This window comes from Salinicola aestuarinus, from assembly GCF_003206645.1.
In the GTDB taxonomy this organism is placed as follows: domain Bacteria; phylum Pseudomonadota; class Gammaproteobacteria; order Pseudomonadales; family Halomonadaceae; genus Salinicola; species Salinicola aestuarinus.
Window position 1 is genome coordinate 1 of the sequence record NZ_PZJP01000006.1, and the last position, 115,343, is coordinate 115,343.

Genomic DNA, 115,343 nt, shown 5'->3' on the forward strand with positions numbered 1-115,343 from the left:
CATTGGCTCAGCCGATCGCTTCGCCGACCCCACCTGCGTGCTGCACGATGAGGCAATGGAAAAACGGAGGGAACAGGACCGCATCGAACGTCTGGAGCAGTTTCAAAACCGCCAGCAAGGATCGGCATCATGAGTGACGCCAACGAAGCGCAAACGCCGCCGAGCTACGAAGCGCTGCTGAACAATCTTCGCCGTGACCGCGAATACGCCGAACTGCCTGGCGCCGAGATCGCCATGTGGCCCGAGGACGTGGCCTTTTATGATGATCTTTCCAACCATGAACGGTTCAACGAACGGTTCTTGGAACCTAAAAAGAATCAGCCGCACGAGGCTGCTTATATCCTTTACTTTTTCATTGGGGTTTTCGGAAACTTTGGCCTTTTGTTTTTTTTTAATGACATAACCCGCTCACCAATAGAATGGGGAGATTTGATTTTTGATCTCTTCATGTTTTTCAGCATGCCTGTGATTTTTTTTCCATCGTCTATTGGACGGCGAGCGGAGGCAGGGTCATATTTGATCGACAAGCCCAATTGGTCCATGTGGGTTTCAGTTATGGGATGGCAGAAACTTATGCTTGGCGTGACGTCAAACCCTTCCTGAGGGGCGGAATCGAGACCACCGGCAAATTGAAACTTTGCTTCCCGTTACAGCCACTCAAGACCTATGGGTTCGAGTGGGGATCGGAAGAAAATCTCGAGGCCAAAAAGCCCAACAGCATTGATGCTGCCATGGACTCCCGCGACCATGGCCCTCAGGGCTGCATGCACCGCTTAGAATTCTACCGCCGCTATATGGAAGAGGGGCTCGAAGCCGTACAGCCCGACCCCGAACGCCTGCCCAATTATCAGCCCATTCGGGAGCCCTACCTGCCACAGCCCCGCGGGCCGATCCTCAAGACCCTGCACTTTCTGGCCTGGGGACGGCTCATTGATCGCGCATTGGCGCATCGGGCCAAAAAGTTCTACTGGCCGGAAGAGGTCGAGCGACTTTGTGCCCCGGATGCCGACCTTTCGGGAATCGACACCTCCCCGGTCAAGCCGCGCACCGATCTCTATTACCGCGCGATGGGTGGCTCGAATATCGACTTCGTCGATGCCAACGGCCAGCCGGTAGACTGGAACTGAGCAGGGTGATGAATCCGTACTTCTGACTCATGCCTTCAACAACGCATTGCCCGAAAAATAGCTCCGGGTGTATGCGCTTGACTGACTGCTTGGCGTTGCCGTCGGCGTTTTATCATAACCGCCTCACAGCGACAGCTGCCCGCGGGTGGCGACCTCCCCCTTTCGCGACGCCAGCCGGTCCGCCAGCCGGGTCGGCTCCGGCAGTTTGGTTCTGCCGAGGCAGGCGGTCACCCAGGAGACGGCCGTTTCCAGTGACAGCCGATGGCCGCCGGAGACGAACAGCGGTTTGACGTTCTCCCGCGAGCGCAGCACCGCGCCGATGATCACGCGGCCGTCGGCGTCGACGGCAGCACCCACCGGGTCTTCGTCGCGTCGACGATCGGTCAGCGGCGTCCATTCGCCTCGGGTCTCCGGCACCTCGCCGTAACGCCCGCAGAGCCGGCTCTTGCCGACGCCGATGGTCGGTCGATCGAGCCACAACCCCAGATGTGCGGCAATCCCCAGCCTTCGCGGATGGGCGATGCCCTGCCCGTCGACCATGATCAAATCGGGACGGCTCTCGATCCTGGCGAAGGCGCCGAGCGCCGCCGGTATCTCGCGAAACGACAGCAGCCCCGGCACGTAGGGCATCCGCGTCGGCTCGCGGTGAACCACCTGCTCGACCAGCACAAGCGACGGCCACGCGAGCACCACCAGTGCCGCTCGCGTGGTCTCACCCGTGTCTTCGAAGCCGATGTCCATGCCGGCGATCAGCTTGACCTCGCCGATCGCGTCATCGCGGCGGACCCGCGGGGCGAGCCGCTTCTGCAGGGCGATCGCCGCTTCCGGCGAGAGATCCCAGTCGTGCAGGGGCTCGGTGCGCGCGTCATCCATCAGTTACCTCGCTCTCGGTCGTCAGGCGGCGGAAAAGCGAAAGCGTAGTCCGCCATGTGCCAGGCGACCACCGCGGCGTCGTCACTCCGCGGGTGCCACGTTACACTGCCGCCACGATTGTTGGCGGCTCCTGGGCCGCCGCCTCGGGTCGTCTTAGGGGCCGTCATACGTCATGCATCCGCCATCCACCGTCGAGAGCGCGTCTTGAAGCTATTTCACACCGCCGACTGGCATCTGGGCCAGACCTTCCACGGCCAGGAGCGCCACGCCGAGCACCGCGCTTTTCTCGCCTGGCTGCTCGAGACGCTCCAAGCACGTCGCCCGGATGCGCTGCTGATCGCCGGGGATATCTTCGACGTGGTCAACCCGTCGCTACGCTCGCAGGCGTTGCTTTACGATTTCATCGTCGACGCCCACGCCGCGCTGCCCCAGCTCGAGATCGTGATGATCGCCGGCAACCACGATAGCGCCGCGCGCATCGAGCTACCCGGGCCGCTGCTCGAGCGCCTTAACACTGCCGCGCTGGGGCGTGTTCTCTGGCTCGATGACGGAACGCTTGACGCCGAGCGCCTGCTGGTACCGCTTCACGACGTGAAGGGTCAGCGCCGGGCGTGGTGTCTGGCGCTGCCGTTCCTGCGGCCGGCGGAGGTCACCGGCGGCGACATCACGGCCTACCCGGAAGGGATCGAGCGAGTCCATCGCGAACTGCTCGCCGCGGCCGAGGCGCACCGTGAGCCGGGCGAGGCGCTGGTCGCCATGAGTCACGCGCACCTCACCGGCGCCGCCGTCTCCGTGGCGAGCGAGCGACCCATCGTCATCGGCGGCGAGGAGTCGGTACCCGCCTCGCTCTTTCCCGCCGCCATCGCCTACGTGGCGCTCGGCCATCTGCACCGTCCGCAGCAGGTGGGCGAGGACCGCATCCGCTACAGCGGCTCCCCACTGCCGCTGGATTTCAGCGAGAGCCACTACCCACACCAGGTGTTGGAGGTGACGCTTGCGGGTGATGCCGTCGCCGCCATCGAGCCGCTGTCGATACCGCGCCACGTGGCGCTCTCCCGCGTCGGCCCTGCCGACCTCGAGACGGTGGAGGCCGTGCTTGCCGCCCACGAGACACTGCCCGATTTGCCCCGCGAACGCTGGCCCTGGCTCGAGGTACGCGTCGATCTCGACACCCCGAGGCCGGATCTGCGTGCGCGGATCGAAGCGGCCATCGGCGACAAGCCGCTGCGCCTGCTGCGCATTCACACCCGCTATCCCAACGCCGATGGTCATGAGGCGCCGGCCAGCGTCGATCTCGAAAGTCTCACCCCGCAGGAGGTCTTCGCCCGCACCTGGCAGAGTCGCTACGGCGAGGCCCCGCCTGAGACCGTCACGCGGGATTTCAATGCGCTGCTGCAACAGGTCCAGGAGAACGACGCCGACGAGGAGACCACGCGATGAAAATTCTCGCCATTCGCCTGGAGAACCTCGCCTCGCTCGCCGGGCAGTTCGAGCTCGACTTCACGACGGCCCCGCTCGCCGATCAGGGGCTCTTCGCCATTACCGGCCCCACCGGCGCCGGGAAGAGCACCCTGCTCGACGCGCTCTGTCTGGCGCTCTACGGCAGCACGCCGCGGCTGCGCCAGGCGCCGACACGAGACTCGCAGATCGGTGACGTCGGCGACGATACGCTGACCACCGCCGACGCCCGCACGCTGCTGCGCCGTGGCTGCACCAGCGGCTTCGCCGAAGTGGATTTCGTCGGTCGCGACGGCGAGCGCTACCGCGCCCGCTGGGCAGTCAGGCGGGCACGCGGCAAGGCGGGCGGCAGCCTGCAGAAAGCCGAGCAGTCGCTGGCCGAGCTCGACAGCGGCCGCGTGCTCACCGCCCAGAAACGCGAATTCGACAGGCTGCTGCCCGAGCGGCTGGGTCTCACTTTCGAGCAGTTCACCCGCGCCGTGCTGCTCGCCCAGAGCGAGTTCGCGGCGTTTCTCAAGGCCGACGACAACGCCCGCAGTGAGCTGCTCGAGCGGCTCACCGACACCCAGCACTACTCCGCCATCTCCAAGGCCGCCTACGCCCGGGTGCGTGACGCCAGGGTCGCGCTCGACGCCATCGATACGCGCCTCGCCGATGCGCTGCCCGTCGATGACAAGACCCGCGCCGAGCAAGAGCGCGACGCCCAGGCCCGCGCTCAGGCACTGGCGGCCACCGAGGCCGAGATCGTGCGGCATCAGGCCGAGACCACTGAACTCGAACGCGAGACGGCGCTGCGTCAGGCGTGGCAGCAGGCCGAATGCGCGCGGCAGCAGGCGCAAGCGACCTGGCGCGAACAGGCTGACGAGCGCGACACGCTGGCCCGGCTCGACGCCATCGCACCCTGGCGCGACAAGGCGCTGCGCCGGCAAACCCTCGTCCGCCAGCTCGCTGAGCGTGAACGGACGCTGACCACCGCCCGCGAGACGCTAGCGCAACACGACAGCGAGTGCGCCACGCTCGCGCCACAACTGACGGCCGCGCGTGAGAGTCGGGACGAGGCCGAGCGGGGCTACCAGGCCGACCAGCCGCGCCTGGAGACAGCAAGGGAGTGGCTCGCCGCCCGCGACCGTCAGCAAGCACAACTCGAGCGCCAGCTTGACGAGCAGCGCCAGCTCTCGGTGGCGGCCGACGAGGACGCGAAGCGGCAGCGGGAACTGGCCACCGCGCTCGGCGAGCTCGACGACAGGATCGGCACGCAGCAACGTGCCCGAGAGCAGCTGGATGCCGAGGCACGCAACGACGTGTCACATGACGTCCCCGCGGCTGGCGACCCCGCGGCTGGCGATCCAGCGGCGGCGGACACCCAACCCCTCCGCGCGCGCCTCGACCAGAGTCGCGAACGCGCCCGAGAAGCGCAGGAGACGCTGGGCGCGCTGGCGCGGGCGTGGCAGGCGCTGGCGACGCTCGAGGCGGAAGACAAGGCACTCGAGACGCAGATTGCCGACGATCAGGCGCGATTGGCGCGACTCGAGCGCGAAGGGTTGGACGCCAAGGCCGCACTGGAAGCGGCCCAAGCCCAGGCCGCACAGGTCGAGGCACAGGTGGCACGAGCCCGGACGGCACGCAGTGACGAAGTCGAGCGGCTGCGCGCGGCTCTCGATGACGAAACGCCCTGCCCCGTCTGCGGCAGCCGCGACCATCCCTACCGACAGACACCGCCGACGCGCCCCGACGAGGCGATGATCGCGGCCATGGAGCGCCAGGAACGCACGGAGCTCGATACTCAGACCGCGCACGTCGACGCCGCGCGGGAGCATCACCAGCAGCTCACCGTCGACTGGCGCAGCGGCCGTCAGGGGCTGATCGAGCGCCAACGCCAACGGGAGGCGCTCGCCCCGCGCCGCGAAGCAGCCGAGCGTGAACTCGACGGCTATCCGCAGGCGCACGCGCTGCGCGCCGCCGACGATCCCCGGGCGTGGCTCGAGGCGGCCGTTGACGACGCCGAACAGAGACTCGACCAACGCAACGACCGGCTTGCCCGCCTCGACGCCATCGATCAGGCGCTGATGCCGCTGGCGCAAGAGAAACAGACGCAGGCGCTGACGCTCGGCAGCATCGAGGCGCGTCAGGCCCTCAATCAGGAACGCCTGGCGACGCTGGACGAGGCGATTCCGACTTTGACCCGCGAGCGCGACGCAAGCGCCGCAGCGCTGAAAGCGCAGCTCGGCGATCACGCCTCCGTCGATGCCTGGCAGCAGGCGCTGGCATCCCGCCGCCAGCAGGCCCAGCAGCAGTTCGAGGCGCTGCAGGAACGGTCCCAGCAGGCCATGCAGGCGCAGATGCGAGTGAGTCAGGAGGTCGAGCATCTCGCCCAGCGCCAGCAGGAAGACCAGCACGAATTCGCCGAGCTGGACGGCGCCTGGCAGCGCTGGCGCCAAGCCCACCCCGACTTCGACGACGCCGAGCTGACCCGCCTGCTCGACTGGCCGGAAGCGGACCACCGCCGGCTACGCGAGCGTCTCGAGGCTGCCGAGCGCGAACGCACGGCGGCCGACATCACGAGTGACGAACGCCGCCAGGCATTGATCATCCAGCGCCGGGGGCTACTCGATGAAAGCGACGAAACCGAGCTGATGAGTGAAGCGACCGACCAGACGCTGGATGCGCGCCTTGGCGCGCGCCAGGCAGCGGCGGGCGAACTGGATGCCCGGCGCCACGCGCAGCAGGAGGCCCGGGAGGCAGCGCAGCAGGTGCTGCGCGAGGATGATCGCCGCCGCGAGGCGCAGCGGGAAGGCGCCCGCGAGCGGGAAGCCGCCGAGGCCGAGGTCAACCGCTGGGAGCGGCTCAACGGCCTGATCGGCAGCGCCGATGGCAAGCGGTTCCGGCGTATCGCCCAGAGCTACAATCTCGACCGGCTGCTGACCCACGCCAACGAACATCTGCGCGCGCTGACACCCCGCTACCGCCTGCATCGCGGCGGCAGCGAGCTGGGCATTCTGGTGGTGGATGGCGACATGGCGGACGAGCAGCGCTCGGTGCACTCGCTCTCCGGCGGCGAGACCTTTCTCGTCTCGCTGGCGCTCGCCCTGGGGCTGGCGTCGATGGCCTCGCATCAGCTCAAGATCGAATCGCTGTTCATCGACGAGGGCTTTGGCAGCCTCGACCCCACCTCGCTGGCGCTGGCGATGGACGCCCTCGACGGCCTGCAGGCGCAGGGGCGGCGTGTCGGCGTGATCTCCCACGTTCAGGAGATGCACGAGCGCATCCCGCTGCAGATCCGGGTTGAACCGCGCGGCAACGGCGCCAGCCGAATGGTGGTCGACAAGCAGTGACTGCGGCGGGAGTCTCGATCCTGCACCGCTATCGATCACGCTCAGATATCGATTGCCGAGCGTGCCATGACCTCTGCCGCCACGCCTCGCGCGGCGGTGAAGGTGCCGTCGGCAATGATCTTGACGGGAACCGACTGTGACTGACGCAGCAGATCGTTCTGGTGCGACGTGAAGTAATCGAGCGCCGGACCGGTCAGTGGCTCTCCCAGCTGCATCAGGGAGCCGCCGAGAATCAGCATCGACGGGTTGAGCGTGTGGTGCAGATTCAGCAGCAGCAGTCCGAGTGCTTGCCCGGCGCGCTGAATCAGCGCCCGCACCGCCGGCTCTTCCGCCCTGGCGGCCACCGCATCGCCCAGGCTCGCCTCGCTGTCGAGATCCAGCGCCTCACGGAGTGCCCAGCCGCTGACCAGCGTCTCCGCACAGCCACGATTGCCGCAGTGGCAGCGCGAACCGTCCGGCTGGATCACGGTGTGTCCGATCTCGCCGACCAGTCCCTGATGCCCGCGCGGCACGACGGGGAAGTGATCGCCGCTCACCACGCCGCAGCCGATCCCGCTACCGGCGCTGATATAGGCGATCGACTCCGGCGGCACCCCCTCGAAGAAGTAGAACTCGCCGAACGCGGCGGCATTGGCCTCGTTGTCGAGTAGCCAGGTCCCCGCCGGCAGGCCGGGCTCACGGCGCAGTAACGCCAGGAAATCGACGTCCACCCACCCCAGGTTGGGCGCCAGACTCAGAATGGGCGCGCGGGTCGATACCGGACCGGGCACAGCCACGCCCAGCCCGAGACAATGACGTGCCGACACCGCCGGTTCCTCGCGAAGCGCCACCAGAAGCTCGGCAAGCCGGACCGCCGTGCTCTCGGGATCAGTGGGCGGCGCCGGGCAATGACAGCTCGCCAGAACCTCACCCAGTAGATTGCAGGCGACCAGCCGCAAGCCTTTGACACCGACCTCCGCCCCCAGCATGCAGTGGCGCTCGCCGTCCAGATGGAGCGACCGCCCCGGTCGCCCGCCACCTCGCGCGTGCAGCTCCCCCTCGCGGAGCCAGCCGCCCTTGACCAGCGCCTGCACCACGCCACCCACCGTGGCTTTGGTCAGGCCGGTACGCAACGCAATATCGGCCCGCGACACGCCGGGGTGGCGTCTCACGGTACTCAGCACCGTGCTGCGATTGAGGCTTTTCAGATAGTTGAGGTCGCCAGCGCTCGGCGGCGTGAAGGAGTGCGGCATGGGGCGGCGGCAGCCTCGGGTAACGGCATATCCGGCGACTATACCGCAGCCGCACGCTCGCCTCCGAATGCTGCCTGGCCAGGCGTCGAGTCGTTATGACTAACGTCTCGATACCAATGGTCAATGGCGCCGCGACAACGGAGAGCCCATGCTCCCGCCCTATTAGTTCACAGAATTTACTAACCGAAATATTCCGAACTCACTGACTTAGGAGCCCCCATGCCTTCAGCGATCTACCCCGACCTCGAGCACAAGCGGGTCGTCATTACCGGCGGAGGCTCCGGCATCGGCGCGGGCCTGGTGGAGGCCTTCGCCGAACAGGGCGCGGAAGTCCACTATCTCGACATCCTCGAGCCGGTCGAGCGGCGCTCCGACGCCGGCCGCGGCAGCGTGCACTTCCACGCTTGTGACCTGACGGACGCCAAGGCACTGGCCGGGACGCTATCCGAGATCGGTGACATTGACGTGCTGATCAACAACGCCGCCAATGACGATCGCCACCGGCTCGAGGACATCACGCCTGAGTACTGGGACGAGCGGATGGCGGTCAACCTGCGTCACCTGGTGCTCGCCGCCCGCGAAGTCGCGCCTGCCATGCGTCGGCGAGGCAGCGGCGCCATCATCAATCTGGGCTCGATCAGTTGGCATCTCGGCCAGCCCGACCTGCTGCTGTATGAAACCGCCAAGGCCGGCATCGAGGGACTGACCCGGGCGCTCGCCAGCGATCTCGGCGGCGACGGCATTCGGGTCAATTGCGTGATCCCGGGCAACGTCAAAACGCCGCGGCAGTCACGTTGGTACGGCCCCGAGGATGAAGCGCAGATCGTAACCGAGCAGAAGCTCAAGATCCGCATCCACCCGCATCACGTGGCGGCCATGGTGCTCTTCCTCGCCTCCGACGCCGCGGCCGCCTGCACCGCTCACAACTACTGGGTCGATGCCGGCTGGCTCTGAGCCCGCTGTTCGTCTCGCCCGCCACTGGAGCTAAACAATGCCAACGCCATCTGCTTCAACCAGCCACGCCATCTCGCCAACCCAAACGGCGTCACCACGCCCTGTGATCGTTCTTCTCACCTGCTGCGTCGCCGCCATCGGCGGTTTCCTTTTCGGCTTCGACAGTGGTGTCATCAATGGCACCGTCGACGGCCTGCAGCAGGCCTTTCAGTCCGAAAGCGTCGGCACCGGCTTCAATGTCGCTTCGATGCTACTCGGCTGCGCCGTCGGCGCCTTCTTTGCCGGTCGCCTGGCGGACAAGTTCGGGCGCCGAACCCTGCTTCTGGTCGCGGCGGTGTTCTTCATCATCAGCGCCTGGGGCTCCGGCGTGGCGGGGGGATCACTGGAGTTCGTGATCTACCGCATCCTCGGTGGACTGGCCGTCGGCGCAGCGAGCGTCATGTCACCGGCCTATATCAGTGAGATCGCCCCCTCCCATCTGCGCGGTCGACTAGCGACCATTCAGCAGGTAGCGATCATCAGCGGGCTCTTTTTCTCGTTTCTCAACAACTATTGGCTGGCCAACATCGCCGGCGGCTCGACGGCACCGCTGTGGTTCGGTTTCGACGCGTGGCGCTGCATGTTCTGGATGGAGCTGATTCCCGCCGGGATCTTTCTGGTCGCGCTCATGTTCATCCCCGAAAGCCCGCGTTTTCTGGTCAGCGCCGGCGCCTACGACAAGGCCGAGCGCGTACTGCGTCTGGTCTACGACGAGGACGCGAGCCACAAGCGGCTCGAAGAGATCCGTGCGACGCTCTCGGAGCGGCGTCAGCCCCGGCTTTCGGACCTGATCAATCCGGCAACCAACAAACTGCTGAAGCTGGTCTGGGTCGGCATCGGGCTGGCCGTCTTCCAGCAACTGGTGGGGATCAATGTGGTGTTCTACTACGGCGCCGTGCTGTGGCAGGCCGTGGGCTTCTCCGAGAGCGATGCGCTGATGATCAATGTGATCAGCGGCGCGGTCAGCATCGCCGCCTGTCTGATCACTATCGGTCTGGTCGATCGCCTCGGGCGCAAGCCGCTGCTGTGGGCCGGCTCGGTCGGCATGGCGGTGACGCTGGCAACGCTGGTCTACGCCTTCTCCACCGCCGAGATCGTCGACGGCCGCCTGGCACTCTCCTCGGCCAATGGCGTGCTCGCCCTGCTGGCCGCCAATGCCTACGTCTTCTTCTTCAACGTCTCTTGGGGGCCGGTGATGTGGGTGATGCTAGGCGAGATGTTCCCCAACCAGGTGCGCGGCTCCGGTCTCGCCGTCGCCGGGCTGTTCCAGTGGGGTGCGAACTTCGCCATCACCATGACCTTCCCGATCATGCTGGCGACGATTGGTCTGACCGGCGCCTACGGCTTCTATGCCCTCTGCGCGCTCGCGTCGATCTTCTTCGTCGTGAAATTCGTCCACGAGACCAAGGGACGAGAACTCGAGGAGATGGTTTACGAGTAAGGCAACCCACGTTGTTAGGCTGAAACGAGGAGGCCCGCNNGCGGGCCTCCTCGTTACCAACGCATGACGCGTCACCAGCAACCCCGCGATCTAGCCCGCAAGCTTCGCGGCCAGTTCGGCGACGTGCTTGCCCTGGAAGCGGGCGATGGCGAGTTCGTTCTCGCTCGGGGTGCGGCTGCCGTCGGCGGCGGCAAGCGTCGTCGCGCCATACGGCGTGCCACCGGTAATCTCGTCCATGTTGGCGAGTTCGGGGCAGGTATAGGGCACGCCAACAATCATCATGCCGTGGTGCAGCAGCGTCGTGTGCATCGAGGTGAGCGTCGTCTCCTGGCCGCCATGCTGAGTCGCTGTCGAGGCGAAGGCGCTGCCGATCTTGCCGATCAACTTGCCACTGGCCCAGACCCCGCCAGTCGTGTCCCAGAAGTTGCGCATCTGCGAAGCCATGTTGCCGAAGCGGGTCGGCGTCCCGACGATGATCGCATCGTACTGAGCCAGCGCGTCCGGATCGTCCATCACCGGCGCCTTCTGATCGGTCTTGTAGCCGGACTGGTCAGCGACGGCGTCGGGCACCAGTTCCGCCACCCGACGGATGTCGACCTGGGTGCCGGCGACACCCTGAGCGCCTTCGGCGATCGCCTCGGCCAGCGTTTCGACGTGACCGTAGCTCGAGTAGTAGAGAACCAGGACCTTGCTCATGAGACATGCTCCCGCATCAGAATCAAAAAATTTGGCATGCGCCCGCACTCGCCGCGCGGGCGCGGTGAAACCTCTCACAGGTTAGACGCGCATCGATCTCGATGCGATACCACCGAGCCGACGAAGCGCTCGGCACCGCCCACCGGAGAATGGCAGCCGTCGGCTTGGTCGGCGCCAGCCGCGCCGCTACGCTAGTAGCACACCCGAGCTGTCAGGAACCCTCATGTCCGCATTCGACACGTCCACCCGCGACCTGCTCGCGCAGCTGATCGGTTTCGATACCGTCTCCCGCCACTCCAATCTCGAACTGATCGATTTCGTCGAGCGCTATCTGGCGGAGCACGGCGTCACCGCTTGGCGAATCGCCAACGCCGACGGCAGCAAGGCCAACCTGCTGGCGCGAATCGGCCCTGCGGTCGCGGGCGGCGTGGTGCTCTCCGGGCACACCGACGTGGTCCCAGTGGACGGTCAACCTTGGCGTACCGATCCGTTTGAGCTGATCGACGGCGGGGATGGTCGCCTCTACGGCCGCGGCAGCTGCGACATGAAAGGCTTTCTCGCCTGTGCGCTGGGCGAGGTGCCGAACTGGCAGGCGATGGCGCTGTCACGCCCGATCTACCTGGCGTTTTCCTATGACGAGGAGATTGGCTGTCTCGGCGCCCCGGCCATGATCGAGCGGCTGATGGCGGACGAGCCAACGCCGGCAACCGTGATCATCGGCGAGCCGACACGCATGCAGCCGGTGGTCGCTCAGAAGGGCATCACCACGCTGCGCACCCGGGTGACCGGCCGCGCCGCCCACTCGAGCCAGGTCTATCAGGGTGTCTCCGCCATCCATGTGGCCGCCAAGCTGGTCACCCGGATCGAGAACATCATGCAGGAGCTGATCGACGAGGGGGCGCTGGAGAACGTCTTCAACGTCGCCCACTCGAGCCTGCATGTCGGCACCATCGAAGGCGGCACGGCGATCAACATCATGGCGCGGGCGTGTCACTTCGACTGGGAGATTCGACATCTGCCGAGCGACGGCTTCGACGCGCTTTTCGCGCGCTTTTCCGAGTTCGCCACCTCGCTCGAGGCCGAGCTGCGCGAACGCGCCCCGGAAGTCTCGATCGTCACCGAGCGGCTCATCGAGACCGTGCCGGCATTGGCCGATCGCGACAATGAACCGGCGCTCACACTCTGCCGCCAACTGCTCGACGATCCCGACGTCGAGACCGGCGGCGTCGCCTACGCCACCGAGGGCGGGCAGTTTCAACGTGCCGGGCTCGCCACGTTGGTCTGCGGCCCCGGCAGCATCGAGCAGGCACACCAGCCTGACGAATACATCGAGGTCGAACAGCTGGCCGCCGGCGAGCGCTTCATGCAGCGTCTCGGGGAGCGGCTCTCGTCGTGACGCGACTCGCTCCCCATTGACTCGCTCCCCACCGATTCGCCAACGCCGGCGTCATCCGCTGTGCCCTGGCCACTCGTGCGGTCGCCCAGCGCGGCAGCTCAGCTGCCGTGACTTCGCCAGCGCCGGGGGCTGACGCCGTGCCAGCGACGAAAGGCACGGGAGAAGGCGCTGACCTCGGAGTATCCCAACAGCAGCGCCATTTCCGATACCGAGAGATGCGGCTGCGCCAGATAGTGCCGGGAGAGTGCCTGGCGCACGTCGTCCACCAGTTCGGAGAAGCTCACCCCCTCGCCGGCCAACCGCCGGCGTAGCATCCAAGGCGACAGCATCATCTCCTCGGCGAGGGCTTCGAGACGCGGCTCGCCCTGCGGCAAGGCGCGGCGAATGGCATCGCGCAGGCGGTTGCTCCAGCCGACATCGGCATGGCGGCCATCGAGTCGGCGAATGGCATCCATCATCACGCCCAGCAGCAGCGGATCGTGGCTCGGCATCGGAAGGTCGAGATCGCGGCGGGGAATCAGCATCGAATTGTACGGCCGGTCGAAATGGACCGGCGCGTCGAAGGCACGCTCGTGGTCACGCCACTGCTCCGGCCGGGGATGCTCGAAGTAGACGGCGCGGGGTGCCCAGCGTCGACCGGCGGCATGTCGCACCAGGTTGAGCACCATGCCCATGGTCAATTCGGCATCCTGACGCCGGTGTAGAATGGCACCGTCGCGCACCTGATAGTCGAGTCGCCAGTGATCGTCGGCCTCTACGATGCGGATCAGGGTGTCGTGCTGATGGAAGGGAAAATACGCCACCCAGTTCGCCAGCCCTTCGCCAAGGGTGCGCGAGCAGATGCCGATATAGCCGATCAGTCCCAGCGCCTGCGGGGTGAACTGCTGACCGTAGTAAAGCCCGAAGTTGTCGCAGCGCGAGTCCCGGGCGGCCTGCTCCATGACTTCGCAGTAGCTGGGCAGTGCCAGACTCAGCGTCGGTGCCACCAGCAGTTCCGGATCGACGCCGCTGTTGCCCAGCACGCGGTCGGTGTCACCGCCGTTGGCGGCAATGAACGCCTGCAGCCCCGAGGCGGCGGCGGAGAGCACGCCGCGGTTGCCCTCCTGGTTCTCCATGCCGATCGCGTTCTGACACGATGATGCGTTCTGCCCCGGTGAAACGTGCACGATCGCTGCCCTCCCCGCCTGGTCGCTGGGTGTATCCTCGGTCGCGCCACGACGGCGCCCAGCTTTCGCCACGCAAAGGACGTACCAGCGCGATCAACACCAAGCCAGGACACGGGGTTAGCGCCGCCAACACTTCCAGGGTGGACGCCGGGCGCCCCTCACTGGTGCCAAGGACGCCTCTTGCTGGTGCTAACGAAGCCTCTTGCGGGTGCCAATGAAGCCTCTTGCGGGTGCCAACGGCGTCCCTCGGGACCCACCGGCGCCCGTTGGGTTGTCAGGCGCCCAGCGGAAGCGCTCCGTCGAGATACCGTCGCACCAGTCTGACCGACTCATCCGCCCAGTGGGGGCCGAGTTCGCGGGTCTGCTCGGTATCGGCGTGGGAACCGGTCCATGCCAGCAGCTGGATTCGCCGCTGCGCGATCAGTGCCGGGATGACATCGCGGTCGGCGGCGGAGAGCGGCGCCACCTCGGCGTAGCCCGCCAGCCAGCACTCCAGCCACACCGGGGCCTGCGGATGGTGCTCTTCGAAGCTGAGCGCCGCGGCGAGATCATGCATGTACCAGCCGAAGCCACAGTCGTCGAAGTCGATGACCCGAGTGGACCCACCGTCGAGCAGCAGATTGGTCAGCCGCAGGTCGGCATGGATCAGCCCGAAACGCGCCGGATCCTGCCCGTAGCCGTCCAGGGTCGCGGCAATCCGCTCGATCGCCGCCTCGATGACGGGCCAATCCTCCCGTCGAAGATTGGGCGCGTCGCGCCAGTCGCCCCAATGGCCGTCCGCGCCCACCATGGTCTGGTGATTCCAGACGATGCGCCGGAACCCGGCCGGTGGCTCCCAGCGGCGGCTGTGGTGATGCAACGCAGCGGTGATGCGGCCCAGCTCGCGAAAGGCCTCAGGGTCGACGGCGTTGGTCGGCATCTCGCCGGGAATCCAGTGAAACATCACCGCGTGACGCTGCTCGCCACCGGGCTCGGTCAGTGTCTGCACCCGTTCACCGTCGAGGGTTTCCACCGGCACGGGCACGGCGATGCCTGACTCGCGCAGTGACGCCAGCCAGGCGAGTTCGCCCTCGATCGTTTCGCGGTCGTGGTAATTACCGCGATGCAGCCGCAGGGCGTATTGCTCGCTGCCACTCTCCACGACATACGTCGCGTTTTCCGACTGACACAGCAGCCGCACGTCGCCGCGAAGCGGTGCATCGAATCGTTCTAACGCCTGGCGGGCCAGGTTCAGCAAAGTGTCTTGCGCAAGCGTCTCGGCCTGAGGGGAAGCCATGTCGGTACTCTCTTCGTCGCGTTATCGTTGTCTTTCGCTGCCCTTTCGCCGGTCAGCGTCTTTCTTGGGAGATCGCGGGCGCCCACCCCTTGCTGGTGGAAGGTAGAGGCGCGCCGCGAGGGTTTCTCAGCCGAGTTCCTTCTCGGCCCGGGCGATGGCGTCGAACTCCTCCTCCGGCGCCTGGGCGACCAGTCGACGTCGGCTGTAAAGCCCGAAATACGCCAGGGCGACGGCGAAGAAGACGGCGGACCAGAGCGCGGCCTGCAGGCTGACCACGAAGGTGGAGAGAAAGGCGATGGCGGCAAGCCCGAAAGCGACCCCGGAGGTCAGCGCCCCGCCCGGGGTGCGGTACGGACGCGCGAGCGATGGCTCTCGGCGGCGCAGCAGCAGGTGCGAGAGCGTCATCATCATGTAGGAGAGCGTGGCGCCGAACACCGCCATGGTAATCATCAGATCGCCGGCACCGCTGAGCGAGAGCAGAAAGCCGATGACCCCGGGGACGATAAGCGCCAGAAACGGCACCCGTCGTCCGTTGGTGATCGACAGCGCGCGTGGCAGATAACCGGCCCGCGACAGCGCGAAGACCTGGCGCGAATAGGCGAAGACGATAGAGAAGAACGACGCGATGAGTCCGGCAAGTCCGACCACGTTGACGAACCCGGCTGCCAGCGAACTCTCCCCGTAAACGCTCTGCAACGCACCGACCAGTGGCGCCGGATGCTCGCCCATGGCCGCCGCTCCGGCCCCCCCCGGCGCCAGCAGCAGCACGCTGGCGGCAAACACCAGCAGCACCGCCATCGCGCAGATGATGCCGCGGGGCATGTCACGGCCCGGGTCGCGGGCCTCTTCCGCCGCCAGTGGCACGCCCTCGACGGCCAGGAATAGCCAGATCGCAAAAGGCAGCGCCGCCCAGATTCCCATCACCCCCTGGGGCAAAAAGCTCGAGGCGCCGAGCCGCGTCTCGTTGACGGCCACGTCGAACAGATTGGCGGTGGAGAAGTGCGGCAGCATTCCCAGGGTGAAAACCACGATGGCCAGCACCGCGAGCGCGGTAATCACCAGCAGGATCTTCAAGGCTTCGCCCGCCCCCCAGAGATGCAGTCCGACGAACAGCAGGTAGCAGCCGGCATAGACCAGCGGGCCATCGATCCCCATCAGTTCGCTGAGATAGCCACCAATGAAGATCGCGATGGCGGCAGGCGCGATTGCATACTCGAGCAGAATCGCGGTTCCGGTGATGTAGCCACCCCAGGGGCCCATGGCTCGGCGGGCAAAACTGTATCCGCCCCCCGCGGTGGGCAGTGACGAGGAGAGTTCGGCGATGGAGAGCACCATCGCCGTGTACATGGTCCCCATGAGCAGCGTGGCGATGAGCATGCCACCGAACCCGCCCACGGCCAGCCCGAGATTCCAGCCGGCGAAGTCGCCGGAGATGACAAAGGAGACGCCTAGCGAGGCCAGTAGGAACCAGCCGGCCGCCCCCTGTTTGAGTTGACGGCGTTCGAGATAGTCGGCGTCGACCGACTGATAGCCGACCGTGCCATTGGCACTGGAGGTATCGACGTTGGACATGTTGGCCTCGGAGTTTGTTGTTGTCGGAGTTTGTTGTTGTCGGAGTTTGTTGTTGCCGGAGGTGGCTATTGCCGGCGATCGCTGCTGTTATCGATCGCTGTTGCCGCTGTCTGCGTTCATCGGCCTCTGTTGCTCGCCGTCATGCAACGGCGTCTTCCAGATTAGGCACCGCGGCCACGCACTGTCTTGACGCTAGCGAGCGCCCCGCTGCCCCGTAGGGTCAAGTCGCCGCGGCCGCCAGCAGGCACCATGAGATGAGTCGTGCAACGTGTTCCGCGCGACGTCGCAAGACGCGTCGCGGAATGCGCTTTTTGATGTCGACTGTCGAGACGACGTCATCGAACCGGCGTCAAGATCGAGGATGCCAACCGTGGAGGGAGTACCCGCATGCTGAAGACCAATGCCTTCGATGCCAGCGCCGGTGACGCGCTGAGCGCGGAAAAGCGCGACATGATCGAGCGCCGCCGGCGCCTGCTGGGTCCGGCGTATCAGCTCTTCTACAAGGACCCGCTGCATCTGGTACGTGGTGAGGGCGTGTGGGTCTTCGACGCCGAGGGAAACCGCTATCTGGATGTCTATAACAACGTGCCATCGGTGGGACACTGTCACCCGCACGTGCTGGACGCGCTGACGCGCCAGGCCGGCGAGCTCAACACCCACACCCGCTATCTGCACGACAACGTGCTCGACTTCGCCGAGAAGCTGATCGATACCATGCCGGACGCCCTGAGCCAGGTGATGTTCACCTGCACCGGCAGCGAGGCCAACGATCTGGCACTGCGGATCACCGAGGATTACACCGGCGGCACCGGCGTCATCGTTACCGACTACAGCTACCACGGCATGACCAAATCCATCGCCGCCCTGTCGGCGTCGATGGGCCCCTACGTCAAGCTTGCCGGCGACGCCCGCGCCGTACCCGCGCCGGTTCATGACCCCGCCAATCCGGCCGCGGTGGGCCAGCGTTTCGCCGCCGACGTCCGCGCCGCGATCGCCGACATGCAGCGCCACGGCATCAAGCCGGCAGCGCTGCTCATCGACACCTTCTTCACCAGCGACGGTGGCTTTTTCGATCCGCCCGGCTTTCTCCAGGAAGCGGTCGAAGCGATCCGTGAAGCCGGCGGGCTCTACATTGCCGATGAGGTCCAGCCCGGCTATGGCCGCAGCGGCGAGCACATGTGGGGTTTCCAGCGTCACGGGCTGGTGCCGGATCTGGTGACACTGGGCAAACCGATGGGCAACGGCCATCCGATGGCGGCGACCGTGGTCAAACCCCACATCCTCGAACGCTTCGGCAACGAGTCGAGCTATTTCAATACGTTTGGGGGAAATACCGTCTCGGCGGCGGTGGGGCTCGCGGTGCTGGAGGTGATCGAGCAGGAGAATCTGCTGCCCTCGATTCAGCAGGCCGGCCGGGTCATCGTCGACGGCATCGGCGCGCTCGCGCCGCGATTCCCCGCCATCGGCAGCGTCAGAGGGGTCGGGCTCTATGCCAGCGTCGAGTTCGTCACACCCAACGGCGAGCCGGACCCCGAGATGGCGCTCGCGGTGGTCAACGGCCTCCGCGACGAGGGCATCCTGATCGGCGCCTCCGGCCCGCACTCGAACATTCTCAAGATTCGCCCGCCGCTGGTCTTCAAGGCGGAACACAGCCAGATGCTGGTCGAGGGCATCGAACGGGTCCTGTCACGGTTGTAAACCGGGCCGAGGCGCCATGTCGGCGGGAGCCGGCAGACGGTGGGCCGACGTCTGCCCCGCCGCCGCGGAACGACGATCGGCGGATCAGGCGCGACGCGCGCTATCCTCGCTACCGTCGACTTCGAAAAACACCCGCAGCACGTGATCCAGATGGACCTCCATGGCGCGTCTCGCTGCCTCCGGGTCGCGGCGCTCGATCGCCTCGAGAATCAAGGCGTGATCGCGCTGCGACTCGCAAGGCATGTCAGTCGCCATGAACAGCTCCTGCAGGCGTCGAAACATCATGCCGTACTGATGGCCGAGCAGATGCTTGAGGGTCATGGCGTAGGCGGCATTCCCGGAAGCCTCGGCGATACGAATATGCAGTAGCCGGTCACCGGCCTGATTGCGCCCGCCGTAGCGGTTGTCCTCGACGTTGCGGGCGTAAGCGTCGCGCATGGCGGCGAGCTCCTCGTCGCTGGCATTGAGTGCGGCCAGCGCCGCCGTTTCCGGCTCGAGATAGCGGCGCGCCTGAAGTAGCGAGAAAGGCGGAATCTCCTGATCCAGATCGAGCTCGATCTCGCTATCGAACTCCGGATCGAGCGCCCACGGCTCCTTGCGCCGCGCCTCGCTCATCACCGAGCTCGCCACCGTTTCGTCGCGTTCCAGCACCAGCACGCCGTGCCCCACCCGAACCTCGACCTGCCCCACCACTTCGAGCGCGATCAGCGCCTCGCGAACCGACGCACGGCTCACCCCGAGCTGCTGGGCGAGATCCCGCTCGGCGGGCAGCAGCGTCCCCGGGGGGAACTCGCCCTCGCGAATCAGTACCAGCAGTTGATCGGCGATCTGACGATAGAGCCGCTGGGCGCGAATGGTCTGAATCGGCATCTATCGATCTCCTGGAACGGGCGCTGGATTAGACATAGGTCGAAAAAAACGGCGAATTATCGGGCTTTCACCAGGCTATTAGACGTTTGGCGGTTTGCGGGCGTCACCACCGCGGGATAAAACTCGGCTCAAAGGTCAGGCCTTTAGACATTAGAACCAACTCCGGGCCTCACCGCAAAATTTCGTTTCGTCATCGCCCTCGGGAGCCACCGCCATGCGCCTCGCCCACAAGACCGCTCTGATCACTGCCGCCGGCCAGGGGATCGGTCGTGCCACCGCCGAGCGGTTTCTGAGCGAGGGAGCGCGCGTCATCGCCACCGACATCGACGCCGCCAAGCTGGAGGGGCTCCCCGGGGCCGAGTGCCACGTGCTGGATGTGACCGACCCCGCGGCGGTCACGGCGCTGATCGGGTCGCTGCCCGCCCTGAACGTGCTGTTCAACTGCGCCGGCACCGTTCCCGCCGGTTCGATCCTGGAGTGCGATGACGATCAGTGGGCGTTTGCCCAGCGGCTCAACGTCGACTCCATGTTCTATACCCTGCGTGCTGCCCTCCCCGCGATGCTCGACAACGGCGGCGGCAGCATCATCAACATGGCCTCGCTCGCCTCCAGCGTGAAGGGCGTCCCCAACCGCTTTGCCTACGGCACCACCAAGGCCGCGGTCATCGGCTTGACGAAGTCTGTCGCCGCCGACTTCATGACCCGCGGCATTCGCTGCAATGCGATCTGCCCCGGCACCGTCGAATCGCCGTCGCTCCATGAACGCATCGCCGACCAGGCCCGCCGCGAGAACCGCAGCGTCGAGGCCGTGTTCGACGCCTTCATCGCCCGCCAGCCAATGGGGCGACTCGGCAAGGCCGAGGAGATCGCGGCGCTGGTGACTCACCTGGCAAGTGACGACGCCGCCTTCATTACGGGCACAATCCAGATGATCGACGGTGGCTGGTCCAACTAGGGAGGCATCGCCCTCTGGCAAAGCCCATCGCCGAGTCACTCACCCCTATTTCCCCCTAAAGGAGTCTTCATGAAACTGCTGCGCCACGGCCCCAAGGGCCAGGAAAAACCCGGCATCGTCGACGCCGACGGCGTCATCCGCGACCTCTCGGGCGAGATCGACGATATCGCCGGCGACACGCTGTCGGATTCGGGTCTCTCGATGCTTGCCAGGCTCGATCTGGCCAGCCTGCCGGAAGTCGCTGCCGACACACGTCTCGGCCCCTGTGTCGGCCGCGTCGGCAAGTTCATCTGCATCGGCCTGAACTACTCCGATCACGCCGCCGAAACCGGCTCGGAAGTGCCTTCGGAGCCGGTCATCTTCAACAAGTGGACCAGCGCCATCTGTGGGCCCAATGACGACGTGGAGATCCCCCGGGGCTCGGAGAAGACCGACTGGGAAGTAGAGCTCGGCGTGGTCATCGGCACCGGCGGGCGCTACATCGACGAAGCCGACGCGCTCGACCACGTCGCCGGTTACTGCGTGATCAACGATGTCTCCGAGCGCGAATTCCAGCTCGAGCGCTGTGGCAGCTGGGACAAGGGCAAGGGGTGCGACACCTTCGGCCCGCTCGGGCCCTGGCTGGTCACTCGCGACGAGGTCAGCGACCCGCAGAATCTCGACATGTGGCTCGAGGTCGACGGCAAGCGCTACCAGAACGGCTCGACGCAGACGATGGTCTACGGCGTCGCGCATCTGGTCGCCTATCTCAGCCGCTTCATGAGCCTGCAGCCGGGCGACGTCATCTCCACCGGCACGCCGCCGGGCGTAGGCATGGGTCAGACCCCCAAGGTGTTCCTCAAGGCCGGGCAGGTCATGCGTCTGGGCATCGAAGGGCTCGGCGAACAGCAGCAGCGCTGCATCGACAGCTGAGACCGCCGGCGCCCGTCGCGCCGGTCCATCGTTCACGGAGGTCAACGCCATGCGTATCGATGCCCACCAGCATTTCTGGCGCTATCAGGCGAGCGACTTTGCGTGGATCGATGATGCGATGGGCGAGCTGCAACGGGATTTCCTGCCCGAGGATCTGGCCGTCAACCGGCGCGCCTGCGGTATCGCTGCCTCGGTCGCGGTGCAGGCGCGGCCGGTCCCGGCGGAGACCGACTTCCTGCTCGACCTGGCCGAGCACGATCCGTCGATCGTCGGCGTCGTCGGCTGGGTGGATCTGGAGGCGGACGATCTCGACGCCCAGTCGAGCCGCTGGCACGCCTCGCGACTCTGCGGCTTTCGTCATCTGATTCAAGACGAAGCCGATCCCGGCGACTATCTGCGCCGTGCGGGCGTCCAGCGCGGCGTTCGCCAGCTCCAGCGCGCCGGTTGGTGCTACGACGTGCTGGTCACCGCGGCCCATCTGACGGCGACCTACGACTTCTGCCGCGCCTGCGATGATCACACCCTGATCCTCGATCACCTGGGCAAGCCCGAGGTGCGCGGCCATCTCGATGCTGACCGCAGCGCGGCCTTCACCGCCTGGCGGGGAGAGTTCACTCGGCTGGGCGAACTGCCCCACCTCGTCTGCAAGCTCTCCGGGCTGATCACAGAGGCCGACTGGCAGCGGTGGCGCCCCGAGGATCTCTGGCCCTATCTCGACGTGGCGCTGGCGACCTTCGGCGAGCAGCGCCTGCTCTTCGGCTCCGACTGGCCCGTGTGCCTCGTCGCCGGCGACTACCGCGACGTCTTCGCCCTGATCGATGACTGGGCCAGCGCCCGCGGCCTCGACCGGGACGCCCTGTTCGGCGGTAACGCTCAGCGCTGGTACGGCCTGACACCGCCCGCTTTGCCTCTCGACACTTACGCCGATTCTCGCCACCAGGAGCGCCGTTCATGAATCTGGAGCTGGCCGACAAGGTCGTCATCGTCACCGGCGGCGCCTCGGGCATCGGCGCGGCGATCACCGAAGGTCTCGTCGCCGAGGGGGCCATCGTCGTCATCGTGGCCCGCGACACGCCACCGGCAGCCTGGCTAAACGGGGTGGGCTGCGATGCCCGCGTCGATTTCATCGCCACCGAGCTGACCGACGACGACGCCTGCCGCCAAGCCGTCGCGCAAACCGTCGCCCGCCACGGGCGAATCGACGGGCTGGTCAACAACGCCGGGGTCAATGACCGCGTGGGGCTGGAGGCCGGGGCCGCGGCGTTTCAGACCTCGCTCGATCGCAACCTGCTCCATTACTACGCCATGGCGCACCACAGCCTGCCGCATCTGCGCGAAAGCCGTGGCGCCATCGTCAACGTCGCCTCGAAGACCGCGCTCACCGGCCAGGGCGGCACCAGCGGCTACAGCGCTGCCAAGGGCGCTCAGCTGGCGCTGACTCGGGAGTGGGCGGTGAGCCTCGCGGCCGACGGCATTCGGGTCAACGCCATCGTCCCGGCCGAGGTGATGACGCCGCTCTATCGCCGCTGGATCGACAGCTTCGAGGATAGCGATGCCCGGCTGGCGTCGATCGAGGCCGCCATCCCGCTCGGCCAGCGCATGACCGAACCGCGGGAGATCGCTGACAGCGCGCTGTTTCTGCTCTCGCCCAGAGCATCACACACCACCGGGCAGTGGCTGTGCGTCGACGGTGGCTACGTCCATCTCGACCGCGCCATGACGGCGCCCTGATCGCGGAGAGCGACGCCATGCGCTACTGCCTGACGCTGGATCTGGTCGACGACGACGCGCTGATCACCGAGTACGAACAGCGCCACCGGGAGGTGTGGCCGGAGGTCGAGTCGCATCTACGCCACTGCGGCGTCGAGCGGCTGGAGATTTTTCGATTGGGCTCGAGGCTGGTCATGGTCATGGAGACCGACGATGACCGATTCAGCTTCGACGCCATGGCCGCCGCCGAGCGTGACAACCCGGTGGTGCAACGGTGGGAAGCGGCAATGTGGCGCTATCAGCGCCCGACGCCCTGGACGGAGGAGAACAACAAATGGCAAGCCATGACGCCAATCTATCGCCTGGACGCGTCTTGAAGGCGCCGGCCGCCACCCGCACGCGCCCCATGCGCAAGTGGGGGTTGCCCGTCGAGACGCTGGTACTGGGTCTTACCCTGCTGCTGTGGATCGTCATGGCACTGACGACCTCGACCTTTCTGACCACCAACAATCTGGTCAACATCCTGCGTCAGGTGTCGATCGACAGCATCATCGCCTTCGGCGTCCTGTTTCCGATCCTGATCCGCGGTATCGATCTCTCCGTGGGCTCGGTGGTCGCCCTCTCCGGCGTGGTCTGCGCCAGCCTGTTGACCGCGGGCGTCCCCATCCCGCTGGCGATCGCGCTGACGCTGGTGCTGGGCGTGGCGATCGGCTCGCTCAACGCCTTCTCCGTGTACCGGCTGGGGATTCCGGCGTTCATCATCACCCTTGCCGGGCTGCAGGCGTTTCGCGGCGGCGCCTTTCTGGTCAGCGACGGCACCAGCGTCTTTGGCCTGCCCCGGGCGCTCTCCACCTTTGCCCGCGCCGAGTGGCTCGGCATTCCCTCGCTGTTCTGGAGCATGCTGGTCATCGGCCTGGTGCTGCACTTCATCCTCAGCCGCACGCGCACCGGGCGCTACATGGTCGCCATGGGCAGCAACCACGAGTCCGCCCGCCGCGCCGGCATCAACATCAAGCGCATCGTCTTCTTCGCCTACATCGTCAGCTCCGTCACCGCCTGCATCGCCGGCATGCTGCTGATGGCACGCATGAGCATCGGCTCGCCCACCGCCGGCGTCGCCTACGAGCTCAACGCCATCGCCGCTGCCGTGGTCGGCGGCGCCAGTCTCTTCGGCGGCCGCGGCAGCGTGCTCGGCACCTTCATCGGCGCGCTGCTGTTCGCCACCATCGCCAACGCGGCAAACCTGCTGGGCATCGATTCATTCTGGCAGATGGTCGCCACCGGCGTGCTCATCGCCACCGTCGTCTACGTCGACAATCTGCATAAGCGACGCCAGAGCGGCGTGAAATAGGAGACCGACCATGTCACTACTCGAAGTCAAAGATCTCAAGAAGCGCTTCGGTGCCGTGGAAGTGCTCTGCGGGGTCGATCTCACCCTCGAGGCCGGCGAGGTCCTCGCAGTGGTGGGTGACAACGGCGCCGGCAAGTCGACGCTGATCAAGCACATCTCCGGGGTGTATCGACGCGACGGCGGCGAGATCACCCTTGGCGACGAGGCCGTCGATTTCGACTCTCCCAAGGAGGCGCGTCGCGCCGGTATCGAGACGGTCTATCAGGATCTGGCGCTGGCCGACGAGCTCTCCGTGGGCGCGAATATCTTTCTGGGACGCGAGCCGGTCCGCCGCTGGCTCGGCCTGCTGCCGGTGATCGACCGGGCGCGCATCCAGCAGGAGACCCAGCGCCTGATCGACAGCATCGAGAGTCACATCCCGGACGGCGCGACCACGGTCGCCGGGCTCTCCGGCGGCCAGCGGCAGGCCGTCGCGATCGCTCGCGCCCTCTACTGGGACGCCAAGGTGGTGATCCTCGACGAGCCCACCGCGGCCCTGGCAGTCATGGAGCGCGAGAACGTCATCAAGCTCTCGCGAATGCTGGCGGCCAAGGGCGTCGGCGTCATCTACATCGGCCACAACCTGGTCGAGATACTCGAGGTCGCCGACCGCATCGCCGTGATGTACCGCGGCCGCATCGTCCATGTCACTCGATCCGAGGAGACGACACAGGAGGAGTTGATCAAGTACATGACCGGCTACAGCGAACGCCGGGAGACCGCCGCCTGAGCGCGGCATCGGTGCGCACGCGCCGCTTGAAGGGCAGCAGGACCGCAGGACCCAAAAACCACCACAAGATTGCGGAGAACGCTCATGCCACGCCACACGCCACGCTCACGCCAACTCGCCCCGCTCGCGCTGGGCGTCGCGCTCGCCGGGCTTTGCACCAGCCCGCTCGCCAGCGCGCAGAACAGCGAGATCACCATTCCGGTGGTGATCAAGGCCACTACGGCCTCCTACTGGCAGGCAGTCTTCGACGGTGCCCATCAGGCCGCTGACCGCCTGGGCATCCAGATCGAGGAGCTGGGGCCGGCCAACGAAACCGAGGTCGCGCGTCAGATTTCGATCATGGAGAACCTGATCAGCCGCCAACCGTCAGCGATCGTTCTCGCCCCGGTCTCCACCGATGCCATGGCCGGCCCCGTTGAGAGCGCCACCGAGGCGGGCATTCCGGTGGTAATCATCGACTCCGGTGTCGCCACCGATCGTTACGCTTCGCTGATCGCCACCGACAACTTCGCCGCCGGCCAGCGCGCCGGGCATGCGCTGGCCGAGTGCATGGAGCGAACCGGCGGTGAGCCGGCGGGCCAGGTGGCCTATCTACGGACCAATCCCAATGGCGAGTCACTGGTCTCCCGTGACAACGGCTTCCTCGATGCGATCGGCGAGTATCCGGAGATCGAGGTCGTCGACAATCGGGTGGCCAACAACGATACCGCGAAGGCGATGAACGACACTCTCGACCTGCTCAATCGCTACCCCGATCTCAAGGGCATCTTTGCCGACAACCAGCTGATGGGCGACGGTGCCGGCACCGCTTTCGCCGAGCAGGGCGCCGAGGATGTCTGTCTGGTGGCGTTCGACTCCAGCGAGCTGGAGGTCGACTTCCTGCGCCAGGGCACCATCGACGCACTGGTCGTTCAGGATCCCTACATGATGGGCTACTCCGGCGTCTGGTTCGCCTACGCCGCTTCCCAGGGCGTGTCGCTGCCACGCAGTGTCGACACCGGCGTTCACGTCGCGACGACCGAGAGCGTCGACGAACCGGACTTTACCGGCCTGCTCGATCCCAGCCAACGCAAACTGACGCCCTATCTGGCGCCGACCGCGAGCGCGGCGGCAGCGGAGTAGTCCCTACCGCGGGGTACGCCTTTCGAGGTCTCCCCCGCCTTACGAGCTTCACGCCCGGTACGTCGTGACGTCACCGGGCCAACCGTCAACTCATTGGTCCGACCATTGCTCCTTTAAATCCTCGGTCGGTGCGGGAGGAGGGTGTTATGCAAGTCGTCGTCTGTTCTCAGCCCGGCGAGATGCGCGTGACCGAGCGGCCGGTGCCGGCCTGCGCCGCCCATGAAGCAAGAGTCGCGATTCAGCGCATCGGGATCTGCGGCACCGACATTCACGCCTTCGGCGGCAATCAGCCCTACTTCAGCTACCCCCGGGTGCTGGGTCACGAGCTGAGTGGCGAGGTTGTCGCCGTTGGCGAGGACGTCGACGCCGGCCTGCTCGGCCAGGCCGTGTATGTCATCCCCTATCTGCACTGCGGCGAGTGCCGCAGCTGCCGCCAGGGGCGCACCAACTGCTGTCAGCACCTGGAGGTGATCGGCGTCCATCGCGACGGCGGCATGGCCGACAGCCTGAACGTCCCGGCGTCGCATCTGGTGCCGGTGCCCGGGCTCTCGGCGGAGGCGCTGGCGCTGGTGGAGTGCCAGGCGATCGGAGCCCACGCAGTGCGCCGCGGCCAGGTCGAGCAGCATGATTTCGTGGTGGTGGTCGGCGCCGGTCCCATCGGCATCGGCGTTCTGCAGGTCGCCCGGAGCCGGGGGGCACGGGTAGCGATGGTCGACACCAACCGCGAGCGTCTCGCCCTGTGCCGCGATGCTCTCGGTGCGGAAGCGGTGTGGCACGCGACCGATGATGACGTCGTCGCCGAGATCGAAGCGATGAACGACGGCGCCCTCGCCGACGTGGTCTTCGACGCGACCGGCAACCCGGCCGCCATGAATCGCGGCTTCGACTTCGCCGGTCACGGCGGGCGCTACGTGCTGGTCAGCGTGGTCAAGGCCGACATCCGCTTCAGCGATCCGGACTTCCACCGCAAAGAGCTCACCCTGATGGGGAGCCGCAACGCCACCCGGGAGGATTTCGACACGGTGACGCGGCTGATGGGGAGCGGCGATATCCAGACCGCCCCGCTGATCACACACCGCGGAAAGCTCGACGAACTGCCGGCGCTGATGCCCGGCTGGTGCGATCCCGCGAGCGGCGTGGTCAAGGCGATGGTCACCCTCGACGACACCGCTGCCGGAGGCGCGCCAGCATGAGCGATATCGACAGGCCAGTGATCGGCAGCGACGCCCCGGCGCGGACGTGCCTGCGCATTCATCCGCGAGACAACGTCGGCGTGGCGCTGACCGACCTGCCCGCCGGGCGCCAAGTCACGCTGGACGACGAGTGCCTGCAGCTGGCCGACAACGTCCGCGCCAAGCACAAGTTCGCATTGAGCGCGCTCGCCCCGGGCGACATCGTCACCATGTACGGCGTGGTCGTCGGCAAGGCGACCCGACCGATTGCGGCCGGCGGCGTCATCACCACCGAGAACCTTGCCCATGCCACCGGCGACGAGCAGGCCGTACCCGGCTCCCGGGGCTGGACGGCACCGGACGTTTCACGTTTTACCGACGCGAGCTTCGCAGGCTTCCATCGTCCCGACGGCCGTGTCGGGACGACCAACGTCTGGCTGGTGATCCCGCTGGTGTTCTGCGAGAACCGAAATATCGAGGTGCTGCGCCAGTGCGTCGCCGACGCGCTGGGCGATGACCCCTATCGGGACTACAAGCGCATGGCGCGACGGATGCTGGACGACACCCCGGATGACGTATCGGTGCCGGACACGGGCGCTGACGCCATCGCCGCCAGCGCGCCGGGGCGCTTCCCCAACGTCGACGGCGTGCGCTTTCTCACTCACACCCTGGGCTGCGGCGGCACCGACGACGACGCCCAGGCACTGTGTCAGCTGCTCGCGGGCTACATCTGCCACCCCAACGTCGCCGGGGCCACGGTACTCAGCCTGGGCTGTCAGAAGGCGCAAATCGGCATGCTCAAGGCCGCAGTAGCCGAGCGCGACCCCGGGGCGTTGAAGACGGTGGACTACTTCGATCAGCAGTCATCGTCGGGCGAGGACGCGCTGATCCGCGACGCCCTGCGCTCGATCTTTGACGGTCTGGCCGCGGCGAACAGGGTGACCCGCCAGCCGGCGCCGCTGTCGAAGCTCACCCTCGGCGTCGAGTGCGGCGGCTCCGACGGCTTCTCCGGCATCTCCGCCAATCCACTGGTGGGGGCCGTGGTCGACCGGCTGGTGGCGCTCGGCGGCAGCGGCATTCTGAGCGAGTTTCCCGAGCTCTGCGGCGTCGAGCACGAGCTGATCGCTCGCTGCGTCGATGTCCCCACGGCCGAGCGCTTCCGCCAGCTCATCGAGGCCTACCAGCGTCACGCCGCCGCCGTGGGGGCGGACTTCGCCATGAACCCGTCCCCGGGCAACATCCGCGACGGCCTGATCACCGATGCCATGAAGTCCGCCGGGGCAGCCAAGAAAGGCGGCGATAGCCCGGTGGTCGACGTGCTCGACTACACCGAGCCGCATCGCCGCGCCGGGCTCAGCCTGCTCTGCTCGCCGGGCAATGACGTCGAGTCCACCACCGCGCTGGCAGGATCCGGTGCCAATCTGATCGTCTTCACCACCGGACTCGGCACGCCCACCGGCAACCCGGTCGCACCGGTGCTCAAGATCGCCAGCAACAGCGAAATGGCCGAACGCATGCGCGACATCATCGATTTCGACGCCGGGCCCATCGTGCGCGGCGAGCGCGATATCGGGGAGCTCGCCGACGCACTGCTCACGCTCTGTATCGAGGTCGCCTCCGGCCGCCACCTATCCCACGCCCAGCGCCTCTCTCAGCACGATTTCATCCCCTGGAAGCGCGGCGTCTCGTTATGAGGTGCGACGCGATGAAGGGCGACGCGATGAAGGGCGACGTTATAAGGAGCGATGCCATGACGACCGATCTCGCCACTTTCCCGCCGGACGCGACGATCGTCCAGTTCGGCACCGGGCGCTTTCTGCTCGCCCACGTCGACGCGATGGTGTCGGATTCGCTCGCTCGCGGGGCGAGCGAGGCGCGCATTCTGGTGGTGCAGACCTCCCCCCGCGAGGAGGGCAAACACAAGGCGCGCGCGCTCGCGAGGGCGCGCCGCTATCCGGTTCGCATTCGGGGCCGCCGCGACGGCGAGATCGTCGACCGCGAGGAGATCGTCGACAGCGTTGCCGACTGCGCGATCGCCGAGGAAGCGTGGCCGGCCATTACCCGCCATGTCGTCGAGCACGCTCGGATCATCGTCTCCAATACCGCCGACAGCGGCTACGAGATCGGCGCCGACTCGAGCCTGAACCCGCTACCGACGAGCTACCCCGGCAAGCTGACGCAGCTTCTGCGCGCCCGCTTCGATGCGGGCGGCGAGGGGCTGACGATTCTCCCCTGCGAGCTGATCGATCGGAACGCCGACACGCTCAAGTCACTGGTCATCGAGATGACACGCCGCGATGCCACTGCCGCCGGTGGCCAGGTTCCTGATGACGCCATCTGCGAAGCGGACTCGAGCGGTGATACCGAGGCCTTCGTTCAGTGGCTGACGAGCGCCTGCGTGTGGGCCAACACGCTGGTGGATCGCATCGTCTCTGCCCCGCTGGAGCCACTGGGTGCCATCGCCGAGCCGTACGCCCTGTGGGCGATCCAGCGCGAGCCGGGCATGGCGATTCCCTGCGAGCACCCGGACGTCGAAGTCGTCGATGACCTGACACCGCAGGCGCTGTTGAAACTCCATGTACTCAATCTCGCTCACACCTTTCTTGTCGACCAGTGGCGCCGCGCCGGAGAGCCGGGAACCTTCGTCCGCGACGCCATGGAAAACGAGACGCTCGTGGTCGCCCTCCGTGAGGTGCTGGCGTCTGAGGCACTACCCGCGCTTGCCACCCGGCTGCCGATCGCCACGCTCGAGACGTACCGCGACGTGACGCTCGAGCGCTTCGCCAACCCCTATCTCGACCACCGTCTCGCTGACATCGCCCAGAACCACGCCACCAAGCTCGAACGCCGGATCAAGCCGGTCATCGAGATGGCCGAGGCAGCGGGGCTACCGACACCGCAACTGACCCAGGCCATGCGCGACGATGCCTCGCGGGCGACCGGCTGATGCCGTCGGTCGCGCGCAACGATTCCAACAACAACAGGCGGGGATTCGGTATGCCCCCGCTGTCGCCGACACCGCAGCCAAGCGGTCAGCGGTCAGCGGTCAGCGGCACGACCTTACCCGTCCGATAACGATGACCAAGAACCCGACCCCATCCAGGGAGCACGCCATGACACCGTTCAACAGCACCCGATTGACCGCGACGCTTGCCGGATTCAGCACGCTCGTCGCTCTCTCCCTCGTCCCACTGACGGCAGCCGCCGCCACCGAGATTCGCGTTGCCTACGGCAACCAGCCCGGCGAGCCGGTCGATGTCGCCGTCAAGGCGTGGGCAGAACGCGTCGCCGAGGAGAGCGACGGTGAACTCACCCTCGCTGCCTTCCCGGCCAGCCAGCTCGGGGGAGAAACCGAGGTGATGGAGCAGGCACGCTTCGGCTCGCCGCTGATCACCATTACCGCCTACTCCAACTTCATGAGCTCGGTGCCGGATCTCGCGGTACTCGACGCGCCCTATCTCGCCAAGGATTTCGACAGCAAGCTCAAGATCTTCGATTCCGACTGGTTCGCCGAGCAGGAGCAGAAGGTCGAGGCCGCGGGCTATCACATCGTCATTCCCAACACGGTCTACGGCGTGCGCCACTTGCTCTCGCGCAACGCCGTCTCCACGCCGGAGGATCTCGCCGGGGTGAAGGTTCGGGTCCAGAACTCGCCGATGTACGTCGCCGCCATCGAGGCGATGGGTGCCGTGCCCACGCCGATGTCACTGGGGGACGTCTATCCGGCCCTCGCCCAGGGGCTGGTCGACGGTGTCGAGAATCCGCTGCCGGTGCTCTACGGCGGCAAGTTCTACGAGGTGGTCAAGACGCTCAATCTGACCGGACACATGCACACCGTCGCGCCCTTCGTCACGGGCCAGGCGTTCTGGGAGCAACTCTCGCCGGAGGAGCAGCAGATCCTCACCGAGACCGGTGAAGAGATGGCGACCAACCTGCGCGGTCTGGTCGAACAGCAGACCGCCAAATCGTTGCAGGCGCTGACCAACGCCGGTGTCGAGACCCACGAACTGGATACCACCGCCTTCAGCGAGCGCGCCGCCGAAGAGATCCCCGCCGCCTTCCCGCAGTGGAGCGATGGTCTCTACGAGCGCATCCGTCAGATCATGGAGGAGTGATCCCCCGCGCTGACCCAGCGCCTCGAGCGGTTGCGTGATGACCGTTCCGAGGCGCTCCCGACTCACCCACTCGCGCCGGCCGTGACAGCGTCTCTACAGGCGGTCGCGAGCCGTCAATCGCGACGCGCTGTCGAAGCGTCGCCGGGAGAATACCTCATGCCTGCGTTTTTTCGGGCGCTCGACAGGGTCATGCGGCTCGACGAGGTCGTTGCCAGCCTGACCCTATTCGGGCTCTTTGTGGTGGCCATTGCCAATGTCTTCATGCGCTATCTGTTTGCCGCGCCGCTGGCGTGGAGCGAAGAGGTGCTCCAGTTACTGCTCGTCTGGACGAGCTTTCTCGGCGCCAGCGCGCTGGTTCGGCGTAACGAGCACGTGCTGATCGGCCTGCTCAACGACAGGCTCCCCGCCGGACTGGCGCGCTGGAACGTGCGGGTGTTCAACGTCGGGATCGTCGCCGTGTGCGCCTCGGCGATGCTGTTCTGGGGTCTGGAGCTGCTGCCGTTCTCGCGCTTTCGCGCCACGCCCATGCTGCAGATCCCCTATTACTGGGTCCATATCGCGATTCCGATCAGCGCGGCCCTGATGCTCTATCACGCGGTGGTGCGGCTGATGACCGATAACCGCCACACGACCTCTCCCGTCCCGGCCGCCAGCGCCGGTGAGCGCAAGGAGTAACGCATGGCCGTTGGCTTCGCACTCGTCGCGCTGTTCATTCTTTTCTGCCTGGGAACGCCGGTGGCGTTCGCGCTCTTCACCTCGAGCCTGGTCTACTTCCTGGTCGGCGCCGATCAGCCCATGGTGATGCTGATCCAGCGCCTCGCCGGCGGGCTGGAGTCGATCTCGCTGCTGGCGATCCCGTTTTTCATCATGGCCGGCGTGTTCATGAACCACTCCGGCATCACCGAGCGGCTGCTGACCCTGGCCGAACTCCTGACCCGGCGACTCCACGGCGGGCTGGCCCAGGCCAACGTGCTGCTGAGCACCTTCATGGGCGGACTCTCGGGTTCCAACATCGCCGACGCCGCGATGAACGCCAAACTGCTGGTACCCAGCATGACCGCCGCCGGCTACCCCAAGGCGTTTTCGAGTGCGATTACCGCCTCGTCGTCGCTGGTGACGTCGACCATCCCCCCGGGGATCGCGCTGATCGTCTATGGCTACGTCAACAACGTATCCATCGGGCGGCTGTTTCTCGCCGGCGTCGTCCCGGGCGTCCTGATGGCGCTGGCGTTGATGTGTCTGGTCTCACGCCAGTGTCGTCGGCTCGGTTATCAGACCCCGCGGCGCGAGCGGGTCTCGCGGCAGGAGTGGATCAGCGTCACCCGCGCCGGGCTGATCGCGCTGCTGCTGCCGGTAGTGGTGATCGGCGGCATTCGCGTGGGCATCTTCACCCCGACCGAGGCCGGCGCGATCGCCGTGCTCTACGCGCTGATCGTGGGGCTTTTCGTCTATCGCCAGATGGGATTGAAGAGCGTCGCGCTCGCCACCCAGGAGTCGCTGATGGCCGCGGTCAACGTGCTGTTCATCATTGCCGTGGCCTCGGGCTTCGCCCGCGTGCTGACCTGGGAGCAGATCCCTCAGCAGATCGCGCTACTGCTCTCTTCCGAAGTGGGCAGCGCCGTCGCGTTTCTGCTCATCGCCAACCTGCTGCTACTGCTGCTCGGGATGTTTCTCGAGGGCAACGCGATTCTGATCGTTCTCTCTCCGCTGCTGGCACCGGTGGCGGCGCAGTTCGGTATCGATCCGGTGCACTTCGGCATCGTGTTCATTCTCAACGCCTCCATCGGCACCATCACCCCGCCGCTGGGGACGGTGATGTTCACCACCTGCTCGATCACCGGGGTCTCGATTCCGGATTTCATCCGCGCGGTGATGCCCTACTGGGCGCTAATGGTGGGTCTGCTGTTGTTGGTAACCTTCGTGCCGGCCATTTCGATGACGCTGCCGAACTGGGTGTTCTGAGCCGCAAGCCAGGCAGGCCAACGACAAGCCGGAAGCGGCGCTTTCGCCGCCCGCGGCAGTCCCTGGCCGTCTTCGCGCCCGCCCCCCGCGTGCGCGACGAAGCGGTACCCGCTTGCAGGGCGACGGACGACGCCTCTCATCCGAATCGGTATGGGACCAAACGACGAGGCGACCGCCCTCGCCGTCGCTCGGGTTGGTGGGTAAGATGGCATTATTGACCGCTATGTTGAACATAGTCGGTGTCACCCCCGTCGATCGATGCTGGCGCCCGGCAGTCGACAGCCAAGATTTCGAGACCGGAGACACTCCACCGCGTGACATCTTCCCGCTACGACACTCATTCGAATGCCGCCGCGCAGACCGAGACGGTGCCGTCGCTTGGCGTTGCCGAATCTCTGGTCCGCGACATCTTCACCGGCCACTACCGCCCCGGCGACTTCCTGCCACGAGAGATCGATCTGTGTACGCGCTTCGAACGCAACCGCTCCGCCGTTCGCAGCGATCTTCGCCGACTGGTCGACGCCGGTCTCATCGAGCGCATCTCGGGCTACGGCTCCCGAGTTCGCGAGTTTTCCGACTGGAACATCCTCGATACCCAGGTCACCGCCTGGATGACCCAGTTCGCGACACCAAATCCCGGCATTCAGCGCGACATCCTGGCGTTTCGCTTCGACGTCGAGCCCTACGTGGCGATGACCGCGGCGAGCCGTGCCACGGCCAGGGATCTGGTCGCGATGGAAGAGGCTTTCGAGGGGATGGGGCAGCACCTGCGCGATGCCCCCACTGATGCTGCCGAGCGCGCCCGGCTACACAACGACTGGGACGTCGCGTTCCACGTCGCCATCTTCAAGGCGACGCACAACATTGTCTGGACTCAGCTATCGCATATCCTGCGGCCATCGATTCACCTGCTGGTGGAGACCTCCAACGTCAGCGAGAGCGCGCCCGGCGAGAGCCTGGAGCGCCACCGGCAGCTGATGGAGTGCATTCGTGCCCGCCGCGCCCGCGATGCCTTCTTCGCTTCCGTCACCCTGCTCGAGGGGACGGCCACCGCGCTGGGTATCGAGATGCCGCAGATGCGCCTCGGCGAGATTCCGAGCTAGCCCGCTCGCCGGCGGACGAGCCGGCGATACTTCATGGCGCTGGTTGCGCGCGTCGCGCCGCCAGCGCACGAATGTCCTCCGGCCCCGTCCGGCAGCAGCCGCCGATGGCGCTGGCCCCCGCCGCCAGCCAGCACGAGACGCCATCGGCCAGATCCGCCGGCGCCGAACTCGCCACCTCAGTGGCCGCGTGCCAGCGCTTGGTCACGGGATCGTAGTGCTCACCGGAGTTGGGATAGACCACGATCGGCAGCGCGGTCTGGGAGCGAATCGTCGCGATCAGCGGCTCGATGGACGCCAGTGCCGTGCAGTTGATGCCCATGGCAACGACGTTGGGCCGCCCGTCCAGGGCGCGAACGCACTCGGCGATAGGCGTTCCATCGCTGATGCAGTCGCCGTCGCGCGCCGAGAAGGTGATCCACGCACGGGCGTCGAGGGTCTCCAGCAGATCGGCAATCGCCAGCGCCTCCTCGAGTGACGGCAGCGTCTCCACCGCCAGCAGATCCGGCTTCGCCGCCAGCAGCGTCTCCAGTCGAGGTCGGTGAAACTCGGCCAGGCCGGCGCGATCGATCGCGAGTCCGGCGTAGCCGCGATACTCGCTGCCATCGGCGAGAAACGCGCCGTAAGGCCCTACCGATGCCGCCACCAGTGGGCGGGGTCTCGTCGCGGTCTGCTCGTGCGAAAGCCAGAACGCCTCCCTGGCTTCGACGGCCAGAGTCACCGAGCGCATCATCAGCGCATCCGCGGTCTCGGCGTCGATACCGGCGCGCTGGAAACCTTCCCGCGTGGCCTGATAGCTCGCCGTGATCGCGCAGTCGGCCCCGGCTTCGAAGTAGGCGCGGTGAACGTCTCGAATCATCTGCGGCGACTCGCTGAGGATTCGCGCCGACCACAGCGCATCGTTGAGATCGCAGCCTCGCCGCTCGAGTTCGGTGGCGAGCGCGCCATCGACGATCATGAAGCCGAAGCGTGTCGCGATGTCGGCGATGGGATTGTCGCCGAGCGTCACGGCGGAAAGTGGGTCATTCATGGTCTGGCGGTCCCGACGGTGGAATCTCTGAAAACGCCGTTTGGCGAGCGGCGAGTATGCAAGCCCTGCGCACTGCAGGCCAGAGCCACCCCGCGCGTGTCACCGGATCATCGTCCGATGCCCCGGCCGACGTCAGGTCGCCCCCGTTCAGAGCGCCGGGCCGGGCCGGATCGGGGAGCCGTCGCTAAAGCGCGTCAAACGGAAGCGGCTCAGATCGTGCCCCGTCTCCCGACCGACAACTAGATCCGCAAGGACACGGCCAAAACCGGGGCCGATGCCGAAACCATGGGCCGACATGCCGGTCCCGACCGTCAATCCCGGCAGCGCCGTGCAGCGATCGACCACCGGCAACACGTCAGGCATGGCATCGATCATGCCCGCCCAGGCGGCCTTGACGCGCACCTCACCCAGACCCGGAAACCGCTTGGCAAAAGCGCGCGGCGTGTCGCGCACCACGCGTGCGTTGGGTGCCGGGTCAAGCATCCGCATGCGCTCAAACGGCGTTGGCCGATCGGCAGACCAGCGCCGCGCCAGCCGCCACGCATCGGGAAATCCGGCCGGTGCGGCGAGCTTGAAGCGCGTGCCAAGCGGATCCTCGCGCAGCGCGGGGAGGTAGCGGCGACAGTGGCGAAAGGCGTCGGGGCCGAGGAAAAGCTCATGGAAACCGGCGGCGGCCAGGGTGTAGCCGCCGTCCTGCCGGCGGCGAAAGGCGACCTTGTCATCGGTCGCGGCCCCGGCGTAGACCTGCTTCAGCGGCTCGGTGGCCATCACGGTACCGCGCACCGAAAGCTGCGGCAGGTCGATGCCGCTCTGGCGCAGCAGTAGAGAACTCCAGGCGCCGCCGGCCACCACGACCTCGTCTGCCTGAATCCGCCCTGCCTCGGTGACGACGCCGGCGACGCGCCCGGCCATGACATCAAGCGTTCTAACCGCGCAGTTCTCGACGATCGTGACACCCTCGCGAGCGGCTAGCCGGGCCAGCGCGGGTACCGCCTTCCAGGGTTCTGCCCGCATGTCGGAAGGGGTCTCCATCGCCCCGATCACCTGTCGCGACATCCCCGGAATCAGCGCCGCGGTCTGCGCGCCATCCATCAAATGCGTGTCCAGGCCGTGCGCCCGGGCGTGAGGCATCCACTCGTGCAGCGCCGCCATTTCCTTGTCGGTGTGGGCAAAGTAGGTCACTCCCCCTGGCGCCAACCCCACATCCTCGCCGCACTCTCGCGCCAGCTGCCGCCAAAGCGAGCACGCCTCGCCGGCGATCGGCAGCTCCTCCGGCGCCCGTCCCTGCTGACGTATCCAGCCCCAGTTGCGCGAAGACTGCTCGCCGGCGACTCGGCCTTTCTCCAGCAGGGTCACGGACAGGCCCCGCCTGGCGAGAAAGAGCGCGCAGGTCACACCGATGACCCCTGCCCCAACCACGACGACATCAGCGCTTGCCGGCGGTGGCCCGGGCCACTCGATGGGATTCTCCAGGCTAAAGGGAAATGCGGTCATGTCACTGCCTCTCGATCAGCTGCGGCTTCGGCCAGCTCATCGCAAAGACAGCCCATCCGCCGCACAGCCTCGAGTAGCGTGTCGTCCGGCACCGTCAACGCCACGCGGACCAGGCCGGCGGCGCTTTCACCGAAAGAGATGCCTGGCATCACCGCCACATCGTGGCGCTCCAGCAACTGCTCGGCGAAGGCCTCGCCATCGAGACCGGTGCGCGACACATCGATCATCAGAAACATACCGCCCTGCGGCAGACTGGCCGAGAGCATCGGCAGGTCGGCAACGGCGGCTGCGACTCGCCGCGCGCGCCGGCCGAGCGCTTCACGCAGTCGCTCCGCGGTGTCGAAATCGCCGCGCAGCGCGGCTTCGGTCATGTCGGCGATAAACGGCTGGTTGCCGAACAGCATCGTTTCGGACAGCGGCAGCAGCCGGCGCGAGAACGCGACGGGACCTATCGACCAGCCGCTGCGAAACCCGGTGGCGGCGTGACTCTTCGAGATCGAGGAAACCACCACCGTACGCTCGCGCAGCTCGGCGATTTCCAGCGGGGAGACAAAGGTACCTTCGAAGATCAGCGCTTCGTAAACTTCGTCACAGACGATCCACAGATCGTGCTCGATACACAGTTGCCCCAGCGACGCGATCGCATCGCGATCCATCACCGCGCCCGTCGGGTTGTGGGGGGTGTTGAGCAGCAGAACCCGGCTCTCCGGTGTGATCGCCGCTCGCAGATCCGCCGGCTGCATCACGAAACCGTGCTCGATGCGCAGCGGCACCGACTGCAGCGACGCCCCGGCGGCCCGAATGACCCCTTCGTAAGTGGCGTAGAAGGGGTTGCCGGTCAGAACGCCGTCCCCCTCTCCCGCCAGCGCCAGAATCACTGCGAACAGGGCCGTCTGCGTGCCGGGGAAACAGAGCACGTTCTCCTCCTCAATCCCGGGAAGGCGGTCCGCGTAGAGGTCGATCAGGGCATTGACCAGCCCGGTCTCACCACGGCCATTGGAGTAGCGAGTCCGGCCGGCCCGCAACGCCGCAACGCAGTGCTCGACGAGTGCCGGGTCGGTGGTGATGTCGGGTTCACCGATGGTCAGCTCCATGATCTCGTCACCTGCGGCGATGCGCCGACGTGACTCGTTGTGAAGCGCCCATTTGTCGCCACCGAGATCCTGGAGACGATCGATAATCGCAGTGTAACGCATGAAAAATCAGTTCCTGTCGGGTAGGGGGTCGCCGTGAAAATCCAGATATTGCAGAAGATCGCCGGCCGGAAGCGCGAGAATGCCTTCGGCTGCGCCGAGCGCGATTCGGGGCAGCCTGTCGATGCTGTAAAGGCCGTGACTGAGCGAGCCTTCGAGCCAGAGCCCATCGATGAGACCGTTGAGCGCAATCGCATGCGCCTGACAGATATCCGGCGGCGCCGGCCGCTGTCGTGCCGCGAGCACGGCGTGCACCATCGTCTCGAGCAGGCTGAGAAATTCGCGGTAGCTCTCGCGGTGGATGTCGGCGTAGCGCGGCGTCGCTCGAATCCGGCCAATGAACGTCGCCCAAAGGGACACCTTGCGAGCCGATAGGTTGGGCGGCGTCACATTGGCAACGACGAACTGGGCCAGCCGCCTTTCCGGGCTCTTGCCGGCGTCCGCAGCCGCCTGTTCCGCCTGAGTGGTCATCTGCCCCACCAGATAGCCGTAGGCCGCCAGCACCATGTCGTCCTTCGAGCCGAAGTAATGCCGTATCAGCCCCGCGGTCACGTTCGCTTTTTCCGCGATTCGCCGCGCCGAAGCCCCGTCCAGGCCCTGCTCTGCGATACACTCCAAGGTTGCCTCAAGCAGGCTACGCCGGCGCTCATCAAGAGAAAGGCGCTGGAAATTCTTGCGGCTCATGAATGGCGTCGTTCTCAATCAAGTCAGGAAGGAATCGGCCGGAATTCGGAATGGACCGGGCTGCGAGTCGCGGATTCTGGGACTGACGCCAAGCGACTGAATGGCATGTGGCCTTTGAATCTCGCGACAGTTGTTATACTGTCGTATAACAACATAAAGATTGCAAGACCCCGCCTGTCGTGCTGCAAGGTCCTGAGTAAATCGGTCTATTGCGCTCGGCAGGTCCACTAAAAGGGAGACCCTATGCAACACCAATCCGCGACCCGGGTTGTCACGCAACCGCAAAACGATGCCGCGAAATCGGCAACTGCGGAATCCGCAGTGGAGATTCATGATCTTCACAAGTCATTCGGCGGAGTCGATGTCCTCAAGGGCATATCGTTGACCGCCCGCCAGGGTGATGTCGTCGCCATCATCGGCGGCTCGGGATCGGGTAAATCGACGCTATTACGCTGCGTCAATCTGCTCGAGACCCCGACGTCAGGACAGATCGCGATCCAGGGCGAGCCCTACCGCATGCGAGCGGGCAAGAATGGGGCCCTGGTACCCGCCGACCGCCGTCAGATCCAGCGCATCCGCGCACACCTCGGCATGGTGTTCCAGAGTTTCAACCTCTGGCCTCACCGCACGGTACTCGAGAATGTCATGGAAGTGCCGGTTCACGTCCTCAAGACGCCGCGCGAGGAAGCCCGGGCCCGCGCCAGCACGCTGCTCGACCGGGTAGGGCTGGGCGACAAGCTCGATGCCTACCCGAGCTTTCTGTCGGGGGGACAACAGCAGCGTGCCGCCATCGCCCGGGTGCTCGCCGTCGATCCTCTTGCCATGCTCTTCGACGAACCGACGTCGGCGCTGGATCCGGAGCTCGTCGGCGAAGTGCTGTCGGTGATTCGCGACCTGGCCGCCGAGCACCGCACCATGCTGCTGGTCACTCACGAGATGGCGTTTGCGCGAGATGTCGCCACCCATGTCGTATTCCTCCGTGACGGGATTATCGAAGAGCAGGGCAGTCCCACCCAGATATTCGAATCACCACGTTCGGAACATCTCAAACAATTCATAAAATCAGTTGCTTAACTCCATGAAACGGATACAGAACCAGACGGCGTCTACCGCCTCTCGCCGGGCGCATCGCCTCGCCCTTACCCTCGTCTCCCTGAGTACCTTGTGCGCGCTGCCCGCTGCCGCCGCCGACTACAACATCGGCATCTCTTCCGAACCCTACCCGCCCTACTACAGCCCTGATGCATCCGGCGAATGGTCGGGCTGGGAGATCGACTTCGCCGATGAGCTCTGTCGGCGGCTGGGCAGCGAGTGCGAGACCGTGCCACTGGCGTGGGAAGGCATCATTCCGGCGCTGAAGACCGGCAAGATCGACATGATCATCGGCTCGATGGCGATCACCCCGCAGCGCCAGGAGCAGATCGCCTTCTCCGACAAGTACAAGCACAGTCCCACCGGCCTGCTGGCGCTCAAGCAGAGCGAAGTCGAGCCCAGTGCCGACAGCCTGGAAGGGGCCTATCTGGGGGTGCAGTCGGGCTCCATTCAGGAGAATTACGCCCGCGCCTACTATGCCGAGAGTGCCAACCTACAGGTCTACCAGACGCTCGACGAGGAACTCCAGGATCTGGACGCCGGACGTCTGGATGCCGTGCTCGGCGATATCGTCGCGATGCAGGCGTTCATGACATCCGAGCGCGGCCAGGCGTGCTGTGAGTTCCGCGGCACGGTGGCGCCCGATCAGAGCATTCTCGGCTACGGCGTCGGCGTCGGTATGCGCAAGAGCGACCAGGACCTCAAGGAAGCGGTCAACGTTGCGATCGCCGACATCCGCGCCGATGGCACCTTCGAGCGCCTGTCGGCCCCCTATTTCGATTTCGACATCTACGGCGACTAGGGACGCTCGCCGCGCGGGACTGCCTTGGCGCCTTTGCCCTGTGAACCCCATCTATCCGATCCGATTTCGCGATCCCCGTTACCCGTCTCGACAGGAGCCAGACACGATGAAACGCACGTTAGCCGCTACCCTTCCTCTTTTCGCCGTCCTGATCACCCCGGCGATGGCTGCCGACACCTACAAGGTGGGCATCTCGGCCGAGCCCTACCCGCCTTTCTACAGCCCCAGTGCGTCGGGTGAGTGGTCCGGCTGGGAGATCGATTTCACCGATGCACTCTGTGAGCGTCTGCAGGCCGACTGCGAGATCGTCCCGCTTGCCTGGGAGGGGATCATCCCGGCGCTCAATACCGGCAAGATCGACATGATCATCGGCTCGATGGGCATCACACCCGAGCGGGCCAAACAGATCGCCTTCTCGGAGAAGTATTACGACACCCCGACGGGCATCGTCGCTGCCAAGGGTATCGACATGGAGCCCACGCCCGAGGGGGTCGAGGGCGTCTACCTGGGTGTTCAGTCCGGCTCCATTCAGGAGAACTACGCCAATCGGTATTTCGCCGACAGCGCCGCCGACATCAAGGTCTACCAGACGGTGGATGAGGAGCTCCAGGATCTGACCGCTGGGCGTATCGATGCCGTGTTAGGCGATACCCTGGCCATGCAGCCCTTCCTGGAATCCGACCTCGGCCAGGCGTGCTGCGAGTTCCGCGGCAACGTGGAGGCCGACCCGGCTATTCTCGGCCGAGGGGTCGGCGTCGGCCTGCGTCAGGAAGACGACGAACTGCGGTCGCGGGTGAATACGGCGATCGAGGACCTCCTGAGCGATGGCACCTATGCAGCCATCTCCCAGCGCTACTTCGGGGACGTCAGCATCTACGGCGAGTGAGACCTCGCCCTGCATGCCGCCATCGTCAGCCGCATTGGCGATGGCGCGCCTTTTCACCCCCCGATCTAGAAGGATGTCAGCCCCATGACAACCGTGTTCGATTTTGGCCTGCTCGCGTACGACCCGCCCGGCTGGGGCCGGGTCCTGCTGGTCGGCTTCTGGCGATCGATCGAACTCGCCGCCGGCGGCTACTGCCTTGGGATCGTGATCGGCATCTTCGGCGCTGCCGGCAAACTCTACGGCGGCAAGGTCGTCCGTGACCTGCTCGAGATCTACACCATGGTGATCCGCGCCGTCCCCGAGCTGGTACTGATTCTCCTGTTCTACTACGTCGGCACCGATCTGCTCAGCCGCGCCTCGGTCGCACTAGGCTTCTCCCGCGTCGACATCGACGGCCTGAGCGCCGGCATCATGGTCATAGGTCTGGTTCAAGGCGCCTACGCCACCGAGGTCTTTCGCGGCGCCATTCGCGCCGTGCCGACGGGCCAGATCGAAGCGGCCCACGCCTTCGGCATGCGCGGCTCGCTGGTGATGCGTCGCGTCACGCTACCGGCAATGCTGCCGCATGCGCTGCCGGGCATGGCCAACCTCTGGATGATCGCGACCAAGGACACGGCGCTGCTCGCAGTGGTCGGGTTCAGCGAGTTGACTCTCGCCGCTCGGCAGGCGGCAGGCGCCACACGTGCCTATCTGCTGTTCTTCCTCTCGGCGGGCGCGCTCTACCTTGCCCTCACCCTGATCTCTAACGTCATTCTACGCCGCGTGGAGCGCCGGGCCCGTCGGGGTCTGGTATCCGCACGACAACAATAAGGAGACCCCGTGGCCGAACTCGATATTGTCTCCCCGCCCTCAAGCCCTGCCGCGCTGAGTCCGAAGCGTATTCTGGTGATATTGGGAGAGCCGCATCGCGTGGTACTGGCGCTGCTGGGGCTCTCTGGCCTGGTCATGGCGATTCATCTCATGGACTGGGCGTGGCTGCCTCAGTATCTGCCCAAGCTCGGCGACGGCCTACTGATGACGCTGATGATGCTGGTCGCGAGTGTCATCGTGGGTTTTCTGCTGGCACTGCCGCTGGGATTGGTCCAGGTCGGAGGCATCTGGCCGCTGCGCTGGCTCGCGACCGCGTTTTGTACCGCGGTACGAGGCACACCGCTGCTGCTCCAGATGTGGCTTCTCTATTACGGTCTGGGCGCCGTCTTTGCACAGTTCCCGGAGATTCGGGGTAGCTGGGCATGGGACTATCTGCGCCAGGCGTGGCCCTACGGCTTCCTCGCCCTGACGATCTCTTTCGCCGCCTACGAGGGGGAAGTGATGCGAGGCGCCTTCGCCGGCGTACCGCGCGGCGAGCTCGAGGCCGCCGAGGCATTCGGCATGTCGCGCTGGCAAATCTTTCGCCGGGTCTGGTTCCCGCGCGCGGTTCATCGCGCCCTGCCGACGCTGGCCGGTGAGATCATTCTGCAGCTGAAGTCGACGCCGCTTGTCGCAACGATCGCCGTGACCGACCTCTACGCCGTGATCACCCAAGTGCGGCAAGCGACCTACCTGACCTATGAGCCGCTGCTGTTTCTGGTCGCCGTCTATCTCTGCCTGAGCGGCCTGCTGATCCTGGCCCTGCGCTGGCTGGAAAACCGGGTCCCTACCGGCCAGTAGGCGCGGCCGGGATGCCAGGGCAACGTCTCGAAAGCGTCGCCCTGGCCCCTCTGCACCGCGATTGCCGACGGCGAGCGGTCAGCGAATCGCCGACAGCGCGCAGCGATGGGACGCGCGTTGACAGGGACTCGCCTGGGGTATCGAACTGAACCCTCTTGAGGTGTCGAACTGAACTCCCTTGGGGTGTCGAACCAACTCCCTTGGGGTGTCGAACTGCACGCGGAGACGTTCAGCGCCCGTCGGCAGACAACGGGCGCTGGCGGCTCGAGGACCGGCTTTCTCGCTAGGCCGGCGCCTCGAACCTTCGCGCGCTACGCCTTGTAACCGGGATCCAACGCTTCCAGGGTCCGCAGATGCGCCGCCCACTCGAGCGCCAGATCGCCCTCCTCATGGGTGGTCTGGACGTACTGTCGCGCCACGTGCCGGGCGAGCGCATCCGGCACTGGCGCCAGCGCCTGCCCCATGCCCAGGGAGGCGACCTGGATGTCGCAGGCCCGCTCCAGGTAGAACATATTGTTGAACATCTCGGCGGCGCTCGCGCCTGTCGTCAGCAGGCCGTGATTGCGCAACACCAGGGCCCGCTTGTCGCCGAGACTCGCCACGATACGCTCGCGCTCGTCGAGATCGAGCGCGATGCCCTCGTAGTCGTGGTAGGCGATATTGCCGTAGAACTGCAATGCGATCTGGTTGAGCGGCATCAGGCCGTCTTTCAACGACGAGACGGCGACACCCGCACGGGTGTGCGTATGCATGACCCACGCCGCGTCGTGACTGGCGCGATGAATCGCCGAATGGATGGTGAACCCCGCCGGATTGACGCGCGCCTCGCCGGCATTGACCTTGTGGCCATCGACGTCGATCTTGACCAGTGAAGACGCGGTTATCTCCTCCCATCGCCAGCCGTAGGGATTGATCAGAAATCGATCCTGCTCACCGGGAACTCGCGCGGTGATGTGGGTGTAGATGAGATCCGTCATCCGATAGTGGGCGGCCAGCCGATAACAGGCCGCCAGTTCGATACGCGCCTGCCACTCGGCGTCACTGATCATCGCTGCACTCTCTGCGTTGTCTGGCATGATTCGCTGATCTCCTCATGTGAGTGAATGGGCCGCGTTGCGGCCAGGCTCAGTAGCCCCTGGCACGATCGACAGCGAGGGCCAGATCGCCACCGTCCCTGAGTGCTCGCGCGCTCTCGATCACCTGCTGCGAGACCACCTCCGGCAAGGAGTCGCTGGCGATATGCGGTGAGAGGCGAAGCTTGGGGTGAGACCAGAACGGATGATCGGCGCCGAGCGGCTCGTCGCGGAACACGTCGAGCGACGCGCCGGCCAGCGAACCCTCTGCCAACGCCGCGAGCAGATCCTCTTCCACCAGATGCTCGCCACGACCTATCTGAATGAGCCAGGCGCCGGGCCTGAGCCGCGCAAACAGTGCGGTGGAGAGAATATTGTCGGTCTGCGCCGTCAGCGGCAGGACGTTAATCAGGTAGTCGGCGTCCGTTGCGGCCGCCTCAACCGCCCCCGGCCCTGTCTCGTAGTGAACACCGTTAACCGGCGCCTGTGGCGCTCGCGAGCATGCCACTCGCACGTCGAAGCCCAGCGCCGCCAGGGCGCGAGCCACGGCCCGCCCCATCGTCCCGTGCCCGAGGATCGCAACCCTTCTCGACGCCGGCGCCCGCATGGGCAGCGGGTGCCAGGTGGCACGCTCTGCCTGGCGGCGCAGCCTGTCGAACTCACGCTCATGATGGAGCACCTCATGCGCGGCGAAACCGGCCATCAGGTCGGCCTGATGCGGGTCTCTCACTCGTGCGATACGTACCGATTCATCCAAGCCTGGATGACTCATCAAGGCGTCGACGCCGGCCCCGATGGACATCGCCAGCTGCAGATTCGGATAGGGGGCGAACGCGTCGTCCACCGGCAGCCAGCAGATCGCAAAGCGAACCTCCTCGGGGCACTGAATCTGGGACGGGTGGCGCAGCACCACGTCCCCGGCCTCGGCCCGTAGCGATTCTCCGTAGATTGCCTCCAGATCGATCGAATCGCTCAGATAGACGCCGACGATGGTATCCGCCTTCCCCATGAAATCTCCTTGTGATGGTCGTGCCGATATCGGATTCGAGTCACCTTGTGGCGCCGAATCCCTGGCCGTGGGTTGTCACACGAAACCCAGCAGTACATGCTGTTTGTTATTCGATTGTATAACTATTAACGAAAGTCGAAAACACTCACCTGCTACGGGTAAGCCCGCTAGCGCTTCGTGAGAGAATCGACGTTCGCTATCTGGGACGCCGTGCCATGCCGCGGCGACTGCCATCATAAGGAGCCTGGTAATGCCTACGGATAACAGCCATAACACCGACTCGCGTATCCAGCGTCTCGTCGACACCATCGAGCCCAAACTGATCGAGATTCGCCGAGAGATTCACGCCCATCCGGAAACCGGCTTCGACACCGTGCGAACGGCGGCACTGGTCGAAAGGGAGCTAAAGGCACTGGGCCTTGACGTGAAGACAGGCATCGGTCGGACCGGCGTGGTCGCCGACATCCCTGGCAATGCCCCGGGCCCCTGCCTGATCCTTCGGGCCGACATGGATGCCCTGCCCATCACCGAACGGACCGGACTGCCGTTTGCCTCCACGGTGCCGGGCAAAATGCACGCCTGCGGCCATGACACCCACACCGCCGCGCTGCTCGGTGCCGCCACGGCGTTGCGCGAGCTCGCCCCTCAGCTGCAAGGTTCGGTGCGGCTGATTTTCCAGCCTGCCGAGGAGACCCTCGAGAGCGGCGCCAAAGCGATGGTTGCCGACGGGGCAGCCGAGGGCGCATCGATGGCGATCGCCTTCCACAACCAACCGCAGCTCCCCTTCGGCAACGTGAGCCTGCTGCGCGGGGCCAGCACCGCCTCGAGCGATGAGTTCAAAGTGACCGTACGCGGCGTTTCCGGACATGCCGCCCGTCCGCATCAGGCGATCGACCCGATCGTTGGGGCCGCCTCGCTGATCTCGCAGCTACAGACGGTGATCTCTCGCAACATGGATCCCGCGCAGTCCGCCGTGCTCACGGTCGGTCAGATACAGGGAGGAGAGAGTCAGAACATCATTCCCGATAGCTGCACCTTCGAAGGCACGGTGCGCTGCCGTTCGGAAGTCTCGCGGGACATCGCGGAGGCGGCGTTTCGGCGTATCTGCCAGCATGGCGCGGCCGCGCTTCAGCTTGAGGCCGAGGTCGAGTACGTTCGCGGCGCCCCGGCGGTCCAGAACGACGATGGGCTGGTGGATCAGGCCGCACGCTCCCTGAGCGCCCAGTTCGGCAAACCGGCGACCGTCGAGGTGGGGTCGGACTTCGGGGCCGAGGACTTCTCCTACTTCTCGGAGCGGATGCCGTCGATCCAGATCTATCTGGGGGCGGGCCAGGCAGGTCGCGACGATCGGCTACACAACTCCGACTACCAACCGGACGAACGCTTCATCGGCCAGGCCGCGGTGGCGCTCACGCGAATGGCGGTCGACCTCCTCGCCTGAACGACAGGCAGGCGTCGGCGGCTAAACGAGAGACACAGAGCCGAACGCTCGCTGATACTGGGGGATGTCACGCCGGCGAGTGCGTCGGCGTGGCGTGCGGTCAACAGAGGATCGACCGCGGCTTACCGGTCGGCGGCGACATCACGATTGCGAGGAAACCAACATGGATCTGGGAATTCGCGGCCGCTGGGCCGTGGTCTGCGCTGCCAGCCAGGGGCTGGGAAAAGGGTGTGCATTCGCGCTGGCGCAGGAGGGGGTCAATCTGGTCATCAACGCCCGCCGAGCGGAGACGCTGGAGGCAGTGGCCGCTGAGCTTCGCGCGCTCGACGCCAGCGTCGAAGTCCGGGTGGTGGCCGGTGACATCGGCGATCCCGGCGTGCAACAGGCCGTCCTGTCCGCCGCACCGCAGGTCGACATCCTCGTCAACAACAATGGCGGCCCACCGCCGGGGGATTTCCGCGACTGGTCACGGGAACACTGGATCGCCGCGGTGGACGGCAACATGCTGACGCCGATCGCCCTGATCCAGGCCTGTGTCGATGGCATGGCGACGCGGGGGTTCGGTCGCGTGATCAACATCACCTCTTCGGCCGTCAAGGCCCCCATCGACGTGCTGGGGCTCTCCAACGGTGCCCGCAGCGGGCTGACCGGCTTCGTCGCCGGCACCGCTCGGCAGTCGAGTCTGGCCCGCTGCAATGTGACCCTCAACAACCTGCTGCCCGGACGATTCGACACGCAACGCTTGCGCGACAATCTGCAGCGCGCAGCGACACAGGACGGCCGCGACCTCGAGGAGTTCTCCCGGGCACAGGCCGAGGCCATACCCGCCGGCCGCTTCGGTAACCCTGAAGAGTTCGGTGCGCTGTGCGCCTTTCTCTGCAGCCAGCAGGCCGCCTACATGACCGGGCAGAACGTGCTGCTGGATGGCGGCGCCTATCCCGGGACGTTCTAGACAGCGAGACGCCGCTCCCTGCCAGCGTGACACGACAACGCCCCTGNNCAGGGGCGTTGTCGTAGGGCGATCGATGGCGTCTCGTCGATGCGCTCGACCAGCAGGGGTTGCCTCTTCGTGTCAGTGGTTGTCCCGCGGCAAGTCCCAGGCGATGGCGCGGTACTTGGTGGCGGGTTTCAACGTCATGCCGCGGTCCAGTGGTTCGATCATCGAGCGCTGAATCTCCTGCCAAGGGGTCTGATGGTCCCGATAGGGATAGCCACCGGCCGCCTCGAGCCGGGTACGGCGGGCGTCGAGTTCAGCCTCATCGATCAACAGCGTGACCTCGCCACGGCCGAGATCGACCCGCAGGCGATCGCCGGTCTCGAGCAGCGCCAGCGCGCCACCTGCGGCCGCTTCCGGCGAGGCGTTCAAGATCGACGGTGAGCCGGAGGTGCCGGACTGGCGACCGTCTCCCAGACACGGCAGCGAGTCGATACCGCTTTTGATCAGCGCTTCCGGTGGCTGCATGTTGACCACCTCGGCGCTGCCGGGATGCCCCACCGGACCGGCGCCGCGCATGACGAGGATCGTATCCGCATCGAGAGCGAGCGACGGGTCGTCGATGCGAGCGTGGTAGTCCTCTGAGCCATCGAACACCGCCACCCGGCCCTCGAACGCCTCGGGATCGGCGGGATTGGAGAGATAGCGCGCGCGGAACGCCGCCGAGATGACGCTGGTCTTCATCAGCGCCGAGTCGAACAGATTGCCCTTGAGATTGATGAAGCCCGCGGAAGCGACCAGCGGATCGTCGAAGTGGCGAATGACGTCGCTGTCCTGCGTCTCGTGGCCCCGGCAGTTATCGCCAAGGGTCGAACCATTCACGGTGGGCGACTCGGCGTGCAGCCGCCCCGCGCCGAGCAGCTCGTTGACTACCGCCGGTACGCCACCGGCGCGGAAGAACTCCTCGCCAAGGTAGGCCCCCGCCGGCATCACGTTGGCGAGCAGCGGAATGGCGTGGCCGAGGCGTTCCCAGTCGTCGTTGTCGATCTCGACACCCGCGTGGCGGGCGATGGCGTTGATATGGACCGGCGCGTTGCTCGACCCGCCCAGCGCCGAACAGACGACGATGGCGTTCTCGAAGGCCTCGCGGGTGAGAATGCGGCTCGGGCGCAGGTCCTCCCACACCATTTCGACGATCCGCGCCCCGGTCGCGTAGGCGACCATCGGCCGCTCCTTGTAGGGCGCGGGAATCATCGCCGAGCCGGGCAGGCTCATGCCGAGCGCCTCGGCCATGGAGTTCATGGTCGAGGCGGTGCCCATGGTATTGCAGTGCCCCACCGACGGCGCCGAATCGGCGATACGCGCGAGAAATTCCGGATAGTCGATCTCGCCGACCGCGAGACGCTTGCGCAGCTCCCAGACCACGGTACCGGAACCGACCCGCTCCGCACCTCGCCAACCGTTGAGCATCGGCCCACCGGAGAGCACGATCGCTGGGATATCGGCGGTCGCCGCCGCCATCAGGCACGCCGGCGTGGTCTTGTCGCAGCCGGTGGTCAGCACCACGCCATCCAGCGGGTAGCCGTGGAGCACTTCTACCAGCCCGAGATAGGCGAGATTGCGGTCGAGTGCCGCCGTCGGCCGGCGGACGTTCTCGTGGATTGGATGCAGCGGAAACTCGAACGGTACGCCACCGGCGGCACGGATTCCGGCCTTGGTACGCTCGACCAGGTCGATGTGGTGGCGATTGCACGGGGTGAGATCCGAGCCGGACTGGGCGATACCGATGATCGGCCGACCGGAGGAGAGCTCCTCCAGCGTAATGCCGTAGTTCATGTAGCGCTCGAGGCACAGCGCGGTCGTGCCGGCGTGCGCCGGGTTGTCGAACCACCAGCGCGAGCGCAGACGGTCGGGGGTGACGCGGGGGTGATCACTCATGGCTCGTCGCTCTCTCTGTCTGTCGCTTTCGGCCTCTGTTCGTATCGGGCCGAATACCTTGCGCCGGATCGCCGGATCGCCGGATCGCCGGGACGCCGGGCGGTTCTAAAGGGCTGTCGCCGCCGAATAGCCGCGATCATCCGCCAGCGTCAGCGTGTTGCGCAGGGTGCGACCGAAGGCATCGAGCTGGATCTCGTAACGATCACCGGGTTCGACCACCACATTGTCGGCAAAGCTCAGCGTGGCGGTGCCAAAGAAGTGGACGTGGACGTCGCCGGCGCGGCGGAAGTTGTCGTACTTGAAGTGGTGGTGTTCGAGATTCGCCAGGCTATGCGCCATGTTGGCCTCACCGGTGGCGAACGGCTTTTCCCACAGCACGCGGCCATCGCGGACGATGCGACTGGTGCCCTCGAGGCTCTCCGGCAGTTCGCCGATCAGCAGCTCGGGGCCGAAGCTGCAGGCGCGAAGCTTGGAGTGCGCGAGCCACAGATAGTTGAAGCGTTCGGTCACGTGGTCCGAGAACTCGTTGCCGATGGCATAGCCCACCCGCCATGGCGTGCCGTCCTCACCGATGACATAGAGCCCGGCGAGCTCCGGCTCTTCGCCGGCGTCCTGGGCGAACGCGGGGGACGGGATATCCGCTTCCGGCGGTACGACGCAGTCGCCGTCTCCCTTGTAGAACCACTCCGGCTGCGGGCCGACCTTGCCGTGCGCCGGTTTCCCCGCTTCCAATCCCATGCGGAACATGCGCATGGAGTCGGTCAGTTCGCTTTCGTCGACCTTCTGCGCTGCGTGCATCGCAGAGCGGGTGTCGGCGCTACCGAGATGGGTAAGCCCGGTACCGGTAACCAGACAGTGCGCCGGATCGACGTGGGTCAGCGGGGGCAGCAGTCGGCGATGCTCGACCAGCTCGGCGTAATCGACGCGCGTCTCGCTGAGCGCAGCCTCGATGACCTCGGTCAGCGGACGCGACTCGCTGATGGCACGCTGCGCCAGGGCATAGACACCTCCCTCCCCCTCGACGACACGGACCTGCGAGTCGCTCTCGACGCAGCCGACCGTCAGACGGTTCTCCTGAAGAAACTGGATCAGACGCATGCAAACTCTCCTGGCACATTGCCTAACGTGATGCGATGGGGGCAGCGCAGGGCGAGTGTCGATACCGAGATCGCCCAGCGTGGAAACAACGACACGATGCTTGGCCCTCTATGTTCAACATATACACAATAAGTACAACATAGACTTTTGGAGCAAATACGCTCCCACTCAATGGGGTTAGGCTGGCGTGGCGCTGTGACCCCTGAACGCGACCCACTCAGGACCCGGTCACTTGCGAGCAAAATAATCGACAAGGCCCCCGGGCCGGGAGACTCGCCATGCCGTTCGCCTCACTCACACGCCCCTCGTTCAAAACGCCGTGGCTTGCGCTCCTCGCCGCGGCGATGGTCGCCCCGCTGCCGGCGCTGGCCGACTACCCGGAAAAACCGATCACGCTGATCGTTCCCTGGGCCGCGGGGGGTGGCACCGACGCCACCGCGCGCACCATTGCCGCCGCACTCGAAGAAGAGCTGGGTCAGACCGTCAACGTGGTCAACCGCACTGGCGGCAGTGGCGTGGTCGGCCACACGGCCATGGCGATGGCGCGCCCGGACGGTTACACGCTCGGTCTGATCACCGGCGAGATCAACATGATGCACTGGCAGGGGCTGACGCAGCTCACCTACGCCGACTACACCCCGATCGCCCAGATCAACTACGACTATGCCGGCATCCAGGTCGCCGCCGACGGCCCCTTCGACTCGGTCGAGACCCTCGTCGACAAGGTCAAGAGTGAGTCTTCCGGCACCTACAACGCCTCCGGCACCGGTCAGGGCGGCGTCTGGCATCTCGCTTTCGCCGGTTTCCTGCTCGACCAGGGTATGGAGCCCAACCGGGTGTCGTGGATTCCCAGTCAGGGGGCCGCACCGGCGATGACCGAGATGGCCGCCGGCAGCATCGACATCGTGCCGAGTTCGGTGCCGGAAGCGCGCTCGATGATGGACGCCGGACGCGTCGAGAGTCTGGCGATCATGGCGCCGGAGCGGCTGGAAACCTTCCCCGACGTACCGACCCTGAAGGAAGCGATCGACAGCGACTACACCATCGGTGAATGGCGCGGTATCGCCGGACCGAAGGACATGGATCCGGACGTCGTCGAGACGCTGGAGAGCGCCATCCAGGCCGCCTACGAAAGCGCCACCTATCAGGACTTCATGTCCCGTCAGGGCTTTGGCACCCAGTGGCGGGGCGCGGATGACTTTGGCAACTTCATGGCCGAGCAGGACGAACGCTTCGGCGAGATCGTCGAGCAGGTCGGGCTGTCGCGGTAACGCTGAGCGACAGGGACATCACACCATGAGAGGCCGCCTATCGTGAGGGATTTTCTACTCGGTCTGCTATTCGCGATCGGCGGCGGCGTGGTCGTCGCCGTCGCCAGCACCTACCCGACGATGCCGACGCTTCAGTTCGGTCCGTCGCTTTTTCCGACGATCATCGGCGTCGGCATGATGCTCGGCGGGGCGCTGCTGGCGCTGACCAACCTCACCGCGATGCGCGCCGCGTCACGCGACACTCGTGGCCTGACGGGGCGCTATGACATACGGGGCCTGCTGGTGTCGCTGGTCCCCTGCGCCCTGATCGTCTTCTACATCGTTGCCGCCGAGACGCTCGGGGCGATGCTCTGCATGGCGATTTCGATGCTGGTGTTGATGCAGATGCGCGGCGCCAGGCTCTGGCTGTCGTTGGTCGTCGCTGCTGTCGTTTCCGGCGCCATCGTCTGGCTCTTCTCGCAGTATCTGCTGATTCCGCTGCCGGAAGGCGTCCTTCTCCCACAACTCACACTCGCCGGGTGATCGCCAATGGATGCATTCCTGCAGGGCCTAGCCATGGTCTTCAACGCTCAGACGATGCTGGTGATCGTCGCGGCCGCGACCTTCGGTCTCTTCGTCGGCGCCATTCCCGGCCTCACCGCCACCATGGCGGTGGCGCTACTGGTACCGATCACCTTCTACATGGATGCCACGCCGGCGATCGCCGCAATCGTCGCGACCTCGGCAATGGCAATCTTCGCCGGCGACATTCCCGGCACTTATCTCAATATCCCCGGCACGCCCGCTTCCGCGGCCTATGTCGGCGAATCCCACCGCCTGGCCCTGCAGGGCCGTGCGCGGGAGACCCTGGGCACGAACCTCGTCTGCTCGGTGATCGGCGGGCTGTTCGGCACGCTGGTACTGGTTTTCGTGTCGCCGTCGCTCGCCGAGGTCGCGCTCAAATTCAGTTCGTTCGAGTACTTCTGGCTGGCGCTGCTGGGTCTGAGCAGCTCGATCTTCATTGCCATCGGCTCGCGGCTGAAAGCCTTCTTGTCGCTGCTCGTGGGGCTGCTGCTCTCTACCGTCGGGCTCGACATGATGAGCGGCGCGCCGCGCTTCACCTTCGGCGTGCCGGACCTGATGGCCGGGATCAACTTCATCCCGGTGATGATCGGCATGTTCGCCCTCAACGAGATCATGGGCTTCTACGCCTCCCGGGACGAGGCGCGCAGCGTGCCGGCCATGGCCAAGGACAGTGTGTTCCGTGAAGCACCGCGTCATCTGCGTGCCTACTGGCGCAACGTGCTGCGGGGCAGCTCGCTGGGCACGCTGATCGGTGCGCTGCCGGGCGCTGGCGCCGACATCGCCGCCTGGATAGCCTACGCGCTGGGCAAGAGCCGCTCGAAGCAGAAGGACAAGTACGGCACCGGCCATATCGAGGGCATCGTCGATGCGAGCTCGGCCAACAACTCGGGGATCAGCGGTGCCTGGGTGCCAGCGCTGGTCTTCGGCATCCCCGGCGATACCATCACCGCCATCGTCATCGGCGTGCTCTACATGAAAGGCATGAATCCGGGGCCGACGATCTTCATGGAAGGCGGCGGCCAGGTCTATGCGCTGTTCACGGTGTTCTTCGTCGCCAACCTGATCATGCTGCCGCTCGGTTATATGGCGATCCGCGCCTCCAAGGTGTTCATCCTCACACCGCGCAAGATACTGATGCCGGTCATCCTGATGTTCTGCATCGTCGGGGCCTTCGCCATCAATAACGCGGTCACCGACATCTGGATCATGCTGCTCATCGGCATGGCGGCCTATGTGCTGGCACGCAATGACTTCCCGATGGCGCCGGCCATCCTAGGACTGGTGCTGGGCGGCACGCTGGAGAACAGCTTCATGAGTTCGATGCTCAAATCCAACGGCGATCTGCTCGCTTTCTTCGAGCGTCCCATCAGTGCCGGGCTCGGCGCGCTGGTGATTCTCGTCTGGCTGCTGCCGACGCTGCTCAAGGGCTACCGACGGCTACGCAGCCCCAAGACCGAGGTTTCTCATGACACGCCATGATCCGATTGCACTGCGCGAGATGCTCAAGACCCTCTTCGTCGAAGGTGGCGCCGACACCGAGGTCGCCGAGGTCACCGCCCGCGTGCTGGTCGAAGGCGATCTGCTCGGCCACCACACCCACGGCACCAAGCTCGCCAATGGCTACCTCAAGGATCTCGCCGCGGGTCACGCCAGCGGCGATCCCGGCGACCTCGAGATAACCCAGACGAGCGCGGTGGCGGCGCTCTACGATGGCCACTATCTACTCGGCCCCTACCTGGTTCAGCGCGCGCTCGATCAGTGCCGGGAGGCGGCTGCCACCTTCGGTATCGGCATGGTAAGCCTCAAGCGGTCGCACCATATCGCCTGCCTGGCGGGCTATCTGCAGCCACTGGTCGAGGCGAACCTGATCCCGCTGATCCTGACCTCGGATCCTGCGGTGGCGTCGGTGGCGCCATTCGGCGGCCTGGATCGGGTCTATACGCCCAATCCACTGGCGATCGGCATTCCCGGCCGCGAGCAGCCATTGCTGATCGACGTGAGCATGTCGACGATCACCAATGGCACCGTTGCCAAGGCCCGCGCCGCCGGTGACACGCTCCCCCACCCGGCCATCCTCACCGGACACGGTCAGGCCAGCGACGATCCGGAGGCCTACTTCGCCGAGCCGCCGGGGAGCATTCTGCCGCTGGGCGAGCTCGCCTTCGGCCACAAGGGATTTGCCTTGGGGCTGATGGTCGAGGCTCTCACCTCGGCACTCTCCGGCTTCGGGCGCAAGGATTCGCCGGACGGCTGGGGGGCCTCCGTCATGGTGATGGTGATCGACCCGTCGAAGTTCGGCGGCGCCGAGGCATTCCTCGACGAGACCGACCACGTCGCCCGGCAGTGCCAGGCATCACGCCCCGCCGACACCGAACGTCCGGTGCGCCTGCCGGGCCAGGCTGCCCTCGCGCGCCGACGCGACGCGCTCGATCACGGCCTGGCGCTTCCCCAGGACGTGGTCGACTCGCTGCGCGATGCGGTCCAGGGCTCCTCGCTGGTCGGCACCACACCCTTCGGCTGAGCGCCCGTGGGGCTGGTGTCGCGCCGGCCCCCGGTACCTTTTCACTCCCCTTTTCCGATTCAGGAGCCACCATGCCCCGCCATCCCGACCCGCTCGACACCCTTCCCACGGATGCGGCGCGCGCGCTGCTCATTGGCCGCGTCTGGCTCCGGCGTGAGGCGCGATGCGATGGCCGCGGCGATGGCCCCGCGGTGGTCGCCGTTCGCGGCGAGCGTCTCGTCGATCTCTCCGCCCACGTCGCCACGGTCTCCGAGCTGCTCGAGCGGGACGACGCGACCACGCTGGTCCGTGATGTCGAGGCACCCGACATCGGGTCGCTCGCCGACATCCTCGCCGACTCTCAGGCAAGCGGCAGCCTCGAGGACACCAGAACGGCGCCCTATCTGCTCGCCCCCTGCGATCTCCAGGCGGTCAAGGCCTGCGGCGTGACCTTTGCCGTGAGTCTGCTGGAGCGTGTGATCGAGGAGCAGGCCGGCGGCGACCTCAAGCGGGCAGCGGCACTTCGTGACGAGATCCAGACGCTGATCGGGGGCGACCTGTCACGCATCCAGCCCGGCTCGGACGAGGCGATGGCACTGAAGGCCGAGCTGCAGGCGCGCGGTGGCTGGTCGCAGTACATGGAGGTGGGCATCGGTCCCGATGCAGAAGTGTTCACCAAGGGCCAGCCGCTGTCGTCGGTCGGTCACGGCAGCCGCGTCGGCCTGCACCCGGCCTCGAAATGGAACAACCCGGAGCCCGAGATCGTGCTCGCGGTGGATGCCTCCGGCGAGCCGCAAGGCGCCACGCTCGGCAACGACGTCAATCTGCGTGACATCGAGGGACGCAGCGCCCTGCTGCTGGGCAAGGCGAAGGACAACAACGCCTCCTGCGCGCTCGGCCCCTTCATTCGCCTCTTCGACGACGACTTCACCCTCGACGACGTGCGCACGGCCAAGGTATCGCTGCGGATCGACGGCGACGATGATGATTTCGTCCTCGAGGGTGAGAGCGACATGCGCGAGATCAGCCGCGACCCGCTGGATCTGGTGCGCCAGACACGGGGCACGCACCACCAGTATCCTGACGGCTTCATGCTGTTTCTCGGCACCATGTTCTCGCCGATCCAGGACCGCGACGGCGAGGGCCAGGGGTTCACCCATCACATCAATGATCGCGTCACCATCTCGACGCCGACGCTGGGCAAACTGAGCAACGTCGTCGACCGCAGCGACCGGCTACCACCCTGGACCTTCGGTATCGGTGCGCTGATCGCCCACCTTGCCGGGCGCTGATCATCCGGCACGGGCCCCCGGCGTCATTGACGTCGGGATCACCCCGGATCGGGATCAACCCTGGCCGGCGCGCTCCAGCGCGTCGAGCGTCTCGAGGAACGCTCGCACCACCTCCGAGCGATCCTCGCCCTTGCGCGTGAGGATGCCGTAATAGCCCAGCGGCTCGCCCACCGTGAGCGGCAACGCCACGAACCGCCCGGCGGAGACCGCCGTGCGCAGCACTGAGGTCGGCATCAGGGCGATGGCGTCCGACGAGCCGATGAGCTGCAGTGTCGTCTGCGTCGACGTGGTCTCGATGACGTTGCGCGGCGAGGCGACACCCGCCTCCGCCAGCGCCGCTTCAAAGCGCCCGCGCATGGGACTCTGCACCGGATGCATCACCCAGGGCCAGCGCACGATCTCCGACAGGGTCGGCGTGCGGGCGGTGGTGGTATCGGCCTCTCCCAGGACCAGCGGATGGTCCGCACGCACGACCAGCGAGACCGGCTCAGCCGCCAGCGGTTCGAAGTCGAAAAGATGACGCTGCGCAGGTTCCGTCAGCCGTCCCACGACCAGGTCCAGACGCTTGTACTCGAGATCCCCCAGGAGCTGGTCACTGGAGTTCTCGAACACGCGCACCACCAGGCGAGGCCGCTCACGCTTGAGCGTATTGATCGCCTGCGGCAGCAGCACCGGCGCTGCCCCCGGGACGGCACCAATGATCAGATTGCCCTGGCCGCCCTCACGCAGGGACACGAGGTCGTCGATCAGCCGGTCAGTGTCATTGAGAATGCTGCGCGCGTAGCGCACCAGCAGCTCGCCGGCGTCGGTGGGCTCCATGCTGCGCGTCTGACGCAGAAAGAGTGTCATTCCGAAGAAATTCTCGATGTCCTTGAGCATCTTGCTCGCCGCCGGCTGACTCATGCTCATCCGCCGAGAGGTGGCATGAAGGTTACGACTTTCGTCCAACGCCACCAATAGCACGAGATGCTTGGTTCGCAACCAGCTCTTGATGTGAATTCGACTATCGTGGGACATCGAGTCTTCCGCTCTTAGGCTTTGGTCATAAACGATAACCTTGCGTTATTCGCGTGGCAAAAAAAACGATTGGTTACCGCCGCCCTGCCTCCCGTACGCTGACCTCAACGTCATGGAAACACCTGACGGCTCTCGCGTTTGCGATCAGTCAGGAAATCACTGCCAGCGCAACGCAACATCGATACCACGGCGACCGTGACAACGCAGTCACTGACAGTAAGAGCGTCAAAAAAGGTCCGGATTGGTGAGGTAAAGAGAAGAAGAAGCACGTTGAAAATGCACTGGAGATTTCCCGTTATTTGCCGCTAGTCGATGATGCGAAAGCCAGCGATTAGACGTTTAGATAATCGACAGTTAATTCGTGACTCGAATGCCATTTCAGTTCTTATCGGTAATTGAAACCGGGTATCAATCCCGGCGATTAAAGGCATGACGTCTCGCAACGTTCGAGTAGACGATGCCGGCAGTCATTCACCGTCACGATTCCGTAGCGATACGACAAGGAGCACCGCATTGAGCCCCACCATCCAACGCGTCGACGTGCAGGATATCCGCTTCCCCACCTCCAGAGAGCTGGACGGTTCGGATGCGATGAATGCCGCCCCGGACTATTCGGCGACCTACGTCATCCTGCACACCGATGCCGACGACGGTATCGAGGGCCACGGTCTGACTTTCACCATCGGTCGCGGCAACGAGGTCTGCGTGGCGGCGGTGCAGTCGCTCGCCTCGCGACTCGAGGGACGCACGCTGGCGTCGATTACCGACGATATGGGTGCGTTCTGGCGCGATCTCACCAGCGGCGATAGCCAGCTTCGCTGGCTCGGCCCGGAGAAGGGGGTCATTCACCTCGCCTGCTCGGCGATGATCAATGCGGTGTGGGATCTCTGGGCCAAGCAAGAAGGCAAGCCGGTGTGGAAGCTGCTGGCCGACATGAGCCCGGCAGCGCTGGTGGCCTGCCTGGACTTTCGCTTCGTCACCGATGCGCTCACCCCCGAAGAGGCGATTGCACTGCTGGAGGAGAAGCAGAGCGGCAAGGCCGACCGCGAGGCGTGGCTCCGGGAGCACGGCTACCCCGGCTACACCACCTCCGCCGGCTGGCTCGGCTACTCGGAAGAGAAGATGCGCAAACTCTGCCGCGAAGCACTGACCGAGGGGTGGGGGCACTTCAAGCAGAAGGTGGGCGGCGATATCGATGAGGATTGCCGGCGTGCCGCCATCCTGCGGGACGAGATCGGCGCCGAGCGCACGCTGATGATGGATGCCAATCAGATGTGGGACGTCGACGAAGCGGTGACCAATATGGAGAAGCTCGCCGAATTCGATCCGCACTGGATCGAGGAGCCCACCAGCCCGGACGACATTCTCGGCCACGCGGAGATTCGTCGGCGTCTCGCGCCGATCGGCGTGGCCACCGGCGAGCACTGCCACAACCGGGTGATGTTCAAGCAGCTCTTCCAGGCTGGCGCCATCGACTACTGCCAGCTGGACGCCGCACGCCTCGGCGGGCTCAACGAGGTGATCGTCGTCGTGCTGCTGGCCGCCAAGTACGGGATTCCGGTCTGTCCCCATGGGGGCGGCGTCGGGCTCTGCGAATACACCCAGCATATCTCGATGTTCGACTACATCGCGGTCTCGGGAGATCTCGAGGGGCGCCTGCTGGAGTACGTCGACCATCTTCACGAGCACTTCGTCGATCCGGTGACGATCCGCAACGGGCGCTATCTCGTCCCGGACGCTCCCGGCTACGGCGTGACCATGAAGTCCGCCTCGCTCGCCGAGCACCGGTTTCCCGAGGGACCGGCCTGGCGTGATGCGCCGCCGGCGAGCTGATTCGCCTCACCCGCAAGACCGTCGCCAGGGCGACACCGCTGTAGACGACAAACGTTCCACAACGCACTCGCGCCAGTCAGGAGTCCCACGATGAAAACAACCGCACTCCCCTTCTCCCATCTCGCCCAGCGCGCCGGGCGACCGCTCGCCGCGCTGGTCACGGCGGCCGCCATGAGCTTCACCGCCGTTGCCGCCCACGCCGCTACCGAAATGCCGCCGATCCCGGAGGTTCAGGGTGACGTCGTCGAGGGCGACGGCAATGACTACAACCTCAAGTTCAATATCGGGCTGACGCAATCCAGCGCCCAATACCGCGGACTCGAGTACTTCAAGAAGATCGTCGAAGCGCGCAGCGACGGCCACATCACCGTCGAGATGTTCCACAGCGCCCAGCTCGGTGACGACCTGCAGTCCGTCAGCGCGCTGCAGGCCGGGACCCTCGAGATGACCGCGCCGTCGACCTCGCCGATGGTCAGCATGTTCCCGCAGTTCGCGGTCTTTGACCTGCCGTTCCTGTTCCCGCAGCCGGAAGACGCCGACCGCGTGCTCGACGGCGAGATCGGCCAGCAGATGCTCGAAGAGGCGTCGTCGAAGGGGCTGGTCGCCATCGGTTGGGCGGAGAACGGCTATCGTCAGCTGACCGACAGCACCGTGGCGGTGAGCGAGCCCTCGGATCTCGAAGGACTGAAGATCCGCACCATGCAGAACCCGATCCACCTCGACATCTGGCGCACGCTGGGCGCGAATCCGACACCGATGTCCTTCGCCGAACTCTTCACCGCGCTCGAGCAGAACGTGGTCGACGGTCAGGAGAATCCGTGGAACACCATCAAGTCCTCGCGCTTCAATGAGGTTCAGCAGTACGCCACGGAAACCAACCACGTCTACACCCCATTCATCACGCTGGTCTCCGAGCGGTTCTGGAATCGCCTCCCGGAAAGCTATCAGGGCCTGCTCCGCGAAGCGGCCGGCGACATGGGGGATTACGAGCGTGAGGTGAGCCGCAGCATGAGCGATCAGATCAAGCAGGATCTGGCCGACAGCGGCATGGAGATCACCACCCTCACACCGGAGCAGGTGTCGGTCTTCCAGGAGACGCTCGAACCGGTCTACGCCCAGTGGCGCGACAAGATCGGCGGCGATCTGATCGATCGCATCCGCTCCGCAGCCGAACAGCAGTGACCCCCGGGGCCGCCGACGCGCGGCCTCGCTCCCTTATCGAGCCCGCCGCCACTCACGCCCGGTCAAGCCGACGCCGCTCGCGCGTGGTCGGGCCCGGCGGCGGGCGCTGTTGCCGACGCTGGCGCTCTCAATCTCCGTCACTCCGTCGAGGAAGCCCACGATGAACGCCGATTCACCCGCTGCCCGGCCGCTACTCGGCTGGCTGAAACTGACCCTCGAGATCGCCCTCGGAATCCTGGTGCTGGGCGTGGTCTTCTGTGTGACTGCCAACGTCTTCGGACGCTACGTACTCAACTACTCCTACACCTGGGCGGAAGAACTCTCCCGGGTGCTCTTCATCTGGCTGGTGCTTCTCGGCGCCGGCGTCGGCAGTCTCGACCGCGAGCACGTCGCCGTCACCTTCTTCCGTGACAAGGCTCCGGCGGGCCTGCAGAAAGTATTGAGCCTGCTCGCCATCGCCATCGTCTACGTGGTCTGCATCTGTGTGCTGCTCGGTTTCCGCGAGCTGATCTCGGGCTACACCAGCGCCACTCCGATGCTCGGCATCCCTCACGCCTTTCTGTACAGCGCCATGCCGGTGATGGCGATTCTGACCCTGATCGCCAACACCGTGGCGCTGGTCTCACTGCTGCGAGGGAAAACGTCATGATTCTCTGGAGCATTCTGGTCGGTCTGGCGATCTGCATCGTCATCGGCATGCCGATCTCGTTCGGCCTCGCGGCCATTACGCTATTCATCTTCTTCGAGGCGGACTACGCGCTGTCGCCGCTGATCTCGCAGGCAGTCAACGGTCTCGACTCCTTTCCGCTGCTCGCCATTCCGCTGTTCATCCTGGTCGGCGAGGTGATGAGCGAAGGCGGCATCGCCACACGACTGGTTCGCCTGGCGAGCGCACTGGTGGGTTTCGTCGCCGGTGGCCTGGGTCAGGTCGCTGTCCTGACGTCGATGTTCTTCGGTGGCATCAGCGGCTCGGCGGTCGCCGACGCGTCGGCGGTGGGCAGCATGATGATCGGACCGATGAAAGAGCATCGTTACAGCGCTCCACTGGCGACAGCGATCGTCGTCGCGGCATCGGTGGTGGGCATTATCATTCCGCCCTCCATTCCCATGATTCTCTACGGCGTGGTCACCAATACCTCGATCTCCCAGCTGTTTCTCGCCGGAATCGTGCCTGGGGTGATGATTACCCTGGGTCTGGCGGCGACCACCTACGTGCAGTCGCGCAAGAACGGGCGCGGTCAGTCATTCTCCTTTCCCGAACTCGTCAGCGCGCTGAAGGAGTCGATACTCGCCCTGCTGCTTCCGGTGATCATCGTTGGCGGCATTCTCTCGGGGGTGTTCACACCGACCGAGAGCGCCGCTATTGCACTGGTCTACGCCTTTGTCGTGTCGTTCGTGATCTACCGCAGCCTGACCCTGAAGCGCTTTTTCCAGCTCTGCATCGCGACCGGGCGTCTCACGGGCGTGGTCATGCTGTTGCTGGCCTTCGCCAGCGTGCTGGCGTGGCTTCTGACCGCCAACATGATTCCTCAGCAGCTGGTGGCGACGCTTTCCGCGCTCACCGACAACAAGTTTTTGCTGCTGCTGCTGCTCACCGCCTTTCTGCTGGTCGTCGGGTTCTTCATGGATCTGACGCCGGCGATGGTGATTCTGGCGCCACTGATGACGCCGGTGGTGGTGAAGCTCGGCATCGACCCGGTCTACTTCGGCGTGCTGATGTCCTTCGTGCTGGGGATCGGCCTGATCACGCCCCCCGTTGGCACGGTGCTCTATGTCGGCTGCGGCGTGGGCAAGGTCGGGATGGAGAGTCTGGTCAAGAGCCTGCTGCCGTTCTACTTCACCCTGCTGGCGCTGCTGGCGCTGTTTCTTGTCTTCCCCGGCCTAGTGCTGTGGTACCGCTGAGCGAGGAGAGAACCATGTCGACCCGCGACACCTTGATCGCCGACCTCCGCGCGCTGCTGGGCGAGCGCGGCGTTCTCACCGAGGTCGAGGCGATGGCGCGCTATCGCACCGACTGGACCGGTCGCACCGGCGGCGTGCCGCTGGCGGTGGTACGCCCGGCCTCGACCGCCGAGGTCGCCGAGGTAGTGAGCTACTGCCACCGTAACGACGTGCCGCTGGTGCCCCAGGGTGGGCACAGCGGCCTGGTCTGCGGCGCCATGCCGGACGAGGAGATCCCGGAGCTGGTGGTCAGCCTTGAGCGGCTCGCCTCGATCCGCGAGATCGACCCGATCAACTTCACGCTGAGCGCCGACGCCGGCTGCGTGCTGCAGACGCTCAAGGAAGCCGCCGAGGAAGCGGAGTGCTATCTGCCACTTTCCCTCGGCGCCCAGGGGAGCTGCCAGATCGGCGGCAACGTCGCCACCAATGCCGGCGGGCTGAACGTGCTGCGCTACGGCATGACCCGCCAGCTGGTGCTGGGGCTGGAGGTGGTGCTACCGGACGGGCGCATCTATAGCGGCATGCGTGCGCTGCACAAGAACAACACCGGGTACGATCTCAAGCAGCTGTTCATCGGTGCCGAGGGCACACTGGGCATCGTCACCGGGGTGGTGCTCAAGCTCTTTCCCCGCCCGCAGGTAACCCGCACGGCGCTGCTTGCCTGCCACGACATCGAGGCGGTACTCAAGCTCTACGCGCTGGCCCGGCGCTGCTGCTGCGACTTGCTCACAGCGTTCGAGCTGATTCCCCGGCGCTGCCTGGAGCTGGCGATGGAGGCATCGACGGACCTGCGCGACCCGCTGAATACGGCACACCCCACCTACGTGCTGCTCGAAGTGAGCGCCAGCGGTCCCGCCGATCTCGACGCGATGATCGAGACGCTGTTCGAGCGTGGCATGGAGCAGGAACTGCTCGATGACGGTGTGCTCGCCGCGAGCGAGACCCAGGCGCAGCAGCTCTGGCTGATTCGCGAGGCGATGCTCGAAGGTCAGCGCAAAACCGGTGAGCATCTTCGAACCGATATCTCGCTGCCGATTTCCTCGCTGCCGGCGTTCCACGAGCGGGCAACCCAAGCGGTGCTCGATGCCTGTCCCGACGCGACGGTCATCGCCTATGGGCATATCGGGGATGGCAATCTGCATTTCAACATCCTGCCGCCGACGGCAATGCCGGAAGCCGAAAGGCCAGCGCTGCTCCACGAGCTCGAGACGATCCTCTTCGATATCGTTGCCACCTTCGACGGCAGCATCAGTGCCGAGCACGGCATCGGCCGGCTGAAGCAGGCGCCCTTTCTCGAGCATCTCTCAGCGCCGGAATTCGAACTGATGCGCGGCTTGAAGCACCTGCTCGACCCGCGCGGGTTGATCGCCCCCGGGCGTATTCTGCCGGCACCGCCGCCGTGACATGACGCGTGGCACCCGCCACGCGTCATCCACTGCCAATCTACTTCACCTTTACTCGACACCGACTCGATCTCAGGGGAACGGCATGACTTCACCCACGCGTATCGCCGTCATCGGCACCGGCCTGATGGGGACGCCGATCGCCCGCAATCTCGCTGCCGCCGGCCACACAGTCAGCGCCTGGAACCGGACGGCGGCCAAACTCGAGGCTCTCGCTGCGTTCGACGTGACACCCCTTCCGAGCGCCAGGGCAGGGGCGGATGCCGATATCGTCATCGTCATGCTCAGCGACGGGCCGGTCTGTGATGCCCTGCTGCTCGGCGATGAGGGGTTGATTGCCGCGATGACGCCGGGCAGTGCGCTGGTGGTGATGAGTTCGATACCGGTCGCGAGCGCCGAGCAACAGGCGGCCGCCGCCTCGGCGCACGGCGTGGACTATCTCGACGCGCCGGTCTCCGGGGGGGAACGCGGCGCCATCGACGGCACGCTGGCCATCATGGCCGGCGGTGAAGCCACCGCCTTCGCCCGACTCGCGGCCGTATTCGGCTGCCTGGGACGGCCGACCCACGTCGGACCCGCCGGCTGCGGTCAGCTCGCCAAGCTCGCCAATCAGCTGATCGTCGCCAACACCATTGCCACCGTGGCCGAGGCGCTTCTGCTCGCCGAGCGCGGCGGCGCCGACCCGGCCCGAGTGCGTGAGGCGCTCCTGGGGGGCTTTGCCGATTCGCGGATTTTGCAACTTCATGGCCAGCGCATGATCGAGCGGGACTTTGCCCCTGGCGGCCCCGCCAAATGGCAGCACAAGGACACGCGCACGGCACTGGAGACCGCGACGACACTGGGTCTCGACCTGCCTGTCAGCCAGTCCGCAGATGCGCTATTCGGCGATATGCTCGACCACGGTGACGGCGAGCTCGACCACAGCGGACTGATTCGCGAGCTGAGACGTCACAACGCGCTGCCGGTAACCTGAGCGTCACGCTACTTCCCCACTGACGTTCAGTCAGACATAAAAAAACGCCGCCCACCTGAGGTGAGCGGCGTTCTGCCTGGCGCGATCGGCTAGCGATTAGGCCTGCGAGCGACGAACCGGCGCATCGCCGTCGTTACGACGACGCGGTGCACGTTCCGGTGCGCCCTGGTCCTCGGCGATCTCCAGCGTGCGACCGCCGACGCGAGCGCGCGACATCTTCGCCAGGATGCTGGAGGGCAGACCGCTCGGCAGCTCGACCACCGAGAAGGCGTTGCGGATATCGATACGACCGATACGCGCGCCTTCGATGCCACCTTCGTTGGCGAGGGCGCCGACGAGCTGACCCGGCTTGATGCCGTCCTTGTGACCGACAGAGACGCGATAGCGCGTCATGCCTTCACGCGGGCCGCTTTCGCGACGACGCGGAGCACGGTCGCGGTTGCCACCGTCGCGGCCGCCATCACGACCGTTGTCGCGACGCGCCGGACCAGCGGTAATGCGACCGATAGGCGCTTCACCGGCACGCGCTAGCGTGGCGAGTGCCGCGGCCAGATCGACGGGGTCATGCCCCTCTTCGACCAGCTTCTCGATCAGCGCACGCTGATGGTCGCCCCCGGCGTCGAGCATTTCACGCAGGCGAGCGCTGAAGCTCTCGTCACGGTGTGAACGAATCGCCGACTCGTCCGGCAGCGGCATTTCAGTCATTGCCTGGCCAGTGGCCTGCTCGACCCAGCGCACCTTGCGGGTCTCACGACCGCCGGCGAAGGTGATCGCGGTGCCGTTACGACCCGCACGACCGGTACGACCGATACGGTGGATGTAGGCTTCCGAATCCTGCGGCAGATCGTAGTTGATCACGTGCGTGATACGCGGCACGTCGAGGCCACGAGCGGCGACGTCGGTCGCGATCAGCACATCGACCTTGCCGCGCTTCAGGCGGGTAACGGTCCGCTCACGCAGGCTCTGGTCGAGATCGCCCGAGAGCCCGGCGGCATTGACGCCGCGCGCGGTGAGCTGCTCGACCAGGGTGGTGCAGGCGGCACGGGTCCGCACGAAGACGATGGCGGCATCGACCGGCTCGACTTCGAGGACGCGAGCGAGCGCTTCGAGCTTGCTCGGCCCTTCGACGCGAACCACACGCTGTTCGATGTTTTCGCCCGTGCTGGTCTTGGACTCGATGGCCACCTTGACCGGGTCAACCTGGTAGCGATTGACGATGCGCTCGATCTCGCTCGGCAGTGTCGCCGAGAAGAACACGCGCTGAGAGCCTTCCGGCGTCTCGGAAACGACGCGCTTGACGTCGTCGATGAAGCCCATGCGCAGCATCTCGTCGGCTTCGTCGAGCACCAGCGCCGACAGGCCTTCGAGCTTGAGGCTGCCGCGGTCGAGGTGATCGATCACACGACCCGGCGTGCCGACGACAACCTGCGCGCCACGCTTGAGCGCGGAGAGCTGTTCACGGTATTCCTGGCCACCGCAGAGCGTGGCGATTTCCAGACCCTTGAGGTTCTGGCCATATTTGGAGAACGAAACGGCGACCTGCTGAGCGAGCTCACGGGTCGGTGCCAGCACCAGCACCTGCGTTTCGCGGCGGCCGAGTTCAATTCGGCTGAGCAGCGGCAGTGCGAAGGCGGCCGTTTTACCGGTACCGGTCTGCGCCTGGCCGAGCACGTCCCGGCCCTCGAGCAGCGCCGGAATGGTCTTTGTCTGAATAGGTGACGGTGTCTCATAGCCCAGCGTATCGAGGGCAGACAGTACTTCCGGCAATAGCGCCAGATCGCCGAACTTCGGCGTCGCGTCGGTCGAGGTCATTTCACACCTTGGAGTAGCCGGCAGGGCACCGGCGAAAATGTCGTGGCATCGCGAACTCGAGGTCCGCTGGATGCCGGTCGCACCTGGCATCGCATCCAACGCAAGCACCCTGAGGCTGCGTCGATGACTTATGTGGCGACCTGAATGCGCCCGATCGTGAAGAACACGATCATTGAAGCGCTCCATCGTTGCATCCGGACGCAGAAACCGGCTTGTGCCGTGCGTCGTAAAAAAGATACGTCCGGTAGTGGCATCGACTTACCCGTCGATGGCGTGGGTTGCAGACATATCGGCAGGATGGCGGGGTCAACACATGCGAGGAGGCGGCACTATACCATTGGCGAATGGCATTCTCCACCTTGTTGGTAAATTTCCTACAAGAGACCGTGGGCAACGGTCGACACACCCGAGCGGACGGCCCGGCGATGCATCGCGGTGCCGGTCGGCGCGAGGCAATGCCACGCCCCGCGTCACGCTCGCCCCGATCGCGTAGACTGAACGGCTGCACTCCCCGATCACTGGACCACAGCCCATGCCGACACTCTGGATCGACGCCGACGCCTGCCCGCGGCCCGCTCGCGAGATCATCCTGCGCGCCGCCGAGCGTACGCAGACGGTCACCTGGATGGTGGCGAACCATGCCCTGCCGCTACCGGCGTCGGCCTGGGTGAAATCATGGACCGTCGCGCATGGCTTCGACGCCGCCGACCAGGCCATCGTCGAGAGCGTCGCCCGCGGCGACCTGGTCGTGACCAGCGATCTGCCGCTCGCCGGAGAAGTCATCGAGCGCGGCGCCGACGTGATGACGACCCGTGGCGACCCCTTGAGCGCCGACAACGTTCGCGCCCAGATTCAGATGCGCGATTTCATGGAGACGCTACGCGCCAGCGGGCAGCAGACCGGAGGCCCCTCGGCCTACAGCGATGTCGATCGCCGCGAGTTTGCCAACGCGCTGGATCGCTGGCTGCGGCGTAACGCCTAGGCACTTTGGGCCAAACGGCCCGGGCGGAGCGGATGTCCCGCCCCCCTGCCTCGAAACCGCCCTGGCGTCACTCAGTCGCGCTCGCGAATCCCATAGCCCGTCAACCGCTCGCGGTCGTGCTCCCGCTCGAGGTCGAGCGCAGGTCCGGCCGGCACGATTCGCGTCGGGTTGATCATCGGGTGGCTATAGTAGTAGTGGCGCTTGATGTGATCGAAGTCGACCGTCTCGGCGATGCCGGGCCATTGATAAAGCTCGCGCAGGTAGTTGGAGAGGTTAGGATAGTCAGCGATTCGCTGGCGGTTGCACTTGAAATGGCCGTGGTACACGGCGTCGAAACGAATCAACGTGGTGAACAGACGGATGTCCGCCTCGGTCAGCCAGGCACCGGCGAGGTAACGGTTCTCCGCCAGACGAGATTCCAGACGGTCGAGACAGTCGAACAGCGCCGTGAAATGCTTTTCGTAGACCCCCTGCTCGGTGGCGAACCCCGTCTTGTAGACCCCGTTGTTGACGTTGTCGTAGACGTCCTGGTTGACCGCATCGATCGTCTCGCGCAGATCTTCCGGATAGAACGTAAGCCGGTTGTCGGTCCACGCATCGAAGGCGGCATCGAACATGCGGACCAGATCCGCCGACTCGTTGCTGACGATTCGCCCTTCTTGCTTGTCCCATAGCGCCGGCACCGTGACCCGGCCGGTGTAGCGCGGGTCGGTGAGCGTATACAGCTCACGATGAAACTCGACGCCGTTGAGTTCATCGCCGCTCGACCCTTCGTCAACGTGATAGGACCAGCCCTGATCGAGCATCAGCGGGCTGGTATGGGAGACGCCGATGAGCGTATCGAGCCCTTTCAACTGGCGCAGGATCAGCGCGCGATGCGCCCAGGGACAGGCCAGCGACACGTAGAGGTGAAAGCGATCGGGCGCCGCCTGAACGCCGGGCTGGCCCTCTGGCCCGGGACTGCCATCGGCACTCACCCAGTCACGCAGTTTGGCGGATTCACGGACGAACTCGCCGCCATTGCCCGCCGTGTCGTACCACTGATCGCGCCACTCGCCGTTAATCAGCAATCCCATGAAACTCTCCTCGCGTTCATTAATGGCTGGGCGTCGCAAATGGCGTCGCCCATCAACAGTGGGTATAGCGTAGGCGGTCGACGCCCTCGATCCAATGCCGGCGCGGCGCGCGCCACACTGTCAACGCGGCTCGCCGTCACCGTCGCCGTGGACACAGTCGCGGACCAGGCTGGTGCCGCTCGACGACGACGCCTCTACCAGCGCCCCTGCGAGCGCGCGAGTGGCCGGCCCGGCACTGTCGAGATCGCGATAATAGAGTTGAAGCGTGGCGTGGCGGGTGGCCCCGATGCGCAGTGCCAAGGGTTTCAGGGTACCGGCATCGAGTTCCGGCTGAATCACGGTCTGCGGCACCCAGGCAAAGCCCAGCCCCCGTTTGAGCATGTCGACCGAGGTCGAGAGATGGCTGACCGTCCAGCGCTGCTCCGCCTTGAGCCATCCGATATCGGCACGATGACGTGTCGCCGAGTCGCGGGTAACGATCTGGCGGTGGCGCTCGAGATCACGCAGGTCGAGTAACCGCTCGAGACGATGCAGCTCATGATCGGGATGCGCTACGGCGACAAACGGCACATCGACGAGCGGTTGGCCCAAAAAGCCCTGCGCGTTAACGCCGGAGATCGCCAACTCGACAGCAGACTCATACAACATTTCGACAGCGCCGTTGAGTACGGTCTCGTGTAACTGCACTCTGACGTGGGGAAAGCGCTGCGAAAAACCGAGCAGTGCCGCCGCCAGCGCATCCCGGGGAAAGACCTGATCGACCGCCAGCACGACCTCTGCTTCGAGACCGCCCGCCAGGTGCTCGGCGACCTCCTCGAGCGACGCCGCGCTCTCGATCACCTGCCGCGCTCGGCGCAGCAGCATGCGTCCGGCTTCCGTCATCACCACCTGGCGCCCGCGAGGCTCGAAAAGCCGCACACCTAACTGCTCTTCGATCTTGTGGATCGCGTGGTTGAGGGTGGAGGGACTTTTGTGGACCACTTCTGCCGCCTTGGCAAAACCACCGTGATCGGCTACCGCCGCCAGCATTTGCCACTGAAGCAAGGTGACTTTCGGCACGCTCTCTCTCCTGGTATCAGTCACGATGGGGCATTCCCACGGTAACCCTCGATGCCCTAATGTATCGCGGTGTGCGTCACACTTGCCGCGCGACCTCGGTAGGTGACAAAACGTCACGCAGAATAACATCGGAAGCGAACGTCTCAATGGCGGCCGGAATTAAAGTGATACAACACTTTTACGAGATCAGATATCAAAGAGAATTGGGCTTGGAATCAAGCACCATATTGGTGCAATTGAGCCACTTTTCTCACTTTAAAGTGCGTCCACACCATTAGTCGACGAAGCACTAGACGTGATACCGAGTTTTCAAAGAAGCCGCGTGGCACGGGGCTTACAGCGGTGTATATAAATACAGACTAGGCAGTTAACACCGCGTTAGGTTAAGGTTCCCCGGCCTTGATGGTTTCTGTCATCTATTTTTTCTTCGGGCCTTCACTTTCATGTTGCGAATTTTTCGTTCGCTACCCCGCGCGCACAAGGTGCTACTACTTCCGGTCGCCACAATGGTCACCGTGCTGGGTACGCAAAAAATACTTGGGGTTTTCGATTCCGCTGAGGATCCCGCTGCCACGACGCAAGCATTGGCAACGACAACGCTATCTCATTCGATTGGCCATTCGGCCAATGGAGTGGGCGATTCGCTGTCGATCCCGCCGCTTGCTGCGCTGTCCAATGACATCCCGCTGGCCGACCTCAAGCCGCTGGAGGTGCTCGACGTCGATGTCATTCCGAGCGCCCGCGCCGACACTGACGTGCCGACCGTCCAGAGCCTGGACCTCGCTTCCCCGACGCTGGCCGCCAACGTGGTGGCACTGGCAATCAGCCTGAGTGACGACTCTCCCCAGCTCGCGGCGGAAGCGGGCAATATCGGTGGCACCTCCTATGAGGACTGGTCCTTCGACACGACCCTCGATCCCAGCGGCGACACTCAGCTCGGCGACGAAATCGCCTCCCATGAGCACTATGTTCCTTCATGGCAGAGCTACACGATTCAGCGCGGCGACTCCTTCGCACTGACCGCCGAGCGAACACTGGGGCTCGACTACTCAACGGTGATGCAGATTCTGGACACCGTGCCGGACAAGAAGGTGCTGACCCGCTGGCGTGTCGGCAAGAGCTTCGACTACAAGCTCGACGAAAGTGGTCAGCTTCTGGCACTCAGAGTGATGAAGAATCCGCGTGACGGTTACTTGATCGAGCGCGATGTCGACGATAACGATTTCGCGTACTCGCCGATCGTCAATGCGACCGAAGCGACGCAGCGGATGTTCAGCGGCACCGTCAACGGCTCGTTTGCCGCGTCGGCCCAGTCGACCGGGCTCTCCCAGAGCGAGGTCTCCAAGCTCGTCCAGGTCCTCTCGAAGAAACTCGATTTTCGTCGCGACGCCCGCGCTGGCGACAAGTTTCAGGTGCTGGTCGAGGCCGACATGATCGACGGCAAGTCGCTGGACTCCAAGATCCTCGCAGCCGAGTATCAGGGCCAGCGCATGGATCTCACGGTGATCCGCAACAGCGCCGACGATCACTTCTATACCCCGGACGGCAACAGCCTCGATCCTGCCTTCAACCGCTACCCGTTCGAAGGAAGCTATCGCATCAGCTCGCCGTTCAACCTGCGCCGCCACCATCCGGTGACCGGCCGCATCAGTCCGCACAAGGGCACCGACTTCGCCATGCGTACCGGCACCCCGATCGAGGCACCGGCGGCCGGCCGAGTCGAACGGGTTGTCAATCACCCCATCGCGGGCAAGTACATTCTCATCCAGCACGACAACGGCTATGAAACGCGTTATCTCCACTTGAGCAAGACGGAGGTCAGCCCCGGCGATCGCGTCGAGATGGGCCAGGAGATCGCACTGTCCGGCAGTACCGGGCGAGTGACTGGCCCCCACCTGCACTACGAAGTCCTGGTCAACGACCGTCAGGTCGACGCCATGCGCGTGCCGCTGCCGGAGTCCCAGAGTCTGAGTGGCGATGCCCTGGCTGCCTTCCAGCGCGAGTCGGAAAACTTGCTGGCCAAACTCGATCAGGGGGGAGACGACGAACCCGCTCTCGCCAACGTCAACGTCAAAAACGACCAGCGAGCGGACGACAGCATCTGACGGCTCGACGTTCGAACACGGTATCGCCGCCTGAAAAAGCCACCCCTCGGGTGGCTTTTTTGTCGTCTTGACACCGAATCCTCGGCGAGCCAGCCATGGCACCTCACCTGCCGAGAATCCCCACGGTCGATGGACGCGTTCATGACACTGGCACTTTTGGTCAGACCGCGTCATTCTGCAGGAGAAGCCACTCGCTAGAGAGGTAACGCCGAAGCCCCTTCCCTGATGTCCGATATCGCGGCACTGATGGAGCGGACAAGGCGGAGACCGACTTGTCGCTGCACTCTGTCAGGGTCGAGACGCCTTGATCTCACAGGAGTGCTTTTGCCGATGGTGCGAATCGACAAGAAGGCCCACAGGCTCTACGTGCTGGACACCAATGTCCTGATTCACGATCCCGCTGCCCTCTACCACTTTGACGAACACGATGTCGTCATCCCCATGACGGTGCTCGAAGAGCTCGACAAGCATAAAAACGGTATGCGCGAGATCGCGCGGACCGCCCGACAGATCAGCCGAACCCTCTCCGACCTGACAGCCAACGTCACCCCGCAACAGATTCAGCAAGGCATTCCCATTCCCCGCGTCACCGGCGACCCCGCGGGACGTCTGCGCTTTCTCTGCTACTCGGATCTCGCGCCGCTGGAGACACTGGAGAACTCGCCGGACAATCGCATTCTCGCCGAAACCTGCCGGCTGCGTGACGAACGCCCCGACGCTTCTGTCATCCTGATAACCAAGGACATCAATCTGAGGGTCAAGGCCGCCGCCCTCAAGGTCCCGGTAGAGGACTATCTCAACGATCGAGCCTTCGATGACCTCGACACCATGATCGAAGGGGCCCAGGTTTACGTCGAAGCGGGACGAGGCGGACGAGGGCTCTGGGAGTCGCTGGACGTCGATGTGCTGGTCGAGCGAACCGAAGGACACACTCGCTACCACCTGGAGGGAAACATCCCCGACGCCTGGCACCTCGGCATGCTGGTCGCCGACAGCGAAAACGGGGCCGACTTCGAAGCGATCGTCAGAAGCCTGGGGCAAAAGCGCGCCACGCTCGAGCTTCTGACCAACTATCGGCATCACGACGGCGTCTGGGGCGTTCACGCCCATGACAGCCGGCAGAACTTCGCTCTCAACCTGCTGATGGACCCGGAGATCGACATCCTGACCATCGCCGGCAGCGCCGGCACCGGCAAAACCTTCATGACGCTGGCCGCGGCGTTTCAGCAGACGCTCGACGGCAAGCGCTTCGAGCGCATCGTCTTCACTCGCGCGCCGATCCCCATGGGTGAGGACATCGGTTTTCTGCCCGGCACGGAGGAGGAGAAAATGTCGCCCTGGATGGGCGCCTTCCACGACAACATGGACAATCTCCTGCGCGACGAACGGGAGGGTTCGACGAGCTGGAGTGACGGAGCGACTCGCCAGCTTATCGGCTCGCGGGTCCAGATCCGCTCGCCGACCTTCATGCGAGGGCGCACACTCAACGACACCATCCTGATCATCGACGAAGCGCAGAACTTCACGCCCAAACAGCTCAAGTCGCTGATCACGCGAGCCGGGCGCAACACCAAGATCGTCTGTCTGGGCAACGTCGGGCAGATCGACACCCCCTATTTGACCGCCAACACCTGCGGCATGGCTGCCGTCGTCGAACGCTTCCGTGACTGGCCTCACGCGGGCCACATCACGCTCAAGAGCGTCGAACGCTCGCGTCTTGCGCTCGCCGCGGAGGAGTTGCTCTAACGCTCGACCCATCAACCCAGAAACGACAAACGCCCCGGCTTGCCGGGGCGTTTGTCATTGAACCGAGGCGGATCGCCTGTCGCGCGCGATCTCGACGTCAGTGGTTCTCCTGAGTGCCGGGTTTCTTGTTGTTCTTGACGTCCTCGATCAGCTGCTCGGCCTCGGTGCGTGGCGTTTCTGCCATGATGCGCTGCGCGTCTTCCCACGTGCAGACGTCGGTATTGCACGAGGTGCAGTAGACATGATCATCGTCGTTCTTCGCCTGCGATACCTTCATCGAGTGGCTGTCGCAGTTCGGGCACCCTTTGGGCATGCGAAATTCTTCGGAAAAGTCCGACATCGCGTGAATCCTCCTAGTCGCTGACGGTTGGCATTGAGTGTAGCGGACCGCGGCCTAGCACGCCCGGCGACGCCAGACGAGACAGGCATTGTTGGCAGGCATCGAGTAGTCGGCCTCTCGCACCAGCCCCGCTGTCTCCGCCAGGGCATCAACGGCCTCGAGGTCGCGAATGCCCCAGCTGGCATCCCGTGCGCGCAGATCGGCGTCGAACCGCGCATTGCTTGCCGCGGTGTGCTGCCCCTGCTTCCGAAACGGACCGTAGACAATGAGCGGCGCGCCCTCGCCGAGCGTGCGTCCGGCGCCGGCAAACAGGGCCTCGCTCGCCGACCATGGCGAGATGTGCAGCATGTTGATACAGACGATGGCTGCGAGAGGCGCTTCGACCGGCCAGTCGGACGTCACGTCGAGGGCCAGCGGTTCGGCGAGATTGCCAAGCCCCGCTGTCCGCCGCCAGGCGGCGATGGAACGCCGCGCCTCGGGACTGGCGTCGGAGGGCAACCACTCGAGGGTCGGGAAGCCGGCAGCGAAGTGCAGGGCGTGCTCGCCACTGCCGCTGGCGATCTCGAGCACCCGGCCGGTCTCCGGCAACACCTGGCGTAGCACCTCGGCTATGGGCTCGCGGTTGCGCTGGGCGGCCGGGCTGGTCAGCGCGTCGTTCGCCTGCGAGCCGATCTTGTCCATACTGTTCACGGTGTCAGCCCAGCCGGTCCGAGAGCCATTTGGCGATATCGCCTGCCTGCTCGGGACAGAGGCTGTGGCCCATCTCATAGGTGCGATAGGTGACCGGATAGCCCTGCGCCTCGGCACGCTCGGCCCCCTCCCGGCCCAGGCTCTCCGGCACCACCGGGTCGGCGGTGCCGTGATGCACCTCGACCGGCACGCTCCGGTTGGCCTCGGCCGGCGCGATGCTGTCGGCAGTGGCGTAGTAGGTCGACAGCGCCAGCAGCCCGCCCAGTGGCTGGGCGTAGGAAAGCGCCGCCTCGTAGGCGACCGCACCGCCCTGCGAAAAGCCGGCGATGACGATGCGACGACTGTCGATGCCCGCTTCGATCTGGGCGTCGATCAAGGCATGAACGCGCTCGGCGGAGGCGCGAAGCTGCGCCACGTCGACCCGGCGCCCGAGGTTCATCTCCAGGATGTCGTACCACGCAGGCATCGGCGTACCGCCGTTAATGGTGACTGGCAGCTGCGGCGCGTGAGGCAGCACAAAACGGATCGCGAGAGCGTCGTCCAGGCCGAGCGCCGGCACCAGCGGCTCGAAGTCATGACCGTCGGCACCCAGGCCGTGAAGCAGAATCACGCAGGCATCGGCCTCGCGCTGATTGGCAGGCTCGAGAATCAGCTCTTGCGCGTGAGCCATGTGTCGCATCCTTGTGTAGAGTCGATGAAAAGATGAGTCGTTACGGTGATGGCGATCAGTTTAACGGCTCGGTAAGCGCTTTGCCCGACCTCGTCGGCCCCAACCGCCGCCGACTTCACTTTCGGGCAGCAGACGCGATCACCAGACGCCCGACGTGCCCTGGCAGCTGTCGGCCCCCCACACGCTCCGTCGGCTCGTCCAGGCGTTGGCTCAACCACTGGATCGCTTCAAGGATCTCCTATGCGCTCACCGTTTCGTCGCTCGCCGCTGCTGGCGCTACTGGTCGCCCTGGCGGTGCTGAACGGCGTTTTCCTCGCCCTCGAGTTCCCGTGGGCGGGTTTTCCTCCGGCCCACGCGCTGGCACTGGAGGCCGTGGCAAGCGTCGGTCTCGCCGCGCTACTGCCGCCCTTCCGCGGCCGCCGCTGGCTGACGGGCGCGATCGCGCTCTTCGCCGTCGTCATCGCGCTCTGTGCGATCGGTGACACGCTGGTGCAGCGCATGCAGGGCCGTTCGCTCAATCTCTATACCGACCTCGGCCTGATCCCGATTCTGATCGAGCTCATGGTCTCCAATCTGGGCATGGTCGTGGCGACGGCTCTCATCGTCGCGCTGGGTATCGCCGCTTTCCTCCTGGGGCTCGGGCTACAGCACCTGCTGCGCAGCTTCCACGGGCACAACACGCCCTGGCCCCTGGCGCTCGGCCTGACCGTGCTCGGCGTGGGCGGTCTCGCGGGCATCGTGCCGCTGAGTGAGAGCGAAGCCACGGAAAGCGCTGCCAAGGCCGCGATATCGTCGATCGGTCGGCCGGTGTGGGGATTCATCGACTTCGAGTGGCAGCGCGCTCTCGACACCCGGATCGCACTGGATAATTTCGGCGAACGACTGGCAGCAGAGACACCCTACCCCGCCGAGGGCCTGCCGCTCTCGGGGCTTGCTGACATCCATGTCATCCTCGGTTTCATCGAGTCCTACGGGGTCGCGGCGATCGAGCGTGATCCCTTCGCCGGGACCGTGAAGCGGCGCCTGGCATCACTGCAGCGGACACTCGACGACGCCGGGCTCTCGGTGGTCACCGGACGCGTGACGGCAGCAACGCTCGGCGGGCAGTCTTGGCTCAACCACGCGACCTTCCTCAGCGGCCTGCCGATCACTTCACAGCTTCGTTTCGAGCTGATGATGAACCGCTCGCGGCCGACGCTGATCGACGATTTCGCCGCCACCGGCCACCGCACGCTGGCAGTGATGCCGGGGATCACCCGCGCCTGGCCGGAGGGCGAACGCTATGGCTATGACGCCATCCACACAGAGAATTCGATGCACTACCGCGGCCCCCCGATTGGCTGGGCGAGCATGCCGGATCAGTTCACCTGGCAGCGCGTCGCCGAATACGCACTGACTGGGATCGGCTCGCCGACCTTCACCGAGCTCGCCACGCTATCCAGCCACGCGCCCTGGTATCCCGTCATCGAGCCGCTCGACGACTGGCACTCGCTCGGCGATGGCAAGGCGTTTGCGCGCTGGACGGGTGTCGGTGACGACTACGCCACGCTATGGCAGGACCCGGATCGGATGCGCGACTACTACGCCCCCGCCATCGACTATGCCCTGGCATCGGCAGCCGGCTTCGCGAGTCGCTACGTCGACGATCACACCCTGCTGATCGTGCTCGGCGACCATCAGGCTGCTCCGGCGGTGATCGGCAGCAACCCGGGACGAGACGTGCCGATCCATGTCATCAGTGGCGACCCGGCTCTGCTGACGGGATTCCTGGACGCGGGTTTTCGGCCCGGGACATTGCCGCCCGGCCCCGAGAGCGCGCGTCCGATGGAGACGATGAGGGGACTGCTGCATCGACTCTACGGCGAGGCGCGAAACGCCGCGCCGTAGCGTGTCGGGAAGGCATGCTCGGGCAGGCGTCTTCAGTGCGAATCGGACACGCCCCCGGCGTGATGACGGCTCTTGATCAGACTCGCGACCGTGGTGATCACCAGCGTGCCGAGGATGATCGTCATCGACAGCCAGATCGGAATCTCCGGCACCAGATGCACGGGCTCGCCGCCGTTGATGAAGGGCAGACTGTTGGTGTGCATCGCTTCGACGATCAGCTTCACGCCGATGAAGGCCAGAATGAACGATAGCCCCAGACTGAGATAGACCAGTCGCTTCAACAACCCGCCGATGAGGAAGTAGAGCTGCAGCAACCCCAGCAGCGCAAAGGCGTTGGTGGTGAAGACGATGTAGGGCTCCTTGGTCAGCCCGAAGATCGCCGGAATCGAGTCCAGCGCGAAGAGTACGTCGGTCATGCCGAGAGCGATGACCACCATGAATAATGGTGTCGCCAGACGCTTGCCGGTCTTGACGCTGAAGAGGCGGTCGCCGTCGAACTCGTCCGTCGCGGGCAGGCGCTTTTGCACCCAGCGCACCATGGCGTTGGGCTCATAGGCCTCGTTCTCGTCGTGCTCTCCCGTTCCCTCGCGTGCCAGCTGGACGGCGGTGTAGAGCAGGAACAGCCCGAACAGGTAGAACACCCAGCTGAACTGAGCAATGGCGGCCGCCCCGACGGCGATGAACAGCCCGCGCAGGATCAGGGCAATGATGATCCCGATGAGCAGCGCCTTTTGCTGATAGGCTCGCGGCACCGCGAACTTCGACATGATGATCAGAAAGACGAAGAGGTTGTCGACCGACAGGCTTTTTTCGGTGATGAAGCCGGCAAAGTATTCGGCGCCATGCTGCGCCCCCCAGACCCACCAGAGCCCCGCACCGAAGACCACGGCGAGGGCGATGAAGAACACCGACCACCAGGCGGCTTCTCGGAAAGAGGGTTCGTGCGGCTTGCGCACGTGAGCGACGAAATCGAAGACGAATAGCGCAGTGATGCCGGCAATCGTGGCCAGCCAGACCCAAAGGGGTACATGCATACGGGAACCTCCGGTAGACGGTGAACGTCACCGAAAGTCTCTCCCGTCGCGCCGAGGCCGGGTGCCTCGAAGTGACCGATAGCGCCGGGGCATGTGGCCCGTGCTGACGACGCTATTGCCGGGGCGAATCAGCGATCCGGCCCGTGGGATACTCCCCTTCCGTGCCGGCGCATTGTGGCGTGGCCCCCGCACCGTGGCAAGCAGAAAAAAGCCCGCGCGAGGGCGGGCCTGGAGAGGCGAAAACGAAGTCGGAGAGAGAGACGGCGTATCGCTCAGCCTGACAGCACCACCGTGCGCCCCGAGTGCAGAAAAACCCGCTTCTGCTGATGGTAGCGAACCGCTCGCGCCAGCGTCAGACACTCGATGTCGCGCCCCCGCGCGACCAGGTCCTCCGGGTAGTGCGCATGATCCACCGTCTCCACCCCCTGAGCGATGATCGGCCCCTCGTCGAGATCGTCGTTGATGTAGTGCGCCGTGGCGCCGACCAGCTTCACGCCCTTCTCGTAGGCCTGGTGATAGGGCTTGGCGCCCTTGAACCCCGGCAGCAGCGAATGATGGATATTGATCGCACGGCCGGCGAATTCATGACATAGATCCGGCGAGAGGACCTGCATGTAACGGGCGAGAATCACCAGCTCGGCGCCGCTGTCGTGCACGACCCGACGGATCTCCGCCTCCTGCTCCGCCTTGGTGTCAGGCGCCACCGGCAGGTGGTGATACGGAATCGCGTGCCAGGCGGCCAGCGGCTCCAGATCCGGATGATTGGAGACAATGGCACGCACATCGATCGCCAGCTGTCCGGTACGGTAGCGATAGAGCAGATCGTTCAGGCAATGATCCGCCTTGGACACCATGATCACGACCGGCAACCGGGTGCCGGGCGCCATCAGCTCGAAGGTCATGTCGAACTCGGCGGCGCGGGCGTCGAAGCGCTCGTGGAAGGCGGCTTCGGTGAAATCGCCAAGCTCCGGGCGAAAGGCGGCGCGAATGAAGAACCGTCCGCCCCGATAGTCATCGAAGGAGTGAAGTTCGGTGATATAGCACGCCTGCTCCTTGAGAAAGCGCGTGACCACATCCACCGTCCCCAGTCGGCTCGGGCACTGGGCAGCAAGGATCCAGCTGTCGCTTTCGGCTTGCCTGTCGTTGTTCGTTTGCATGGTGGCTCCAGCCACGGCCGCCATCGCCTGCGCAATGGCGGCCGATCATCAGGATGTCGGGGATTCGACGCTCACGCCGTATTCGCGTCCGGCATCCCTTAGCCAGCGCACGCAGTAGTCGGCAAAGCTTCGCCGCACCACCAGCTCGAAACACGCCTCGCTGGGACGACGCAGGTTGATGCTGGTCTTGGCGAACACGGTACCTACCGCCTTGCCCACCGGCAGGCCATGACTGTGCACGTCATAGGTCACCGACTTCATCAGCACGTCGCGGGCCTTGTCGCCGGAGAGCTCCACCAGTGTCTGTCCCCCGCTGACATTGACGATGGCAAAGTGGGCATCGCCCAGACGCTCGCGCAGACGGTTCTCCAGCGCGAACTCTTCCCCCCCGGGGACGATCACCAGCCACTCGTCCGGCGACAGCCACTGCACCGAGCGGCTGCCCTCGGCATCGACATTCAGGCCGAGCGGCTGGCCCGGCAGGTTGATCCCCAGCTCGGCGCGGACCGCCTCGTCGAGGGTGATGGCGCCACCACGCAGGATCAGGTGGCCCAGAAAGGGCCGCTCGATCGCGCTCACCTGACCGCTGCCGCCGGCGGCATCGACGAGCCCGCGCTGACGGCTCCAGGCGAGCGGCGACTCGGCGTCGATCGGCTCGGCGGGATGCGTATCGAACACGGCGACGTTGCTGACATTGGTTTCAGAACCGGCTTCAGACATTCTGGCGCTCCCACTTGGGATCAAAGAATACGGTGTTCACCACCTCGGCTTCGTGAGTGGTGCCGTCGGACATCGGCAGATAGACGGTCTCACCCATGCGGTTGCGCCCTCCCTTGAGCACCGCCAGGGCGAAGCCGCTCTCCAGCACCGGGCTGTAGTAGCTGGAGGTGACGTGCCCCATCATGGTCATGGGGATCTTCTGCTCGCGGTCGAGCACGATCTGCGCGCCCTCTTCCAGCACCACCTTCGGATCCTTGGGCTTGAGACCGACCAGCTGCTTGCGATCCTCCCGGGCGGTGTCCGGGCGGGTCAGCGCACGCTTGCCGATCCAGGGGAACGGCTTGTCGTAACCCACCGCCCACTGCATGCCGAGATCCTCCGGCGTCACCGAGCCGTCGGTATCCTGACCGGCGATGATCAAGCCTTTCTCGGCACGCAGTACGTGCATGGTCTCGGTGCCGTAGGGGGTCAGATCGTACTTCTCGCCGTGGGCGAACAGCGCCTTCCAGACGTGCAGGGCATAGTTCGCCTGGACGTTGATCTCGAACGCCAGCTCGCCGGTGAAGGAGATGCGAAACACTCGCGCCGGCACGCCCGCCACCGTGCCTTGCTTCCAGTCCATGAACTTGAACTGTTCGCGGTCGAGATCGATATCGGTCACTTCCGCCATCAGCTTGCGCGCCTCCGGCCCCGTCACCGTCATGGTCGCGAAGTGATCGGTCACCGAATTGAAGTAGACCTGCAGTTCCGGCCACTCGGTCTGGTGCCAAAGCTCCAGCCACTCCAGCACGCTGGCCGCGCCGCCGGTGGTGGTGGTCATGAGAAAGTGGTTCTCGGCCAGGCAGCTGGTGGTGCCATCATCCATCAGCATGCCGTCGTCTTTGCACATCAGCCCGTAACGCACGCGCCCGGGGGCGAGCTTGGCCCACTTGTTGGTGTAGATACGCCCCAGGAACTCGCGGGCGTCCGGTCCCTGGATGTCGATCTTGCCGAGCGTCGAGGCATCCAGAATCCCCACCCCCTGGCGTACTGCCAGACACTCACGGGCCACCGCGTCGTGCATCGTCTCCGTCTTGCCGTCGACCTGGCGCGGGAAGTACCAGGGACGCTTCCAGTGGCCGACGTCCTCGAACTCGGCACCGTTCTCGACGTGCCACTGATGCAGCGCGGTGTAGCGCTCGGGATCGAACAGCTCACCACAGTGACGACCGACGATGGCGCCAAAGCTGACCGGCGTGTAGTTGGGCCGGAAGACGGTGGTGCCCACCTCGGGGATCGAGCGGTGCAGACAGCGCGCGGCGATCGCCATGCCGTTGATGTTGCCGAGCTTGCCCTGGTCGGTGCCGAAACCGAGTGCCGTATAGCGCTTGACGTGCTCGATCGACTCGAAGCCCTCGCGGGTCGCAAGCTCCACCCCTGCGGCGGTGACGTCGTTCTGCAGATCAACGAACTGCTTGGGGGCGCGCAGCGTCGGTTTTTCGTGAGGTACCTGATAGAGCGCGCTGGTGGCACTCTCGGCGCACGCCTCGACGCTCGGCACGGTGATGGCTTCGGCCTGATCGAAGCCCGCTGCCTTGGCGGCTTCGCCACCCGCACGGGCGCCATCGGCCAGGGTCTCGCCGAGGGCGTAGACCGCCTGGACGCCGCCGGCGAAGTGCATGCCCTTGACCTCACCGGGCACGAAACCGAGCAGATCTTCACGCCACTGCGGGCGCTTGCCGGTATGCGAGGCAAGGTGGATCACCGGGCTGTAGCCGCCGGAACTGGCGATGGTGTCGCAGGCCAGCTCCTCGATCTTGCCGGTCACCACGAAGCGCGTGGTGTCGATGGCCACCACGCGCGCACCGCTGACCCGCTGGCTGCCGCTCGCTTCCATCACTGCGCTGCCGGTGATGACGCGGATACCGCTATCGCGCACCTGCTTGACCCGATCGCCGTCCGGATTGGCGCGGGAATCGACCACCGCGACCACCTCGCGGCCGGCCTCCTTCCAGTCCAGCGCCGTGCGGTAGGCGTGATCGTTATTGGTGGTCAGCACCAGCCGCTGCCCCGGCGCCACGCCGTAGCGACGCAGATAGACCGAGATCGCCCCGGCGACCATGTTGCCCGGTACGTCGTTGTTGGCGTAGACCAGCGGACGCTCGTGGCTGCCGCTGGCAAGCACGACTCGCTCGGCGCGGACCCGGTGCAGTCGTGAACGCACTTCGCCGGCGCGACCGGCGTCCGCCGCGGTATCGGCGAGGTGCTCGGTGCAGCGCTCATGCAGCGTGACGAAGTTGTGATCGTGATAGCCGTTGGCAGTGGTGCGCGGCAGCAGTGTCACGCTCTCCATGTCCGCCAGCTCGGCGACGACTCTCTCGACCCACTCGGTCGCCGAGGCCCCCTCCAGGACCTCGCGGCTATCCAGCAGCGAGCCGCCCATCTCCTCCTGCTCGTCGCAGAGGATGACGCGCGCGCCGGCCCGGGCGGCGGCAAGCGCCGCCGTGAGGCCGGCAGGGCCGGCGCCGATCACCAGCACATCGCAGTGCTGATTGAGGTGGTCGTAGATGTCCGGGTCCGACTCGGCGGGCGAGCGGCCGAGCCCCGCCCCCTTGCGGATGAACTTCTCGTAGGTCATCCACATCGAGGCGGGGGCCATGAAGGTCTTGTAGTAGAAGCCCGGCGGCATGAAGCTGCCCCCCAGCTTGCCTACCCAGCTCATCACGTCGCGCTGAACGTTGGGCCAGCCGTTGGTGCTCCGCGCCACCAGCCCGTCGTAGAGCGCCTGCTGCGTGGCGCGCACGTTGGGCACCTGCGCCGCCTCGGAGGCGCCAAGCTGAACGATGGCATTGGGCTCCTCGGGACCGGCGGCGGTGATACCGCGAGGCCGCGAGTACTTGAAGCTGCGGTTGACGACGTCAACGCCATTGGCGAGCAGTGCCGAGGCCAGGGTGTCGCCGGCAAACCCCGGATACTGCTGGCCGTTGAAGGTGAAGGTCAGCACCCGCGAACGATCGATGCGTCCGCCCTGACTGAGACGATTGTTCTGGCTCATGACGGCGTCTCCTCGTTGAGCGTGCTGTTCTCGGGTCGGGCACCCACGGTCTGCCAGCCGCCGTCGGCGGTCTGTACGCCCTGCTCGTGGCGAACCTTCGCGGTCTCGGCCGTGATCGTCGGCTGCTCCCCCATGGGGTAGGTTTCGAGAATCTCGTAGGTGGTGGTGTTGCGGGTGATGTTGAAGAACTTGCGACAGCCCAGCCGATGCACCCACATCTCGTGGTGAATCCCGCGCGGATTGTCGCGGAAGAACAGATAGTCACCCCACTCCTCGTCGCTGACGCTATCGGGATCGGCGGGGCGCACCAGATGCGCCTGACCGTTGGGGTGGAATTCCTCTTCCTCACGTCGCTCGCCGCAGTAGGGGCAGTGGATATAGAACATGGTGCAGTCTCCCGACTCGTCATCCGCCGCCAGTGGCGGCAGGCGTTCACGCTATTGTTGGGGCGATCACTCGCTTGAAGACGTCGCGCGCGACGACACGCCCGCCATTGGCGCGGCATCGTCGAGCGCAGGGGGTGGTCCTAGTGGGCGACACCCGCGGCGCCGTGCTCATCGATCAGCGCGCCGGTGTGGAAACGGTCGATCGAGAACGGGGCGGCGATCGGATGCATCTCCCCCTTCGCCAGGCTCGCAGCGAAGACGTGCCCCGAACCGGGGGTGGCCTTGAATCCACCGGTGCCCCAGCCGCAGTTGAAATAGAGCCCCTTGACCTTCGTCTTGGAGAGGATCGGGCAGGCGTCGGGGCAGGTATCGACGATGCCGCCCCACTGACGGTTCATGCGCACCCGCGAGAACATCGGGAACATCTCGACGATCGCCTGCAGCGTGTGCTCGACAGTGGGGAAACTGCCGCGCTGGCCGTAGCCCAGATAGCCGTCGATACCCGCGCCGATCACGAGATCGCCCTTGTCGGACTGACTGACGTAACCATGCACATGGTTGGACATGGTGACGGTGTTGAGAATCGGCTTGAGTGGCTCGGAAACCAGCGCCTGCAGCGGGTGGGATTCCAGCGGCAGCTTGAATCCGGCCATGCTGGCGAGAACGCCGGAGTTGCCCGCCGCCACACAGCCCACCGTGTTCGCTTCGATATCGCCGCGGTTGGTATGAACGCCGAAGACCTTGCCGTCGCGAATCTTGAAGCCGGTCACCTCGGTGTTCTGCAGCAGATCGACCCCCAGCGAGTCGGCGCCGCGCGCGTAGCCCCAGGCAACGGCGTCGTGACGCGCGACACCGGCACTCTTCTGCCACGAGGCCCCCATGACCGGGTAGCGCGCGCGCTTGGAGGTATCCAGCGCCGGCTCGATCTCCTTGATCTGCGCCGGAGTGACGACTTCGCTGTCGATGCCATTGAGGCGGTTGGCGTTGACCCGGCGCTGGACGTCTCGCATGTCCTGGAGCGTGTGGGCGAGGTTGAGCACGCCCCGCTGCGAGAACATCACGTTGTAGTTCAGATCCTGCGAGAGCCCCTTCCACAGATCCAGCGAGTGGTTATAGAGCTGAGCCGCCTCGTCCCACAGGTAATTGGAACGCACGATCGTAGTGTTGCGCGCCGTGTTGCCGCCGCCCAGCCAGCCCTTCTCGATCACCGCCACATTGGTAATGCCGAACTCTTTCGCCAGATACCAGGCAGTGGCGAGACCATGACCGCCACCACCGACGATGATGACGTCGTAGCGCTTCTTGGGTGTGGGATTGCGCCAGTGGCGCTGCCAGTTCTCGTGGTGACTCAGCGCATGCTTGACCAGGCTGAAACCGGAATAGCGTTGCATATGCCCTCTCTGTGCCACGGCAGCGGCGATCGGCGGGTGATCATTCTTGACGTCATTTTTGGCGATAGTATCGCCCGCCCGAGAGTGCGGAATGCGCGGTCACGTCACGCCAGGATTCATTTGCGACACCGGTGACGAATTTGCGACAACGACGACACGCTCACTGCCGCTACCCCAGTCGCGCCACCGGCTCGCGGCGATGACAATCTTCCGCGTGGTCATTGAGCATGCCAACCGCCTCCATCCAGGCGTAGACGATCACTGGCCCGACGAACTTGAAGCCGCGCGTCTTGAGCGCCTTGGAGAGTTCGACGGAAAGCGGTGACTGCGTGGGCGCGTGCGTTCCGCTGGGGATGGCATTCTGAATCGGCTTGCCGCCGACCCTGCCCCAAAGAAACTCGGAGAAGTCTTCGCCGTTGTCGCGCATGGTGAGATAGGCCCGCGCGTTGCCGATCGTCGCCTCGATCTTCGCCCGTGAGCGAACGATGCCGGCGTTGCCCAGCAGACGCTCGATGTCGCTGTCGTCGTAACGCGCGATGCGTTCGGGGTCGAAGCCGTCGAACGCCTCGCGAAAGGCGTCACGCTTCTTGAGGATGGTCAGCCACGAGAGGCCCGCCTGAAAACCGTCGAGGATCAGCTTCTCCCATAGCGCACGACTGTCGTATTCAGGCACCCCCCACTCGGCGTCGTGATAGTCGGCATTGAGCGGATGGGTTTGCGCCCAGGCGCAGCGGATGGGTTCGGGCATGGTCGGTCTCGTTGGCGACAGGATAAGAGCTCGATTCTGCCGTGGCGAACGTCGGATGCCAAAGCCTCCAACATCATCGCATCACCGGACCACCGGACCACCGGACCACCGGACCACCGGACCACCGGACCACCGGACTACCTGGCCGCCGGACAACAATAGAACAGCCGGCAACGCTCGAAGGCGTCGCCGGCTGTTTCGTCTGCGCCTCGAGTCGGCGCTATCGGGCTTGCCTGTGGCACCCTGAAGGCGGCGCCAACGGCGAAGGCGACAAGCCCCGGGAGCCGACATCCGCCCCGGCCCATGGCTTGTCACCAGCCGCTCAGCCCAGCGTGCCGTGGGGGTCGATGACGAATTTCTTCGCCGCACCGCCGTCGAAGTCGGCGTAACCCTTGGGCGCGTCATCCAGCGAGATGGTCTGGACGTTGACGGCGCGACCGATGTGCACCTTGTCGTGCAGGATCGCCTGCATTAGCTGGCGCTGGTAGCGCATTGCCGGCGTCTGGCCGGTGTGGAACGACATTGCCTTGGCCCAGCCGAGGCCGAACTTCATCGAGATATTGCCGTGCTTGGCGTCATCACTGGACGCCCCCGGATCTTCGGTGACGTAGAGCCCGGGAATGCCCACCGCCCCCCCCGCCTGGGTGATCTCCATGGCGGCGTTGAGCACGGTGGCCGGCTGCTCGTGCGAGTGATTGTGACCGTGGCAGTTGGCCTCGAAGCCGACGGCATCGACCGCGCAGTCGACCTCACGATGGCCGAGCACCGACTCGATCAGATCCGACATGCTGGCATCCTGCTTGAGATCGAGCCCCTCGCAGCCGAAGCTCTTTGCCTGATCCAGACGCTTCTCGTTCATGTCGCCGACAATGACACAGGCCGCGCCCAGAAGCTGAGCCGACACGGCGGCGGCAAGCCCCACGGGGCCGGCACCGGCGATATAGACGGTGGAGCCCGGCTGGACGCCGGCGGTCACACAGCCATGGAAGCCGGTGGGGAAGATGTCAGAGAGCATGGTCAAATCGAGGATCTTCTCCATGGCCTGCTCTTTATCCGGGAACACCAGCAGCTGGAAGTCGGCATACGGCACCATCACGTATTCGGCCTGACCGCCGACCCAGCCGCCCATGTCGACATAGCCGTACGCCCCGCCGGGACGGTCGTCGTTGACGTGCAGACAGATATGGGTGTCCCCGCGCTTGCAGTTGCGGCAGCGTCCGCAGGCGACGTTGAACGGCACCGAGACGACGTCACCTACCTTGACGAACTCGACGTCGCGACCGCATTCGATGACTTCACCGGTGATTTCGTGACCGAGCACCAGGCCTTCCGGCGCCGTCGTGCGCCCACGCACCATGTGCTGATCACTACCGCAGATATTGGTGGTGAGGATCTTGAGGATGACGCCGTGCTCGCACTGGCGATTGCCCAGTGCCAGCTCGGGAAAGGCGATGTTCTCGACGGCGACTTTGCCGGCGCCGCGGAATACGACGCCACGGTTGGCGGGTGATGACATGAGGGCGCTCCTGTGACTGGTCTCTGGTGACTCCCCGCCAGTCGCTGCCGGCGCGATCTCTCGTCGAGGAGCCTACCGACCCAGCGTAGGAGCGGAGGCCCGGGGGAAACTGTCTCTTTGCGTCACTCATGGCCGTGGTTGCGACAGCGGCGACGTCCAAAAGTCGTAGACTGGTCCGCCGCCGGCCCCCGCTGAAACGCCTGTCACGTTCAGAAATCGATGACCACGGGACCTCTCGGCTTGGTGCAACAGGAGAGGATGTAGCCCTCGGCTTCGTCCTCTTCGGTGATTCCCCCGTTGTGCTCCATCTCCACCTCGCCTTCCGTCTTCATGACGCGACACGTTCCGCAGATGCCCATGCCGCAGGCCTTGGGAATGTGCAGTCCCAGCTTGGCGGCGGCCGCATGAATCGTTTCCCCTTCGCCGATGCGAATGCTCTTGCCGCTGGCGCTGAATTCGATCGGCACCAGATCCGCCATGTCGACCTCTTCGGCATCCGCTTCTGCCTGTTCGGCAAGCTCGATGACGTCTTCCTGAACATCCACCGGCGTCGCCCCGAAGGACTCCTGGTGGTAACGCGACATGTCGAATCCGTCTTCGAGCAGCACTTGGCGCACCGCGTTCATGAAAGGCGACGGACCGCAGCAGAAGATCTCGCGGTCGAGATAGTCCGGCGCCATCAGGCTCAGCATCTGGCGGGAGAGATACCCCCGGAACCCGGCCCACGCCTGACTGATGGCATCGGAGCGCTCGCAGACGATGTGCAGCTTGAACTCCGGCAGCCGCGAGAACATGTGAATCAGCTCGCGGTGATAGATGATGTCGTCCGGCGCCTGAGCGCAGTGGACGAACTCCAGATCGACCGCGGCGTTGGTATCGAAGAACCAGCGTGTCATCGACATCAGCGGCGTGATGCCCACCCCACCGGAGAGCATCAGCACCTTCTCCGCCGGGTGATCGATGACGTTGAAGTCGCCGACCGGACCATGCACCACCATCTCGTCGCCAACGCGCAGGTTGTCGTGCAGCCAGTTGGAGACCTGCCCGCCGATCAGGCGCTTGACCGTGATCGAGAAACTGTAGGGAATCGAGGGTGAGCTGGAGATCGTGTACGACCGCATCGCCGGCTTGCCGTCGATCTCGAGCTCGAGCGTGACGAACTGGCCCGGCTTGAAGAAAAACATCACCGGCTGGTCGGCCATGAAACAGAAAGTCTTAACGTTCCAGGTTTCCTGGATGATTTTCACGCAGCGGACCTGATGGCGACCGTTGGTCCAGGTTTGCGTATTGACCGGATTGGAAAATTGCATCGTCATCGCACTCGATCGAGGAAGCGGCCCGTGCACGCGCTCCCGGTGGATTGCCCATGAAGGCGGATTTTGATCGACGCCGCAGCCGACGACTTTTCCCGTAACGACACGGGCATACCTGCCAACTCCAATCACGCCAGGATTCGGACCATTCCGTGTCGTTTTTACGCCGCGATAAATGGCGGTGACAGCGCGAATCGCCGATCGAGCGGTCGACGTGGCCTGCCTCCCCTGCCCCGCGCGGGACGTCGGGCGCTGTCCTGCTGAAAGGTCGAAGCTCACGCCGGCGTTCGTCGCCCCCATTTATGACATCTTCGAGTCGTGCAGGCATCGCTGGATGTCGCGGCTGGACAATTCGTCGAACAAGGGCTGGGCGACACTTCGCCGCAGGGCCACACGCGACCTGGACCCTGGTCATCGGCCGTGACCGAGGCCGCGGGCGAACCGCCCGGTCGATCCCACGGACGTGTTCGGGGATGACCCCACAGCATTGATGAGCACTGCATTTGATGAGGATGCGACCATGTCAGTAACTCCCCGCGACAGCTTCGGCCGCCAGGGTCTCGGCACCTCCCCCGAGGCGACCCGCGCGGCGGTCGCCACGATGCTGGACGAGCGCAAGCCGGCGTTTTCGCTGCCCCAGCCGTTCTACAACGATCCGCACGTATTCGGCCTGGACATGCAGGAGATCTTCGAGAAGCAGTGGATCTTCGCCGGCATGACCTGCGAGATACCCGCCAAGGGCAACTACTTCAAGGTCGAGATCGGCGACAACTCGATTATCGTCGTTCGCGGCGCGGAGAACCGCGTCCACGCCTTCCATAACGTCTGTCGCCATCGGGGTTCCAGACTCTGCCTCAAGGACAAGGGCAAGGTCGCCAAGCTGGTCTGCCCGTATCATCAGTGGACCTACGAACTCGACGGCCGCCTGCTCTTTGCCGGCAGCGACATGGGCGAGGACTTCGATACCAGCGCCTACGGTCTAAAGCCGGTCGCCATCCGGACCGCCGGCGGGTTCGCGTTCATCAATCTGAGCGACGACCCGGAGCCGATCGACGACTTCCTGGTCTCGCTGGAGCACTACCTCTCTCCCTACGAGATGGACAACGTCAAGGTCGCGGTCGAGTCGAACATCGTCGAGCGGGCCAACTGGAAGCTGGTCCTCGAGAACAATCGCGAGTGCTACCACTGCAGCGGCTCGCACCCGGAACTGCTCAACTCGTTGATCGAGTTCGACGACACTGACGATCCGCGCTCCACCGGCCAGTATCGCGATCTGGTCGCACGCAAGCAGGCCGACTGGACGCAGTGCGACGTGCCCTGGCAGCTCAAGCGCTTTGGCAAGCGCAACCGCCTGACCCGCACGCCGCTGCTCGATGGCATCGTCTCGATGACTCTCGATGGCAAGCAGGGCAGCCAGCGCCTGATGGGGCATCTGCCCAACGCCGACCTGGGCTCGCTGCGGATTCTGCACCTGCCCAACTCCTGGAACCATTTCATGGGCGATCACGCCGTGGTGTTCCGCGTGCTACCGCTCGGCCCGCAGGAGACCCTGGTGACCACCAAATGGCTGGTGCACAAGGACGCGGTCGAAGGCGTGGATTACGACGTCAACCGTCTGCGTCAGGTGTGGGACGCGACCAACGATCAGGACCGCAAGCTCGCGGAGGAGAACCAGCTGGGTATCAACTCCCTCGCCTACGAGCCGGGACCCTACTCCAAGACCTACGAGTTTGGCGTCATCGACTTCATCGACTGGTATACGCAGACGCTCCGCAGCCACCTCGATATCGAACAGGTGGTCTCGCTGCAGGAGGTCGCCACGTCGACCTGACACCTCCCACGAAGACGGTGACTCCAAGGCGCCCACTGTGGCGCCTTTTTTGTTTTGGAAGAACGGCTTGCGCCGACACTCACTGCATCGAAACAGGCGGACGGCAAGGCGCCAGCCAGTCGTTGGCGAAGATCAAGTTGTTCTACTAAAGTCTCCCCTCGACATCGCTAGGCGACCCAACCACTTGTCAGGAAGACACGGTTAGATATGACGGATCATTCAACGCAGAGCGGGATCGGCTACATCTTCGCAATCTGCCTTGTCGCCGCACTCGGCGGCATTCTTTTCGGCTATGACACGGCAGTCATTTCCGGGGCCATAGACGGCATCACTCGCCACTTCGACCTCTCACCCACGCTCAAGGGGTGGGCGGTGTCCAGCGTGGTCATCGGCAGTATCGCCGGCGCCCTGGGGGCCGGCTGGCTTGCCAACGTCCTCGGCCGGCGCATGACCATGATGACAGCCGCCGTGCTGTTTCTGATCTCGGCGATCGGCTCGGCGCTGGCACCGGATTTTTTGATCTACATCCTGCTGCGGCTCGTCGGCGGCGTCGCCGTGGGCATCGCCAGCGTCGTCTCGCCGATGTACATGGGGGAGCTGGCGCCGCAACATTGGCGCGGCCGCACGCTGAGCATGTTCCAGCAGTCGCTGGTGGTGGGCCAGACCATCGTTTTCTTCGTCAACTACTTCATTGCGCGGGATGCCGCCGAGGCGTGGCTGACCGACTACGGCTGGCGCTGGATGCTCGGCTCCGAGGCGATTCCGGCGGTGCTGTTCGGCCTGCTATTGCTGCTGGTTCCCGAATCGCCGCGCTGGTGCATCATGCGCGGCCAGTACGATCGGGCACGCGGCATCCTAAAGCGCTTTACTCCGAGCGATCAGGTCGAACCGATGGTCGAGGACGTGCGTCGCTCTCTCGACGAAGGCAACTCCACCGGCCGACGTGCGATGAATCGCCAGCGCCGCGACGAGCAGCGCAGCTCGCGTAGCGCCCTGCGTCGCCCGATCATGATGGGGATCGCCCTGGTGGGTATCTTCCTCTCCGCGGCGCAGCAGTTCTCCGGTGTCAACGTGGTGATGTACTACGCCCCCACGGTGCTCTCCAGCGTCACCGACTCCACCGATAGCGCACTCCTGCAGACCGGCTTCATCGGCATCGTCTTCATCTTCGGCAACCTCGCCGGCATGTACATGATCGACCGTATGGGCCGTATCAAGCTGCTCACCGTCGGGTCGCTCGCCTGCATCGCGAGCATGGTATTGCTCGGCGCCATCTTCTGGTTCGACATTCAGGGCTATACGGCGATGCTCGCCATCATGGTCTACGTCGTGGGCTACGCCATCTCCTGGGGCTGCTGCAGCTGGACGCTGCTCTCCGAGATCTTCCCCAACGCGATTCGCGGGTCGGGGATGGCCATGGCGATGGGCGCCCAGTGGACTGCCGGTTTCATCGTCGCCCAGACCTTCCCGATGATGCGCGGCAGCGAGTGGCTCAACGCCATCTTCAACGGTGCCTTCCCGTTCTGGCTCTTTGGCGCCATTACGCTGGTCAGCCTGCTGCTCGTCTGGCGTTTTGTCCCCGAGACCAAGGGCATTCCCCTGGAGGGGATGGAGTCGCTGATGCGCGAGAAGTTCAAGCGCGGCCGGGTCAGGCAGCGCGATGCCTATCGCCAGGGCGAGGCCGCCACGACCTGAGCGCCGGAAGAATTTCCTCGCTCGCATGACGACAAAGGGCGCCCCATCGGGGCGCCCTTTTCATTGGCTGACCGTCTGTCACTCCCCTGGCGTCAGCGCGCCTCGGCGTTGTCCATCTGCGCCTTGAGCAGCTGCATCCGCTGACGATAGTCGTCGGTGACCTGACGCGCCTGTACCGGGTCGTTGACCACCTTGGGGGTAATCAACACGATCATCTCGGTGCGGTCGCGCCCTTCGGAACGGCTGCCGAAGAGCCAACCCAGTCCGGGGATCGAGGAGAGCCAGGGCACCCGGGTATCGGACTCGGAGTTGTTCTGCTGGATCAGGCCACCCAGCAGGACCGTCTGACCGCTCTGCACTGCGACCTGGGTCGAGACCGCCCGCGTCGAGATGCGCGGGTTGGACTGGTCGGCAGTGCTGCCACTGTCGTCGGCGTCGCTCACCTGCTGTCGAATGTCCATGTAGACCAGCCCGCCGGGATTGATACGCGGCACAACGTCGAGAATGACACCGGTCTGCACGTATTCGACGCTGCTGAGTGTGGTGTCGGCATTGGCTGTGTTGACCGTCGTCTGGCTGATCGGCACGTTGTCGCCGACCTGGATCTGCGCCTGCTGGTTGTTGAGGACCACTAGCGATGGCGCCGAGAGCACCTGCGTCAGGCCGCGACGCTCAAGGGCCCGCAACGCGACCTGCAGATTGTCGCTGACGAACGAGTAGAAGGCCGAGCTGTTGCCCAGTGCCGCGCCCCCTGCACCCAACGCCCCCTGGCTGCCACTCTCATTGATGGTGCCGCCGCTCGAGGCGTTGCCGGCGAGCTGGCCCAGATACCACTGAACACCCATATTGAGATCGCCGGAGAGCCGGACCTCGAGGATCCGGGTCTCGATCTGTACCTGACGCGGCGGATTGTCCAACCGCTGAATCGCCGATTCGATCTCTTTCCACTGTGCGGGCCGTGCTCGTACCAGAAGCTGATTGCTGCTCTGCTGGGCGGTGATGCGCACGGATGGCATTGTGCCGTTGCCGTTGCCACCGAGAGAAACCCCGCCGCCGCGCGAAGACCTGCTGGGCTCGTCGACGCTGTCCGAGTCTCGTTCCGTCTGTGTCGACAGGCCGACACCGTTACCGTTACCGCCCAGCATCGAATCGCTGCCTCCGGTCCCGCCGAAGCCGCCGGAGCCATTGAGCGTCGAGAGATCGGTGGTCTGGAGACCCGGGGCGACGTCGGCGGGTGCTTCGGTCCCGGCCCCATCGCCACCGTAGATCTGGCGCAGGTAGCCCGCGAGGTCTGCCGCTTTCATGTTGCGTACGTCGTAGACGTAGAGTTGTGGCTCGTTGCCGCCCCCCTCGTCGATGGCGCGAATCCACTGCCCGACTTCCTGGAGGTAATCCGGCTGCGAGGAGATGGCGATGATCGAATTGGTCCGCTCGTTGGGCAGAAAACGCACCATGCTCGACAGCGGCGTCTCGCTATCTTCACCGAACACCTTCTGTAGCTGCGGCATGAGTTCGGCCACCGAGGCGCGCTGCAGGCCATAGACCCCCAGTGACATGCCCTTGAGCCAGTCCACGTCAAAGGTATCGATGGTGTCCTGGTAGTTCGCCAGCTCGTCCGGCGTGCCGGCCAGTCCGATGACGTTGCGCGTCGAGTCAACCGTCAGGAAGGCATTTTCGCGGACGAAGGGCTCGAGCAGCTTCTTCATCTGCGTCGCACCGATATAGCGCAGCGGGTAGAGCCGTGCAGAGAGGCCCGCGGCCGGCTCGGACATCGGCATCTGCGGTACCAGCTTGCCGGCAACCGCCTGGTTCGCCGGCAGAATCACATAGCGATCCCCCTGGCGAATCATCGCGTTGCCGGTCCACGACAGCAGGGTCTCGAGAATCGACAGCGCCTGCTGTTGATCGACGGGCCGCGCGGTAGAGAAGCTCACCGACCCCTCTACCCCCTGGGCGATGCTGTAGTTCTCGCCCAGCAAATCTCCCATGACGCTATTGATCACCGCTTCGATCGGCTGGTCGGTGAAGTTGAAGACCACATCGCCCTCGCCGGCGTTGGCGGCGGGCCGGGCCTCCTGCGGATCGATGAATTGTTGGCTGCCAGTGATGATCCGCTGCTGTGGCGGCGTTTCCCCGACCGCCGCGCCCCCCGTCTCGGATCGCGCAGCATCGGCAGCAAGGTCAGGTGACGGCGCCGGACGGTCGGCACCGCTGAAGGCTTCCTTGAGCAGAGCGGGATCCCCCGTCAGCTCGTGCGGCGTGGAGGCGCACCCCGCGACGGAAAGCAGCAGCACCAGGCCCGCCAGGGGTGAGTGCAGCGAGGGGCGAAACAATCGAATCGGTAGCGTTGGCATCATGGTGTCTTGAACGACGGCAGTGTCATGGCGGAGTTTTCGGCGGGCGGCGGCAGACGCTTCATCGGTAGACTGAGCGTGCGACGCTCATCCTGTCGGATGAAAGTCGCAGAGCGTGGACCGAGTTCACTGAGCCTCCAGCCCCCCTCCAGTGTTTCTCCCGGCTCGAGCCGGGTGCCGGGCTTGCCCGGCTGATGTAGATAGATCCAGCGCGACTCGCCGTTGGCGAAGATGCCGGTCAGGGTCACCGGCGGAAAAGGCTGGGTCGGCTGGCGCTCGGCGGCCGGGTCGGGCTGGCGCTGCGGGCTGAAGATCGGTCGCTGACCAATGGCGGAGAGCTCCGCAGCGCTGAGCGACGGCGGCGTGATCTCGGCACTGTCATAGGACTGGGCCGGCGTCGATCCCGGCGGCAGCCAGTCAGGCTCGACGGGCGTGCGCAGCAGCCAGACCAGCGCGCCGAGCAGCCCTGCACTGAGCAGAATCAGGGCGAGCGTCAGCGCGCGCGGGACGCGACGGATAGAGGCCGTGCCTCCGACGCGAGACGGGGTCATGTATCGTCCTCCGACGCCGCCTGGAGATAACCTCGCACCAGCAGGTTGACCTGTAGTCGCCCCGGGCCCTCGCCGGCGGCCGCGGCGTCGCGCCGGTGGATACTCGCTTCATCGATGAACAGGCTCGGGTGGCCGTACTCCAGGTCATGCAGCACATGGGCCAGCGGTTCGATGGCACAAGCCAGCGTCAGACTCGCCTTGACTGGCCGATAGGGCTCGCCCGGCGCGGCCGAGGCAGCGGCGATCGGCCTGCGCTGCGTCACCTCGCAGCCCGGCCCCTCATCGGCGTGGCGTCGGACCCGCTCCAGTACGCGTTGTGTCAGATCCGCGGCGACCGCGTTCGGGTCACTGCCCGGCAGCAGGCTCGTCTGACGTTCGGGGTGCTCTCGCGATTGCGCCAGTGCCTCGGCCAGCCCGTCGCTGCGAGCAATGAACCGGGCGTAGCGCTGCTGCTGCTGGCGAAGCTCCGACTGAGCGCTTCGAATGTCCTGTAACGGCGCGAGAAAGGCAAGTTGGACCAACACATACCAGACCAACCACACCAGCAGCGCCAGCCCCCCCAGGGCCGCAATCTTGCGTTCACGACTCGTCAGCGCTCGCATTGGCACCCTCCTTTAACGTGGGGTCGCGTTCCCGCAACGATGCGCGTAGCGAGTAGCGCTCCTGCCCCGTCGAGTCGTCGGACTGTATCACTCCCTGAAAGCGGACCTGCTCGAGATTCGGGCACTCCCGAACCCGCGCGATGAGCGCGCTGGCCCGCGAACTCTGACCGGAAAAAGTGATATCGCTGCCGTTTTCGAGCGACAGTTCACTCACCCAATCCTCCTCTCCCAGGCAGGTCGTGAGCTCAGCCAGCAGTTCGCTAAGCGTCGCCCGAGACGCCTTGCGCTCGCTCAGATAGCGGGATGCGCCCACTGTGGCCTCGAGCTGCTGGCGCATCGTCTGCAGCCGCTGCACCTGCTCGCGTTGATCGGCAACGGTCGTCTGCATCGATTCGAGACGCTGCTGCTCGCGGTACAGAAAGGTCGCGGCCAGACCCACCGCCAGTACCAGACAGGCGACGCCGAGCCAGCGATCCAACCGCACCGCTGACGAGGCACGCGCCCCGGCGCCGGCCGGCAACAGATCCACCCCCAGTCGCTCACCGTCGGCGTCCAGGACATCGATCGCCTTCAGCCGCACGCCCCGTTCGTGGCACGCCGTCACTATCGCGTCGAGGCGCTCTTGAGCCACCGCCACGACTTGCACCTGTGCCGAGTCGCCGTCCTTTCGCAGCACGCGAGCCACCATGTGCAGCTCGTCCGGCGCGAACGGAAAATACCGGTCAAGCTCGTAGCGCAGCACACGATTCAGATGACGCACCGCCGCCGCCGGCAGCGTGATGCGCTGAACCATGGCGTGGGGTGCCGGCAGCAGCAGAATCGCCGGCCGGGCATCCACCTCTGTCGCCGCCAGCGGCCAATGGAGCCAGCGCGTCTGCCCCTGACGATCCAGCTGCGCGGCGAGGCGCGGCGGCAGCAGACCGATCAGCTCGCTGATCCAGGCCTGCAAGCCCCGCCGCAATGCACTGTCGGCCCAGCGAGCCCGCGCTTGGCGCCGGAACGCTTCGATGCCGCGACGGCAGTCGTTCAACCCACGTCTCATTGCTGCCATCTCAACACTCGAAAGGGTTTCTGTCCGTCGCCGCGGGCCTGCAGGACCAGCGTGACACTCAGTTGGGTACGAAAGCCGCCCGGCTGCACCGCCACGACGCTGACGGTCACGATCTGGCCCGGATCCGACAGCGGCGACTCGCTACGCGGCAGGCCGAGCAGTGTCTGCAGCCGCGATGACGCCAGCGCCGGATCGGGCCGGGGATATCCCGACCACACAGTGATTTCCGGCAACAGGCAGCGGTAGCGCGCGTCACTCATCCCCGGCAGCGCCCGTGCTTCGCTCAGCATGCGCAGCGGCAGCGCCTCCCGCCGGGCGAGCAGCCCCTGCACGATTCGCTGGCTCCCGCCGCCGTCCCCACAAGCGGTCATCAGTGCATTCAAATCTCGCGCGTCGGCGGCGTTGAGATCGAGCTTGCCGCGTTCACTGCGGATCCGGATGCGCAGCGAGCTGTCGCCAAAGCGCACGTCATGAGTGGCGCCGTCCACACGCCATGCCTGATCGTCGCCACGCCCGGCCTCCCGGGCGTCACGCATGAGCGCGGCGACGGCCAGATGAAGCCCCGCCTCTGCGGCCAAGTCGCCCTGCGTATGGTGGCGCTGCCACGACGATTGCCGCTGCTGTAGCTGCACCGACACGGCCAGGTTGCCGAGCAGCAGGCTAGCCAGTGCCAGGACCCAAAGGACCAGCAGCAGGGCGGCACCGCGCTGGCGAGCCATCAACCCGCGCCACCGGAAAGATCCAGGCGTAGCCGAACCTGCTGAGTGACCCAGGTACGTCCTGCATCCAGCGAGAGCCTCACGCGCACCGCCTGCGGCAGTCGCGACGGCCAGGGCCACTCGGTGAGCCACCCCGTCGGCTCACCGAGCGGCGAACGGCCACGATACGTGAATGCCACGCCCGTGACGCCATCGAGCAGGCGCTGGGGCTTGCCCCAGGCGGCAAGATGATCACCGTCGAGCCGCGACAGTCGGACCTGCAGTCGCTCACCGTCGAGCGCCAGCCGTTGACGAAACAGGCCGCCCCCCACGGAACTCGGCAGCGGCGCGTAGAAGACCATCTCCGTCGCCTCCCCCTGAAAACTCGTGACCCGGGTCTGCTCGTCGTTGCCAGCGCTGAGCGGCATCGTACGGCTCAGCGAGTGGCGCAGAAAGCGGTGCGCCGCACGGATTTCGTCGAGCGATTCACTGTTGCGTTCTGCTCGGCTGACCGCCTGATTACCCGCCACCATCGCGGTGCCGATAAGGGTCAGCAACAATCCCAGCAGCGCAATGACCACCAGGATCTCCATGAGCGTGAAGCCGGACTGACGCTTCATGGCGCCGTCCCTTCGGTTCGGGCGCGCAGCGTGACGTAGTCCACCTGGCGTCGACCGTCCCGGATCTGCAGCGCAAGTCGATAGAGGGCGGGATCGTGCATCGCTGCGGCGTTCTCGCGTGTCGTGATCAGCGTCCACTCGACGTCGTCCCACTGGCCATGACGCTCACCAATGGTGATCGGCTGACTGTCGAGTTCGTCCATCACCGAGCGCGCCGCGACGTCGAGCCGATCGCTGGCCGCCACCTGTGACAGTGAGCGCGCACTTTGGCCGAAAGCCCCCAGCAGTACCGACGCGAAGATCACCATCAGTACGATAGCCGCCAGCATCTCCAGCAGGGTAAAGCCTCGCTCTCGCCTCATGGCAGCGACTGCAGCTGCGTTCGCCCGGTGAGCCAGGCGATATCGATACGCCAATGACGAGACGCGTGCGCCACTTCCACGTAACCGCCACTGGACGCGCCGTCCGGGTAGAACGCGAAGGCAGCGCCCAGCTCGCGAGCCGTATGGAGATGCAGCTCGAAAGCCTCCGGCCAGGTGACCGTCGGCTGCCCGGCCACCTCCAGTCGACGCCCGGCAAGGTCGAACCTGGCCTGCACCGGGCTGCCACCAGTGATCGCCTCGACACGAGCGCCACGCAGCCCCGAGACCAGGTCTGCCAGCGTCCGCCGCTCCTCGGCGGCATGCATGCCGCGTCCGATACCCACGGCAAGGATCGACGCCGCCACACCGACTAGCACGATCACGACCAGCAGCTCCAGGAGCGTGAAACCGCCCTGACCTTGCGGCTTAGCGGGCAAGTCTCACTCCCAGTTGCCCACGTCGGCGTCGAAGTCCTCGCCGCCCGCGACGCCGTCGCGACCGTAGAAGATCAGGTCGAAGGCGCCATGCTCACCCGGCACGCGATAGCCGAACTCGTGACCGAACGGATCGCGCAGATCCGATGCCTTGGCGTAGGGGCCGAACCACTGGTTCGCGCCTTCCGGCTCGTGAACCAGAGCGTCGAGAGACCGTGGCGGCGCACCGACGTCCAGGGCATAGCTTTCGATCTTCATGCTCAAGCTCGCCAGCTGCGCCTTGCCGGCGCCGTACTTGCCCTTGTCGACGTTGCCGCCAACCTGGCTCACCACGATGGTGGCGATGACGCCCAGCAGCACGATGACCGCCAGCATCTCGAGAAGGGTGAAACCCGCCTGGCGGGGCGGCAGTTTGTTGGATGTCGGCATCAAGTTTTCCCGATTTCGTGAATCAAATGTTACTGGTCAGGCTCATCAGCGGAAGCATGATGGCAAGCATGATGGCGGCCACGAGCACGGCCATGACGAGCGTCAGTGTGGGAACGAGTGCCGCGAGCAGTCGATCGATGACCCGCTTGGCCTCGACGTCGAATACATCGGCGACGCGCATCAGCATCTCTCCCAAGGTGCCGGACTGCTCGCCGACCTCGATCATCTGTACCGCCAGCTCCGGCAGCATTGCCGGCGTCGCGATGGCATCGGCGAAGGCACTACCCTGCTTGACCGCGTCGGTTGCCTCGATGAGGTGTGCGCGCATCGCTCGGTTGGTGCTGACATCACGCGCGATGTGGAGTGCGGTGAGCAGCGTGACGCCGTTGCCGAGCAGGGTCCCCAGCGTTCTGGCCAGCCGGGCGGTCTCGAGTCGCGTCAGCAGCGGACCAATACCGCGCATGCCGAGCAGTCGCTGGTCCTGCGCCAGCCGGCGCCGAGGCTGGTAGCGCGTGGCGAGCAGCAGGCACCCGCCACCGACGAGTCCTGCCAGCAGCAGCATCCCCCAACTCTCGAGAAAGCTGCTGACGGCGAGGATTCCCTGGGTAATCAGCGGCAGAGTGACACCCAGGTCATTGAAGATCGGCTCGAACTGCGGCACCACGTAGGTCAGCAGCAGCGCGACGGAGCCGATGACACCGACGACCAGAAAGAGCGGATAGATCGAGGCGTTGATCACCTCGCTTCGCAGATTGTGGGTGCGCTCGAGGTAGTCGCTGAGCTGTTTCAGCGTGACGTCGAGAACGCCCCCCGCCTCCCCCGCTCGCACCAGACTGATGTAGAAAGGCGAGAACGTATCGCTGTGCGCCTGAAGGGCTTGGGAGAGCGGCTCTCCCGCCTTGACGGCCTCGCGAATCTGCTCGACGACACGCCGCCGGCGTTCACCATCAAGCTGCTTGAGGAGTGTCGTCAGGGCCCGGTCCAGCGGCTGACCGGCGCCGATCAGCGTTGCCAACTGCTGGGTGAAGAGAACCAGCTCACCGGCCTTAAAGACGCTTTGCGAACGCGTGGGACGCCAGCCGCGCCCGCCCCGGCGAAGATTGAGCACCAGCAAGCCCTGCTGCTGCAGGGCGTCGGCAGCGCTCTGCTCGTCCGCCGCTTCGAGCTCGCCCTGCTGCTTGTGACCGTCGGCGTCGAGGGCGTGATAGGCATAGTTCGGCACGTTAGTCGCCTCCGGTGACGCGCAGCACTTCGTCGAGCGAGGTGGTGCCGGCGAGCGCCTGACGCAGACCGTCCTCGTAAAGCGTCTCCAGTCCCTTGCGCCGCGCCGCGGCCTCCAGCGACGCCGCATCGACCTGCTGCATCAAGAGACCGCGCAATTCGTCGTCCATCATCAGTAGCTCGGTCAGCGCGCTGCGGCCGTGGTAGCCGCCTCCCGGCTGTGTCGTATCCGGACGATAGAGCATGATCGGGCGGGCCTCGGTGAGACGATCGAGGCCGTGACGCCGGATCAATGCCTCGGATGCCTCAAAGGCAATACGACTCTCGGGATCCAGTCGTCGCACCAGCCGCTGAGCGAGAATCCCCTCAAGCGTCGAGGCCAGGAGATACGACTCCACCCCCATGTCCAGCAGGCGGGTGATACTCGCCGACGCGCTATTGGTGTGCAAGGTGGAGAGCACCAGATGGCCAGTCAATGACGACTGGATCGCGATCCGCGAGGTCTCCAGATCCCGCATCTCGCCGATCATGATGACGTCCGGGTCCTGGCGAACGATGGAGCGCAGTGACTCCGCGAAGCCGAGCCCGATCGCCGGCTTTACCTGAATCTGATTGATACCCGGCAACTGGTACTCCACCGGGTCCTCGACGGTGATGATCTTGCGCTCTTCGGTGTTCAACCCTGATAGCGCCGTATAGAGCGTAGTGGTCTTGCCCGAACCGGTGGGCCCCGTCACCAGAAAGACACCATGCGGCCGCTCGAGCAGCTGCTCGATGTTGGCAATCGTCGACTTGGCAATGCCAAGGCTGGCGAAGTCGAGGCTCACGGTCTGGCGATCCAGCAGTCGCATGACCACCGATTCTCCGAAGCCGGTCGGCACGGTAGAGAGACGCAGGTCGAGTTCGCGACCCTGGATGCGGATCATGATGCGTCCGTCCTGGGGGAGACGCCGCTCGGCGATATCGAGCCGCGCGAGAATCTTCAAGCGAGAGATCATGGCCGCCGCGTACCCCGCCGGCGGTGCCTCGCCTTCGACCAGCACGCCATCGACGCGGTAGCGCACCTTGAGCTGATTCTCGAACGGTTCGACGTGAATGTCCGACGCACGGCGTTCGAGCGCCTGCTGGAAAATGAGATTGACCAAGCGTATGACCGGCGCTTCCGACGCCATGTCCTTGAGCTGCTCGATATCATCTTGCGGCGCCCAAGTATCGTCGAGTGTCTCCACCAGGTCCCCGGCCGCCGCGCGGCCGTCACGATGCGTGCGATCGATCAACCCCTCGACGGTGTCACGAGTCGCGACTCGAATCGCGAGAGGTTTCTGCCCCCGGTAGGCCAGCGCCTCGACGCCAGGAACAGACAGAGGTACTGCCGCGACCACGCTCATCCGTGTCGGGGCATCATCGATCACGACCAGTCCGTGATGCCGCGCGAAGCGCTCGGAGCCGAGCGCTTCGCCGGGCTCGATCGTTTCATCTTCATCGGCGCCCCAGGCAGGCTCGCCCAGTAGCCGAGCGTAGGCCGCCACCACTTCCGCCTCCTTGACCGCCCCGAGACGCAGCAAAGTGCCGAGCAGCGCCTCGTCGGCCAACCCCTCGGCATGACCCAGGCGTTCGGCGCGCAAGATGTCTGCAGGTTTCAATGAACCCGAATTCACCAGCGAGTCGCATAGCGTTTTCGCCGAGGGCAGGACCGCGGTTATCAACAGCTTTCGTTTCCGTAAAGACAGTCTAACGCTGCGACTCTGGGGAAAAGCAGCGCCAGAAAAGGTGAGATTAGGCGTCGCAGAAATGCGACATAACACAGAAAACACTTGGCATTAATTATCAGGATTTAAGCAAATCTTTTGACCGCGGCGCACCATATCATGCCTATAAACCTAATTACAACTAGGTTTATGGAAGGACCATGAAGTGCCGCGAAAGATATTAAAAAAGACAGGTAAAGCCAATATTATCAATTTTATTAGCATTATTTTTCTAAAAACCCCTCGATCTCGAAGAACAAGCATCCTCTTGGACATCGCTATAAATCCCAATTCAGTGGGTTAGAAGGAATAAAAAGGGTCCAGGGTGTCGTGTCGCAAAATGAATCGATGACCTCTCTTGAATTTTTCAAATCTGAGACCAGACTGGCGGCCTCTCTCGCACCAAGCGATGAGAATGACCACCGAAAAGAAACCTAACTAAGAGATTCATTCGATGACTAAATCGTTACTTACGATTACATTGGCGGCTCTGACAGCGGCCTCGCTGCCGGCGTTGGCCGCTCCAGGGAACACCACGGACTCTCAAGAGAATCTTCAGCAGCAGCGCGAGCACTACCAGCGTCAGAGAGACGCGCTCACCGGAGCGGACAGGCTCGACGCCCAGCGTCAGCGGGTGCGCGATGATCAGGGTGAAGAGGCCAACAGCGGCTTTCTCGATGCGCCAGTGGACACCACCGACGCACCCGATCAGCGCGACAATGACCGGTAATGCTGGCGTCACTGCCGATTTTCCCAACAGCTCAATGAAGTCCGAGAGGATTCGATCCGTGACACAAGTCAAAAAGACGCTGGGCCTGAGCCTCGTTGCGCTCGGTGCCTTGCACCCCGTGGTCTCTCAGGCGGAGGACTCCCCCTCCGACTGGCAGAGGGTGGAAGCGCGAGTCAGCTCCATCCTCGACAACATGAGTTTGTCGGAACAGATCAACTACACCCGCGTCGACGATGGCCATATGTTCCCGACGCTGGAGAAGTGGGGCATCGACGGCACCGTCGCCTACGACTCCTCGATGGGCGTCCATGTCGACAACAAGACCTTCGGCGCACAGTATCCGTCGCTCTCCGCCCTGGCGGCGACCTGGAGCGTCAACCGCGCCAAGGAGTACGGTCTCGCGCTCGGTTACGAGACGCGTATCTCCGGCGGCCAGCAGATGCTGTCTCCCTCGGTGAATCTCTACCGTACTCCCTACGGCGGCCGTGCGGCGGAGAACGTCAGCGGTGAGGATCCGTTCCTCGGCGCGGTGATGGCCCCCGCCATCGTCAATGGCATTCAGGCGCAAGGCATTCAGGCCAGCGGCAAGCATTATCTTGCCAACGAGCAGGAAGCGAACCGCCAGAACGTCGACATCCTCGTCGACGAGCGCACGCTGCGTGAGCTCTACCTGCCCGGCTTCGAGTCAATGGTGAAGAACGCCAACGTGGCGTCGATCATGTGCGGGTTCAACAAGATCAACGGCGACTATGCCTGCGAGAACCATCACCTGATCACCGAGATCCTGAAAGGCGAATGGGGTTATCAGGGGACCGTGATCTCCGACTTCAACGCGATTCACGATCCGTTCAAGGGCGCCTGGGCCGGCACCGACCTGGATATGCCGACCGGGCTGCAGTTCACCGAAGAAAACCTGATGCCCTACGTCTGGAGTGGTCAGCTACCGCGGGAAGTGATCGCGGACAAGGCCAAGCGTAACCTGCGTGCGGTGATCAATTACGATTTTCAGGACAATCTCAACACGGCACAGCCGCTCGAGCATCCGGAGTACGGTGCCCGCTCTGCCCTGGATATCGCCCGTGAGAGCATCGTGCTGCTGCGCAACGAGGAGACCACTGCCGGCCGGCCGCTGCTCCCGCTGGATCGCAGCGCCAAGGTCGCGGTCATTGGCGACCTTGCTCAGCAGGCACCACCGTCGCCGTTCGGTACTGCCAATGCGCCGCCCGACACGTACGTCAGCGAACTCAGCGGCCTTGAGCAACTGGCATCACGCCCGTCCAAGGTCGACTTCATCTCCGGGATGAGCCTCAACCCGGCGAACTCGGTGTGGTACATGCCGTCAACGGGTGAGTTCCCGGTCAGCAACCGGGGGGTGAAGGCCGAGTACTTCGATAACACTTCGCTCTCCGGCCAGCCAACGCTGACCCGCGTCGAACCGGGCGTCAACCTGAACTGGACCACCGGTACCAACGAGACCCAGTCAGGCTCGACGACGGTATCCGGTTTCTCGCCGACCGCTGGCGCTTTCTCGGCCCGCTTCACCACCACCATCAAGCCGACGACCAGTGGCCGTCAGGTCTTCAAGGTGCGTGGCGACGGTCCGTACAAGCTCTGGGTCGACGGCAATCTCGTCCTTGAGAGCGACGGCGTGCCCTACTCCCAGGACGTGGTCAACGCGCTGGTGACCTCCGGCAAGACGCAGCGTCTACAGGCGGGCGAGTCCTATGACGTTAAGCTCGAATACCGTCGCGAGGATGGCGGCTTCACACCGGCGCTCGGCGGTCTGGCCGGCGTGCAGATGAGCTGGGCGTCGATGAATCCGCCGCGAGATCTGTCGACTTACGACGCCGTTGTCGTCGCCGTGGGGCGCAACTACGAAGACGAAGGCGAAGCCTACGATCACCCCTACGAGCTGCCCGATCAGCAGGCGGCACGCATTCGCCAGGTGGCCAAGCGTAATCCGAACACCATCGTCGTGGTTCATGGCGGCGGCACGTCGGACATGACCCCTTGGGTAGGCAAGGTCGGCGCAGCACTGCAGGCGTGGGATCCCGGTCAGCAGGGTGGACAGGCGCTCGCCGAGATCCTTTACGGCGAAGTCAATCCGTCGGCCAAGCTGCCGGTAACCATCGATCGCAAGATCGAGCAGAACCCCAGCTACGCTTCCTACCCGGATCCGGAAGCGTATCGTGGCGACGATGCGCTGACCGAAATGGAGTACAGCGAAGGGCTCTACCTCGGCTACCGTGGCTACGACGAGAAGAACGCCAAGCCACTCTTCCCGTTCGGTTTCGGCCTCTCCTACACCACGTATGACTACAGCAACCTGACGCTGTCTTCCAACGTGATGACGCCGGGGAATACGGTCAATGCCCAGTTCACGCTCACCAACACCGGTGACATGGCAGGCTTCGAGGTGGCGCAGCTCTACGTGGAGCCCGTGAACCCGAGCGTCGAACGTCCGGAGAAGGAGCTCAAGGGCTTCACCAAGGTCTACCTCGAGCCCGGCGAGAGCAAGACGGTGAGCATTCCGTTGGATTCGCGTTCACTGGCCTATTATGTCCAGAACACGGACAGCTGGGACGTCGACGCGGGTCAATTCCGCATTCGTGTGGGCGCCAGCTCCGACGACCTGCCGCTCGAGGGTAACCTGACGACGCTGATGCCCCAGCGCCTGACGACCCGCGACAGCAACCCGCTACCCGGTCCCATCCAGGCAGCGGTCAATGTGAGCGAAACCGAGGCCTACTGATCAGCGGCTTACGCCCGATCGACACTCGACGGGGCCCATTCCAGGCCCCGTCATTGCGGCCGTAGACTCCCGGCGAGGCGCTGCAGGTAGCCATCGAAGATGGCAAGGGCATCGACCCCGTCGGGATCTCTCAGCCACTGAATCTGCAGACCATCCATCAGTGCGAACAGCTCGGTGGCAACCCGTGCCACCTCGATATCCGCCCGGATTTCGCCGTTTGCCCTCAACGCCGCCAAATGCGCCTGTGCGTGTGCGTGCGTCATCTCGAACTTCTCGATGGATTGCGCCCAAGCCGGATGGTGTTCTGCCAGGCTCTCGACGTTGATCATCATCGCCGCCTGACACTCCCGTCGACTCTCGACACTGAATCGAAGACTCATGCTGGCAAAGGCAACGAAACCCTCGAGCGTCGGGACCATCTCCAGCTCGGCGAACTTCTCGGTGATCCGTCGATCCCGCCTCGCCAGTAGTGCCTGCAGTAGCGACACCTTGTTGGGAAAGTGATGAAGCAGTCCGACGGTGGTGATACCGGCGATTTCCGCCACATTGCGCATGGAGGCGGCGGTATAGCCGTTCTCGGCGAAAATGGCGGTCGCCGCATCCAGCAGCGCCTCCCGCCGCTGCTCCCCCTTCGGTGCCCGACGCCGCTTGACCGGCCTTCCCGTCGGGGCGATTCGCCCGCCTTCCGTCGTCTCTATCTGGTCTGACATCGCCCTCTGCTCCACCTGAGGTCTTGAGTGGTTGCCGGCAAAACCGACACCTGCGGATGAAGTCGACAACCTCGCGCCCACGAACGCCGAGCCCGGGGGCTCTCACGCCCGCGCCTTGTGAGAGAACAGGCCCTGTCGTCTGGCGATCCAGATCGCCGTCCCGATGGAGGCCATCGCGACCAGTGCATTGCCGCACCACATCCCCAGCATGATACCGCTGGCGCCGAAGAACTTCTCCCCGAGCCAGACCCAAGGCAGGGTCCCCGCGGTCGCTCTTATCCACGCATAGAAGGTGACCCACCAGGCACGCTCCAGCGACAGAAAAACGGCGACGGCGATGAAGTCGAGTCCGATTAGCAACCAGAATCCAAGACCGATGCGACACAGGTCGACCAGCAGCGCCTGCCCCGGCGGAGAGAGCGAGAACCACGCGCCCAGCAGCGGCACCATCAATGCGAGAACGGCCCACACTGCCAGCCCGTACCCCAGTACGCACTGGACAGCCCGTCGCAGCGCAATGCGAAACGCTCCCCGCTGGTGACGGCCAAGGAGCAGCGAAAAGACCGGCACCAGTGCCGTGGGTAGCGCAAAGTAGAAGCTGTAGCCGATCTGCAGCAGCCGATCCATGAGCGCCATCGCCGCCATCACCGACACCCCGTAGGTGGCCAGGTGTCCCAACGTGAATCCCAATGAGACCGGCGTCGCGAGATGGGCGAGCGCGTAGGGGGCGGCCATTCTCGAGATCCGAGCCAGAAAGGCCGATAACACGCCTCGCCGGCGGCTACCCCGCAGGCCGATTCGTCGCTGAACTCGCCAGATTCCGAAGGCGCTGGCGAGACACCCCGCGATGACGGCCGAAAACGCCGCCCCGAGTAGCTGGAGATCGAGAACGAAGATCAGTACCGGGTCGATGAGCGCCAGCGACAGCGCGAGCGCCATCACCACTGCCAGCGCCCAGCGGGGCTCGCCAACGGCACGAAGCATCTGCGCCGTCGTCTGCGTCAGCGCGATCGGAATGATAGACAGTAGCGTGACCTGGAGATAGACACGAGCCGTGCCATCGACCCCGGCCTCAGGGCCCAGCCAGGTGACCACCGTGTCCAGCCAGCTCGCCTCAAGCGCGGCGACGATACCCGCGACTACCAGAGCAACTCCCAGCGATTGTCTGGCCAGTAAAGGCAACAGCCTTCGATGACCCCGCCCGGCATGCTGCGACACGACGCTGCCCGCGGCCAGCGCCACGCTGGTGACCAGAATGGTGGCGATAAACGACAGCGTCTTGCCGATGCCAACGGCCGCCGTTGCCGTCTCATCCTGCAGCAGCGAGACATAAGCCAGCGTCAGGATGTCGGTGAGGAAGAGCGCGAGCAGGCTGAGCGCCGAGGTGCTCGTCATCACGAGAACCTGGCGGGTAATGCCACGTTCATGATGCCTGGCCGGAGAGGAAGTCATGACGATTCGCATACCTCGTCGGCGCTCACCGGGGAGTGGCGAGCGCGAAAAAGAGCCGAAGTATAGTCGCTGTTGCCGTTATCGTCTGGCAGTCACCGTACCTCATTGCGACTGCCACGCTGCCACCGGCAAGGGGGGTCCGCTATGCGGTCACCAGTGGCATTGGCTGTCAGGCACGGCGTGCGCGTCGCCACGACGACAAAGCCCGGCACTTGGCCGGGCTTGTCCAAAGACGCTGGCGAGTCGCGCTACCAGCGATACTTGAGGCTGCCGATTACGCTGCGGCTCTCGCCGTAGTAACAGTAGAAGTCACAGCCGCTGACGTACTCCTTGTCGGTTAGGTTCTTGGCATTGACCTGAACCGTCCAGTGGGTATCGATATCGTAACTCGCCATGGCATCCAACAGTGTGTAGTCCGGCACGGTGTAATCCGGCGTCGCATCGGGGCTGTTGGAGGACTCGCCCATGTAACGCAGGCCGCCACCCACTGACAGACCATCGACGAACCGAGCCATGTCGTAATCCAACCAAGCGGACGCCATGTGATACGGAATCAGCGGCGCACGCTGATCCTGCAGGCTGGAATTGATGTCCATGCGCGTGTCGGTATAGGTGTAGGACGCCTTGAACTGGAGCGCATCGGTGATGTAGCCCACACCCTCGAGCTCGATCCCCTGAGAGTGACGCTCCCCGGCCTGCTCCTGCACGCCAGTTTCGCTGGGGATTAGCGAGTTGTCCTCTTTTAGGTCGAAGGCCGCGAGCGTGAAGTAGCCGTCGAAACCGGGCGGCGTATATTTAACGCCGACCTCGTACTGACGGCCCTTGAGCGGCTCGTAGCTGTTACCGCTGTTGTCGAGACTCGCAAGGGGCGTGAACGACTCGCTGTAGCTGAGATACGGCGAAATGCCATAGTCGCCCAGATACATCACGCCGCCGGTCCAGGAAACCTGACTGTCGTTGTAGCCCTCCGACGAGCGGCCGGTTTCGTCGTTGAAGCGATCGGTACCGTTGACGCTGTCGTAGCGAGCGCCCGCCAACAGGATCCAACGATCGTATAGGCGCAGCTGGTTCTGGACATAGCCGCCGATCTGCTCGCTTCTCACGTCGTGGTCAGTCGGATCGCCCGTATCCGGCCGCGTGAAGGCATCGTGATCCGGGTCGAATATGTCGACCGTATCGATCGCTTGATAGTAGGAGGACCCATCGCCCAGCGTGCGAAAGCTATCCGCGCTGGTGTAATCCAGCGAAAGCGTCTGATAGCCAGCACCGACGAGAAAAGTGTTCTCGGTGTTGTCCGTGTACGTCGTCGCGATTAGGCGGTTGTCGACTGAGAGGGCATTGTACTCGCCGTCGCGATCGACCACGCCGCGGGAAATCTCGCGGCTGCCCGGCGCGACGTAGGAGTTGGGGTAGACCTGGCGCAGGTCCATATCGAGATTGCTGTAGCGCAGAGACTGCTGGAACTCCCAGGTATCGCTGAGGCGATGATCGAGCTCATATCCCAGCGTTACCTGACGCTGATCGAAGTCGTCGTAATCGGGTTGGCCGAGATTGGTATCGCGGTCGATATCGCCGAACGGCGTGTTACCCACCGTCCCATATGCCGGGAAGAAGGTTGGCGATGGCGTACCGGTATCCTTCTGCACGCTAGCGAGAAAGGTCACTGTGGTGTCATCGGAAAGATCAACCGCGAGGCTCGGCGCAAAGTAGAAACGCTCGGAGTCCGTGCCGTCGAGCTCGTCGTCTCCGTCACTGTAGAGTCCGACCAGGCGATAGCGCATGTCATCGGTGCCTGCCACAGGGCCGGACGTGTCGATGCCGAACTGGCGGTGCTCGTCGGTACCGCCTTCGATCTCGAAGAGCCCCTGTGCGTCTTCAGTGGGTCGCTTGCTGATGGCATTGATGACCCCGCCCGGCGGCGCGGCGCCGTAGAGGATCGACGCCGGCCCCTTGAGGTAGTCGACCCGTTCGACGCCGAACGGCTCGGTCAGCCACCAGAAATAGCCGCCGGTACGAAAGACGCGAAGGCCGTCCTGGAAAGTGGAGCCTTCGGCGCTGAAACCGCGTAGCAGGAACCAGTCGCTGTTGTTGTCGGAGCCGTATGGCTGCGACACCGCGCCGGCACGGTACTGAAGGGCTTCGTCATACTTGTCCACGGCACGCCGCTGAAGGTCCTGGTCGGTGACGACCGATGCCGAGCGCGACGTTTCAATGAGTGGTGTGGCGACCTTGAGTGCCGTGGCGGTCACGACGAGGGTGTCGGCGGTCTCGGTCGTCTGCGCGTCGGACTGCCCCTGCGCGACGGCGGCGCCGGGTAGCGCTAGCAGCATGCCGCCGACGAAGGCAAATCTGTGGGTGATGGTCATTGCGTCGGGTCCTCGAGCGGCCGAATGTCTTGGGATGTAGTCCGTTGGCAAGCGAGTGTAATGGAAGGTGGTTGTCATTTGAATGAGAATTGGTCTTAATCGAGGACGACACGCAATAGCATTGCCTCTAGCCCGCTCTCGATTGATAACGATTGTCATTCGATCTACCATCACCAGCCATCGCCGCCGCCCGGGCGCCCGCGGTCAGCGCCGATGGGCGACCGCACTTTCGTACGCACCTGCAGGAAAGCCCCTTGCCGCGTCACTCCCTCGCCAGTATCGCCGCGGTAGCGCGCTTTCTCGTGCTCGCCACCCTGCTGACGTTCACGACTCACGCCGATGCCAGCGCCACGCCCCGTATCGCGGCGTCTAACTGGACCGTGGCGGAAACGCTCATCGCGCTCGGAGTCACGCCCTACGCCGTGGCGGACATCCCCAACTACAACGCCTGGGTCGCCGCCCCACCGATCCCGCCGGCAACGCTCGACATGGGTCTGCGCAATCAACCCAATCTGGAACTTCTGGCCCAGAAGCCACCGGACGTGCTGATCAGTAGCGCCCTCTTCTCGCGTGACAACGCGCGGCTCGAACACCTGATGCCGGTGCGCCTGATCGATAACTTCTCGAGCGACCTGCCCTACTTCGACGCCACGGTGGAGATGACCCGCGAGATCGCCCGGCTGAGCCATACCGAGGATCGTGCCGAACAGCTCATCGCGGAGACGAAGCGCACGCTGACCCGCACGTCCGAGGCTCTCGCGGAGGTGAATCGGCCGGTCTACGTGGTGCAGTTCAGCGACCCTCGCCACGTCAGGGTCTTCGGCGAGGGCAACATGGTAGGGACGCTGATGGCGCGCACGGGACTCGACAACGCCTGGACCGGGCCGACCAACGGCTGGGGCTATGCCAATGTTTCCCTCGACCGCCTGGCCGAGACGCCGAACGCCCATATCGTGGTCATCAGGCCCTTTCCACGCTCGGTCAACGCCGAACTCTCCAGCAACCACATCTGGACGCACCTGCCTGCAGTGCGTGAGGGCCGCGTCAGCGAGATCGACCCGGTCTGGATCTTCGGGGGGCTGCGCTCGATCGAGCGCCTCTGCCACGCACTGGTCGGCGCTCTCGCGCCCGACGTGACGCTGACTGACGGAGACGCCTCGTGATGTCACGCACTCGCTCTCCCCGCTGGATCGTGCTGCTGCTGGCAGCGGGCGTGATCACGCTCGGCTACGTCAACCTCGCGACCCAGTTCGGCGATCTCGAGGGCCATTGGTGGCAGGCAATGCTCAGCCCCGACGACGACCGAATTCGCCAGGTGGTGCTGCACTTCACGCTGGCGCCGCGACTGCTGGTCGCTCTGATGGGCGGCGCGGCACTGGCACTGGCCGGCTGTCTGATGCAGCAGGTGCTGCGCAACCCGCTCGCCTCGCCTGCCACGCTCGGCGTGACCAGCGGGGCGCAGATGGCACTGGTCATCGCCACCCTCTGGGGCCCGAGCTGGATGCTGGCCGGACGGGAGTGGATTGCCCTGGCCGGCGGCGCCGGGGCCGCGGCACTGGTTCTCGCGCTGTCGTGGCGGGCGCGGCTGGCGCCGATGGTCGTGGTGCTCTCGGGTCTGGTGGTCAGCCTTTACGCCGGGGCAGTCAGCAGCGCTCTGCTCCTCTTCCATCAGCAGAGCTTGACCGGCCTGTTCATCTGGGGCGCCGGCGCGCTGGCGCAGGATAGCTGGGACGACACCCGCTTTCTGGCGGTACGTTTGGGCATCGTGCTGGTGCTCGCCCTGCTGCTGCTGCGCCCCCTGTCGCTGCTCGATCTCGAAGAGGAAGGCGCCAAAAGTCTCGGTATCTCGATGCGCAAACTGCGCTTTGCCGCCCTGGGGCTGGGCATCTTCGTCACCGCCTGCGTCGTCTCTGCCGTGGGGCTGATCGGCTTCATCGGTCTTGCTGCGCCGGCCATCGCGCGGTTGTCGGGAGCGCGCACGCTGCGCCAGCGGCTGGGTTGGTCGCTGCCGATCGGGGCACTCCTGCTGGCCGTGACGGATCAGGTCGTTCAGGCACTTTCGCCCTTGACCGCGGCGCTGCTGCCCACCGGCGCAATGACCGCCGCCCTGGGGGCCCCGTTGCTGCTCTGGCTACTGCCTCGTCTGTCGCTCAATGGCGCGCGCCCGGTCACCCGCGGGGCGATGGCGATGCCGCGCCGCGTGCATCCCGAGCGGCGACTGTGGCTACTCGCCGGCGTGGCCGTGGCGGTAGTCATCGTCGCGCTGGGTTTTGGCTTTGTACTCGAGGGGCGTTCCGCGCACCCCGCCTGGATGGGGCTCGGTGACCTGGGACTGGTCATCGACTGGCGACTGCCTCGTGTCGCGACAGCCGCCGCCGCGGGGCTGATGCTGGCCCTGGCGGGGACGATCCTGCAGCGCATGACCGGCAACCCCATGGCGAGCCCCGAAGTGCTCGGCATCAGCGCCGGCGTGGCCATCGGCGTGATCGCACTCATGCTGCTGCCACTCGGGATCGCCCCGCTGAGCCGTTCGCTCGGCGGCCTTGGCGGCGCCATCGCCGCGCTGCTGGTGCTGATCGCGTGCAACCGGCGCAACGGGTTCGCGCCGGAACGGTTGCTGCTGACCGGCATCGCGATCTCGTCGCTGCTCGACGCCATGCGTGCCATCGTGCTGGCGAGCGACGACCCGCGAGCGCAGTCGCTACTCTCCTGGCTCAGCGGTTCGACCTACTACGCCAGCCTGACCTCGATGGGATGGATCGTCGTCATCGCGATGGCACTGCTGGTGCTGGTGCTGCCGTTGCAGCGGTGGCTGACGCTACTGCCACTCGGCGCGCCGACGGCGAAGGCGCTCGGCGTCGATGTCGATCGCAGCCGGCTGATACTGCTGGCGCTGGTGGCACTGCTGACAGTGGCGGCGACGCTGGTTGTCGGCCCGCTCTCGTTCGTGGGACTGCTGGCACCGCACATGGCGAGGTTGATGGGTCTGAATCGGGCCCGGCATCAGTTGGTCGGCGCCGCACTGCTGGGAATGATCGTGATGGTCGCCGCCGACTGGCTGGGGCGGAATCTCTTCTTCCCTTACCAGCTACCGGCGGGCGTGGTCGCTGCCCTGATCGGCGGGATCTATTTCATGTGGGGGCTACGCCGACTGTGATGCCGGCGCAGTTCGGCGCACCGGGCAGAACACCGGCGGCCTGACTTGCCTTACCCTTTGTCCCTACCCCGCCGCGTTGAGCGCCGGGATGAGATGGGCCTCGATCGCCGCGCGAACCGAGGGCAGCATGATATCGGTCTTCGTGAGCCACTCTCGGACCGCGCTCTCCAGCCCTTCAACGCCATCGGCCCGGTGACAACCCGCCGCCAGCCGAGCAGCGGTCTCCGGGCACGCCTGCTCAGGCACATGGACGCCAAGTGCGACCAGACGCTGGCGAAAGTCCTCGCCGTCGATGAGTTCGACGATCATCATGTTCCACCCCCGATTTCCCTGGTTTGCGGACGGATTAGGAGTCTATTCGTCAGACTCGACTTCCCACTTCTGCGCTACCTTCTGTTTTAACCACGTCGTCGTTCCCTCACAACAGCGACGCGTGTCTGATGCCCTGCTTCGCCAGCCGATCCGCCAGGAGAGCCGACGCTTTCATGATCCCCTCCTTCATGACCCACTCGCTCATGACCCACTTTCGATGATCCACTCGCTCACCATCTCCTTGAGACGTCTGCCCTCTCTGGGTCAGGCCACGAGCGCGCTGATCGTTGCCGCGGGACTGCTCGTCGGCGCCCCGGCCCAGGCGTTCACCTACTGGGACGACCCGACGGCTTCCGCGGTCACGCTCTCGCGCGCCGACTTCATCGCCCGGGCTGGCCGCATGGATGTCGAGTCGCGGCTCGTCTACGTCAATCGCGTCCTCAACAACGCGGCGCGCCAGCGCGAGGAGACCGAGGACGTCTGGAAGGGCTTCGACCGGCTGATCGCGGATGGCTATGGTGACTGCGAGGACTTCGCCATCGCCAAGTATCAGATCCTGCTCGCCGCCGGTACCGCATCCGACCGTCTCGATCTGCTTGCCGCCCATGACACGCTGACGCCGACCTATCATGCGGTGCTGCGCTATCGTCGCGATGACGGCAGCCACTGGATCCTCGACAACCTTACGCCGTTGATTCTCAAGGGCAGCGAGCGACGCGATCTCGAACCCATCGTGGCCTTCGACCGCGACCGCGCCAAGCACTACCGGAACGGCGCGTTTCACGCCGTCGACCCGGCGCGCATCGTCCTTGGTGATCAGCCGCTGGCCGAGCGCATGCCCAAGCTGCTCGATTATTGAGCGTCGATCAGCGGTCGACTAGGTGTCGGGGGCCGAGCTTTGGCCGCTGTCGGCGATGATCTTCTCCGCCCGCAGATAGTCGATCAGTTTCTCCGCCGCCTCCTCCGGCGAGAGATCGGTCAATACCTGCCCGCCGGACGCCGAGGACTTGGCCGCCGCGGCCTTGAAACGATCCCGCGCGTTGGTCGACTTCACCACCTTGAGCCGTTTGGGCCGCGCCCGCGCGGGCTGCCACTGCCAGTCGACGTTGGCAACATCGAGACACGCCTCCCCCGCTGGCAACAGATCGTCGACGGTTTCGATCCGCCCCCGCCGCGCCGGTCCGAAAGCACTCTGGCGCGGTGCTTCGGCAACGCTGTCCACCGCGATCACACACGGCAGCTGGATCTCGAGGCGTCGGCGCTGGCCCTGCGGCAGCGCCTGCAGCACGGTGACACTCTGCGCGTCGCAGCGCTCGATGGCGGCCACGCCGGTCGCGATCGCCCAGCCCAACTGCTCCGCCAGCAGATAGCCCACCATCCCCGATCCTTCACCACATTCGGCACGCTGACCGGTAAGCGTGATCGTCGCGCCGGTTCGTTCCAGCCAGGCGGCAAGCAGCGGCACGGCATCCTCCTCGGCGCCCATCGGCAGCAGCGAGAGCGTCCCGTCGCGTGAATCATCGAGCCCGTGAAACATGCCCAGGTAACCTTCCAGACACTCCCGCAGCAAAGCATCCTCAGGGTCGCCGGCATGCACCAGCGATAGATCGGCACCGGCCAGCATCAGCCCCATCTCGACGGCACGCGCGTCCTCACGAGCGCGACCGGGCCGGCCGGAGACCGGATGGCGACCACTCGACACCAGCGCCACCGCCTTCACCTCAATCTGGGACGAAGGCCCTTTCGCATCAGGCTGCGGCATGTTGAGACTCCTCCGTTTGCCACGACTCGCCATCGCCATCTCGCGGCTGGCCGAGCCGTTCACAGACCGCCGCCAGCACCGCGTCACCGTCGGCGATGAGCGCTAGATCGGCGCGTTTGACCATGTCGCAGCTCGGGTCGTTGTTGATCGCGATCACCCGCTGGCACTTGGCGATCCCCTGCAGATGCTGGACCGCGCCGGAAATCCCCACCGCGACGTAACAGCTCGCGGTCACGAAGGTG

General features: G+C 65.1%; 100 protein-coding genes (1 of these 100 running past the window's edge). 52 read left to right on the top strand and 48 right to left on the bottom strand.

From position 1 onward, the window contains the following. The first annotated feature begins 129 nt into the window (after positions 1 to 129). Both DOM41_RS09770 and DOM41_RS09775 read left to right on the top strand, forming a co-directional pair. Positions 130 to 603, top strand: a complete 474-nt coding sequence (locus DOM41_RS09770; protein WP_110686683.1) for a hypothetical protein — start codon at positions 130 to 132, stop codon at positions 601 to 603. A gap of 26 nt (positions 604 to 629) precedes the next feature. Next, positions 630 to 1,127: a hypothetical protein gene (locus DOM41_RS09775; protein WP_110686684.1), complete on the top strand. Its 498-nt coding sequence runs from the start codon at positions 630 to 632 to the stop codon at positions 1,125 to 1,127. 123 nt (positions 1,128 to 1,250) lie between these two features. On the opposite strand, the gene nfi is transcribed toward DOM41_RS09775, so the two are convergent. Next, a complete protein-coding gene (nfi, locus tag DOM41_RS09780; RefSeq protein WP_110686685.1) occupies positions 1,251 to 2,000 on the bottom strand; it encodes a deoxyribonuclease V in 750 nt (249 codons plus the stop codon). Positions 2,001 to 2,204: 204 nt separating this feature from the next. Here nfi and DOM41_RS09785 point away from each other — a divergent pair, with 204 nt between their 5' ends. Both DOM41_RS09785 and DOM41_RS09790 read left to right on the top strand, forming a co-directional pair. Further along, the gene (locus tag DOM41_RS09785) at positions 2,205 to 3,440 is read left to right on the top strand and encodes an exonuclease SbcCD subunit D C-terminal domain-containing protein (RefSeq protein WP_110686686.1); all 1,236 of its coding nucleotides are present in this window, start codon (positions 2,205 to 2,207) and stop codon (positions 3,438 to 3,440) included. Beyond that, complete coding sequence (locus tag DOM41_RS09790; protein ID WP_110686687.1) at positions 3,437 to 6,790, top strand: AAA family ATPase; 3,354 nt, start codon at positions 3,437 to 3,439, stop codon at positions 6,788 to 6,790. The genes DOM41_RS09785 and DOM41_RS09790 overlap by 4 nt, the downstream gene beginning before the upstream one ends. Before the next feature lie 41 nt (positions 6,791 to 6,831). Here DOM41_RS09790 and DOM41_RS09795 read toward each other — a convergent pair whose 3' ends face one another. Further along, positions 6,832 to 8,022, bottom strand: coding sequence for an ROK family transcriptional regulator (locus tag DOM41_RS09795; protein WP_110686688.1), 1,191 nt, complete (start codon positions 8,020 to 8,022; stop codon positions 6,832 to 6,834). Between the two features lie 219 nt (positions 8,023 to 8,241). Here DOM41_RS09795 and xylB point away from each other — a divergent pair, with 219 nt between their 5' ends. Both xylB and DOM41_RS09805 read left to right on the top strand, forming a co-directional pair. Next, a complete protein-coding gene (gene xylB / locus DOM41_RS09800; protein WP_110686689.1) occupies positions 8,242 to 8,976 on the top strand; it encodes a D-xylose 1-dehydrogenase in 735 nt (244 codons plus the stop codon). A gap of 37 nt (positions 8,977 to 9,013) precedes the next feature. Beyond that, on the top strand, positions 9,014 to 10,456 hold the full coding sequence (locus DOM41_RS09805; protein ID WP_110686690.1) for a sugar porter family MFS transporter: 1,443 nt from the start codon (positions 9,014 to 9,016) through the stop codon (positions 10,454 to 10,456). 90 nt (positions 10,457 to 10,546) lie between these two features. Here the strand turns inward: DOM41_RS09805 and wrbA are convergent, their stop codons facing one another. Beyond that, a complete protein-coding gene (gene wrbA, locus DOM41_RS09810; protein ID WP_110686691.1) occupies positions 10,547 to 11,152 on the bottom strand; it encodes an NAD(P)H:quinone oxidoreductase in 606 nt (201 codons plus the stop codon). 223 nt (positions 11,153 to 11,375) lie between these two features. Between wrbA and argE the strand changes: the two genes are divergently transcribed. Further along, positions 11,376 to 12,548, top strand: coding sequence for an acetylornithine deacetylase (gene argE, locus DOM41_RS09815; RefSeq protein ID WP_110686692.1), 1,173 nt, complete (start codon positions 11,376 to 11,378; stop codon positions 12,546 to 12,548). A 98-nt stretch (positions 12,549 to 12,646) separates the two neighbouring features. Here the strand turns inward: argE and qhpR are convergent, their stop codons facing one another. The 3 genes from qhpR to eat all read right to left on the bottom strand — a co-directional run bounded on the left by qhpR (position 12,647) and on the right by eat (position 16,562). Next, complete coding sequence (qhpR, locus tag DOM41_RS09820) at positions 12,647 to 13,714, bottom strand: AraC-like transcriptional regulator QhpR (protein ID WP_223160970.1); 1,068 nt, start codon at positions 13,712 to 13,714, stop codon at positions 12,647 to 12,649. 274 nt (positions 13,715 to 13,988) lie between these two features. Continuing rightward, positions 13,989 to 14,990 carry a phosphotransferase enzyme family protein gene (locus tag DOM41_RS09825; RefSeq protein ID WP_110686694.1) on the bottom strand — a complete coding sequence of 334 codons (1,002 nt, stop codon included), beginning with the start codon at positions 14,988 to 14,990 and terminating at the stop codon, positions 13,989 to 13,991. Positions 14,991 to 15,116: 126 nt separating this feature from the next. Further along, complete coding sequence (gene eat, locus DOM41_RS09830; RefSeq protein ID WP_110686695.1) at positions 15,117 to 16,562, bottom strand: ethanolamine permease; 1,446 nt, start codon at positions 16,560 to 16,562, stop codon at positions 15,117 to 15,119. Positions 16,563 to 16,949: 387 nt separating this feature from the next. Between eat and DOM41_RS09835 the strand changes: the two genes are divergently transcribed. Next, positions 16,950 to 18,260 carry an aspartate aminotransferase family protein gene (locus DOM41_RS09835; RefSeq protein ID WP_110686696.1) on the top strand — a complete coding sequence of 437 codons (1,311 nt, stop codon included), beginning with the start codon at positions 16,950 to 16,952 and terminating at the stop codon, positions 18,258 to 18,260. An 84-nt stretch (positions 18,261 to 18,344) separates the two neighbouring features. Here DOM41_RS09835 and DOM41_RS09840 read toward each other — a convergent pair whose 3' ends face one another. Further along, complete coding sequence (locus tag DOM41_RS09840; protein WP_110686697.1) at positions 18,345 to 19,130, bottom strand: FadR/GntR family transcriptional regulator; 786 nt, start codon at positions 19,128 to 19,130, stop codon at positions 18,345 to 18,347. A 214-nt stretch (positions 19,131 to 19,344) separates the two neighbouring features. Between DOM41_RS09840 and DOM41_RS09845 the strand changes: the two genes are divergently transcribed. The 15 genes from DOM41_RS09845 to DOM41_RS09915 all read left to right on the top strand — a co-directional run bounded on the left by DOM41_RS09845 (position 19,345) and on the right by DOM41_RS09915 (position 34,301). Further along, positions 19,345 to 20,085 carry an SDR family oxidoreductase gene (locus DOM41_RS09845; protein WP_110686698.1) on the top strand — a complete coding sequence of 247 codons (741 nt, stop codon included), beginning with the start codon at positions 19,345 to 19,347 and terminating at the stop codon, positions 20,083 to 20,085. A 69-nt stretch (positions 20,086 to 20,154) separates the two neighbouring features. Continuing rightward, positions 20,155 to 20,997 (top strand): ureidoglycolate lyase, encoded by an 843-nt coding sequence (locus DOM41_RS09850; RefSeq protein WP_110686699.1) that lies wholly within the window; start codon positions 20,155 to 20,157, stop codon positions 20,995 to 20,997. A 49-nt stretch (positions 20,998 to 21,046) separates the two neighbouring features. Beyond that, positions 21,047 to 21,952, top strand: coding sequence for an amidohydrolase family protein (locus DOM41_RS09855; RefSeq protein WP_110686700.1), 906 nt, complete (start codon positions 21,047 to 21,049; stop codon positions 21,950 to 21,952). After that, positions 21,949 to 22,728, top strand: coding sequence for an SDR family oxidoreductase (locus DOM41_RS09860; protein ID WP_110686701.1), 780 nt, complete (start codon positions 21,949 to 21,951; stop codon positions 22,726 to 22,728). The genes DOM41_RS09855 and DOM41_RS09860 overlap by 4 nt, the downstream gene beginning before the upstream one ends. Before the next feature lie 17 nt (positions 22,729 to 22,745). Beyond that, positions 22,746 to 23,084 (top strand): L-rhamnose mutarotase, encoded by a 339-nt coding sequence (locus tag DOM41_RS09865; protein ID WP_110686702.1) that lies wholly within the window; start codon positions 22,746 to 22,748, stop codon positions 23,082 to 23,084. Then, complete coding sequence (locus DOM41_RS09870) at positions 23,042 to 24,058, top strand: ABC transporter permease (protein WP_223160971.1); 1,017 nt, start codon at positions 23,042 to 23,044, stop codon at positions 24,056 to 24,058. Before DOM41_RS09865 ends, DOM41_RS09870 begins: the two co-directional genes overlap by 43 nt. Before the next feature lie 10 nt (positions 24,059 to 24,068). After that, positions 24,069 to 24,827, top strand: a complete 759-nt coding sequence (locus DOM41_RS09875) for an ATP-binding cassette domain-containing protein (protein WP_110686703.1) — start codon at positions 24,069 to 24,071, stop codon at positions 24,825 to 24,827. An 84-nt stretch (positions 24,828 to 24,911) separates the two neighbouring features. Beyond that, positions 24,912 to 25,949: an ABC transporter substrate-binding protein gene (locus tag DOM41_RS09880; protein ID WP_110686704.1), complete on the top strand. Its 1,038-nt coding sequence runs from the start codon at positions 24,912 to 24,914 to the stop codon at positions 25,947 to 25,949. Positions 25,950 to 26,095: 146 nt separating this feature from the next. Then, entirely contained in the window at positions 26,096 to 27,142 is a 1,047-nt protein-coding gene (locus tag DOM41_RS09885) for a zinc-binding alcohol dehydrogenase family protein (protein WP_110686705.1), read from the top strand. Further along, positions 27,139 to 28,815 carry a UxaA family hydrolase gene (locus DOM41_RS09890; RefSeq protein WP_110686706.1) on the top strand — a complete coding sequence of 559 codons (1,677 nt, stop codon included), beginning with the start codon at positions 27,139 to 27,141 and terminating at the stop codon, positions 28,813 to 28,815. The genes DOM41_RS09885 and DOM41_RS09890 overlap by 4 nt, the downstream gene beginning before the upstream one ends. Positions 28,816 to 28,871: 56 nt before the next feature. Continuing rightward, positions 28,872 to 30,068, top strand: coding sequence for a mannitol dehydrogenase family protein (locus tag DOM41_RS09895; RefSeq protein ID WP_110686707.1), 1,197 nt, complete (start codon positions 28,872 to 28,874; stop codon positions 30,066 to 30,068). Positions 30,069 to 30,234: 166 nt separating this feature from the next. Further along, positions 30,235 to 31,236, top strand: a complete 1,002-nt coding sequence (locus tag DOM41_RS09900; protein ID WP_110686708.1) for a C4-dicarboxylate TRAP transporter substrate-binding protein — start codon at positions 30,235 to 30,237, stop codon at positions 31,234 to 31,236. Positions 31,237 to 31,392: 156 nt separating this feature from the next. Then, the gene (locus DOM41_RS09905) at positions 31,393 to 31,911 is read left to right on the top strand and encodes a TRAP transporter small permease (RefSeq protein WP_110686709.1); all 519 of its coding nucleotides are present in this window, start codon (positions 31,393 to 31,395) and stop codon (positions 31,909 to 31,911) included. 3 nt (positions 31,912 to 31,914) lie between these two features. Further along, positions 31,915 to 33,198, top strand: coding sequence for a TRAP transporter large permease (locus tag DOM41_RS09910; RefSeq protein WP_110686710.1), 1,284 nt, complete (start codon positions 31,915 to 31,917; stop codon positions 33,196 to 33,198). A gap of 368 nt (positions 33,199 to 33,566) precedes the next feature. Then, positions 33,567 to 34,301: a FadR/GntR family transcriptional regulator gene (locus DOM41_RS09915; RefSeq protein ID WP_245391815.1), complete on the top strand. Its 735-nt coding sequence runs from the start codon at positions 33,567 to 33,569 to the stop codon at positions 34,299 to 34,301. A gap of 31 nt (positions 34,302 to 34,332) precedes the next feature. On the opposite strand, the gene mmuM is transcribed toward DOM41_RS09915, so the two are convergent. From mmuM to DOM41_RS09935, 4 genes are all read right to left on the bottom strand, one after another. Beyond that, entirely contained in the window at positions 34,333 to 35,328 is a 996-nt protein-coding gene (mmuM, locus tag DOM41_RS09920; protein WP_110686712.1) for a homocysteine S-methyltransferase, read from the bottom strand. 147 nt (positions 35,329 to 35,475) lie between these two features. Then, positions 35,476 to 36,822: an NAD(P)/FAD-dependent oxidoreductase gene (locus DOM41_RS09925; protein ID WP_110686713.1), complete on the bottom strand. Its 1,347-nt coding sequence runs from the start codon at positions 36,820 to 36,822 to the stop codon at positions 35,476 to 35,478. Continuing rightward, positions 36,819 to 38,018, bottom strand: a complete 1,200-nt coding sequence (locus DOM41_RS09930) for a pyridoxal phosphate-dependent aminotransferase (protein WP_110686714.1) — start codon at positions 38,016 to 38,018, stop codon at positions 36,819 to 36,821. Before DOM41_RS09930 ends, DOM41_RS09925 begins: the two co-directional genes overlap by 4 nt. A 6-nt stretch (positions 38,019 to 38,024) precedes the next feature. Beyond that, the gene (locus DOM41_RS09935) at positions 38,025 to 38,699 is read right to left on the bottom strand and encodes a TetR family transcriptional regulator C-terminal domain-containing protein (protein WP_110686715.1); all 675 of its coding nucleotides are present in this window, start codon (positions 38,697 to 38,699) and stop codon (positions 38,025 to 38,027) included. A 243-nt stretch (positions 38,700 to 38,942) separates the two neighbouring features. Between DOM41_RS09935 and DOM41_RS09940 the strand changes: the two genes are divergently transcribed. From DOM41_RS09940 to DOM41_RS09960, 5 genes are all read left to right on the top strand, one after another. Continuing rightward, positions 38,943 to 39,773, top strand: a complete 831-nt coding sequence (locus DOM41_RS09940; RefSeq protein ID WP_110686716.1) for an ABC transporter ATP-binding protein — start codon at positions 38,943 to 38,945, stop codon at positions 39,771 to 39,773. Positions 39,774 to 39,777: 4 nt separating this feature from the next. Beyond that, positions 39,778 to 40,593 (top strand): transporter substrate-binding domain-containing protein, encoded by an 816-nt coding sequence (locus DOM41_RS09945; protein ID WP_110686717.1) that lies wholly within the window; start codon positions 39,778 to 39,780, stop codon positions 40,591 to 40,593. 106 nt (positions 40,594 to 40,699) lie between these two features. Beyond that, on the top strand, positions 40,700 to 41,479 hold the full coding sequence (locus tag DOM41_RS09950; protein WP_110686718.1) for a transporter substrate-binding domain-containing protein: 780 nt from the start codon (positions 40,700 to 40,702) through the stop codon (positions 41,477 to 41,479). Between the two features lie 84 nt (positions 41,480 to 41,563). Next, positions 41,564 to 42,289: an ABC transporter permease gene (locus tag DOM41_RS09955; protein ID WP_110686719.1), complete on the top strand. Its 726-nt coding sequence runs from the start codon at positions 41,564 to 41,566 to the stop codon at positions 42,287 to 42,289. 9 nt (positions 42,290 to 42,298) lie between these two features. Further along, the gene (locus DOM41_RS09960; RefSeq protein ID WP_245391801.1) at positions 42,299 to 43,129 is read left to right on the top strand and encodes an ABC transporter permease; all 831 of its coding nucleotides are present in this window, start codon (positions 42,299 to 42,301) and stop codon (positions 43,127 to 43,129) included. A gap of 311 nt (positions 43,130 to 43,440) precedes the next feature. On the opposite strand, the gene DOM41_RS09965 is transcribed toward DOM41_RS09960, so the two are convergent. Together DOM41_RS09965 and DOM41_RS09970 are read right to left on the bottom strand one after the other, a co-directional pair. Continuing rightward, positions 43,441 to 44,205 carry a class II aldolase/adducin family protein gene (locus DOM41_RS09965; protein ID WP_110686720.1) on the bottom strand — a complete coding sequence of 255 codons (765 nt, stop codon included), beginning with the start codon at positions 44,203 to 44,205 and terminating at the stop codon, positions 43,441 to 43,443. Positions 44,206 to 44,254: 49 nt separating this feature from the next. Then, the gene (locus tag DOM41_RS09970) at positions 44,255 to 45,211 is read right to left on the bottom strand and encodes an NAD(P)-dependent oxidoreductase (protein ID WP_110686721.1); all 957 of its coding nucleotides are present in this window, start codon (positions 45,209 to 45,211) and stop codon (positions 44,255 to 44,257) included. A gap of 250 nt (positions 45,212 to 45,461) precedes the next feature. Between DOM41_RS09970 and DOM41_RS09975 the strand changes: the two genes are divergently transcribed. Together DOM41_RS09975 and DOM41_RS09980 are read left to right on the top strand one after the other, a co-directional pair. Beyond that, the gene (locus DOM41_RS09975; RefSeq protein WP_110686722.1) at positions 45,462 to 46,652 is read left to right on the top strand and encodes a M20 metallopeptidase family protein; all 1,191 of its coding nucleotides are present in this window, start codon (positions 45,462 to 45,464) and stop codon (positions 46,650 to 46,652) included. 163 nt (positions 46,653 to 46,815) lie between these two features. Then, positions 46,816 to 47,604: an SDR family oxidoreductase gene (locus DOM41_RS09980; protein ID WP_110686723.1), complete on the top strand. Its 789-nt coding sequence runs from the start codon at positions 46,816 to 46,818 to the stop codon at positions 47,602 to 47,604. A gap of 120 nt (positions 47,605 to 47,724) precedes the next feature. Here the strand turns inward: DOM41_RS09980 and DOM41_RS09985 are convergent, their stop codons facing one another. Together DOM41_RS09985 and araD1 are read right to left on the bottom strand one after the other, a co-directional pair. Beyond that, on the bottom strand, positions 47,725 to 49,524 hold the full coding sequence (locus DOM41_RS09985) for an IlvD/Edd family dehydratase (protein ID WP_110686724.1): 1,800 nt from the start codon (positions 49,522 to 49,524) through the stop codon (positions 47,725 to 47,727). Positions 49,525 to 49,629: 105 nt separating this feature from the next. Continuing rightward, positions 49,630 to 50,622 (bottom strand): AraD1 family protein, encoded by a 993-nt coding sequence (gene araD1 / locus DOM41_RS09990; protein ID WP_110686725.1) that lies wholly within the window; start codon positions 50,620 to 50,622, stop codon positions 49,630 to 49,632. Positions 50,623 to 50,966: 344 nt separating this feature from the next. On the opposite strand from araD1, the gene DOM41_RS09995 reads away from it, so the two are divergent. The 5 genes from DOM41_RS09995 (at position 50,967) to DOM41_RS10015 (ending at position 56,249) form a co-directional block, all read left to right on the top strand. Next, positions 50,967 to 51,893 (top strand): tripartite tricarboxylate transporter substrate binding protein, encoded by a 927-nt coding sequence (locus tag DOM41_RS09995; RefSeq protein WP_110686942.1) that lies wholly within the window; start codon positions 50,967 to 50,969, stop codon positions 51,891 to 51,893. 42 nt (positions 51,894 to 51,935) lie between these two features. Then, on the top strand, positions 51,936 to 52,415 hold the full coding sequence (locus DOM41_RS10000; RefSeq protein ID WP_110686726.1) for a tripartite tricarboxylate transporter TctB family protein: 480 nt from the start codon (positions 51,936 to 51,938) through the stop codon (positions 52,413 to 52,415). 6 nt (positions 52,416 to 52,421) lie between these two features. Further along, entirely contained in the window at positions 52,422 to 53,936 is a 1,515-nt protein-coding gene (locus tag DOM41_RS10005) for a tripartite tricarboxylate transporter permease (protein WP_110686727.1), read from the top strand. After that, positions 53,923 to 54,978 (top strand): Ldh family oxidoreductase, encoded by a 1,056-nt coding sequence (locus DOM41_RS10010; protein WP_110686728.1) that lies wholly within the window; start codon positions 53,923 to 53,925, stop codon positions 54,976 to 54,978. The genes DOM41_RS10005 and DOM41_RS10010 overlap by 14 nt, the downstream gene beginning before the upstream one ends. 71 nt (positions 54,979 to 55,049) lie before the next feature. After that, complete coding sequence (locus tag DOM41_RS10015) at positions 55,050 to 56,249, top strand: fumarylacetoacetate hydrolase family protein (protein ID WP_110686729.1); 1,200 nt, start codon at positions 55,050 to 55,052, stop codon at positions 56,247 to 56,249. A gap of 54 nt (positions 56,250 to 56,303) precedes the next feature. Here the strand turns inward: DOM41_RS10015 and DOM41_RS10020 are convergent, their stop codons facing one another. Then, positions 56,304 to 57,266 (bottom strand): LysR substrate-binding domain-containing protein, encoded by a 963-nt coding sequence (locus DOM41_RS10020; RefSeq protein ID WP_110686730.1) that lies wholly within the window; start codon positions 57,264 to 57,266, stop codon positions 56,304 to 56,306. A gap of 513 nt (positions 57,267 to 57,779) precedes the next feature. Here DOM41_RS10020 and DOM41_RS10025 point away from each other — a divergent pair. The 6 genes from DOM41_RS10025 to DOM41_RS10050 all read left to right on the top strand — a co-directional run bounded on the left by DOM41_RS10025 (position 57,780) and on the right by DOM41_RS10050 (position 64,598). Continuing rightward, positions 57,780 to 59,099, top strand: coding sequence for an L-fuconate dehydratase (locus DOM41_RS10025; protein WP_245391802.1), 1,320 nt, complete (start codon positions 57,780 to 57,782; stop codon positions 59,097 to 59,099). A 90-nt stretch (positions 59,100 to 59,189) separates the two neighbouring features. Then, complete coding sequence (locus DOM41_RS10030) at positions 59,190 to 60,281, top strand: TRAP transporter substrate-binding protein (RefSeq protein ID WP_110686732.1); 1,092 nt, start codon at positions 59,190 to 59,192, stop codon at positions 60,279 to 60,281. A gap of 160 nt (positions 60,282 to 60,441) precedes the next feature. Continuing rightward, a complete protein-coding gene (locus tag DOM41_RS10035) occupies positions 60,442 to 60,930 on the top strand; it encodes a TRAP transporter small permease (protein WP_110686733.1) in 489 nt (162 codons plus the stop codon). Continuing rightward, the gene (locus DOM41_RS10040; RefSeq protein ID WP_110686734.1) at positions 60,927 to 62,183 is read left to right on the top strand and encodes a TRAP transporter large permease; all 1,257 of its coding nucleotides are present in this window, start codon (positions 60,927 to 60,929) and stop codon (positions 62,181 to 62,183) included. Before DOM41_RS10035 ends, DOM41_RS10040 begins: the two co-directional genes overlap by 4 nt. Positions 62,184 to 62,197: 14 nt before the next feature. Next, positions 62,198 to 63,625 carry an FAD-binding oxidoreductase gene (locus DOM41_RS10045; RefSeq protein WP_110686735.1) on the top strand — a complete coding sequence of 476 codons (1,428 nt, stop codon included), beginning with the start codon at positions 62,198 to 62,200 and terminating at the stop codon, positions 63,623 to 63,625. A gap of 85 nt (positions 63,626 to 63,710) precedes the next feature. Further along, the gene (locus DOM41_RS10050; protein ID WP_110686736.1) at positions 63,711 to 64,598 is read left to right on the top strand and encodes an NAD(P)-dependent oxidoreductase; all 888 of its coding nucleotides are present in this window, start codon (positions 63,711 to 63,713) and stop codon (positions 64,596 to 64,598) included. A gap of 96 nt (positions 64,599 to 64,694) precedes the next feature. On the opposite strand, the gene DOM41_RS10055 is transcribed toward DOM41_RS10050, so the two are convergent. Then, positions 64,695 to 66,410 (bottom strand): DEAD/DEAH box helicase, encoded by a 1,716-nt coding sequence (locus DOM41_RS10055; protein WP_110686737.1) that lies wholly within the window; start codon positions 66,408 to 66,410, stop codon positions 64,695 to 64,697. A gap of 532 nt (positions 66,411 to 66,942) precedes the next feature. Between DOM41_RS10055 and DOM41_RS10060 the strand changes: the two genes are divergently transcribed. Further along, positions 66,943 to 67,392: a YaiI/YqxD family protein gene (locus DOM41_RS10060; RefSeq protein ID WP_110686738.1), complete on the top strand. Its 450-nt coding sequence runs from the start codon at positions 66,943 to 66,945 to the stop codon at positions 67,390 to 67,392. A 71-nt stretch (positions 67,393 to 67,463) separates the two neighbouring features. Here the strand turns inward: DOM41_RS10060 and DOM41_RS10065 are convergent, their stop codons facing one another. Next, positions 67,464 to 68,468: a glutathione S-transferase family protein gene (locus DOM41_RS10065; protein WP_110686739.1), complete on the bottom strand. Its 1,005-nt coding sequence runs from the start codon at positions 68,466 to 68,468 to the stop codon at positions 67,464 to 67,466. Positions 68,469 to 68,588: 120 nt separating this feature from the next. Beyond that, positions 68,589 to 69,527, bottom strand: coding sequence for a LysR family transcriptional regulator (locus DOM41_RS10070; RefSeq protein WP_110686740.1), 939 nt, complete (start codon positions 69,525 to 69,527; stop codon positions 68,589 to 68,591). A gap of 632 nt (positions 69,528 to 70,159) precedes the next feature. Between DOM41_RS10070 and DOM41_RS10075 the strand changes: the two genes are divergently transcribed. Both DOM41_RS10075 and DOM41_RS10080 read left to right on the top strand, forming a co-directional pair. Further along, positions 70,160 to 71,632: a peptidoglycan DD-metalloendopeptidase family protein gene (locus DOM41_RS10075; RefSeq protein WP_342588150.1), complete on the top strand. Its 1,473-nt coding sequence runs from the start codon at positions 70,160 to 70,162 to the stop codon at positions 71,630 to 71,632. Positions 71,633 to 71,962: 330 nt separating this feature from the next. Then, positions 71,963 to 73,378, top strand: a complete 1,416-nt coding sequence (locus DOM41_RS10080) for a PhoH family protein (RefSeq protein WP_110686742.1) — start codon at positions 71,963 to 71,965, stop codon at positions 73,376 to 73,378. A 97-nt stretch (positions 73,379 to 73,475) separates the two neighbouring features. Here the strand turns inward: DOM41_RS10080 and DOM41_RS10085 are convergent, their stop codons facing one another. The 3 genes from DOM41_RS10085 to DOM41_RS10095 are packed head-to-tail and all read right to left on the bottom strand — an operon-like array spanning position 73,476 to position 75,078. Next, entirely contained in the window at positions 73,476 to 73,718 is a 243-nt protein-coding gene (locus tag DOM41_RS10085; RefSeq protein WP_110686743.1) for a hypothetical protein, read from the bottom strand. A gap of 54 nt (positions 73,719 to 73,772) precedes the next feature. Further along, positions 73,773 to 74,399, bottom strand: a complete 627-nt coding sequence (locus DOM41_RS10090) for a DUF938 domain-containing protein (RefSeq protein ID WP_110686744.1) — start codon at positions 74,397 to 74,399, stop codon at positions 73,773 to 73,775. A 13-nt stretch (positions 74,400 to 74,412) separates the two neighbouring features. Beyond that, positions 74,413 to 75,078 (bottom strand): alpha/beta hydrolase, encoded by a 666-nt coding sequence (locus DOM41_RS10095; RefSeq protein ID WP_110686745.1) that lies wholly within the window; start codon positions 75,076 to 75,078, stop codon positions 74,413 to 74,415. Positions 75,079 to 75,318: 240 nt separating this feature from the next. Here DOM41_RS10095 and DOM41_RS10100 point away from each other — a divergent pair, with 240 nt between their 5' ends. Then, complete coding sequence (locus tag DOM41_RS10100; RefSeq protein ID WP_110686746.1) at positions 75,319 to 76,965, top strand: alkaline phosphatase family protein; 1,647 nt, start codon at positions 75,319 to 75,321, stop codon at positions 76,963 to 76,965. Positions 76,966 to 76,997: 32 nt separating this feature from the next. Here DOM41_RS10100 and DOM41_RS10105 read toward each other — a convergent pair whose 3' ends face one another. The 9 genes from DOM41_RS10105 to DOM41_RS10145 all read right to left on the bottom strand — a co-directional run bounded on the left by DOM41_RS10105 (position 76,998) and on the right by DOM41_RS10145 (position 88,267). Next, positions 76,998 to 77,999, bottom strand: coding sequence for a TerC family protein (locus tag DOM41_RS10105; protein WP_110686747.1), 1,002 nt, complete (start codon positions 77,997 to 77,999; stop codon positions 76,998 to 77,000). 272 nt (positions 78,000 to 78,271) lie between these two features. Continuing rightward, positions 78,272 to 79,156, bottom strand: coding sequence for a formyltetrahydrofolate deformylase (gene purU / locus DOM41_RS10110; RefSeq protein WP_110686748.1), 885 nt, complete (start codon positions 79,154 to 79,156; stop codon positions 78,272 to 78,274). Between the two features lie 48 nt (positions 79,157 to 79,204). Further along, positions 79,205 to 79,876, bottom strand: a complete 672-nt coding sequence (locus tag DOM41_RS10115; protein WP_110686749.1) for a sarcosine oxidase subunit gamma — start codon at positions 79,874 to 79,876, stop codon at positions 79,205 to 79,207. Next, complete coding sequence (locus DOM41_RS10120; RefSeq protein WP_110686750.1) at positions 79,869 to 82,910, bottom strand: sarcosine oxidase subunit alpha family protein; 3,042 nt, start codon at positions 82,908 to 82,910, stop codon at positions 79,869 to 79,871. Before DOM41_RS10120 ends, DOM41_RS10115 begins: the two co-directional genes overlap by 8 nt. Continuing rightward, positions 82,907 to 83,296, bottom strand: coding sequence for a sarcosine oxidase subunit delta (locus tag DOM41_RS10125; RefSeq protein WP_110686751.1), 390 nt, complete (start codon positions 83,294 to 83,296; stop codon positions 82,907 to 82,909). The genes DOM41_RS10120 and DOM41_RS10125 overlap by 4 nt, the downstream gene beginning before the upstream one ends. A gap of 140 nt (positions 83,297 to 83,436) precedes the next feature. Next, positions 83,437 to 84,687 (bottom strand): sarcosine oxidase subunit beta family protein, encoded by a 1,251-nt coding sequence (locus tag DOM41_RS10130; protein WP_110686752.1) that lies wholly within the window; start codon positions 84,685 to 84,687, stop codon positions 83,437 to 83,439. Between the two features lie 169 nt (positions 84,688 to 84,856). Then, positions 84,857 to 85,435 (bottom strand): DNA-3-methyladenine glycosylase I, encoded by a 579-nt coding sequence (locus tag DOM41_RS10135; protein WP_110686753.1) that lies wholly within the window; start codon positions 85,433 to 85,435, stop codon positions 84,857 to 84,859. Between the two features lie 322 nt (positions 85,436 to 85,757). Next, a complete protein-coding gene (fdhA, locus tag DOM41_RS10140; RefSeq protein WP_110686754.1) occupies positions 85,758 to 86,951 on the bottom strand; it encodes a formaldehyde dehydrogenase, glutathione-independent in 1,194 nt (397 codons plus the stop codon). Between the two features lie 209 nt (positions 86,952 to 87,160). Next, on the bottom strand, positions 87,161 to 88,267 hold the full coding sequence (locus tag DOM41_RS10145) for an FAD-binding oxidoreductase (RefSeq protein ID WP_110686755.1): 1,107 nt from the start codon (positions 88,265 to 88,267) through the stop codon (positions 87,161 to 87,163). 517 nt (positions 88,268 to 88,784) lie between these two features. Between DOM41_RS10145 and DOM41_RS10150 the strand changes: the two genes are divergently transcribed. Both DOM41_RS10150 and DOM41_RS10155 read left to right on the top strand, forming a co-directional pair. Then, positions 88,785 to 90,095, top strand: coding sequence for an aromatic ring-hydroxylating oxygenase subunit alpha (locus tag DOM41_RS10150; RefSeq protein ID WP_110686756.1), 1,311 nt, complete (start codon positions 88,785 to 88,787; stop codon positions 90,093 to 90,095). 207 nt (positions 90,096 to 90,302) lie between these two features. After that, complete coding sequence (locus DOM41_RS10155) at positions 90,303 to 91,790, top strand: sugar porter family MFS transporter (RefSeq protein WP_110686757.1); 1,488 nt, start codon at positions 90,303 to 90,305, stop codon at positions 91,788 to 91,790. Positions 91,791 to 91,882: 92 nt separating this feature from the next. Here the strand turns inward: DOM41_RS10155 and gspD are convergent, their stop codons facing one another. Genes gspD through DOM41_RS10210 form a run of 11 tightly spaced genes read right to left on the bottom strand, consistent with a single transcriptional unit; the run spans position 91,883 to position 101,737 of the window. Continuing rightward, entirely contained in the window at positions 91,883 to 94,144 is a 2,262-nt protein-coding gene (gspD, locus tag DOM41_RS10160) for a type II secretion system secretin GspD (protein ID WP_245391803.1), read from the bottom strand. Further along, a complete protein-coding gene (locus DOM41_RS10165; RefSeq protein ID WP_110686759.1) occupies positions 94,144 to 94,695 on the bottom strand; it encodes a hypothetical protein in 552 nt (183 codons plus the stop codon). The genes gspD and DOM41_RS10165 overlap by 1 nt, the downstream gene beginning before the upstream one ends. Then, positions 94,692 to 95,297 (bottom strand): type II secretion system protein GspM, encoded by a 606-nt coding sequence (gene gspM / locus DOM41_RS10170; RefSeq protein ID WP_110686760.1) that lies wholly within the window; start codon positions 95,295 to 95,297, stop codon positions 94,692 to 94,694. The genes DOM41_RS10165 and gspM overlap by 4 nt, the downstream gene beginning before the upstream one ends. Next, the gene (locus tag DOM41_RS10175) at positions 95,275 to 96,327 is read right to left on the bottom strand and encodes a type II secretion system protein GspL (protein ID WP_157956905.1); all 1,053 of its coding nucleotides are present in this window, start codon (positions 96,325 to 96,327) and stop codon (positions 95,275 to 95,277) included. Before DOM41_RS10175 ends, gspM begins: the two co-directional genes overlap by 23 nt. A gap of 8 nt (positions 96,328 to 96,335) precedes the next feature. After that, positions 96,336 to 97,067: a type II secretion system protein GspK gene (locus DOM41_RS10180; protein WP_110686762.1), complete on the bottom strand. Its 732-nt coding sequence runs from the start codon at positions 97,065 to 97,067 to the stop codon at positions 96,336 to 96,338. Beyond that, entirely contained in the window at positions 97,067 to 97,666 is a 600-nt protein-coding gene (locus tag DOM41_RS17960; protein WP_110686763.1) for a prepilin-type N-terminal cleavage/methylation domain-containing protein, read from the bottom strand. The genes DOM41_RS10180 and DOM41_RS17960 overlap by 1 nt, the downstream gene beginning before the upstream one ends. Next, the gene (locus DOM41_RS10190) at positions 97,663 to 98,028 is read right to left on the bottom strand and encodes a type II secretion system protein (protein ID WP_110686764.1); all 366 of its coding nucleotides are present in this window, start codon (positions 98,026 to 98,028) and stop codon (positions 97,663 to 97,665) included. The genes DOM41_RS17960 and DOM41_RS10190 overlap by 4 nt, the downstream gene beginning before the upstream one ends. Then, entirely contained in the window at positions 98,025 to 98,465 is a 441-nt protein-coding gene (locus tag DOM41_RS10195; RefSeq protein ID WP_110686765.1) for a GspH/FimT family pseudopilin, read from the bottom strand. The genes DOM41_RS10190 and DOM41_RS10195 overlap by 4 nt, the downstream gene beginning before the upstream one ends. 3 nt (positions 98,466 to 98,468) lie before the next feature. After that, the gene (gene gspG, locus DOM41_RS10200) at positions 98,469 to 98,891 is read right to left on the bottom strand and encodes a type II secretion system major pseudopilin GspG (protein ID WP_110686766.1); all 423 of its coding nucleotides are present in this window, start codon (positions 98,889 to 98,891) and stop codon (positions 98,469 to 98,471) included. Positions 98,892 to 98,913: 22 nt separating this feature from the next. Further along, on the bottom strand, positions 98,914 to 100,113 hold the full coding sequence (locus tag DOM41_RS10205) for a type II secretion system F family protein (RefSeq protein WP_110686767.1): 1,200 nt from the start codon (positions 100,111 to 100,113) through the stop codon (positions 98,914 to 98,916). Position 100,114: 1 nt separating this feature from the next. Continuing rightward, complete coding sequence (locus tag DOM41_RS10210) at positions 100,115 to 101,737, bottom strand: GspE/PulE family protein (protein ID WP_245391804.1); 1,623 nt, start codon at positions 101,735 to 101,737, stop codon at positions 100,115 to 100,117. Between the two features lie 577 nt (positions 101,738 to 102,314). Between DOM41_RS10210 and DOM41_RS10215 the strand changes: the two genes are divergently transcribed. Further along, complete coding sequence (locus tag DOM41_RS10215) at positions 102,315 to 102,590, top strand: hypothetical protein (RefSeq protein ID WP_157956906.1); 276 nt, start codon at positions 102,315 to 102,317, stop codon at positions 102,588 to 102,590. A gap of 58 nt (positions 102,591 to 102,648) precedes the next feature. Then, positions 102,649 to 105,342 carry a beta-glucosidase gene (locus DOM41_RS10220; RefSeq protein ID WP_223160973.1) on the top strand — a complete coding sequence of 898 codons (2,694 nt, stop codon included), beginning with the start codon at positions 102,649 to 102,651 and terminating at the stop codon, positions 105,340 to 105,342. A 50-nt stretch (positions 105,343 to 105,392) separates the two neighbouring features. Here DOM41_RS10220 and DOM41_RS10225 read toward each other — a convergent pair whose 3' ends face one another. The 3 genes from DOM41_RS10225 to DOM41_RS10235 all read right to left on the bottom strand — a co-directional run bounded on the left by DOM41_RS10225 (position 105,393) and on the right by DOM41_RS10235 (position 109,870). After that, on the bottom strand, positions 105,393 to 106,052 hold the full coding sequence (locus DOM41_RS10225; protein WP_110686769.1) for a TetR/AcrR family transcriptional regulator: 660 nt from the start codon (positions 106,050 to 106,052) through the stop codon (positions 105,393 to 105,395). Between the two features lie 102 nt (positions 106,053 to 106,154). Further along, the gene (locus tag DOM41_RS10230) at positions 106,155 to 107,504 is read right to left on the bottom strand and encodes an MATE family efflux transporter (RefSeq protein ID WP_110686945.1); all 1,350 of its coding nucleotides are present in this window, start codon (positions 107,502 to 107,504) and stop codon (positions 106,155 to 106,157) included. A gap of 248 nt (positions 107,505 to 107,752) precedes the next feature. Next, positions 107,753 to 109,870 (bottom strand): TonB-dependent siderophore receptor, encoded by a 2,118-nt coding sequence (locus DOM41_RS10235; protein WP_245391805.1) that lies wholly within the window; start codon positions 109,868 to 109,870, stop codon positions 107,753 to 107,755. Between the two features lie 254 nt (positions 109,871 to 110,124). On the opposite strand from DOM41_RS10235, the gene DOM41_RS10240 reads away from it, so the two are divergent. Together DOM41_RS10240 and fhuB are read left to right on the top strand one after the other, a co-directional pair. Beyond that, positions 110,125 to 111,033, top strand: coding sequence for an ABC transporter substrate-binding protein (locus tag DOM41_RS10240; protein WP_157956907.1), 909 nt, complete (start codon positions 110,125 to 110,127; stop codon positions 111,031 to 111,033). Beyond that, complete coding sequence (gene fhuB, locus DOM41_RS10245) at positions 111,033 to 113,027, top strand: Fe(3+)-hydroxamate ABC transporter permease FhuB (RefSeq protein ID WP_110686771.1); 1,995 nt, start codon at positions 111,033 to 111,035, stop codon at positions 113,025 to 113,027. The genes DOM41_RS10240 and fhuB overlap by 1 nt, the downstream gene beginning before the upstream one ends. Before the next feature lie 63 nt (positions 113,028 to 113,090). On the opposite strand, the gene DOM41_RS10250 is transcribed toward fhuB, so the two are convergent. Then, positions 113,091 to 113,339 (bottom strand): hypothetical protein, encoded by a 249-nt coding sequence (locus tag DOM41_RS10250; RefSeq protein WP_110686947.1) that lies wholly within the window; start codon positions 113,337 to 113,339, stop codon positions 113,091 to 113,093. 217 nt (positions 113,340 to 113,556) lie between these two features. On the opposite strand from DOM41_RS10250, the gene DOM41_RS10255 reads away from it, so the two are divergent. Then, positions 113,557 to 114,198, top strand: coding sequence for a transglutaminase-like cysteine peptidase (locus DOM41_RS10255; RefSeq protein ID WP_157956908.1), 642 nt, complete (start codon positions 113,557 to 113,559; stop codon positions 114,196 to 114,198). 18 nt (positions 114,199 to 114,216) lie between these two features. Here the strand turns inward: DOM41_RS10255 and DOM41_RS10260 are convergent, their stop codons facing one another. Beyond that, complete coding sequence (locus tag DOM41_RS10260; RefSeq protein ID WP_110686773.1) at positions 114,217 to 115,101, bottom strand: electron transfer flavoprotein subunit beta; 885 nt, start codon at positions 115,099 to 115,101, stop codon at positions 114,217 to 114,219. Next, on the bottom strand, positions 115,088 to 115,343 hold the final stretch of the coding sequence (locus tag DOM41_RS10265; protein WP_110686774.1) for an electron transfer flavoprotein subunit alpha/FixB family protein. It continues 1,034 nt past the right edge of the window; only the last 256 of its 1,290 coding nucleotides appear in the window; its start codon lies beyond the right edge, outside the window — the gene reads right to left on this strand; it ends in the stop codon at positions 115,088 to 115,090. Before DOM41_RS10265 ends, DOM41_RS10260 begins: the two co-directional genes overlap by 14 nt.

Bases quoted from the DNA above. Each gene is read 5' to 3' on its own strand.
- gspD (WP_245391803.1), bottom strand. From the start codon at position 94,144: ATGCCAACGCTACCGATTCGATTGTTTCGCCCCTCGCTGCACTCACCC.
- DOM41_RS09935 (WP_110686715.1), bottom strand. From the start codon at position 38,699: ATGAGCCGCAAGAATTTCCAGCGCCTTTCTCTTGATGAGCGCCGGCGT.
- DOM41_RS10260 (WP_110686773.1), bottom strand. From the start codon at position 115,101: ATGCCGCAGCCTGATGCGAAAGGGCCTTCGTCCCAGATTGAGGTGAAG.
- DOM41_RS09975 (WP_110686722.1), top strand. From the start codon at position 45,462: ATGCCTACGGATAACAGCCATAACACCGACTCGCGTATCCAGCGTCTC.
- DOM41_RS10020 (WP_110686730.1), bottom strand. From the start codon at position 57,266: ATGTCCCACGATAGTCGAATTCACATCAAGAGCTGGTTGCGAACCAAG.
- DOM41_RS09880 (WP_110686704.1), top strand. From the start codon at position 24,912: ATGCCACGCCACACGCCACGCTCACGCCAACTCGCCCCGCTCGCGCTG.
- DOM41_RS09840 (WP_110686697.1), bottom strand. From the start codon at position 19,130: ATGCCGATTCAGACCATTCGCGCCCAGCGGCTCTATCGTCAGATCGCC.
- DOM41_RS10035 (WP_110686733.1), top strand. From the start codon at position 60,442: ATGAACGCCGATTCACCCGCTGCCCGGCCGCTACTCGGCTGGCTGAAA.
- purU (WP_110686748.1), bottom strand. From the start codon at position 79,156: ATGCAAACGAACAACGACAGGCAAGCCGAAAGCGACAGCTGGATCCTT.
- DOM41_RS09855 (WP_110686700.1), top strand. From the start codon at position 21,047: ATGCGTATCGATGCCCACCAGCATTTCTGGCGCTATCAGGCGAGCGAC.
- DOM41_RS09940 (WP_110686716.1), top strand. From the start codon at position 38,943: ATGCAACACCAATCCGCGACCCGGGTTGTCACGCAACCGCAAAACGAT.
- DOM41_RS09795 (WP_110686688.1), bottom strand. From the start codon at position 8,022: ATGCCGCACTCCTTCACGCCGCCGAGCGCTGGCGACCTCAACTATCTG.
- DOM41_RS10080 (WP_110686742.1), top strand. From the start codon at position 71,963: ATGGTGCGAATCGACAAGAAGGCCCACAGGCTCTACGTGCTGGACACC.
- DOM41_RS10040 (WP_110686734.1), top strand. From the start codon at position 60,927: ATGATTCTCTGGAGCATTCTGGTCGGTCTGGCGATCTGCATCGTCATC.
- DOM41_RS10235 (WP_245391805.1), bottom strand. From the start codon at position 109,870: ATGACCATCACCCACAGATTTGCCTTCGTCGGCGGCATGCTGCTAGCG.
- DOM41_RS10045 (WP_110686735.1), top strand. From the start codon at position 62,198: ATGTCGACCCGCGACACCTTGATCGCCGACCTCCGCGCGCTGCTGGGC.
- DOM41_RS10060 (WP_110686738.1), top strand. From the start codon at position 66,943: ATGCCGACACTCTGGATCGACGCCGACGCCTGCCCGCGGCCCGCTCGC.
- DOM41_RS10155 (WP_110686757.1), top strand. From the start codon at position 90,303: ATGACGGATCATTCAACGCAGAGCGGGATCGGCTACATCTTCGCAATC.
- DOM41_RS09985 (WP_110686724.1), bottom strand. From the start codon at position 49,524: ATGAGTGATCACCCCCGCGTCACCCCCGACCGTCTGCGCTCGCGCTGG.
- DOM41_RS10230 (WP_110686945.1), bottom strand. From the start codon at position 107,504: ATGACTTCCTCTCCGGCCAGGCATCATGAACGTGGCATTACCCGCCAG.
- fhuB (WP_110686771.1), top strand. From the start codon at position 111,033: ATGTCACGCACTCGCTCTCCCCGCTGGATCGTGCTGCTGCTGGCAGCG.
- DOM41_RS09805 (WP_110686690.1), top strand. From the start codon at position 9,014: ATGCCAACGCCATCTGCTTCAACCAGCCACGCCATCTCGCCAACCCAA.
- DOM41_RS10135 (WP_110686753.1), bottom strand. From the start codon at position 85,435: ATGCCCGAACCCATCCGCTGCGCCTGGGCGCAAACCCATCCGCTCAAT.
- DOM41_RS10005 (WP_110686727.1), top strand. From the start codon at position 52,422: ATGGATGCATTCCTGCAGGGCCTAGCCATGGTCTTCAACGCTCAGACG.
- DOM41_RS10215 (WP_157956906.1), top strand. From the start codon at position 102,315: ATGACTAAATCGTTACTTACGATTACATTGGCGGCTCTGACAGCGGCC.
- eat (WP_110686695.1), bottom strand. From the start codon at position 16,562: ATGTCCAACGTCGATACCTCCAGTGCCAATGGCACGGTCGGCTATCAG.
- DOM41_RS10010 (WP_110686728.1), top strand. From the start codon at position 53,923: ATGACACGCCATGATCCGATTGCACTGCGCGAGATGCTCAAGACCCTC.
- DOM41_RS09905 (WP_110686709.1), top strand. From the start codon at position 31,393: ATGCCTGCGTTTTTTCGGGCGCTCGACAGGGTCATGCGGCTCGACGAG.
- DOM41_RS09900 (WP_110686708.1), top strand. From the start codon at position 30,235: ATGACACCGTTCAACAGCACCCGATTGACCGCGACGCTTGCCGGATTC.
- DOM41_RS09835 (WP_110686696.1), top strand. From the start codon at position 16,950: ATGCTGAAGACCAATGCCTTCGATGCCAGCGCCGGTGACGCGCTGAGC.
- DOM41_RS09895 (WP_110686707.1), top strand. From the start codon at position 28,872: ATGACGACCGATCTCGCCACTTTCCCGCCGGACGCGACGATCGTCCAG.
- DOM41_RS09890 (WP_110686706.1), top strand. From the start codon at position 27,139: ATGAGCGATATCGACAGGCCAGTGATCGGCAGCGACGCCCCGGCGCGG.
- DOM41_RS09980 (WP_110686723.1), top strand. From the start codon at position 46,816: ATGGATCTGGGAATTCGCGGCCGCTGGGCCGTGGTCTGCGCTGCCAGC.
- DOM41_RS09825 (WP_110686694.1), bottom strand. From the start codon at position 14,990: ATGGCTTCCCCTCAGGCCGAGACGCTTGCGCAAGACACTTTGCTGAAC.
- DOM41_RS09970 (WP_110686721.1), bottom strand. From the start codon at position 45,211: ATGGGGAAGGCGGATACCATCGTCGGCGTCTATCTGAGCGATTCGATC.
- nfi (WP_110686685.1), bottom strand. From the start codon at position 2,000: ATGGATGACGCGCGCACCGAGCCCCTGCACGACTGGGATCTCTCGCCG.
- gspG (WP_110686766.1), bottom strand. From the start codon at position 98,891: ATGCCGACATCCAACAAACTGCCGCCCCGCCAGGCGGGTTTCACCCTT.
- mmuM (WP_110686712.1), bottom strand. From the start codon at position 35,328: ATGAATGACCCACTTTCCGCCGTGACGCTCGGCGACAATCCCATCGCC.
- DOM41_RS10180 (WP_110686762.1), bottom strand. From the start codon at position 97,067: ATGGCTCGCCAGCGCGGTGCCGCCCTGCTGCTGGTCCTTTGGGTCCTG.
- fdhA (WP_110686754.1), bottom strand. From the start codon at position 86,951: ATGTCATCACCCGCCAACCGTGGCGTCGTATTCCGCGGCGCCGGCAAA.
- argE (WP_110686692.1), top strand. From the start codon at position 11,376: ATGTCCGCATTCGACACGTCCACCCGCGACCTGCTCGCGCAGCTGATC.
- araD1 (WP_110686725.1), bottom strand. From the start codon at position 50,622: ATGCGTCTGATCCAGTTTCTTCAGGAGAACCGTCTGACGGTCGGCTGC.
- DOM41_RS09955 (WP_110686719.1), top strand. From the start codon at position 41,564: ATGACAACCGTGTTCGATTTTGGCCTGCTCGCGTACGACCCGCCCGGC.
- DOM41_RS09865 (WP_110686702.1), top strand. From the start codon at position 22,746: ATGCGCTACTGCCTGACGCTGGATCTGGTCGACGACGACGCGCTGATC.
- DOM41_RS10125 (WP_110686751.1), bottom strand. From the start codon at position 83,296: ATGTTCTATATCCACTGCCCCTACTGCGGCGAGCGACGTGAGGAAGAG.
- DOM41_RS10090 (WP_110686744.1), bottom strand. From the start codon at position 74,399: ATGGACAAGATCGGCTCGCAGGCGAACGACGCGCTGACCAGCCCGGCC.
- DOM41_RS10165 (WP_110686759.1), bottom strand. From the start codon at position 94,695: ATGACCCCGTCTCGCGTCGGAGGCACGGCCTCTATCCGTCGCGTCCCG.
- DOM41_RS10120 (WP_110686750.1), bottom strand. From the start codon at position 82,910: ATGAGCCAGAACAATCGTCTCAGTCAGGGCGGACGCATCGATCGTTCG.
- wrbA (WP_110686691.1), bottom strand. From the start codon at position 11,152: ATGAGCAAGGTCCTGGTTCTCTACTACTCGAGCTACGGTCACGTCGAA.
- DOM41_RS09925 (WP_110686713.1), bottom strand. From the start codon at position 36,822: ATGACCGCATTTCCCTTTAGCCTGGAGAATCCCATCGAGTGGCCCGGG.
- DOM41_RS09885 (WP_110686705.1), top strand. From the start codon at position 26,096: ATGCAAGTCGTCGTCTGTTCTCAGCCCGGCGAGATGCGCGTGACCGAG.
- DOM41_RS09850 (WP_110686699.1), top strand. From the start codon at position 20,155: ATGAAACTGCTGCGCCACGGCCCCAAGGGCCAGGAAAAACCCGGCATC.
- DOM41_RS09870 (WP_223160971.1), top strand. From the start codon at position 23,042: ATGGCAAGCCATGACGCCAATCTATCGCCTGGACGCGTCTTGAAGGCG.
- DOM41_RS10250 (WP_110686947.1), bottom strand. From the start codon at position 113,339: ATGATGATCGTCGAACTCATCGACGGCGAGGACTTTCGCCAGCGTCTG.
- DOM41_RS09950 (WP_110686718.1), top strand. From the start codon at position 40,700: ATGAAACGCACGTTAGCCGCTACCCTTCCTCTTTTCGCCGTCCTGATC.
- DOM41_RS09945 (WP_110686717.1), top strand. From the start codon at position 39,778: ATGAAACGGATACAGAACCAGACGGCGTCTACCGCCTCTCGCCGGGCG.
- DOM41_RS09770 (WP_110686683.1), top strand. From the start codon at position 130: ATGAGTGACGCCAACGAAGCGCAAACGCCGCCGAGCTACGAAGCGCTG.
- DOM41_RS10105 (WP_110686747.1), bottom strand. From the start codon at position 77,999: ATGCATGTACCCCTTTGGGTCTGGCTGGCCACGATTGCCGGCATCACT.
- DOM41_RS09875 (WP_110686703.1), top strand. From the start codon at position 24,069: ATGTCACTACTCGAAGTCAAAGATCTCAAGAAGCGCTTCGGTGCCGTG.
- DOM41_RS10130 (WP_110686752.1), bottom strand. From the start codon at position 84,687: ATGCAACGCTATTCCGGTTTCAGCCTGGTCAAGCATGCGCTGAGTCAC.
- DOM41_RS09930 (WP_110686714.1), bottom strand. From the start codon at position 38,018: ATGCGTTACACTGCGATTATCGATCGTCTCCAGGATCTCGGTGGCGAC.
- DOM41_RS10145 (WP_110686755.1), bottom strand. From the start codon at position 88,267: ATGACGATGCAATTTTCCAATCCGGTCAATACGCAAACCTGGACCAAC.
- DOM41_RS10100 (WP_110686746.1), top strand. From the start codon at position 75,319: ATGCGCTCACCGTTTCGTCGCTCGCCGCTGCTGGCGCTACTGGTCGCC.
- DOM41_RS17960 (WP_110686763.1), bottom strand. From the start codon at position 97,666: ATGAAGCGTCAGTCCGGCTTCACGCTCATGGAGATCCTGGTGGTCATT.
- DOM41_RS09995 (WP_110686942.1), top strand. From the start codon at position 50,967: ATGGTCGCCCCGCTGCCGGCGCTGGCCGACTACCCGGAAAAACCGATC.
- DOM41_RS10255 (WP_157956908.1), top strand. From the start codon at position 113,557: ATGATCCACTCGCTCACCATCTCCTTGAGACGTCTGCCCTCTCTGGGT.
- DOM41_RS10190 (WP_110686764.1), bottom strand. From the start codon at position 98,028: ATGAGGCGAGAGCGAGGCTTTACCCTGCTGGAGATGCTGGCGGCTATC.
- DOM41_RS10065 (WP_110686739.1), bottom strand. From the start codon at position 68,468: ATGGGATTGCTGATTAACGGCGAGTGGCGCGATCAGTGGTACGACACG.
- DOM41_RS09845 (WP_110686698.1), top strand. From the start codon at position 19,345: ATGCGCCTCGCCCACAAGACCGCTCTGATCACTGCCGCCGGCCAGGGG.
- DOM41_RS10150 (WP_110686756.1), top strand. From the start codon at position 88,785: ATGTCAGTAACTCCCCGCGACAGCTTCGGCCGCCAGGGTCTCGGCACC.
- DOM41_RS10115 (WP_110686749.1), bottom strand. From the start codon at position 79,876: ATGTCTGAAGCCGGTTCTGAAACCAATGTCAGCAACGTCGCCGTGTTC.
- xylB (WP_110686689.1), top strand. From the start codon at position 8,242: ATGCCTTCAGCGATCTACCCCGACCTCGAGCACAAGCGGGTCGTCATT.
- DOM41_RS09790 (WP_110686687.1), top strand. From the start codon at position 3,437: ATGAAAATTCTCGCCATTCGCCTGGAGAACCTCGCCTCGCTCGCCGGG.
- DOM41_RS10095 (WP_110686745.1), bottom strand. From the start codon at position 75,078: ATGGCTCACGCGCAAGAGCTGATTCTCGAGCCTGCCAATCAGCGCGAG.
- DOM41_RS10085 (WP_110686743.1), bottom strand. From the start codon at position 73,718: ATGTCGGACTTTTCCGAAGAATTTCGCATGCCCAAAGGGTGCCCGAAC.
- DOM41_RS10015 (WP_110686729.1), top strand. From the start codon at position 55,050: ATGCCCCGCCATCCCGACCCGCTCGACACCCTTCCCACGGATGCGGCG.
- DOM41_RS09965 (WP_110686720.1), bottom strand. From the start codon at position 44,205: ATGCCAGACAACGCAGAGAGTGCAGCGATGATCAGTGACGCCGAGTGG.
- DOM41_RS10030 (WP_110686732.1), top strand. From the start codon at position 59,190: ATGAAAACAACCGCACTCCCCTTCTCCCATCTCGCCCAGCGCGCCGGG.
- DOM41_RS09910 (WP_110686710.1), top strand. From the start codon at position 31,915: ATGGCCGTTGGCTTCGCACTCGTCGCGCTGTTCATTCTTTTCTGCCTG.
- DOM41_RS10225 (WP_110686769.1), bottom strand. From the start codon at position 106,052: ATGTCAGACCAGATAGAGACGACGGAAGGCGGGCGAATCGCCCCGACG.
- DOM41_RS09860 (WP_110686701.1), top strand. From the start codon at position 21,949: ATGAATCTGGAGCTGGCCGACAAGGTCGTCATCGTCACCGGCGGCGCC.
- DOM41_RS10055 (WP_110686737.1), bottom strand. From the start codon at position 66,410: ATGACCTCGACCGACGCGACGCCGAAGTTCGGCGATCTGGCGCTATTG.
- gspM (WP_110686760.1), bottom strand. From the start codon at position 95,297: ATGCGAGCGCTGACGAGTCGTGAACGCAAGATTGCGGCCCTGGGGGGG.
- DOM41_RS10050 (WP_110686736.1), top strand. From the start codon at position 63,711: ATGACTTCACCCACGCGTATCGCCGTCATCGGCACCGGCCTGATGGGG.